Origin of the sequence: Enterococcus malodoratus ATCC 43197, from assembly GCF_000407185.1 — a bacterium.
GTDB lineage: Bacteria > Bacillota > Bacilli > Lactobacillales > Enterococcaceae > Enterococcus_A > Enterococcus_A malodoratus.
Genome location: NZ_KE136483.1, coordinates 807401 through 922743, shown reverse-complemented (window position 1 = coordinate 922743; position 115343 = coordinate 807401). Strand labels below are relative to the sequence as shown.

General features: G+C 39.5%; 116 protein-coding genes and 3 pseudogenes (2 of these 119 running past the window's edge). 24 read left to right on the top strand and 95 right to left on the bottom strand.

Annotated features, from left to right (window positions below):
* Positions 1-591 carry the 5' portion of a class II fructose-bisphosphate aldolase gene (locus I585_RS19895; protein ID WP_010740230.1) on the bottom strand. It extends 258 nt beyond the left edge of the window, so the window shows 591 of its 849 coding nt (coding positions 1-591); it begins with the start codon at positions 589-591; the stop codon falls past the left edge of the window.
* 240 nt (positions 592-831) lie between these two features.
* On the opposite strand from I585_RS19895, the gene I585_RS19890 reads away from it, so the two are divergent.
* Positions 832-1578 (top strand): MurR/RpiR family transcriptional regulator, encoded by a 747-nt coding sequence (locus I585_RS19890; protein ID WP_010740231.1) that lies wholly within the window; start codon positions 832-834, stop codon positions 1576-1578.
* Positions 1579-1602: 24 nt separating this feature from the next.
* A complete protein-coding gene (locus I585_RS19885; RefSeq protein ID WP_010740232.1) occupies positions 1603-2502 on the top strand; it encodes a carbohydrate kinase family protein in 900 nt (299 codons plus the stop codon).
* Between the two features lie 162 nt (positions 2503-2664).
* Here the strand turns inward: I585_RS19885 and I585_RS19880 are convergent, their stop codons facing one another.
* Positions 2665-3801: a hypothetical protein gene (locus tag I585_RS19880; RefSeq protein WP_051104512.1), complete on the bottom strand. Its 1137-nt coding sequence runs from the start codon at positions 3799-3801 to the stop codon at positions 2665-2667.
* 458 nt (positions 3802-4259) lie between these two features.
* Here I585_RS19880 and I585_RS19875 point away from each other — a divergent pair, with 458 nt between their 5' ends.
* The 3 genes from I585_RS19875 (at position 4260) to I585_RS19865 (ending at position 8509) form a co-directional block, all read left to right on the top strand.
* Entirely contained in the window at positions 4260-4760 is a 501-nt protein-coding gene (locus I585_RS19875; RefSeq protein WP_010740234.1) for an NADH-quinone oxidoreductase subunit NuoE family protein, read from the top strand.
* A 110-nt stretch (positions 4761-4870) separates the two neighbouring features.
* The gene (nuoF, locus tag I585_RS19870) at positions 4871-6748 is read left to right on the top strand and encodes an NADH-quinone oxidoreductase subunit NuoF (protein ID WP_010740235.1); all 1878 of its coding nucleotides are present in this window, start codon (positions 4871-4873) and stop codon (positions 6746-6748) included.
* 12 nt (positions 6749-6760) lie between these two features.
* Positions 6761-8509, top strand: a complete 1749-nt coding sequence (locus I585_RS19865; protein WP_010740236.1) for an NADH-dependent [FeFe] hydrogenase, group A6 — start codon at positions 6761-6763, stop codon at positions 8507-8509.
* Between the two features lie 57 nt (positions 8510-8566).
* Here I585_RS19865 and I585_RS19860 read toward each other — a convergent pair whose 3' ends face one another.
* Positions 8567-9112 (bottom strand): ECF transporter S component, encoded by a 546-nt coding sequence (locus I585_RS19860; protein ID WP_034709548.1) that lies wholly within the window; start codon positions 9110-9112, stop codon positions 8567-8569.
* A 287-nt stretch (positions 9113-9399) separates the two neighbouring features.
* On the opposite strand from I585_RS19860, the gene I585_RS19855 reads away from it, so the two are divergent.
* Complete coding sequence (locus I585_RS19855; protein ID WP_010740238.1) at positions 9400-10248, top strand: M23 family metallopeptidase; 849 nt, start codon at positions 9400-9402, stop codon at positions 10246-10248.
* 58 nt (positions 10249-10306) lie between these two features.
* On the opposite strand, the gene I585_RS19850 is transcribed toward I585_RS19855, so the two are convergent.
* The 8 genes from I585_RS19850 to I585_RS19810 all read right to left on the bottom strand — a co-directional run bounded on the left by I585_RS19850 (position 10307) and on the right by I585_RS19810 (position 17975).
* Positions 10307-11302, bottom strand: coding sequence for a sugar kinase (locus I585_RS19850; protein ID WP_010740239.1), 996 nt, complete (start codon positions 11300-11302; stop codon positions 10307-10309).
* A gap of 15 nt (positions 11303-11317) precedes the next feature.
* Positions 11318-12058, bottom strand: coding sequence for a 2-dehydro-3-deoxy-phosphogluconate aldolase (dagF, locus tag I585_RS19845; RefSeq protein ID WP_010740240.1), 741 nt, complete (start codon positions 12056-12058; stop codon positions 11318-11320).
* A 15-nt stretch (positions 12059-12073) separates the two neighbouring features.
* Positions 12074-13168: a DgaE family pyridoxal phosphate-dependent ammonia lyase gene (locus I585_RS19840; RefSeq protein WP_010740241.1), complete on the bottom strand. Its 1095-nt coding sequence runs from the start codon at positions 13166-13168 to the stop codon at positions 12074-12076.
* Positions 13158-14264 (bottom strand): amidohydrolase/deacetylase family metallohydrolase, encoded by a 1107-nt coding sequence (locus I585_RS19835; RefSeq protein ID WP_010740242.1) that lies wholly within the window; start codon positions 14262-14264, stop codon positions 13158-13160. Before I585_RS19835 ends, I585_RS19840 begins: the two co-directional genes overlap by 11 nt.
* 8 nt (positions 14265-14272) lie before the next feature.
* Positions 14273-15361 carry a DUF871 domain-containing protein gene (locus I585_RS19830; protein WP_010740243.1) on the bottom strand — a complete coding sequence of 363 codons (1089 nt, stop codon included), beginning with the start codon at positions 15359-15361 and terminating at the stop codon, positions 14273-14275.
* A complete protein-coding gene (locus I585_RS19825) occupies positions 15358-15621 on the bottom strand; it encodes a hypothetical protein (RefSeq protein ID WP_010740244.1) in 264 nt (87 codons plus the stop codon). The genes I585_RS19830 and I585_RS19825 overlap by 4 nt, the downstream gene beginning before the upstream one ends.
* Before the next feature lie 69 nt (positions 15622-15690).
* Positions 15691-17040 (bottom strand): PTS sugar transporter subunit IIC, encoded by a 1350-nt coding sequence (locus tag I585_RS19820; protein ID WP_010740245.1) that lies wholly within the window; start codon positions 17038-17040, stop codon positions 15691-15693.
* 233 nt (positions 17041-17273) lie between these two features.
* Entirely contained in the window at positions 17274-17975 is a 702-nt protein-coding gene (locus I585_RS19810) for a GntR family transcriptional regulator (RefSeq protein WP_010740246.1), read from the bottom strand.
* Positions 17976-18157: 182 nt separating this feature from the next.
* Between I585_RS19810 and I585_RS19805 the strand changes: the two genes are divergently transcribed.
* Together I585_RS19805 and I585_RS19800 are read left to right on the top strand one after the other, a co-directional pair.
* On the top strand, positions 18158-18778 hold the full coding sequence (locus I585_RS19805; protein ID WP_010740247.1) for a DUF1349 domain-containing protein: 621 nt from the start codon (positions 18158-18160) through the stop codon (positions 18776-18778).
* A gap of 178 nt (positions 18779-18956) precedes the next feature.
* Positions 18957-19643, top strand: coding sequence for a phosphoribosylaminoimidazolesuccinocarboxamide synthase (locus tag I585_RS19800; protein WP_010740248.1), 687 nt, complete (start codon positions 18957-18959; stop codon positions 19641-19643).
* 283 nt (positions 19644-19926) lie between these two features.
* On the opposite strand, the gene I585_RS19795 is transcribed toward I585_RS19800, so the two are convergent.
* The 7 genes and pseudogenes from I585_RS19795 to I585_RS19765 form a co-directional block, all read right to left on the bottom strand.
* Positions 19927-21105 (bottom strand): tyrosine-type recombinase/integrase, encoded by a 1179-nt coding sequence (locus I585_RS19795; protein ID WP_010740249.1) that lies wholly within the window; start codon positions 21103-21105, stop codon positions 19927-19929.
* Positions 21106-21208: 103 nt separating this feature from the next.
* On the bottom strand, positions 21209-21583 hold the full coding sequence (locus tag I585_RS19790; protein ID WP_425268456.1) for a helix-turn-helix domain-containing protein: 375 nt from the start codon (positions 21581-21583) through the stop codon (positions 21209-21211).
* A gap of 341 nt (positions 21584-21924) precedes the next feature.
* Positions 21925-22167, bottom strand: coding sequence for a helix-turn-helix domain-containing protein (locus I585_RS19785; protein ID WP_010740251.1), 243 nt, complete (start codon positions 22165-22167; stop codon positions 21925-21927).
* The gene (locus I585_RS19780) at positions 22154-22582 is read right to left on the bottom strand and encodes an RNA polymerase sigma factor (RefSeq protein WP_010740252.1); all 429 of its coding nucleotides are present in this window, start codon (positions 22580-22582) and stop codon (positions 22154-22156) included. The genes I585_RS19785 and I585_RS19780 overlap by 14 nt, the downstream gene beginning before the upstream one ends.
* 420 nt (positions 22583-23002) lie before the next feature.
* Positions 23003-24303: pseudogene (locus tag I585_RS19775) on the bottom strand (MFS transporter).
* A 16-nt stretch (positions 24304-24319) separates the two neighbouring features.
* Positions 24320-24850: a flavodoxin family protein gene (locus tag I585_RS19770; RefSeq protein WP_010740254.1), complete on the bottom strand. Its 531-nt coding sequence runs from the start codon at positions 24848-24850 to the stop codon at positions 24320-24322.
* 255 nt (positions 24851-25105) lie between these two features.
* A complete protein-coding gene (locus I585_RS19765; protein WP_010740255.1) occupies positions 25106-25972 on the bottom strand; it encodes an aldo/keto reductase in 867 nt (288 codons plus the stop codon).
* A gap of 252 nt (positions 25973-26224) precedes the next feature.
* Between I585_RS19765 and I585_RS23045 the strand changes: the two genes are divergently transcribed.
* Positions 26225-27381 (top strand): IS3 family transposase gene (locus tag I585_RS23045; RefSeq protein WP_227869468.1). Its coding sequence is split into 2 segments (ribosomal slippage): positions 26225-26483 and positions 26483-27381, totalling 1158 coding nucleotides; the frame shifts between segments, so codons are not numbered across the junction.
* Between the two features lie 73 nt (positions 27382-27454).
* Here I585_RS23045 and I585_RS19750 read toward each other — a convergent pair.
* On the bottom strand, positions 27455-27877 hold the full coding sequence (locus I585_RS19750) for a MerR family transcriptional regulator (RefSeq protein WP_010740258.1): 423 nt from the start codon (positions 27875-27877) through the stop codon (positions 27455-27457).
* Positions 27878-28207: 330 nt separating this feature from the next.
* Here I585_RS19750 and I585_RS19745 point away from each other — a divergent pair, with 330 nt between their 5' ends.
* Complete coding sequence (locus tag I585_RS19745; protein WP_010740259.1) at positions 28208-29254, top strand: zinc-dependent alcohol dehydrogenase family protein; 1047 nt, start codon at positions 28208-28210, stop codon at positions 29252-29254.
* 148 nt (positions 29255-29402) lie between these two features.
* Here the strand turns inward: I585_RS19745 and I585_RS19740 are convergent, their stop codons facing one another.
* Both I585_RS19740 and I585_RS19735 read right to left on the bottom strand, forming a co-directional pair.
* The gene (locus tag I585_RS19740) at positions 29403-29822 is read right to left on the bottom strand and encodes a flavodoxin (protein WP_010740260.1); all 420 of its coding nucleotides are present in this window, start codon (positions 29820-29822) and stop codon (positions 29403-29405) included.
* A gap of 34 nt (positions 29823-29856) precedes the next feature.
* A complete protein-coding gene (locus tag I585_RS19735) occupies positions 29857-30510 on the bottom strand; it encodes an NAD(P)H-binding protein (RefSeq protein WP_010740261.1) in 654 nt (217 codons plus the stop codon).
* Positions 30511-30922: 412 nt separating this feature from the next.
* Between I585_RS19735 and I585_RS23040 the strand changes: the two are divergent.
* Positions 30923-31330, top strand: a pseudogene (locus tag I585_RS23040) (transposase); the annotation flags it as partial.
* A 29-nt stretch (positions 31331-31359) separates the two neighbouring features.
* Here the strand turns inward: I585_RS23040 and I585_RS23980 are convergent.
* The 10 genes and pseudogenes from I585_RS23980 to lacA form a co-directional block, all read right to left on the bottom strand.
* Positions 31360-31626 (bottom strand): annotated as a pseudogene (locus I585_RS23980) (zeta toxin family protein); the annotation flags it as partial.
* Positions 31627-32011: 385 nt separating this feature from the next.
* Positions 32012-32911, bottom strand: coding sequence for an aldose 1-epimerase family protein (locus I585_RS19725; RefSeq protein ID WP_010740263.1), 900 nt, complete (start codon positions 32909-32911; stop codon positions 32012-32014).
* Between the two features lie 20 nt (positions 32912-32931).
* Entirely contained in the window at positions 32932-33204 is a 273-nt protein-coding gene (locus I585_RS19720) for a DUF3884 family protein (RefSeq protein WP_002305107.1), read from the bottom strand.
* Positions 33205-33226: 22 nt separating this feature from the next.
* On the bottom strand, positions 33227-34633 hold the full coding sequence (gene lacG / locus I585_RS19715; protein WP_010740264.1) for a 6-phospho-beta-galactosidase: 1407 nt from the start codon (positions 34631-34633) through the stop codon (positions 33227-33229).
* 146 nt (positions 34634-34779) lie between these two features.
* Positions 34780-36486, bottom strand: a complete 1707-nt coding sequence (locus I585_RS19710) for a lactose-specific PTS transporter subunit EIIC (RefSeq protein ID WP_010740265.1) — start codon at positions 36484-36486, stop codon at positions 34780-34782.
* A complete protein-coding gene (locus I585_RS19705) occupies positions 36486-36803 on the bottom strand; it encodes a PTS lactose/cellobiose transporter subunit IIA (RefSeq protein WP_002290550.1) in 318 nt (105 codons plus the stop codon). The genes I585_RS19710 and I585_RS19705 overlap by 1 nt, the downstream gene beginning before the upstream one ends.
* Before the next feature lie 27 nt (positions 36804-36830).
* Positions 36831-37811, bottom strand: a complete 981-nt coding sequence (gene lacD / locus I585_RS19700; protein ID WP_002290551.1) for a tagatose-bisphosphate aldolase — start codon at positions 37809-37811, stop codon at positions 36831-36833.
* 2 nt (positions 37812-37813) lie between these two features.
* Positions 37814-38746, bottom strand: a complete 933-nt coding sequence (gene lacC, locus I585_RS19695; RefSeq protein WP_010740266.1) for a tagatose-6-phosphate kinase — start codon at positions 38744-38746, stop codon at positions 37814-37816.
* Positions 38747-38756: 10 nt separating this feature from the next.
* Positions 38757-39272 carry a galactose-6-phosphate isomerase subunit LacB gene (lacB, locus tag I585_RS19690; protein WP_010740267.1) on the bottom strand — a complete coding sequence of 172 codons (516 nt, stop codon included), beginning with the start codon at positions 39270-39272 and terminating at the stop codon, positions 38757-38759.
* Between the two features lie 15 nt (positions 39273-39287).
* The gene (lacA, locus tag I585_RS19685; RefSeq protein WP_010740268.1) at positions 39288-39713 is read right to left on the bottom strand and encodes a galactose-6-phosphate isomerase subunit LacA; all 426 of its coding nucleotides are present in this window, start codon (positions 39711-39713) and stop codon (positions 39288-39290) included.
* A 488-nt stretch (positions 39714-40201) separates the two neighbouring features.
* Between lacA and I585_RS19680 the strand changes: the two genes are divergently transcribed.
* Together I585_RS19680 and I585_RS23285 are read left to right on the top strand one after the other, a co-directional pair.
* On the top strand, positions 40202-40969 hold the full coding sequence (locus I585_RS19680) for a DeoR/GlpR family DNA-binding transcription regulator (RefSeq protein WP_010740269.1): 768 nt from the start codon (positions 40202-40204) through the stop codon (positions 40967-40969).
* 4 nt (positions 40970-40973) lie between these two features.
* A complete protein-coding gene (locus tag I585_RS23285) occupies positions 40974-41993 on the top strand; it encodes an HAD family hydrolase (RefSeq protein ID WP_010740270.1) in 1020 nt (339 codons plus the stop codon).
* A gap of 333 nt (positions 41994-42326) precedes the next feature.
* On the opposite strand, the gene I585_RS19665 is transcribed toward I585_RS23285, so the two are convergent.
* From I585_RS19665 to rpsP, 30 genes are all read right to left on the bottom strand, one after another.
* The gene (locus I585_RS19665; RefSeq protein ID WP_010740271.1) at positions 42327-43742 is read right to left on the bottom strand and encodes an NAD-dependent succinate-semialdehyde dehydrogenase; all 1416 of its coding nucleotides are present in this window, start codon (positions 43740-43742) and stop codon (positions 42327-42329) included.
* Between the two features lie 516 nt (positions 43743-44258).
* A complete protein-coding gene (locus I585_RS19660) occupies positions 44259-45170 on the bottom strand; it encodes a conjugal transfer protein (RefSeq protein ID WP_010740272.1) in 912 nt (303 codons plus the stop codon).
* A gap of 19 nt (positions 45171-45189) precedes the next feature.
* Entirely contained in the window at positions 45190-46194 is a 1005-nt protein-coding gene (locus I585_RS19655) for a bifunctional lytic transglycosylase/C40 family peptidase (RefSeq protein WP_010740273.1), read from the bottom strand.
* Positions 46191-48314 carry an FUSC family protein gene (locus I585_RS19650; RefSeq protein WP_010740274.1) on the bottom strand — a complete coding sequence of 708 codons (2124 nt, stop codon included), beginning with the start codon at positions 48312-48314 and terminating at the stop codon, positions 46191-46193. Before I585_RS19650 ends, I585_RS19655 begins: the two co-directional genes overlap by 4 nt.
* 4 nt (positions 48315-48318) lie before the next feature.
* Positions 48319-50766 (bottom strand): conjugal transfer ATPase TcpF, encoded by a 2448-nt coding sequence (tcpF, locus tag I585_RS19645; protein ID WP_010740275.1) that lies wholly within the window; start codon positions 50764-50766, stop codon positions 48319-48321.
* Entirely contained in the window at positions 50753-51142 is a 390-nt protein-coding gene (locus I585_RS19640; protein ID WP_002297349.1) for a conjugal transfer protein, read from the bottom strand. The genes tcpF and I585_RS19640 overlap by 14 nt, the downstream gene beginning before the upstream one ends.
* A 65-nt stretch (positions 51143-51207) precedes the next feature.
* Positions 51208-52314 carry a UvrD-helicase domain-containing protein gene (locus I585_RS19635; protein ID WP_010740276.1) on the bottom strand — a complete coding sequence of 369 codons (1107 nt, stop codon included), beginning with the start codon at positions 52312-52314 and terminating at the stop codon, positions 51208-51210.
* The gene (locus tag I585_RS19630) at positions 52311-53954 is read right to left on the bottom strand and encodes an ATP-dependent nuclease (RefSeq protein ID WP_172463174.1); all 1644 of its coding nucleotides are present in this window, start codon (positions 53952-53954) and stop codon (positions 52311-52313) included. Before I585_RS19630 ends, I585_RS19635 begins: the two co-directional genes overlap by 4 nt.
* 79 nt (positions 53955-54033) lie before the next feature.
* Entirely contained in the window at positions 54034-54537 is a 504-nt protein-coding gene (locus I585_RS19625; RefSeq protein WP_010740278.1) for an antirestriction protein ArdA, read from the bottom strand.
* A 12-nt stretch (positions 54538-54549) separates the two neighbouring features.
* Positions 54550-54771: a hypothetical protein gene (locus tag I585_RS19620; RefSeq protein WP_002298822.1), complete on the bottom strand. Its 222-nt coding sequence runs from the start codon at positions 54769-54771 to the stop codon at positions 54550-54552.
* 4 nt (positions 54772-54775) lie between these two features.
* Positions 54776-54913: a DUF3789 domain-containing protein gene (locus I585_RS23025; protein WP_096867270.1), complete on the bottom strand. Its 138-nt coding sequence runs from the start codon at positions 54911-54913 to the stop codon at positions 54776-54778.
* Positions 54910-56094, bottom strand: a complete 1185-nt coding sequence (mobT, locus tag I585_RS19615; RefSeq protein WP_010740280.1) for a MobT family relaxase — start codon at positions 56092-56094, stop codon at positions 54910-54912. Before mobT ends, I585_RS23025 begins: the two co-directional genes overlap by 4 nt.
* Positions 56095-56349: 255 nt before the next feature.
* Positions 56350-56640, bottom strand: coding sequence for a hypothetical protein (locus I585_RS19610; protein WP_010740281.1), 291 nt, complete (start codon positions 56638-56640; stop codon positions 56350-56352).
* Positions 56630-57772, bottom strand: coding sequence for a DNA cytosine methyltransferase (locus I585_RS19605; RefSeq protein ID WP_010740282.1), 1143 nt, complete (start codon positions 57770-57772; stop codon positions 56630-56632). The genes I585_RS19610 and I585_RS19605 overlap by 11 nt, the downstream gene beginning before the upstream one ends.
* A gap of 89 nt (positions 57773-57861) precedes the next feature.
* Positions 57862-58485, bottom strand: a complete 624-nt coding sequence (locus I585_RS19600; protein WP_010740283.1) for a PIN domain-containing protein — start codon at positions 58483-58485, stop codon at positions 57862-57864.
* Positions 58478-59230: an ImmA/IrrE family metallo-endopeptidase gene (locus I585_RS19595; protein WP_010740284.1), complete on the bottom strand. Its 753-nt coding sequence runs from the start codon at positions 59228-59230 to the stop codon at positions 58478-58480. Before I585_RS19595 ends, I585_RS19600 begins: the two co-directional genes overlap by 8 nt.
* Positions 59231-59243: 13 nt before the next feature.
* Positions 59244-59573 carry a helix-turn-helix domain-containing protein gene (locus I585_RS19590; protein WP_051104514.1) on the bottom strand — a complete coding sequence of 110 codons (330 nt, stop codon included), beginning with the start codon at positions 59571-59573 and terminating at the stop codon, positions 59244-59246.
* A 136-nt stretch (positions 59574-59709) separates the two neighbouring features.
* Positions 59710-61074, bottom strand: a complete 1365-nt coding sequence (locus tag I585_RS19585; RefSeq protein WP_010740286.1) for an FtsK/SpoIIIE domain-containing protein — start codon at positions 61072-61074, stop codon at positions 59710-59712.
* Between the two features lie 67 nt (positions 61075-61141).
* Positions 61142-61486: a type II toxin-antitoxin system RelB/DinJ family antitoxin gene (locus I585_RS19580; protein ID WP_010740287.1), complete on the bottom strand. Its 345-nt coding sequence runs from the start codon at positions 61484-61486 to the stop codon at positions 61142-61144.
* Positions 61487-61495: 9 nt separating this feature from the next.
* Positions 61496-61870: a YdcP family protein gene (locus tag I585_RS19575; RefSeq protein ID WP_010740288.1), complete on the bottom strand. Its 375-nt coding sequence runs from the start codon at positions 61868-61870 to the stop codon at positions 61496-61498.
* Between the two features lie 11 nt (positions 61871-61881).
* The gene (locus I585_RS19570; RefSeq protein WP_010710319.1) at positions 61882-62196 is read right to left on the bottom strand and encodes a YdcP family protein; all 315 of its coding nucleotides are present in this window, start codon (positions 62194-62196) and stop codon (positions 61882-61884) included.
* Between the two features lie 112 nt (positions 62197-62308).
* Positions 62309-65536, bottom strand: a complete 3228-nt coding sequence (fss3, locus tag I585_RS19565; protein WP_010740289.1) for a fibrinogen-binding MSCRAMM adhesin Fss3 — start codon at positions 65534-65536, stop codon at positions 62309-62311.
* A gap of 79 nt (positions 65537-65615) precedes the next feature.
* Complete coding sequence (locus I585_RS19560) at positions 65616-66278, bottom strand: hypothetical protein (protein ID WP_010740290.1); 663 nt, start codon at positions 66276-66278, stop codon at positions 65616-65618.
* 370 nt (positions 66279-66648) lie between these two features.
* On the bottom strand, positions 66649-66996 hold the full coding sequence (gene rplS, locus I585_RS19555) for a 50S ribosomal protein L19 (RefSeq protein ID WP_010740291.1): 348 nt from the start codon (positions 66994-66996) through the stop codon (positions 66649-66651).
* 141 nt (positions 66997-67137) lie between these two features.
* Positions 67138-67713 (bottom strand): helix-turn-helix domain-containing protein, encoded by a 576-nt coding sequence (locus I585_RS19550; RefSeq protein WP_010740292.1) that lies wholly within the window; start codon positions 67711-67713, stop codon positions 67138-67140.
* Positions 67714-67888: 175 nt separating this feature from the next.
* Positions 67889-68626 (bottom strand): tRNA (guanosine(37)-N1)-methyltransferase TrmD, encoded by a 738-nt coding sequence (trmD, locus tag I585_RS19545; protein WP_034709440.1) that lies wholly within the window; start codon positions 68624-68626, stop codon positions 67889-67891.
* Positions 68616-69140: a ribosome maturation factor RimM gene (rimM, locus tag I585_RS19540; RefSeq protein WP_010740294.1), complete on the bottom strand. Its 525-nt coding sequence runs from the start codon at positions 69138-69140 to the stop codon at positions 68616-68618. Before rimM ends, trmD begins: the two co-directional genes overlap by 11 nt.
* Before the next feature lie 23 nt (positions 69141-69163).
* Positions 69164-70003, bottom strand: a complete 840-nt coding sequence (locus I585_RS19535) for a lipoprotein (protein ID WP_010740295.1) — start codon at positions 70001-70003, stop codon at positions 69164-69166.
* A gap of 79 nt (positions 70004-70082) precedes the next feature.
* Positions 70083-70328 carry a KH domain-containing protein gene (locus I585_RS19530; RefSeq protein ID WP_010740296.1) on the bottom strand — a complete coding sequence of 82 codons (246 nt, stop codon included), beginning with the start codon at positions 70326-70328 and terminating at the stop codon, positions 70083-70085.
* Between the two features lie 11 nt (positions 70329-70339).
* Positions 70340-70615: a 30S ribosomal protein S16 gene (gene rpsP / locus I585_RS19525; protein WP_010740297.1), complete on the bottom strand. Its 276-nt coding sequence runs from the start codon at positions 70613-70615 to the stop codon at positions 70340-70342.
* 188 nt (positions 70616-70803) lie between these two features.
* Here rpsP and I585_RS19520 point away from each other — a divergent pair, with 188 nt between their 5' ends.
* Both I585_RS19520 and I585_RS19515 read left to right on the top strand, forming a co-directional pair.
* Positions 70804-71358 carry an NADPH-dependent FMN reductase gene (locus I585_RS19520; protein ID WP_010740298.1) on the top strand — a complete coding sequence of 185 codons (555 nt, stop codon included), beginning with the start codon at positions 70804-70806 and terminating at the stop codon, positions 71356-71358.
* A gap of 122 nt (positions 71359-71480) precedes the next feature.
* Positions 71481-72128 carry a GNAT family N-acetyltransferase gene (locus I585_RS19515; protein WP_010740299.1) on the top strand — a complete coding sequence of 216 codons (648 nt, stop codon included), beginning with the start codon at positions 71481-71483 and terminating at the stop codon, positions 72126-72128.
* A 22-nt stretch (positions 72129-72150) separates the two neighbouring features.
* On the opposite strand, the gene I585_RS19510 is transcribed toward I585_RS19515, so the two are convergent.
* From I585_RS19510 to I585_RS19500, 3 genes are all read right to left on the bottom strand, one after another.
* Positions 72151-72663: a dihydrofolate reductase family protein gene (locus I585_RS19510; protein ID WP_010740300.1), complete on the bottom strand. Its 513-nt coding sequence runs from the start codon at positions 72661-72663 to the stop codon at positions 72151-72153.
* Positions 72664-72767: 104 nt separating this feature from the next.
* Positions 72768-74177 carry a C69 family dipeptidase gene (locus I585_RS19505; protein ID WP_010740301.1) on the bottom strand — a complete coding sequence of 470 codons (1410 nt, stop codon included), beginning with the start codon at positions 74175-74177 and terminating at the stop codon, positions 72768-72770.
* A gap of 149 nt (positions 74178-74326) precedes the next feature.
* Positions 74327-74893, bottom strand: a complete 567-nt coding sequence (locus I585_RS19500; protein ID WP_010740302.1) for a DNA-3-methyladenine glycosylase I — start codon at positions 74891-74893, stop codon at positions 74327-74329.
* A gap of 147 nt (positions 74894-75040) precedes the next feature.
* Here I585_RS19500 and I585_RS19495 point away from each other — a divergent pair, with 147 nt between their 5' ends.
* The 4 genes from I585_RS19495 to I585_RS19480 are packed head-to-tail and all read left to right on the top strand — an operon-like array spanning position 75041 to position 78129.
* Positions 75041-75427, top strand: a complete 387-nt coding sequence (locus I585_RS19495; RefSeq protein ID WP_010740303.1) for a GntR family transcriptional regulator — start codon at positions 75041-75043, stop codon at positions 75425-75427.
* On the top strand, positions 75424-76308 hold the full coding sequence (locus I585_RS19490) for an ATP-binding cassette domain-containing protein (protein ID WP_010740304.1): 885 nt from the start codon (positions 75424-75426) through the stop codon (positions 76306-76308). Before I585_RS19495 ends, I585_RS19490 begins: the two co-directional genes overlap by 4 nt.
* Positions 76305-77519 (top strand): hypothetical protein, encoded by a 1215-nt coding sequence (locus tag I585_RS19485; protein ID WP_010740305.1) that lies wholly within the window; start codon positions 76305-76307, stop codon positions 77517-77519. The genes I585_RS19490 and I585_RS19485 overlap by 4 nt, the downstream gene beginning before the upstream one ends.
* 4 nt (positions 77520-77523) lie before the next feature.
* Positions 77524-78129, top strand: coding sequence for a VanZ family protein (locus I585_RS19480; RefSeq protein WP_010740306.1), 606 nt, complete (start codon positions 77524-77526; stop codon positions 78127-78129).
* Between the two features lie 42 nt (positions 78130-78171).
* Here I585_RS19480 and ffh read toward each other — a convergent pair whose 3' ends face one another.
* The 3 genes from ffh to I585_RS19465 all read right to left on the bottom strand — a co-directional run bounded on the left by ffh (position 78172) and on the right by I585_RS19465 (position 80517).
* Positions 78172-79587: a signal recognition particle protein gene (ffh, locus tag I585_RS19475; RefSeq protein WP_010740307.1), complete on the bottom strand. Its 1416-nt coding sequence runs from the start codon at positions 79585-79587 to the stop codon at positions 78172-78174.
* Between the two features lie 129 nt (positions 79588-79716).
* Positions 79717-80055, bottom strand: a complete 339-nt coding sequence (locus tag I585_RS19470; RefSeq protein ID WP_010740308.1) for a putative DNA-binding protein — start codon at positions 80053-80055, stop codon at positions 79717-79719.
* Positions 80056-80517: a 2-thiouracil desulfurase family protein gene (locus tag I585_RS19465; RefSeq protein ID WP_010740309.1), complete on the bottom strand. Its 462-nt coding sequence runs from the start codon at positions 80515-80517 to the stop codon at positions 80056-80058. It lies immediately after the preceding gene.
* Between the two features lie 121 nt (positions 80518-80638).
* Between I585_RS19465 and I585_RS19460 the strand changes: the two genes are divergently transcribed.
* Both I585_RS19460 and I585_RS19455 read left to right on the top strand, forming a co-directional pair.
* The gene (locus tag I585_RS19460; RefSeq protein WP_010740310.1) at positions 80639-81334 is read left to right on the top strand and encodes a response regulator transcription factor; all 696 of its coding nucleotides are present in this window, start codon (positions 80639-80641) and stop codon (positions 81332-81334) included.
* The gene (locus I585_RS19455; protein WP_010740311.1) at positions 81331-83067 is read left to right on the top strand and encodes a sensor histidine kinase; all 1737 of its coding nucleotides are present in this window, start codon (positions 81331-81333) and stop codon (positions 83065-83067) included. Before I585_RS19460 ends, I585_RS19455 begins: the two co-directional genes overlap by 4 nt.
* A gap of 75 nt (positions 83068-83142) precedes the next feature.
* On the opposite strand, the gene I585_RS19450 is transcribed toward I585_RS19455, so the two are convergent.
* Positions 83143-84015 carry a phosphate ABC transporter substrate-binding protein PstS family protein gene (locus I585_RS19450; protein ID WP_034709435.1) on the bottom strand — a complete coding sequence of 291 codons (873 nt, stop codon included), beginning with the start codon at positions 84013-84015 and terminating at the stop codon, positions 83143-83145.
* 231 nt (positions 84016-84246) lie between these two features.
* Here I585_RS19450 and I585_RS19445 point away from each other — a divergent pair, with 231 nt between their 5' ends.
* Positions 84247-84447 carry a hypothetical protein gene (locus I585_RS19445; RefSeq protein WP_010740313.1) on the top strand — a complete coding sequence of 67 codons (201 nt, stop codon included), beginning with the start codon at positions 84247-84249 and terminating at the stop codon, positions 84445-84447.
* A gap of 41 nt (positions 84448-84488) precedes the next feature.
* On the opposite strand, the gene I585_RS19440 is transcribed toward I585_RS19445, so the two are convergent.
* Positions 84489-85655, bottom strand: coding sequence for a pyridoxal phosphate-dependent aminotransferase (locus tag I585_RS19440; protein ID WP_010740314.1), 1167 nt, complete (start codon positions 85653-85655; stop codon positions 84489-84491).
* A 342-nt stretch (positions 85656-85997) separates the two neighbouring features.
* Here I585_RS19440 and I585_RS19435 point away from each other — a divergent pair, with 342 nt between their 5' ends.
* Complete coding sequence (locus I585_RS19435; protein ID WP_010740315.1) at positions 85998-86369, top strand: hypothetical protein; 372 nt, start codon at positions 85998-86000, stop codon at positions 86367-86369.
* A 105-nt stretch (positions 86370-86474) separates the two neighbouring features.
* On the opposite strand, the gene I585_RS19430 is transcribed toward I585_RS19435, so the two are convergent.
* The 24 genes from I585_RS19430 to rpsB all read right to left on the bottom strand — a co-directional run bounded on the left by I585_RS19430 (position 86475) and on the right by rpsB (position 111987).
* Entirely contained in the window at positions 86475-87386 is a 912-nt protein-coding gene (locus tag I585_RS19430) for an AraC family transcriptional regulator (protein ID WP_010740316.1), read from the bottom strand.
* Between the two features lie 152 nt (positions 87387-87538).
* Positions 87539-87724, bottom strand: coding sequence for a DUF6440 family protein (locus tag I585_RS19425; RefSeq protein ID WP_010740317.1), 186 nt, complete (start codon positions 87722-87724; stop codon positions 87539-87541).
* A gap of 152 nt (positions 87725-87876) precedes the next feature.
* Positions 87877-88704, bottom strand: a complete 828-nt coding sequence (locus tag I585_RS19420) for a MerR family transcriptional regulator (protein ID WP_010740318.1) — start codon at positions 88702-88704, stop codon at positions 87877-87879.
* 20 nt (positions 88705-88724) lie between these two features.
* A complete protein-coding gene (locus tag I585_RS19415) occupies positions 88725-89465 on the bottom strand; it encodes an ABC transporter permease (RefSeq protein WP_010740319.1) in 741 nt (246 codons plus the stop codon).
* Positions 89458-90180 carry an ABC transporter ATP-binding protein gene (locus tag I585_RS19410; protein ID WP_010740320.1) on the bottom strand — a complete coding sequence of 241 codons (723 nt, stop codon included), beginning with the start codon at positions 90178-90180 and terminating at the stop codon, positions 89458-89460. Before I585_RS19410 ends, I585_RS19415 begins: the two co-directional genes overlap by 8 nt.
* A 64-nt stretch (positions 90181-90244) precedes the next feature.
* A complete protein-coding gene (locus I585_RS19405; RefSeq protein ID WP_010740321.1) occupies positions 90245-90643 on the bottom strand; it encodes a GNAT family N-acetyltransferase in 399 nt (132 codons plus the stop codon).
* A gap of 97 nt (positions 90644-90740) precedes the next feature.
* Positions 90741-91685 (bottom strand): riboflavin biosynthesis protein RibF, encoded by a 945-nt coding sequence (ribF, locus tag I585_RS19400; RefSeq protein ID WP_010740322.1) that lies wholly within the window; start codon positions 91683-91685, stop codon positions 90741-90743.
* Between the two features lie 3 nt (positions 91686-91688).
* On the bottom strand, positions 91689-92612 hold the full coding sequence (gene truB, locus I585_RS19395; protein WP_010740323.1) for a tRNA pseudouridine(55) synthase TruB: 924 nt from the start codon (positions 92610-92612) through the stop codon (positions 91689-91691).
* A gap of 217 nt (positions 92613-92829) precedes the next feature.
* On the bottom strand, positions 92830-94911 hold the full coding sequence (locus I585_RS19390; protein WP_010740324.1) for a cation:proton antiporter: 2082 nt from the start codon (positions 94909-94911) through the stop codon (positions 92830-92832).
* A gap of 4 nt (positions 94912-94915) precedes the next feature.
* Complete coding sequence (locus I585_RS19385) at positions 94916-95206, bottom strand: hypothetical protein (RefSeq protein ID WP_010740325.1); 291 nt, start codon at positions 95204-95206, stop codon at positions 94916-94918.
* 123 nt (positions 95207-95329) lie between these two features.
* The gene (rbfA, locus tag I585_RS19380; RefSeq protein WP_010740326.1) at positions 95330-95677 is read right to left on the bottom strand and encodes a 30S ribosome-binding factor RbfA; all 348 of its coding nucleotides are present in this window, start codon (positions 95675-95677) and stop codon (positions 95330-95332) included.
* A 28-nt stretch (positions 95678-95705) separates the two neighbouring features.
* Entirely contained in the window at positions 95706-98462 is a 2757-nt protein-coding gene (infB, locus tag I585_RS19375) for a translation initiation factor IF-2 (protein WP_016249958.1), read from the bottom strand.
* Positions 98463-98474: 12 nt separating this feature from the next.
* Complete coding sequence (locus I585_RS19370) at positions 98475-98777, bottom strand: L7Ae/L30e/S12e/Gadd45 family ribosomal protein (RefSeq protein WP_034709432.1); 303 nt, start codon at positions 98775-98777, stop codon at positions 98475-98477.
* Positions 98770-99066 carry an RNase P modulator RnpM gene (gene rnpM, locus I585_RS19365; RefSeq protein ID WP_010740330.1) on the bottom strand — a complete coding sequence of 99 codons (297 nt, stop codon included), beginning with the start codon at positions 99064-99066 and terminating at the stop codon, positions 98770-98772. The genes I585_RS19370 and rnpM overlap by 8 nt, the downstream gene beginning before the upstream one ends.
* A gap of 19 nt (positions 99067-99085) precedes the next feature.
* Complete coding sequence (gene nusA / locus I585_RS19360; RefSeq protein ID WP_010740331.1) at positions 99086-100252, bottom strand: transcription termination factor NusA; 1167 nt, start codon at positions 100250-100252, stop codon at positions 99086-99088.
* A gap of 60 nt (positions 100253-100312) precedes the next feature.
* Positions 100313-100786 (bottom strand): ribosome maturation factor RimP, encoded by a 474-nt coding sequence (gene rimP / locus I585_RS19355; RefSeq protein WP_010740332.1) that lies wholly within the window; start codon positions 100784-100786, stop codon positions 100313-100315.
* Between the two features lie 166 nt (positions 100787-100952).
* A complete protein-coding gene (locus I585_RS19350; protein ID WP_010740333.1) occupies positions 100953-105296 on the bottom strand; it encodes a PolC-type DNA polymerase III in 4344 nt (1447 codons plus the stop codon).
* A 98-nt stretch (positions 105297-105394) separates the two neighbouring features.
* Positions 105395-106663: an RIP metalloprotease RseP gene (gene rseP / locus I585_RS19345; RefSeq protein ID WP_010740334.1), complete on the bottom strand. Its 1269-nt coding sequence runs from the start codon at positions 106661-106663 to the stop codon at positions 105395-105397.
* Positions 106664-106890: 227 nt separating this feature from the next.
* Positions 106891-107685: a phosphatidate cytidylyltransferase gene (locus I585_RS19340; protein ID WP_010740335.1), complete on the bottom strand. Its 795-nt coding sequence runs from the start codon at positions 107683-107685 to the stop codon at positions 106891-106893.
* Positions 107682-108482: an isoprenyl transferase gene (locus I585_RS19335; protein ID WP_010740336.1), complete on the bottom strand. Its 801-nt coding sequence runs from the start codon at positions 108480-108482 to the stop codon at positions 107682-107684. The genes I585_RS19340 and I585_RS19335 overlap by 4 nt, the downstream gene beginning before the upstream one ends.
* Before the next feature lie 335 nt (positions 108483-108817).
* Positions 108818-109375 (bottom strand): ribosome recycling factor, encoded by a 558-nt coding sequence (gene frr / locus I585_RS19330; protein WP_010740337.1) that lies wholly within the window; start codon positions 109373-109375, stop codon positions 108818-108820.
* A gap of 1 nt (position 109376) precedes the next feature.
* Positions 109377-110099 (bottom strand): UMP kinase, encoded by a 723-nt coding sequence (pyrH, locus tag I585_RS19325; RefSeq protein ID WP_010740338.1) that lies wholly within the window; start codon positions 110097-110099, stop codon positions 109377-109379.
* Positions 110100-110226: 127 nt separating this feature from the next.
* Complete coding sequence (gene tsf, locus I585_RS19320; RefSeq protein WP_010740339.1) at positions 110227-111111, bottom strand: translation elongation factor Ts; 885 nt, start codon at positions 111109-111111, stop codon at positions 110227-110229.
* Between the two features lie 78 nt (positions 111112-111189).
* Complete coding sequence (gene rpsB, locus I585_RS19315; RefSeq protein WP_010740340.1) at positions 111190-111987, bottom strand: 30S ribosomal protein S2; 798 nt, start codon at positions 111985-111987, stop codon at positions 111190-111192.
* Positions 111988-112398: 411 nt separating this feature from the next.
* Here rpsB and I585_RS19310 point away from each other — a divergent pair, with 411 nt between their 5' ends.
* On the top strand, positions 112399-112878 hold the full coding sequence (locus I585_RS19310) for an arginine repressor (protein ID WP_010740341.1): 480 nt from the start codon (positions 112399-112401) through the stop codon (positions 112876-112878).
* Between the two features lie 35 nt (positions 112879-112913).
* Here the strand turns inward: I585_RS19310 and argS are convergent, their stop codons facing one another.
* Both argS and argF read right to left on the bottom strand, forming a co-directional pair.
* Entirely contained in the window at positions 112914-114605 is a 1692-nt protein-coding gene (argS, locus tag I585_RS19305; RefSeq protein WP_010740342.1) for an arginine--tRNA ligase, read from the bottom strand.
* Positions 114606-114999: 394 nt separating this feature from the next.
* Positions 115000-115343, bottom strand: the final stretch of a protein-coding gene (gene argF / locus I585_RS19300; RefSeq protein WP_010740343.1) for an ornithine carbamoyltransferase. Its footprint extends 670 nt past the window's final position; the window shows 344 of its 1014 coding nt (coding positions 671-1014); its start codon lies off the right edge, out of view — the gene reads right to left on this strand; it ends in the stop codon at positions 115000-115002.

Below are 115343 nucleotides of genomic sequence, written 5' to 3'. Positions count from 1 at the left end.
TTTGATTTTCTCCAATTGTTCAAAGCTGATATCCGTTTTCGACATATATTGACCATGATTGGTACCGATCGCCACAGCTAACGCATCAATTCCGGTCTCGGCGACAAAGGCAACGGCATCTTTCGGATCAGTATAAAAAACTTCATCTTGGCTGACGACCAATCCGTCTTCCGTTCCACCCACGGTCCCTAATTCAGCTTCAACACTTACTCCGTATTCTTTGGCAAAGTTGACGACTTGTTTGGTTCCTAAAATATTTTCCTTAAAGGGCAGCGACGACCCATCGAACATGACTGAACTGTAGCCTGCCCGAATCGCTTTTCGAATTTCAGCAAAATCTTTGGCGTGGTCTAAATGTAAGACAACATCCACTCCATATTCTTCGGCCATTGATTTACAAACAGCAACGAGATTGCGATGACCGACATAGTTTGCTGTGCCGCAGCTTGTTTGGATAATCACCGGGGTCTTTTGTTTTCCGGCTGCTTCGATGATTGCCGGCAGCATTTCCAAGTTATGAGTATTAAAGGCCCCAATCGCCATATTCAGGTGATTTGCCTCAGTTAAAACTTCTTTTAAAGTAACGTACATCAAAAACTCCTCCTAAGCGTTATCTGAATCCCTAACAAAAAAGATGGCCATCTTCTTATATCTTCTGCAAATATAAAAATGTTAGAATATACGTACGTTTGATTCATCTCAATCATATAATGCCTCATTTGGAAAAGCTATACGCCGAAAAGGAAAACCCTTACAGTTTTTCGCGGATTTTGGGAAATCCTGAAAATCCATTCATGCTAAACTATGGGAGAATGAGATAGGAGGAAGATCATGATCATTGATATAAAGAAAGAAGTTTATCAGAGTCTGTCAGAATCAGAAAAGAAAGTAATTGATTTCTTGAATCGAAATGAGCAGCTTATTCCTGAACTGTCTATTACAAAAATCGCAGAAAAAACCTTTACCTCTTCTGCCACGATTTCAAGAACCATTCAAAAATGCGGTTTCTCAGGCATCAGCGAACTGCGCTACAAAATTTCTCAACAAAAAGAATCAGCCGAATCAGCCAACGCGCCCTATGTTGTCAATAATATTTTGGCAAAATCATATCGTGAGTGCACGGAAACGATCAATTCAATCAGCTCTACAGACATTTATCAAACGATCGAATACCTCAAAAATGCCGATCGAATATTCATTTGCGCTCGTGGCTTCACTGCCCTGATTGCAGATGAACTGCAGATGTATCTGCAACTATTGGGCTATAATGCGATTATCGTCAAGGACGTTATGTGGATGAAAAAATTTCATCGCATCATTACAGCAAAGGATACCCTAGTCATTATCTCGCTTAGAAACAGCACGCCTGAACTAGCAATAACAGCTAAGGCTGCTCGCGATTGTGAGGCCAAAGTAATCACTATATGCTGCAAAACACCCACCGAACTTGAAAAGTATTCTGACATTACCTTGGTTGGGCACTCCGAAAAAATTATGGAGGCCAGTGAACAAATCGTCTATTCACGAATTCCATTATTAATCATCACTCGAACCATTATTGAATATATCGGTTTATAACTTCGTTTTGAGAAAGGGGTAAGTATGAGTATTTTATGTGTCGGCCAAGCAGTTTATGATTTAACTTTTCCTGTAAATGAACCGTTAGTAGAGAACCAGAAATATCGAATTCCCGATCGTCATGAATGCATGGGAGCACCCGCAGCTAACGCCGCTTATTTGTGCGGTTCTTGGGGGGCTGAGGCGGCTTTGATCGCCCGTGTTGGTGAGGATTTATTTGGACAAGAGATTGTTCGAACCTTAGTCGCAGGCGGAGTTGACGCCGCTTCTATTTATTGTGATCCTAAGCAGGCGACGAGTATAAGCTGTATCGTTGTCAATCAGCAGAATGGCCATCGCACAATCTTGAATTCACCAATGAGAGAGCAGCGATTTCCGATCGTCTGGCCAGATAAAGCGCCACAGGTGTTACTCGTAGACGGTCATGAACTGAGCGCCACGTTAGAAGCCCTCAAAAAATATCCTGCCGCCCTATCGATCATGGATGCCGGGACCTATAAACCAGAATTGGCGGAGGTGGTGCAAGCAGTCGACTACTTGGTTTGTTCTGAGGACTTTGCCTATCAAGCTACTGGACTCCCTATTCAACTTGATGAACCTGATCAAATAAAGGAAGTTTTCAAGCAACTTCGCACACTTAATGGAAATCAATTAGTGATTACGATCGGCGATCAAGGCTGCCTCTGGCAAGAACAAGAAATAATTCATCACGTTCCCGCTTTTAAGGTAGCACCAGTAGATACGACTGGTGCCGGGGATATCTTTCATGGTGCTTTTGCCTTCTGCTTAGAACAAAAAAAATCACTGAGAGAGACTATCATTTTTTCTTCTGCCGCCTCCGCCTTGTCTGTTCAGAAGATCGGCGGTCAGACTTCTATCCCGACTTTAGCAGAGGTTCGCGCCTTTATATCGAAAGAAGAATAATTTTGCTAATTTTCTCCACAATAAATACCCCATTCTCAGAAATTAGAATGGGGTATTTTACTCTTTTGGTTTCATTAGTCAGTTATTGGATGTTGAGAATCGCCTGTCGCCCACGTCAAATAAACACTACTCAAGAACCAAATCTTCTCCTGCAGCTTTCACTTACCTTTTTTGAAATTTTTCCAAAAGTTTCCGCTTATGTTTATTCGGTTTTTTTCGACTCGTCTGGTTTTCTGATTCTTTGTCATTCGCAGCTCCGACTGCTGCTAAAGCAGGAATTTGGCCCTTTTCAGACGGACTTATCAAAGAAGCAGACACGGAATCATTCCCAGTCTCTGGTGTAACTCTGGGTTCTACGCTCGTTTTCTTTGGATTAATTGGCATCGTGCTTACCTCTCCTGTCTCCAAATCGGTATATTCGAAGTGGAAATCGGTTAGCGCGGCATCTTCAGGGATGGTTGACTCCACTAGTTTCAGCAATTCTTCTTCACTCAAATTGTTTGGATCAAAATCAAGGGGCATCGCTGTTCGCTTCGTTTGACGAGTTTTTTTGTCCGCAACGTTATTGGTCAACTTTTGGGCAGACTTCTGCTGACCCTTTTTCGTTCCGTCTTTTTTGTTTGTCGTTTTTCTAGGAAGTATCTTTCTTTCCACAACTACTTCGATCTCGCTATAGATCCGTTTTGATTCCACCAGTTGCGTGAAACGGCGAACACCATTGTTTTCGAAAATGGGTAGTGTTGTCAATATCTCTAAAAGTGCCTTAAAGTCTTTTTTATCCTTCAAAGGATCTGCATCCCGCAATGTCCATTTATGATTTTTGCCATTCGCATCTTTGAAGACCGATTCGATGGCAACCTTTCGATCATCAGTTAATTCTTTTCCAGTATTGGGTTTCATCAATTGATCGTAATGGGACCGTGCTGCTTTTGTGTACTTGAAATAGCTTGTCTTATTCTTGAATAGTCGACCGACAACTGTCTCCCATTCTTCTTTCGTAAAGTAATTTTGAAAATAGGAGCACTTCTTTCTTAAAAGATCATTCGGTTCAGCAAAAAGGAACAGGTCTCTGATCAGTTCGTCCAAGAAAAGAGCAAAGTCATTGACTGTTAATGCATTTCTGATTAATATCGCTATCGTGTAATCCAGTACTGAAGCCACATCAAGTGTATCGTAATAGTACTGGGTAATTTTCTTCGCTAGATTCTCTCTTTTCATTCCAAAAAGTTGACGTTGATTCAGTTTCTGTTCGCTCATCTCTTTCCCTGCTTTCTTTCTAATTATATAAATCGCTTTCATTTTTTTCCCTACAAGAAAATCATACAACTAGAATGATTATTAATCCAACCCAAAATAATTATTATTTTGAAATAATTATGCAAACTCAGATAGAGTATTTTTCTAACTCATCATTGAAGGTAAGATACTCTTAAAATAACAATCAAAAGAAAAGTATCTGACTATTCAACTGCGATTTTCTATTCTCAGTTAATTTATCGAATTCCTTTTCACTATTTTTGATAACGGGTGTTTCTTAAACTCCTAAAAACCTGCTAGTCCCTTCTCCCCGTTTCACTAGTTTTGCTTTCCCGTACTTGATCATTCGAGAACAGTTCTCATTCTCATTTGACTAATTATTCACAAAGAGTCCGCTATTTTTGATATACTTATTTTATATACAATAACTTTTTGACTGGAATTAGTTGTGATCATGTAGGGAATTTAGTCAACCTTATGAAAGGAGGATACAAAAATCAATGAGTACAGAAGCAGTGTTTGAATTTATCGAAACTGAAAGTCAGCATCAAGAATTTCTAACGAGTATAGAGAATCTGAAGGGACAGCGCGGTGCCCAGATGCCGGCCCTGCAAGAGGCTCAAAGGATCTATGGTTATTTACCTATCGAAATTTTGAAAAGGCTTTCAAAAGAACTAGCTCTTCCTCTCGAAGAATTGTACAGCACAGCAACCTTTTATGCTCAATTCACCTTTGTGCCAAAAGGCGAGTATACGATTAGTGTGTGCATGGGAACGGCCTGCTATGTTAAAGGTGCCGGCGACATTTTGGATTCGTTTTCGACCGAGCTGAAGATCGCACCGGGAGAAACAACCGAGGATCGTAAATTTACCTTAGAATCATGCCGCTGTATCGGTGCCTGCGGTCTAGCGCCCGTACTAACCGTTAATGAGGAAGTTTACGGTCGTTTATCTAAGAAGAAAGCAGACAAAGTGCTGGTTACGTATCTAAAGAAAGAATAGGTAATCGTGAAGGTTGTTCCTTTAGAAACTAGTACATAACCAAATGCTCGAAAAATTTTTTGAAAATTTATTGTTGTCGACTGAAGCCTCTAGAGTCAGGAGTAAAAAATATGAAAGATTGGAATGAGTTAACAGAACTTCGAGACACCCACCGTCAAACAATCACGATGCGCTTAGATGATCATGATGCGGCAGAAAATCAGTATGACAAAGAGATACTCGTCTGTGCAGGGACGGGTTGTATTTCATCTAAGAGCGGCGAATTCGTTGACGCGTTAAAAGAGGAATTAGCTAAAAATGAGTTAACAGAAAAAGTAAATATCGTGAAAACCGGCTGTTTTGGCCTGTGTGCGCAAGGTCCGATTGTCATTATTTATCCAGAAGCTGTCTTTTATCACCAGGTCCAGCCGAAGCACGCAAAGAAAATCGTGTCAGATCATTTAGTTAAAGGTAAATTAGTCGAAAAATTACTGTATCACGACAATGAGACCAAGGAAATCATCAATAAACTAATGGATACTCCCTTCTATCATAAGCAAAAGCGTGTTGCTTTGCGAAATTGCGGACGAATCAATCCAGAAAAAATCGAAGAATACATTGCCTTTGACGGCTATCAAGCTTTAGCTAAAGTAGTGAATGACTATTCTCGTGACGATGTTTTGAGTACTCTGGAAACCTCGGGCTTAAGAGGACGCGGCGGTGCCGGCTTCCCTACATTTATGAAGTGGTCATTTGCTAAAGCTAGTCAATCTGATCAAAAATACGTCATCTGTAACGCCGATGAAGGCGACCCGGGTGCCTTTATGGATCGTTCAGTCCTGGAAGGCGATCCTCATGCAGTCATTGAGGCAATGGCGATCGCGGGTTATACGATTGGCGCAAACCAAGGCTATATCTATGTCCGGGCGGAATACCCGATCGCCGTTAATCGTTTGCGAATCGCGATTAAGCAAGCTCGTGAGGAAGGCGTACTCGGTGACCATATCTTCGGCAGTGATTTCTCCTTTGACCTAGATTTGCGTTTAGGTGCTGGAGCTTTCGTATGTGGTGAAGAGACCGCACTATTAGAAAGTATCGAAGGACATCGCGGCGAACCACGGCCACGTCCGCCATTCCCTGCAGTCAAGGGACTGTTTGGAAAACCGACGATCGTAAACAACGTGGAGACATTAGCTAATATCCCGCAGATCATTCTCAAAGGACCGGAATGGTTCGCTAGTTTCGGAACGGAAAAATCAAAAGGAACAAAAGTATTCGCCTTAGGAGGCAAGATTCAAAATACTGGATTGGTTGAAATCCCCATGGGTACCACTTTACGAGAGATCGTCGAAGACATTGGCGGCGGTATCCCCAACGGTAAGAAGTTTAAAGCGGCTCAAACCGGCGGTCCGTCAGGTGGTTGTATTCCACCCGAGCATTACGATGTTCCGATCGACTACGAGAACTTGAAAAAGATCGGTTCGATGATGGGATCTGGCGGCTTGATCGTTATGGATGAAGACAACTGTATGGTCGACATCGCTAAATTCTTCTTGGAATTCACCGTAGAAGAAAGCTGCGGCAAATGTGTGCCCTGCCGCGTCGGGACAAAACGGCTGCTGGAACTTTTAGATAAAATCACAATGGGCAAAGCAACGTTGGATGATCTGGACAAAATGGAAGAACTTTGCCACCACATCCAGGAAAATTCTCTTTGCGGTCTAGGACAAACAGCACCAAATCCTGTGCTTTCTACCCTTCGCTATTTTAGAGAAGAATACGAAGCCCATGTCTTAGAACGTCGTTGTCCATCTGGCGTTTGTAAAAATTTGATTCAATACCGGATCTTGCCAGACAAATGTACCGGCTGTCGGGCGTGCGCAAAAGGCTGTCCAGTTAGTGCGATCAGCGGTGAAGCCAAACAAATCCATGAAATCGATCAGTCGATCTGTACCAAGTGTGGTTTATGTATTGATACTTGTCGCTACGATGCGATCACGGTCATATAGGAGGTGGAGCAAGTGAAAGAAGTTATGATAACAATCAACGGAAAGATCTGTACTGCTCCCGAAGGATCGACGATTCTCGAAGCAGCACGAAAAAATAATATTGAGATCCCTACCCTGTGTTTTTTGAAAGAAATCAACGAAATTGGCGCTTGCCGTATGTGTGTGGTCGAGGTCAAAGGTGCCCGCAGCTTAGTGACTGCTTGTGTCTATCCGATCAGTGAAGGCATGGAGATCACGACGAATTCGAAAAAAGTATTCGACTCTCGCAGAGTCACGCTAGAATTGATTCTCTCAACGCACGAACGCAAATGTCTTTCTTGTATCCGCAGCGGAAATTGCGAGCTGCAGAAACTTTGTAAAGAATTCAACGTTGCCGATGAAGATTATTTCAATGGGGAAAACTGTGAATACGAATTTGACGACAGTGCCGTGCACATGGTACGCAACAACAATAAATGTATTCTTTGCCGCCGTTGTGTGGCTGCTTGTTCGAAATGGCAGGCAGTCGGTGTGATCGGGCCAAATGATCGCGGCTTCAACACTCATATCGGCAGCGCTTATGAACAAAACTTAGGCGATGTGCCATGTATTTCCTGCGGACAATGTATCGTTGTTTGTCCAACAGGGGCAATTCATGAAAAAGACCAGACACAGGAAGTTTGGGAGGCCTTGGAAGATCCAACGAAGCATGTGATCGTTCAGACCGCGCCATCTATTCGGGTAACTTTAGGCGAAGCCTTCAACATGCCGATCGGTACTAACGTTGAAGGCAAAATGGTTGCCGCTTTACGGCGAATTGGTTTCGATAAAGTCTTCGATACCAACGTGGCGGCTGACTTTACCATCATGGAAGAGGCCAATGAATTCTTGGAACGTGTCGGAAATAACGGTCCATTCCCTATGTTCACATCTTGCTCACCAGGCTGGGTCAAGTATTGTGAACACTACCATCCCGAATTGATCCCTAACCTATCGACCTGTAAATCACCGCAGCAAATGTTTGGCGCCTTAGCAAAAACTTGGTATGCCGAGAAGGAAGGCATCGATCCAAAAGATATTTTTGTCGTCGGTATCATGCCTTGTACAGCGAAGAAATTTGAAGTGACGCGGGAAGATGAAGCAGCGGCCGGCTACTCGGATTGTGATGTGGCGCTGACTACTCGCGAATTGGCTCGGATGATCGATAAGGCCGGTGTCCGCTTTGTGGAATTAGAAGATGAATCCTTCGACAATCCGCTAGGCGAAGCGACTGGTGCCGGTTATATCTTCGGTGCTACTGGAGGTGTTATGGAGGCCGCCCTAAGAACAGCGGCAGAAACTTTAGCCGGACATTCTTTGGAACAAGTGGAATTCACAGAGGTTCGCGGCATGAAGGGTATCAAAGAAGCAACTTATGAAATGAGCGGCGCAACGATCAATGTGGCGGTTGCCTCAGGAATCGGCAATGCCAAGAAATTGCTTAAACGTATCGAATCTGGTGAAAAATTCTATCACTTTGTTGAGATCATGGGCTGTCCCGGCGGCTGTATCAACGGCGGCGGACAACCTGTACAGCCAGCTTCAGTTCGCAACTTCGTCGATTTAAAAACGAAACGTGCAGCTGCTTTGTATTCCGAAGACAAAGGAAAAGGTTTACGTAAATCAAACGATAGCCCGATCGTACAAAAGATCTATCAGGAATTCTTAGACAAACCAGGCAGTCTAAAGGCCCATCATATTCTCCACACCAGTTACCGTGATCGGACAAGAGTCAAAGTTTAGAACATTAAATAAGCGCCCAATCGAAAAATCGATTAGGCGCTTATTTTTTCTGATTGATTAATGAACTCTCTGACGATTCAACGCTTTAGATAGGACCGGAACAACTAAAATGGATAATCCCCCGCCGATCAAAGCCGTGATCAATTGCGGGAAGGAAAATGCGCCTGAAACCATCGCCGCTTTGGGCGCCGGCATCTTCAACAAAATAGGAACTACAAATTGAACGATCGACAGATACAATACACCAAATTTTGCTACTGCACCAATCACTGTCGCCAAAACAAAATTCGTGATGCTTTGCTTCTTGTTATACCCTGCAATAAAGTGCCAGATCGTTACAAGGACCGCATTCCCAATCGCGATACAAAATACAATTTGCGGAAATGCGGGCCCAATCCCAAACATAAAAGCAAAAATCGGTGACAGCAAAGCAATGCTTATCCCACTTGCCAATCCACCAGTAGTCACCGCAACAATCAAGATCAGATTGACCAAAGAGCCGGTCACCAACGTATTCCCTAGACCAGAAGTTACAGCTTGAACAACGATCAGTAGCGCCAACAAAACACTGGTTTGAGTGATCCATAATGCTTTTCGATTCATATTTTCGGAGATTTCATTTGTAAACGGATTCACAAATAATCCTCCTTTCACTTCCCTTCTTGTATCGATTTACGTGCCTGCCTTTGAAGATGAGTAAAAAATGAATAAATACTAGCTATTTCTTAATAATATTGTACCAGATTTAAGGCACAAATTGAGAAGGCTTTTTATCCAATTTTTTTCTATTTACTATGCAGAATTGATCCTCGAATCAACCTTAAGTCCGAATTAAAAAAACATCTAACATGCTATATTTATTAAAATGATCAAGAAAAAGGGTGTATAAAATGAGAAAAAGATCGATAATAAACGGGCTGTTGGGATTTATTTTAGGAATATTTTGGGTTTTTGTTTTATTTTTTCATGGCCTTGCGGGAACTTTTGCCTGGTTTGGACTAAAAATTGTTTTTCCGGTAATTGGTTTGATTATTCTATTAATCAGCTTAATCCGCTTAGTCACCAAAAAAGATCGGTTTAAAAACAGCCTAGTAACGATTGTTCTATCGCTGCTTATGATAGCTCCGATTACATTAGTTATAGGAATCTTCCACACAGCCTATCCGATCAGAGAAAGCCAAGCAAGTCCGGCTTTGACAGTTTCGTGGCCGCTAAAGGAACAGACCGTCGTTGGTTGGGGCGGAAATACGTATGAGGAGAATTATCATTCAGAATGGCCGGCGACTCGCTGGGCCTATGATTTAGTGATGGAACCTTATAACACCAATAATCCTAAGTTAGCTAGCTACGGCTGTTGGAATAAAGAGGTCGTTTCTCCAGTTGAGGGAACGGTCGTTGGAGCCTATGACAAAGATGCAGATCATGGCGTGAATTTGGATGAATTCGACAGCCAAGGAAACTATGTATTTATTAAGGTAAAAGAAACTGGGACCTATTTAGCACTCTATCATCTAAAGCAAGATAGCGTCACGGTGGCTAAAGGCGATCAAGTAAAAGTCGGAGACACTTTAGGCCGCGTAGGAAATAGCGGTGCCTCCTCCGAACCGCATCTGCATATTCATCATCAAAAACAGAATCCAGTAAATGGCAATCAATTGTTAGCTGAAGGACTGCCGCTCTACTTTAAGCTTCAAGGTAAACAGGAACTGCCTGTAAAAGGTACAATCGTCACTCCATAAAAATAGACCCGATAAACAGGACAAGAATCTCTTGTACTATTTATCGAGTTTAGTTCTTTTAACGAATCAAATCAATACCAGGATTTTCCAACACGGCAAGGACCTGTTCCTTCGTAGTCAATGGTACATCTCCATGAATCGTATGAGCCAATACTGCATTCATCGTTGCAAACTCGACTGTCTCAGTTAATGACCAGCTTTCTGCATAGCCTGCTAAAATCCCAGCAGCATAGGCATCACCGGCACCGATTCGATCTAAAATGGTTAACTCGCGACTTGTACTAACAGCCTGCTCATCACGAGTATAAAGAAACCCTTGCAGCTGTTTCTGATTGTTCGCGGAGGTTCTTTTCGTTCCGGCGAACCAATCAATTTGATACATTTCCATAAATACCGAAATCAATTCATCCTCCGTACCGGATAATGGCATTTGCAACAAATCCGTCAAATCTCGAACACTGCCAAAAACGATATCACAGTAAGGTAAAATCTGCTCATACTGCTTTTTCATGAAAGCAGCCTTATTCGGTTCGGTATTCAAACTAGGACGAAAGTTAAAATCAAAACAAACCTTTTTGCCTGCTTCAGCCGCTTTTTTTGCTAATGCGTGAGCGGCGCTGCGCGTCTCATCCGTTAGGCTTAAGGAAATTCCGCAAATATGGATCAGATCATTCGAAGCCGCGACCTGCTCAAAATCATAGGCAGTCTGATCGCTCACCCCAAATGAACTGTGATGGCGATTCTGATAAGTCACTTGTGTTGGACGCTGACCGTAACCATTCTCCGCAAAATAACTGCCGATATGCTGGTGAGCAAAAGTTAGTAGATCCGTCCTGATCCCATATTTAGCGATTGCTGATTTGGCAACTTGGCCTAAACGATTATCTGGCAGCACTGTCGCCAGTGAGGTCTCATAACCAAACTGGGCTAGATTCGCCATAATGTTGACGCCCGTGCCGGTGTAATCCATCCGCAATTCATTTGTTTGATCCAACAACAGATATTCTGGCGGGGACAGCCGCAGCATCACTTCACCAAAAGCCGCAAATCTCATAGATTGATCTCCTTTTTAATTCAATGTATTTTTAGCCATCTCAAGCAGTGTTTTAACATCCTCTGGTCGAGTATCGCCTGTTTCTGCATCAATAATCGAGCTGTAAACATGGGGAATGATTTTTTTAACGCCGGCATCCACCGCGATTTGAAGGATTTCTTCAAAGTTCTCTAAGTCGATTCCGCCGGTCGGTTCCAGATAGAAATCATACTTCGCGCAAGCTTCAGCCACAGCTTTAAATTCTTCTTTATGGGCCAAACCTTTCATTGGGAAGTATTTGATCGAACTGCCGCCCATATCTTGCAATAGCTTGATCGCTGTTTCGATTGGAACGATCCCTTCCGCTCCTTGCGAGCTTAATGGGCCAGTCGCGATATTAACGTAGCCGACTTTTCCGGTAGGTGAAACGAGTCCATTGATGACTGTTTCCGACTGCCCTAGCAAAGCTCTGGAAGTTCCTACGCCAGTAAATACTTGATTTACATGCTGTGGCTGTAACTTACCTGAGATACGCGAGACCATTTGGCTTTGATTTGGGTCGCCTGCGCCTAAGCCGACAGATAAAGCATTATCGGTGGCTTCTTGATATTTTTTCATATCGGCGATCGCTACTTCATCGCTGTCATAATTTTTCGATAGAACGCCTAAGACTACGTGGCCTTCTGCGGCTTGATAACAGTCTTTGGCATTTTCCACTGAGTTTGCTAATACATTTAAACAAATTCGATCTTCTAAGTAATTTGGTTGTAATGACATTGCTTTGTCCCCTTCTTATTCCATAATAGCGCGTAAACGCGTTACGATCATTGCCATCTCCTGCGCATTCACAGAACGGATATCAAATTCGATAATTCCGTTATTGGCTTGATATTCTCTTGTATAAACAGCTGGTGATTCTTCCTTCAGCTTGGCAATAACTTCCTGCGCTGTATGATTGCCCGAAACGTGAACACTGGCCCGATAAATATCCCGACCAGCACCATCCTGAACACTCTTAGCGGTTAGGTCTTTGATTTGATTGACCGCTTCGATAAACGGTTCTAGTCTCACCTGCATCGAATCCCCAGACTCGCTGCCATTCTTCAAATAGTCTTCAATCGCTTGGGTAAAACCTAGGATATTATCTTTCCCGATTTTCATAGCTCTGCCGATCCCTTTGCCCTGCAGGCGAACCCATTCGATTTTGTCTTTCTTGCCGATCACCAAACCAGCACTTGGCCCTTCAATCGCCTTCGCGCCAGAATAGATTACTAAATCAGCCCAGGCTTTACTATAGAAGAATAAATCTTCTTCCGCTGCGGCATCAACGATCAATGGCAGCTGATTTCTTTTCGCAACAGCTGCCGCTTCTGCAACTGACAGCATACTTTTTTGAACTGTATGATGACTCTTAATGTATAAAATCGCCGCCGTATTTTCAGTAATCATCATTTCCAAATGATCCGCTGAACACATATTGGCATATCCGGCTTCTACTACTTGCCCGCCGCCTTGTTCGACCATTACTTCTACTGGTGTCCCATAATCAACGTTGTGCCCTTTGGGTAAAATGATCTCTCGCTTCTTGATGCGATCAGTATATGGATGGTACGCATGATAGACGTCGCCTTGTCCAATCATCGCCGCAACACTTTGAGCAATTCCGGCTGAAGCGGAAGAAACAATCTGTGTATCCTCGACTTCTAAAAGTTTCGCGATATAAGCCCCGGTCTTTTCACTAAAGTCCGCCATTTCAAAAAAGTGCTCGCCGCCAAAACGTTGGGCTTCCATCACCGCTTCAGAGACCTTCGATACTCCAAGAATCGTCATGCGGCCGGAAGCGTTAATCACTTCTTTTAAGCCTAATTTATCCAAATTAATTGTCATAGATTTGACCTCCAATGATCGTTTTCACAGGCACGATTTCCTCTTTCGCCGTGCGAGTATTCTCATTTGAATCGATTAATTCTTTTTCAGATTCCTGAATAGTGAATATCGTGATATCCGCATCGTACCCCGCCGCTAGTTTTCCTTTGTTCTTTAAATGGAAATTTTCGGCTGGGCTTTCCGTAACCTGCTTAATGATCTCTTCCCAAGAATACCCTACTAAGAACAGCTTTTCCATTGTTGTGGCTAGATCATAGACCGGACCATTTTGACGATTGCGAACATAAATGTCCGAGCTGATCGAAGAACTCTTCATCCCCTCACTCAAGGCTTGCTTCGCAACACCAAAATTGAAGCTGTCAGTCCCATGTCCGATATCAAAGATAACGCCTTTGTTGTAAGCTTCCCACACAAAACCTTTGATTTGATTGCTGGAGCGATCGAGAATCCCATTTTCTTTTCCATTAAAGCAATGGGTCAGCACATCGCCTTTATCCATTAAAGCTAGAATATCCGACAGCTCAGGCGGTGCGGAACCGACATGAACCATTAACGGCAGATTGCCATATTCTCGTTGAAATTTTTTCGCTAATCTTAGCGGTTCGATTCCGCTTGAACCGATCACCGTCTTGCTCATTCGAGCTTTCAAGCCAACGATAAATTCAGGAAATTCCTCGATCGCCCGTCGTACCGCATCACGTTGAACTTTCGTCAGATCTGCCAATTCATCCTGCTCAACAATGCCCCATTTTGAAATGTTCAATAAAGCGTAGACATTGGTTTTTGATTTTTCAGCCAACGCACAGAAGTCTCCGATGTTTTCCGCACCGGTCGTTCCGGCATCGATTACCGTCGTCACGCCTCTTTTCACACCAACCTCATCGGGATAATCATAATACAGCGTCATTTTTTCATAGCAATGTACATGATCATCGATCCAGCCTGGCGAAAGGTATTGCTCTTCCGTTAACACAAGCTCATTCTGACTCTCTTCAACAATTTTATCTGCTATATCGGTGATTTTGCCATCAGAAATTCCTAATTCGAATTTCTGTCCATCAATCGTTTTGCCGTTTCTTACAACTAAATCCAACATTTTCGTTCCTACTTTTCTGTAAATTTGAATTTTGACCAAGGGTGAATAAATGGTAAGAGCAGCTGTTCATTCGCAATGATCTGCCCCACTTTATTCTTCCGATTATCCTTATGAGCCTTCAAGACTACTTGCAGCTCATTTTTATATTTACCAAACGCGTCATTTCCGATCACGATATCTCCCGGTTGGAATTCGATTTCATTGTCATGAGGCGCGTTGGCTTCTTGTCCATATTTTTTACGAACAAAGGTTGAGCGAACCATCTGATCCGTGATGTCTCCTCTGCGATAGTGCTGTTCATTCAGGACGATTTGTTTTTCTACTTCATTCACATCTGCGACAAATTCAACAGAAAACTCCGTTTGATAACGATCGACTGCGCCCATTGCCTGCAATTCTTCTTCTGATGCATAGGCATTTCCGATGATCACATCATCGATTAATTTAGTCGCAAATAAATGCTTGGTCGCCACTTCCACTGGCAAATGACGATGCATTTCTAACGTTGGCAAACCATCATTGATATCCCACGGACCGATATCTCCCACTTGAGAAGTAACGAAAGCAGCGGTTCTGATCCCGTGAGCCTTGAAACGTTCGCTGCATTTTACGAAGAAATCGTAAGGTAAAGCCGTTCCCTCTTGCGGATAAAAATTGTGGCAGCCATATAGAAATGGCGTGTTGGCTTCATAAGTCAAGATATTGTCCAAATACGCCACATCATTACTCATGTTCAATTCGATCGCCACACCATATGGGTTGTAAGTCAGCATCGCTTCCTTGCTTCCATCAAAGCCCAAATCCAACCGAATCCCATCTGCGCCTAATTCATGAAAGAAACTCATATCATCATAGGAAATCCCTAGCTCTTCGAAAATATTTGGTGCTACATCTAAGATCGTTTCGTAGCCTAGCTCCTTCGCAAAGAAAATCAGTTCTTTAAATTTCTTTTTGACCGTCTCTTTGCCTTCAGTAACCTCTAGCATACTCATAAAAATCCGACCGAACCCATATTTATGAGCCAATTTAATATATGCTTTGTCCTGATCGATATCACTATGATCCGGATAAACTGAAATTCCTAATACACGTTTCATACACTTTTCCCTCGTTCCATTTCATCAAATTTTGAGCGGTACTTATAAGCAATCAGCGAAGCCGAACAAATTGTCACAGTCATTACTAAGAATGACGCGATGTTTAGCAAAACGCCAAGCACCATCGCTAATGTAATTGCCCCTAGAGAACCAAATAAGATATATCTCAGTTTTACTTCCTGCATTTTTGCCGGAAGTCTTCCCTTTTCTAAATAAATATGACTGGCTAAAAATAGTGCAACTAAATAAATTAAGTTCATAGTATCACCGAAGAGGATAGTCGCTTGACTACCCTCTCTATCCTTTCTGCTATAGAAAATGAATCCTTCTTAGTTAGACGTAGCACCTTGCAGGCTTTCGCCTTTTGCTTTTTTCGCTGCTTCTTCTGCTTCTATCTCAGCAGCTTCACGCGCTAATTGTTGTTTTTCAAAAACCTTGAAGAACGGGTAGTAGATTCCCATCGAGATTAAGAAATTGACAATAACCAAGATCGCCGCTCCAATACTCCAGTCAGTACTCATCCAAGCCGCGATCGGCGCTGGAATCGTAAAGCCGTAACGCGCCACCATCATTGGAATCAAGCCGGAAACGGTTAAGAAGTAAGATAAAGTGGTAGTTACTAGTGGTGCCAAAATGAATGGAATCCCTAACAACGGATTCATTACGATCGGTGCACCGAAAATCATCGGTTCATTAATATTGAATAATCCTGGTAAGAATGACAGACGTCCTAAACTCTTCAAGTATTTCGATTTAGAGAACATGAAGAATACCACTAACGCCAACGTCGTTCCTGCTCCGCCGATCCAGATGAACCATTGTAAGAATTGTTCCGTGAAAATATTTGGCATCGCAGTGGCACTGGCACCATCCGCAAAAGCTTCCATATTTTCAGCGATCGATAATTCCCAGAAAGGACGAATAACTGGTCCCATGATGGCTGGTCCATGAATTCCTAATACCCAGAAGAAACAGATCAAGAAGACCGTCAACAATCCGCCAAACAAACTATTGCCGGCAAGAACATCTTTGAAAGGCATTAGCAAATTACTCAAGAAGCCATTGATATCGAATCCGATCATATGACGGATCACCCAGAAGAAAATCAGGATAGCGCCGCCAGGTATCAACGCCATAAATGAATTGGTTACTTCTGGCGGAACGCCTTCAGGCATTTTGATCGTAATGTTCTTTTCAATAAATATCCGATAGATTTCTACTGAAATAAGCGCGGTGACGATTGCCCCAAATAAGGATGCCGCGCCAAGGTTAGCAATATTGATGTAACGTCCAGCATCAATCACTCCGTCAACATTGTCGAATACACGAAGCGGCGGTGCCGCAGTCACTAGAAAGGCCATAACGGACAAAATACCGGCAGTCAAAGAATCGACCTTATAACTATTAGCCAACTGTGAGGCAATTCCAAAAGTAGCATACAAAGCTAGGATTCCGACTGTATAACGAAATGGGATATCTAAAATTGCTAAATACGGTTCAATCATTGCAGCAACAGAAGGAATCGGGAAATTTAGAAAAATAGTGAAAAAAGAGCCAACAATTGTCAACGGCATCGTTGCAACAATTCCCTTTCTGATTGCCATCATGTGTCGCTGTGTACCAATCTTATTCGCGAAAGGCATCAATTTTTGTTCTATCGAACTTACAAGTCTGTCCATTTTTTAACCTCCGTTTATAACGTTATAATGTTTACAAGTGAATAGTACCATACCGCTTTTTATCTGTAAACGCTTTTTCAAGATTATTTTTTACTTTCTTTTGACAAAAATTGATTGTTTTCTTTAATAGCGAGTCATAATTAACCCTCAGAAGAACTTTATTTTTCTGCAAACCTTCATTAATGATTAGATATAATAAAAAACTGTGACAGCTAACCATCACAGTTTCAATCTTATGTTTCATATTCAATTTGATACGCATGATTCGAAGTATTATAAATGGCTTCCGAATACTCGACTACCTTCTGATCATAATCATAGGATTTTCGAATTCTCTTTAACGCGATCGTTTCTTCCGTTTGAAGAAGCTTTTGCTGTTCTTGATTTAATGCGATCGCGACAAAATCATCCATAAAGCGTTCGATCTCTAAGCCATTTTGATACAAAATCCGATAGAGCGATTCTTGTTCCAAATCTTCTTTGGTGACTCTTTTTAAACCTACAGGCAAATAATGATCGAAACAGATATACGGTTTATCGTCCAACAAGTACATCCGTTGGAACCAAATAGCTTCCGAACCAAAGTACTCATAGGCTTTCTGACTCTCGTCCAACGTAATCTTTTTTACATCAAGGATCATTTTTTTAACGGACAAATTGGAATTTTCTAAAATTTGCGTAAAGCTGATCGCCTTTGATAATTTATTGTACGGGCGCTCACTGAGTACCGTTGTGCCCTTCCCGCTTTTCTTCTCCACATATTCATCCGCTGCCAGCAGCTCAATGGCTTTTCTGACAGTGATCTTGCTGACATCGAATAATCTTTCCAGCTCTGGTTCTGAGGGCAGCATCGTCCCTACAGGATACTTTCCAGAAAATATATCTTCTTTAATTTTCTCAGCGATTTCTAAATACAACACACGAGTCTTCTTCATACGGTCCACCTTTCCCAATGAATGTTCTACATTACTTAGAATAGCATTTAGCGTAAAGTTTGCAAAGCTGGATTGTAGCGACTCATAAATATTTGCTCTCTAGTTCCACATGCTAAGCTTTTTATAGCAAACTTGCTTTATCTTTGCTACCCTTTTATTAAGACAAACTCAGGAGGCATACTATGGATCTGCAAAATTTTAAATGGACTCGTTCCCCCGAAAGCTATAATTTATCCGAAAACAAGCTTGAGGTCATCACCAAACCACATACTGATCTTTGGCAAAATACCTATTATCATTTTCAAAACGACAATGCGCCCGTTTTTCAGATGGAAACGGTCGAGAAATATTTTAGTTTTGTCGTAAAAACTGAATTTGCTGAAAGCCACCATCGGTTTGATCAATGCGGCATCGTGATGTACTTAGATAGTGAAAATTGGTTAAAAGGGTCGATTGAGTATGAGAATGAGACCTATCAGCACTTAGGCAGCGTCGTAACAAATCACGGTTTCTCCGATTGGGCAACGACCGAAATCGATGCTTCAATCAAATCCATGTGGTATCGCCTAAGCAGACGCGGGGATGATTACTGCATCGAATCTTCAACAGATGGGAAAAAGTTTCAACAAATGCGTATCTGCCACATGCTTAACGGGGATGGCAAAGTTCGCTTCGGAGTCTATGCCTGTTCTCCAGAGGCTTCCTCCTTTAGAGCCGTTTTTACTGATTTTCAGTTGTTAGAGTGTCAATGGCCTGCTCATGATGGACAGTTGCCGGATGAACAGACCATTTTCAGCGCTTAAAAACCCGAACAAAATACACTATCTAAATCAAGAAAGTTGACTTTCAATCAGGCAAATCATTAAAACACGAACTTTATTCAGCTTTTTTATTCCAAAACCCGAAAAATCATCGACAGTGATAATCACCAATGTTATCATTTTTTAAAACACTGGTTATTTCAGAGAAGGCAGGAAAAAGATGAAAGAATTGTACGATGGAAAAACGAAAACAGTTTTACTTGATGAAGAGAACAAAGAAGTCTATTTACTGTTCAAAGATAGTGCGACTGGCGAAGACGGTGTCTTTGACCCGGGTTCCAACACCGTTGGCGGCAGCGTCGCTGGCAAAGGCAAAATTGGCTTAACTGTTTCAAAATACTTTTTTGAATTAATGGAAAAAAATGATATTCCTACTCATTACTTAGGGGCGGATATCGAAAAAGGTGTCATGAAAGTTCGTCAATTAACAGTACCAAACTTGGAATTTGTTTTACGCTATTTCACGGCTGGCAGCATGTGCCGTCGCTTTACGTTACCAGAAGGATTGCCTTTCGACCCGCCGTATTTGGAAGTAACTTTAAAGGATGACGAACAGGGTGACCCATTGATTACCGATCGTTTGTGCCAAATGAAAGGCATTTTGACACCTGGTCAATACGATGAAGCACTGAATATTTTAACAAACGTTGGTACCGTCCTTAAAGATGCTTTAGCCGAAATGGACCTAAGCCTAATTGATTTCAAAATTGAAATTGGTTATGACGAAAATGGAAAAATGTATGTCGTTGATGAAATTACTCCCGATATCTGGCGAGTAAAAGACGAAGCGGGCAACATTCCCAACCAAATCGACTGTGCACAATTAATCTTAGATAAAATTCAATAAGCAAAAGGTGAGGTGCCATTACGGCTACCTCACCTTTTTTATGTTTTGAAAAATATCCATTCGCAAAGCAAACAGTATTCAAGGCCTACAAAAAAAGCCCTTGATAACCAAGGGCTTCGATTCATCAGATAATAAAAGATTAACGACGAATTTCTTTGATACTTGTGAAAAGTCGCTAAAGCATTGCTATATAACGATTTTTATTCCCTTTGACTACACTTTGACTACTTTATTAAAAATTGGTCTTTTAGGAATCCTATAATACCAGTGTTTTCACCGTGTTTTAGTCTTCCAAAGAACGAAATGCAAGTAATGGTTTTACCTTTTCATTATTAGTCAAATGACGGTAGATTTTTGAAGTCGTTTTGTCCGTATGACCTAATCGATCCTTCAAGACATCCCAACTACAATACTCGGCTACTAGACTAGCCATTGTGTGGCGAGCTAAGTGAGTATGGAATGACTTTCCAATCCCTGACCGCTCCACGCACCGCTTAACGTGATCATTTACATATTCCCTGCGATAAGGCACCCCACGTTTACTAGCATCTAGATAAACAAATAAATAAGTCCCATCCACAATAAAGCGATGATGCCCTCTCATCTCAGCTAAAGCACGAATCAATTGCTTTAGTTTTTCCATCGCCAATGGTGTTACCGGCACTCGTCTAGCAGAACTAACTGTCTTAGTAGTTTCAATACGAAACTCTTTACTCTTTCCTTTAACCGCTGTCTGTTTATAAAAGAGAATTTCATTTCTTTGAAAATCAATATCTTCTGGTTGCAAAGCAAGTGCCTCACTAACGCGACAGCCTGTATAGAATAGAACATGAAAGAGAACTGACATAGGTAATTCTTCATGGACAATGCCATAGTTCAAGAACGTCCTCAACTCATCTACCGTCAAAAACTTATCTTCTACATTGTTGACAGCTTCTTTTAAATCCCGAACGGTTACTTGATACTTAGGTATTCTGACTGTCTTCATAGGATTTTCACTTACTAACTGCTTTTTGAGACAGTACTTGAAAACCATGTTTAGGACTTGAATCAGAGATTGTAGACTATTTTTAGCATAGCCCGCATCTGTACCGTTGAGGCCTCGTTCCTTCAAGTTGAAAACCAACTCTTGTAGTTCATCTGATGATAAATCACAGAGTCGTTTATTGCCAATCCAACGATTGATGATAGTCAGTTGTTCTGCTCGCTTATCATAGGTCGATTCTTTTTGTTCATTTAAGGACCGGTAATATTGAAACCATTTTTCACCTACAACGCTAAACTTGTCGTTGCTTGCAACAATCCTTTTCTTGTGTCGTTGCTCCTTTTCCATTTCCAGATAAGCAAGTTGTGCTTCCCGTTTTGAATTGAAACCACGTCTCGTTGTTCGAAATGCTTGAAAATACCAAGTGACTCTGCCAGTAGAACTAATTTGTTTTTTAAAACGATCTTTTGTTTTCATTTATTGATTCCTCCTATTTCGAAGGAACCCAACAAGCGAAAAATCTTTGGAAATCTTTCTATCTATGCTTCCATTGTACCGCATCTTAATAAAAAGATGTAACCTATAAAGATCGAAGTAGTCGCATTTGTTCACGAAAGCCATCTGCATCACTCTTCCTCATCCATTCTAAAACATCGTCTCGCAGGTAGTGTCCTCGAATTCCATACCAACAAGTCGGAAAATCGCCAAGTTTGACCAAGCGATTTAACGTACTATCACTGATTTGAAAAAGACGTTTCAAATCAGTATTAGTAAGTACTAGTGGTAGTTGCGCCATAGCAAGTAGCCTATCTGTGTATTCTTCTAGTTTCTTTTGCAAGTACGGATAAAAATCAGTTTCAAGAACACTTTGATTAGTAGGATATTCCAATTGCTTCACCTCTTCTCTATCGTAAAAAATCTTCCCCAGTATTTCTAAACAAAAATTAGGTATCATAAAGCAATGACGTAGATAAGAAAAATCAAGTCTTAAAAATAGTAGTTTTTCATCTATCAGCTGCTCTGCCAAAGCACATAGGAATCTCACCTCCCCCCAGTAATGGCGGGCCAATTTGGTTACGGAAGTATCATTATCGTAGTCACGAGTCTATTTCAAAAACTGTCGCTCAAAGAAGTCTCTTGTCATGGCGAAACTAACCAAAAACTCGTAAACTACACGTACTGATAGATTTACTATTCAGTTTTCAAAGAGCATTTGGCTTTTTCAGCCTACGAAAGTCTTCTATTCAAAACTGATAAAAAACTTTCATAGAATGAAAAGGAAAGGGAAAAAATACGTTAACGAGTTGTATCAAATTCAAGTATCTTTTCAATCAATTTCGTTTCCAGTTGTCTACGCATATATTCATCCACATACATAACCATGCCCTTTTCTTCTTCATAAACAGGCTTCATAGCTACTCTTGAAATATAGTTTTGATATTTTGACAGGACAATGGTCATTGCGATTGAATCGCCGGAGCTTGCAGCTTTGATCGTTTCTACTGGTATAGACGGTATATATCTTTTAGTTTTCTTCATAACTGTCACCTAACATCCTGTTCAGATCTTCTAAGGCTTCCTGACGTTGATACCAAACACTTCCAAGACTTTTTCCGACTATTTCACTAATTTCACGATCATTGAGACCAATGAAAAATGACATCAAGATGATCTCTTGTCTAATACTAGCCAATTGTTCAATTGCATTTGCCAATACTTCATTGCCTATTAAAATTTCGATTCCTAAGATAGGAAACTTCCCATTACCATTCAGCCTCGTGTCAGAGTAATAGAATTCTGTGCCTAGGCTTTTTTGTTCCAACGTCTCCATTGAAATTTGACGCTGGCGAAATCTCGCATCTTTCTTTTGAATATTGAATGCTTCATTGCGGACTACTTTCTTACAAAAACTGTCAAACATATGTTGAATGTGGGTTTCTTTGGGGTCGCCCATAACATTTTCCTCCTCAAAAAATTCATTCAACTCATTTTCATATCTATCCCTTTCCATTATTACTACAATCTGGGAGTGAGCATTTTTCGAAAAAAGACAAATTTTTTTAAAATAAAAAGGCATACAGACAAAGACTGTCTATACGCCTCACAAACGTTCTGCACAGATATAATGATTGAAACATCGCTTATTAGCCAGATTGATATTTAACAAGATGAAACATTAATCTTCTTTACTATCCAGCAGCTTTACAATAGATTTTTGTGGTGTACTGTAAAAAATATTTTCTACAATTAACATTAGTAAGCAGAAATCCTCGTAGCTCTTCTCCACGGAACACCCAATGCTTGCCCTGATTTGAATGGTGATAGAAACAAAGATTGCTATTTTTCCGGTAAAAATAGTGACTTGAAGAAAATGCTATTTCTTATTATTGACAAAAATGGCTACTATTAACATAGAAATTACTGTGAATGCTGTCATCATCCAGATTTGGGTTTGAAAATTAGTTGTCGTTGCGACGATTAGCGATAATCCAATGGGACCTCCAATTTGATGCATTGTGTTTGTCACTCCACTAGCACAATACCGGCCAATTCATCAGGTGCTTCATAAACGCCTGCTGAGGTCACAGGGGCCAAGATTAAGCCTTGACCTAACCCCAGGATGACCATTGGAACAAAAACGGTTTGCCAATAGCCATTGGCCGGATTTGAGATGGCAAGTAGCATTAACCCGATCGCTAATATTATTTCACCGGCCAGCAACACCTTATTGTTCCCAAATTTTCCAGTTAGCCTTGGCAGTTGCATTGCAATGATAAAATTAACAATTGTCAATGGTAAAAAAGCAAATCCTGATTCTAACGCTGAAAAACCATATTGGCTTTGCATCATCTGTGGCAAAAAGAACCAAAATGGTAACATTGCCATCATAAATAAGAGCCGTGTCACATATGCTCCAGAACGGATTTTGTTTTTAAAAAGTGCTAAAGGTAAAATTGGCGCAGCAGACTTTCCTTCCCATAAAATAAAGATTCCCAAAAAGACCACTCCGAGAAAGACAAGACCAATTTTTCCTTCAGTAAAGCCATAAATAATCCCAATCAAGCCAAAGATCGAAAGTATACTACCTAAATAGTCGATCCTTTCTTTTCGACGGACAGAAGGCGTCACATATTTCAACGTTAAAATAAATAGCACTAGTGTAAATGGCACGTTAATCAAAAATCCGGCCCGCCAAGAAATCAGGCTTGTCAGTCCCCCACCAACTAATAGACCGATACTTGAACCAATCCCGGCAGTTGCCCCATAATACGCAATTGCTCGTTGTCTCATATTGTTTTGATAGGCATCCATAATCAATGCCAGTGTTGTCGGTGCGATGATGGAACTCCCAATTCCTTGAACTGCCCGCATCGCAATCACCATTTCAGCAGTTTGTGACAAGCCAATGACTAATGAACTGATTCCAAAAATAAATAACCCGATTAAAAATATACGTTTTCTCCCTAATAAATCAGAAAGACGTCCGCTTAATAATAAAAAGCCACCAAAAGTCAGTGTATAGGCGCTTGATACCCAGGACAGTGCTGTTGCAGACAAACCTAAGCTTTCCCCTATCTCGACAGAACTTGTAAAAATAATTGAATTATCCATTAATATTAAAAAATATGCTAATAAAGTAATTGGTAAAATGACACCAAATTTTTCTCTCTTCAAATGTTTTAACTTCTTTCTATTGCGTTAATTGATTTATCTTTTCTAACCAAGTATCGATTTCCTTGGATACTTGGTTACTATTCTCATCCGTGATCCCCATTATCAGACCGTTTATTTCCTCTCCACCTTTTACAGTGTAGCCAGCCAATACCTTGGCTCCTTTCGCTCCAGTACGGATTTGACTAAAAGTTGATCCACTACCATAACCACCATGGGTATTAAAAGGAATCACAATTTTCCCTTTGAAATCATAATCATTGAGAAAAGAGACAACAGCTTGCGGCAATGCCATATTCCAGGTTGGTGCCCCAATAAAAATCCGGTCGTAATTCTGTATATCAGGAATCGGTGTTTTTATTTCTGGAAGGATTGCTCTTTCTTGCTCTTGCACATTTTGTTCGACTTCCTGTCGATAATTTTTAGGTCTGGCTACTTTTGTTTCGATTTGAAAAAGCTCACCACCAACCTTTTCTTGAATTAATTTAGCAACTGCTTTTGTATTTCCTGTTCGTGAATAATAGACGATTGCTATTTTAGAATTGTTCATCATGGTTCCTCCTTCCTGTTCTTTTTTTATTCGTTTTGACACCGCCATAAAGCCAATAATGACGAGGCTTAGCGTTATGATTATTGGCTAAAAATGCTTTTTTTAGACAACTCAATCACCTTCATTGAGAGATTATTCCCATAAAAATACTGTGACATCATCTACAAAATGCGTGATGCCACAGAATTTTTATCCTATTAGATTATTTCTAATCAATAGAAATCAGATTTTGCTTGTTACTTTAAATCAGATACATCATTTTTCGGTATCTAACATGCGATCCATGAACCACTCTACTTGTTGCGGTGCATCGTGATCAAAGAAAGCTGATTCTTTCATATCCAATGCTGCAATTTTCTCAAGATCTGCCTTTGAAAGCTCAAAATCAAAAATTGCAATGTTTTCTGCCATTCGTTCTGGACGAACGGATTTTGCTAAAGCAACAATCCCTCTTTGCATTAACCAACGCAAGACAACTTGTCCCACAGTCTTGTGATATTGCTTGCCAATTTCTGCTAAAACAGGATTTGTAAACAACTCGTGGCGACCTTCTGCAAAAGGTGCCCAAGCCTCCATTTGAACGTCATATTTTTCATGCCATTCTTGATCTTCAATTCGTTGGTTCCAAGGATTTACTTCAATTTGATTGATTTGCGGTTTCACTTCATTCAAGCCAACAAACTCAATCATTTTAGCTGATTTGAAATTCGAGATCCCAATTGCTCGTAATTTCCCGGATTTTTGGGCAGCCACCATGGCACGCCAAGCACCATAAATATCTCCATATGGTTGGTGAATCAGATAAAGATCCAGGTAATCTAAGCCCATGACTTCAAGGGAAAGATTAATTGTTTCAGCGGCTTTTTCTTCTGGTGCTTGGAGAATAAATAATTTTGAAGTAACAAAAAGTTCATCTCTGGTAACTAGGCCTTCATCAATAGCCCGCTTGATTCCTTCCCCAGTCTTTTTTTCGTTTCCGTAAATCGAAGCAGTATCAATCAGACGATAGCCTGCTTTAATAGCTTGATACACTGCCTCCGCCGTTTCCTCCAAAGGAATTTGATAAACACCAAAGCCTAATTGAGGCATTTCTACACCATTGTTCAACGTAATTGTTTGCATCTTGTTTTCCTCCTTTAAATTTCATTACATTGTCTATCCTAAACGTTGGAGTTAAGTCCATAGCAAGTAAAACAACTTATTTTTTCATTTAATATTGCAAATTCTCCAAGGCTGTCTCCACCTGCTTTTATTTTTATACCATCCTGAAAGCCTCCTTCGATTTTGCTACACTGCATGTATCCTAATAAAGTAGACACCTTTTTTGCTATACTATTAATTATTTAGACATCTTTTGAGAAAGGAATTTTGATTATGGTAGACAAGCGTAAATCTCCACGAAAATTTGACGAAGAGTTCAAAAAATCAATCGTAAAACTTTATGAAGGCGGCAAATCACAAAACGCATTAGCTAATGAATATGGAATCGCCCTGTCCTCTGTAGCTCGTTGGGTGAAGCAATATTCTGAAGTTAAAATTGATGATGATACGATCCTCACGGCTCGACAGATCAAGCAATTACAGAAACGAAATCTTCAGCTAGAAGAGGAAAACTTAATCTTAAAAAAAGCGATTGCCATATTCACGCCACACTCAACGAACGACTAAATGCAATTCGTATGTTACGTCACGAACACTCTATTGTTACGCTTTGCAGGGTTCTTAAGGTTAATCGCTCGACTTACTACAAACGTTTTTCTGGAAAGATTTCCCCCAGAACAGCAGAAAATCAACAGTTGAGAAAGACAATCTTAGAAATCTATACAACTTCTAAAAAACGAGTAGGTCCTGCAAAAGTACGACGTATGCTTCTACGTGACTATGGCATTTCTATCAGCATTGGCCGAGTTTATCGCCTAATGAGCACTATGCACTTACCTAAAATGTCTACAGTAAAACCTGCCTTTAAACCGACCGAAGGTCAGACTCCTTTGAAACGCCCAAATCATTTGAAGCAAGCATTTAACCCTCCTGCACCAAATCAAGTATGGACGAGTGATTTTTCTTATATTCCTATTGGAAATAAATCATTTGTTTATCTTTGTGTAATTTTAGATTTATTTTCTAGGAAAATCATTGCTTGGTCTGTCAGCAAAAAAATTGACACAGCTTTAGCTATTACAACAATAGAAAAAGCAATCCAAGTCAGAAATCCTCAGGATTCTGTTCTTTTTCACACAGATCAAGGTTCCCAGTACACTTCATTTGAATTCAGGAAGTTTTTAGAAAATCATTCTATTGTTCAATCCTTATCGAAACCTGGATATCCTTGGGATAACGCCGTAACAGAAGCTTTCTTCAAATATATGAAGAAAGAGGAACTCAACAGGAGAACCTTTTCTTCTCTTCAAGAAGTCCAACTGGCTTGCTTTGAATATATCGAGGGATTCTACAACACGCAGCGCCCTCATGGCACCCTAGATATGCTTACACCAAATGAAATGGAGGATAGATATTTTGATTCTCACTAAGTACCTTCTCTTTTTGTGTCTACTTTATTGACAGTTATCCAACACCTTGATATGCACCCTTTCAATAAGTCAACTATAGCTTGTTTCGTTCCCATAGTTTCTCAACTTTTTCAGTGCTTAATTCGCCAGTTTTAAATTTGGCGATATGCTCATCATAGGTCTCAATCTTATAAAGAAGTAACTCTCTGACTTCTTGTATTTCCGTAATCTTTTGATCCAGTTCTTCTAATTGATCAAACAAAATCTGTTTTTGAGATTCTTCCACATCTTGTTTTCCTCGCAATTGAGCTAAATTGGCAAACTCAATGAGAGACTCCACCGATAAACCGGCATTCCGCAAGTTTTTGGCTAGATAAATCCAGTTTAGATCATTAGTGGAATACTCACGATAACCACTTTTGTTACGATGAACTGGGGGAATCACCCCAACCCGTTCATAGTAGCGTAACGTATCCACACTTAAATCAAACATCTCTGCGGCTTTTTTGATATTCATATCATGACCTCCTCAATCTCTTACAAACATGATAAACCCTAGAGCGGACTCTAGGGCAAGCTTTTTGCTGGAGAAAGATGGAAGAACGATCATAAGCCCGTATTCTCTTATATTTTCCTGATAAATCCCGTTTCTTGTTAACCTCAATCTTTGACTATAGTCAAAATAAAAAAATCTATCCATGGAATCTCACACATCGATCTCCATTTTCGAAATAGTTTTCTGCTAGATTCCAGCTTATTAGCCTTGCCTTAAAGTGAACTCCATGGAGTACAATAAAAGAAGAGATTTTCGCAATGTATTTCTAAAAACAATATAGGGAGTGTTCTTATGAAAGTCGCAACATTTATTGAACCCGGGACAATGGCAATAAAAGAAACAGCAAAACCAGTTGTCGAAAAAGACACGGATGCCATCATCAAGATTGTCCGAGCTTGCGTGTGCGGATCTGACTTATGGTGGTTTCGCGGCATCTCCAAAAGAGAACCCAACAGCACGACTGGTCATGAAGCCATCGGGATTGTCGAAGAAGTCGGTGCCGCAGTAACTGCAGTCAAACCTGGTGATTTTGTCATCGTCCCATTCACTCACGGCTGTGGGGAATGTGCTGCCTGTAAAGCTGGTTTTGATGGCAATTGTACAAATCGAGAAGCTGGTGCAAATGGTGGTTATCAAGGCGAATACCTGCGCTTTATCAATGCACAATGGGCACTAATTAAAATCCCTGGAAAACCTGCCGATTATTCTGAAACTATATTGAATTCCTTTTTGGCTTTAGCCGATGTCATGGCCACAGGCTTCCATGCTGCAAAATCAGCTGAAGTGGTAGAGGCGTCCACCGTAGTTGTCATTGGCGACGGTGCCGTTGGTCTTTGCGGGATTATCGGAGCTAAATTGCTTGGAGCAACGCGGATCATCGCCATGAGTAAATACGAAGAGCGGCAAAAATTAGCCCGGGAGTTCGGTGCTACAGATATTATTGCTGAGCGTGGAGATAAAGGGATTGCTAAAGTAATGGAACTTACTCATAACGATGGTGCAGATGCCGTGTTGGAATGTGTAGGCACGGAAATGTCCATGGATACTGCCGCAAAGATATGTCGTCCCGGAGCGGTAATTGGTCGTGTAGGCGTGCCACAAAAAAATGAAATGAATACCAGTGCCCTTTTCTGGCAAAACATTGGACTAAGAGGTGGCGTTGCTTCAGTTACTACCTATGATAAAGAAATCCTCCTCGATGCCGTCTTAAAAGGCGAGATTGAACCGGGGAAAGTCTTTAATAAGCAATTTAATTTGGATGATATCCAAGCGGCTTATGAGGCAATGGATAAGCGGGAGGCAATTAAGTCCTTAGTCATCGTCAGCCAGATGGACTAGGATTCCCTAATAAACAAAAAGAGCCATAATCGTATTTTTCGCTTACGATTACGGCTCTTTTTTAGCGTCTATGAAAATCTATCAGATGATGCTATTTTCCGCCTCAGTATTACTGTCACTTGCAACCCATTATCGTATTGATTGCTCCTTAATATTCATTTTCAACAAAGCTTCCTCCAGCAGATTCGATTAGTTTCTTCATTTCTGCCATGGTAGCAGATAAAGGGCTAGAGGCACTCGTCGCAAAGGGAATCACCTGTTTACCAGTGAAATCTGGTTGGGCAAAGAGGGTGTGAATAATCATCGGCGGCCGATCCCACCAATTTGGATACCCCACGTAAATGCGATCGTATTGGGTGAAGTCAGGCAACTCACCGGAAATCGCCGGCATAATCTCCTGATCCTTTTCTTTTTCCCCTCGAGTAACGATATCATCATAGTTGGTTGAATAAGGTTCTACGGGTTGTAATTGATACAAGTCTGCAGCCGTTTTTTGCTGTAGTTGCATTGCAGCTTGTTGCGTCTTCCCTGATAATGAAAAATAAATAATCAATGACTTCTTAGACATAAGAATCACCGCTCCTCTCTAACGTTAACTGGACTTAATAAACTGGTCGATCTTCGCCTTGCGTATCCGGATCGGCAATCCCCACACTATCATTTGCCAAGAAACTAGGATCCGCGACAATTCGTAAAACCACATCCGCAATACTTTCCCGGGAACCAGAAACACCTAGATAGGGTTCATCCTTATGGGTAATGTCATACTTGATATCCCGATCATTCAGCCATGGCAGGCGCAATGTGGTATAAGTTAAGCCGGAAGTTGCCATAATTTCATCGGAGCGTAACGCGGATGGCAAGCCACTTCCAATGGTTTCTTGATTCCACCGACCGTATTCACCGGGCACTTCATTATAGATTCCCAAGACATTTGTATAAATCAAGCGCTCGACTCCGGCTGCTTTCATGGCGTCCACAACATATTGCGTTTGATGATTATCCGCTGTTTGATCCACCACACCCACAAACACGATATCTTGACCGGCTACAGCTGCTTGGATATCTGCCATGCTGTCGAGACTGCCTTCAATCAATGTCACTCGCTCATTATTAACAAGTTGATTTAAGCGAGACTTTTTACGCAAGAATAAAGTCAAGTGAACATCGGAAAATTGTGCTTCTGTTAAAATCCGTTGCTCAATAATTTGTGAAATCTGACCGTTCGCCGCCATAATTAGTACATTTTTTGTCATTTTATACCCCTCCAAAAATTATCATTAGCAGCATTCATTCAAGAGCTAAAATCGAAATTTTACAGACGCCTTTCATGTAAAGTGAGAGACTTCCTACTTCAGCACTTTTGTGATTACTGCTTGATTACAGAACCTAGTCTAAACCCTGAAGTAGACTCCAGAGCAAGTATTTTGTTTGTATGTTAGAGTGAAAACTTATTCCGGTCCAAACGACGCATCGTCCTGATTGTGATATTCTTTTTGCAAGGTAATGAACTTTCTAAAGACAATCTGATTTCAGATCAATCCATCTCCCACAAAACAAAGAAATAGAGTCAATAATCGTATTTCTTTTACGATTATTGACTCTATTATTTTTATTAACTTACGATAAATAATCTCCTGAGGTTTCACCAAAATCCTTCATCAGTTAAAAGATGCCGTTCTAGTAAAAAAAGCATTTAGCCGTATCAAACAACCTCTGACAGAGGTTGAGATTTTTCATACTGATCGTGGAAAAGAGTTTGATAACCAAGCTATTGATGAATTATTAACAACTTTTGACATCAATCGATCATTGAGTCATAAAGGCTGTCCTTTTGATAATGCCGTAGCTGAATCAACTTATAAGTCGCTGAAAGTAGAATTTGTCTATCAATACACATTTGAAACCTTACAACAATTGGATTTGGAGTTATTTGACTATGTCAATTGGTGGAACCACCTTCGGTTGCACGGTACACTTGGCTACGAGACACCGGTTGGTTACCGTAACCAGAGATTGGCGCAGCGAATCCTTGATAATGAGCTCGGATGTGCTAACGCTAGCGAGGCAGTCTAACTTTAACTGTTAGCTTCTGCCGAAGATCGTCACATCCGAGGAGGCTCATTGTCAAGGACAATCGGAATAGCATACGGAAAGAAGTTCTGCACCTTATAAAATTTGTCAAAAAAACTGTTGCCATTCCAATATGATTCAATTTTCGGTACTGCCGTGACGTACATTTTTGTTTCATAACCTTTAGATTGAAGCATTGTGGCTGTTTGGATAGGAACGTCTGTTGTTCGTCCTGTTCCTTCAATCACTAAATTATAGCCTTGATCGCTTAAACGGCTAATAAGTGCTTCTGTCATACGAACATAGTTGATTTATTCACCATACTTCCCATTACATCGTAAAACGCTATATTTAAGATTTCAAACAACTATATTAATAGGAAGAAAACTTCATTTTTCCTCTTAGTTCTATAAAAAGTGTGGCTAATTTGAGGCAAAATATTAAATTAAATTTGCCACAAATTAATGGCTCCACTATTATTTTAAATCAAGAAGTAGTAAATAATCTTATTTTTTTACTACCAGACTGTCTTTAGATATTAGCTTTTCGTCACCCACTACAGTTGACATAGACCCACAAAAAACTTAAAAACCTTGCGATGTAAGACTGGCACGGAGAAGACCAATCTATCATCACAAGGTAAGAGTATTCAAATCTTATTGAAGACTCAAATAATAACAAATTTTAATTAAGGATAGTAATATCATAGATTTTTCTAGAAGTTTCTTGAGGTGAAATTTTCGTTACCTGTCTTTTATCTTCTAAGAAATTACCTTCTTCAAGTGAAGTGGAGAGACCACTCCAAGGTTCCAAAGCAATGAATGGACTTTTATTAGTTGTAGACCACAGAATCAAGTTCGGAAAATCATCAAAATATACTCGAAGACCTTTACCAGACTTCCTTGACCGAAGCGTTACGCTACGAGACTTGAGCTGGTCAAGTGTAATGGCATCATGGGAAAAAAGTGAGTAGTCCAAATCGAGAATCTTTTGATTTTCCAAAAAAGGTGTCCGATCTTGCAAATCTAATAATCCTGTCTCAGGAAAACTCTTTGGTATCGAGCAAGACTCAACCTCACTAAATTCAATATAATAATCCTCATAGTTTTCACCTTCTACTAAAGGACAATTGAATGCTGGATGGGCTCCAATAAAGTAAGGCATTGTTTTTTCCATTTCCAAGTTCGTTACCTGAAATTCGGTTCTAATTGATTTACCATTCAAGGTATAAACAACTCTCAGTTCAAACTGATATAGGTAATTATCAAGCATCTCAGCATTTGGTTTAATACTAAAGGTCACGCTATTATCATTGACTTCTTCCAGAATAAATTCTTCTTTTCGAACAAAACCATGTCTACGAATAAGACCTGTAAAAAAGGGTCTTTCTTGAGGTCTATAAATAGCCCAATCATTTCGTAAACTACCACAGATAGGAAATAGAATAGGCGCCTGTCCATTCCAATAATTTGGATCAGCTTGCCAGAGATACTCTATCCCATCCTTGTCTTTAATCGAAGTCAGTTGACCACCAAGTGTTTTAAACTGAACAGTAAGATACTCGTTTTTTAATTCGATAGTCACAACTAATTCCTTTCTTTTTATTATTGGAAAGGCAAATAATTTACCTCGAAGTGAATAGTCTCACGTATTTCTACATCGAGTGATTGTAAAAATTCCCATTCAAATGCTGATAACTCTAAATCAGAATGGCAAATCCACTCTTTTCCAGTTGAAACATACCATTTACCACATTTTAGCAACGGGGTAGCTTCAAGCTCAGGAATCATAGGACAATCTTCGAAACTAACAATATATACCTTTTCAAATCCTGGTCTAAATAAGTGTTGTACTTTTTCTAAAGTATCGGATAACAATTTTTTACATTTTCAAGTAATATTACTCTATCACTTGAGTTTCTGCTACTTTCTTATACCAATGAGCTGATTTCTTAGGATAGCGTTCTTGCGTGTCAAAGTCTACATAGAATAGTCCATAACGTTTTTCGTATCCGTTTGACCATGAGAAGACATCCATAAGTGACCAGATGAAGTAACCTTTAACATTTGCACCATCCGCAATTGCGTCTGATAAAACTTCCAAGTGTTTCTTCACGTAATCAATACGACCATCATCATAAACGGTATTATCTACAAACTCATCTTTGTATCCAAGACCGTTTTCAGTGATGTAAATCTTCTTGTAGTTTGGATAATCATTTTTCACTCGCATGATTTGGTCATACAAGCCTTCAGGATAAATAATCCAGTCCCAATCCGTTCTAGGCACATAATCTGGTGCGATTCGGCGACCAACACCTTTAATCTGGTACTTAGAACTTCCTTTTTCACCCTTACCATTGTGAATGATTTCAGTCTCACCATCAAAGGTTTGCATCCAATCACTCATGTAGTAGTTGATACCAAGGAAATCGTTCAAATCTTTAGCTGCTTCAAGTGCTTGGAAGTCTTCATCACGAAGATCAAGTTCTCCACCATTTTCAGCTAGGATGTGGTTGACCCCTTCCATCGTTTTATCTGAATAGTGTCCAAGGTAGGTTGCATCCAAGATAAATTTGTTATGGATGATATCTTCTAACTCAGCGGCACGAACATCTGCTGGATTTTCTGGATCATAAGGGTATTTGGTTGGCAACGCATGTACTACACCAATTTCGCCTTTATAACCTTTATCTTTATACAATTTCACAGCACGTGCATGAGAAACCATCATATTGTGGTGTGATTGGAAGACTTTGGCAAGATCATATTGAATGCCTGGAGGGAATTTACCAACCAAGTATTGACCATCTCCAATTGGGCCAATTTCATTGAAAGTTGTCCAGTAGTTTACTTCTGGGAACTCTTCAAAACAGAAAGCGGCATAATCTACAAAGTGTTCTATATTTTCGCGGTTTAAGAAATCTCCATCTGAGTGAAGAACTTCTGGTGTGTCAAAGTGGTGCAAAGTCACGAATGGCTCAACATGACGTTTGTGGCACTCGGCAAAAAGATTATGGTAGAATTCAACACCTTTTTCATTTACTTCGCCATAGCCAGTTGGGAAAATACGAGACCAGGCAATTGAAATACGAATACCATTAACGCCATATTTTTCAGCTAATTCTAAATCAACAGGATATTTATGGTAAAAATCACTTGCAGGCTCTGCTGTGTACCAATAATTATCTTCAAGATACTTATCCCATGCAACTGGGCCTTTACCATCCGTGTGAGTCGCACCTTCTGCTTGATAAGCAGCTGTAGCACCACCAAAAATAAAATCTTTAGGAAGTGTTTTAGTCATAACTATAAATCCTTTCAAAAAAAGCATTTGAGACGATATTCTGAGTTCCGGAAACCAAGGAAATGAAATGAAATGCAATGATATGGTTAACAATATTATAAGGAACTGAAAGAATAATCTCGTCTCAAATAACTTTTACAAATTTATTAATCAAACTGTTGTTGAACAAATGCAAGAGCACCTTGTCCATCACGTGTCAATTTGATATATTGAGCTCCTTCAGTTTTTGCAAGTTTAATGCCCAATTTATCTGTTTCAGCCTTCATATCATCGAAGTTTGAAGAGACCTGTGGAGCCAAGATAACCAAGTCAAACTCTGGCAACATTTCACGGTGAGCACCGTAACTACCCGCTGCCGCTTTGACTGGAACATTGTATTCTACTGCTGCTTTGTTCAAGGCATTGGCAAGCAAGCCACTTGTACCTCCACCTGCACAAAGAACAAGGACATTAGTTTCTTTTGTTATATTATTGTTTGCTGCTACATCTTCTTTAGCAACGCCTGCTTTTCCAAGAACGGCATCTGCTTTAGCAGTATTGAAGTTTACAGCTACTTTTTCTTTAAGAGCATCGTTTGTTTTACCAGAACGTTCTTCTTCAAGAATTTGTTCATCGTATACCTTAACAAATGGGTAATAAATGATAGTATCAACAACTACCAAGAGTACGGCTAAGATAAATGATAGAACTTGGAAGTTAGTACCGAGTACAATTCCCAACGGACCAGGAGTAACCCATGGAAGGTTGGCAGAGAATGAGTTCATGTTCAATGTGTCAACAAAGAATTTAAAGATCCAAACGTTGACAATCGGAGCGAAAATGAACGGTACAAAGAAAATCGGATTCAATACGATTGGTGCACCAAATAAGATTGGCTCATTAACCCCAAAGAATGTTGGAACAACTGAGGCACGTCCGATGGCACGGTTACGTTCTGATTTACAAATCCACATGAACAAGAATGGAACAATCAATGTGGCTCCTGTTCCACCCATGGTAACAATAAACATTTGAGTACCAGAAGTGATAACTTTATCTGCATGTTGTCCAGCTTGGATAAGATGCAAGTTGGTATCGATATTGGCATAAGTGATAGCAGCGATTGCTGGTTCGACAATTGAAGGACCGTGGATACCAACAAACCAGAAGAAGGCATAAGCACCAAAGATAAGTGTAATTCCAAGGTAACCATCTGCAGCTGAGAAGAGAGGAGCAAGAAGGGTACCGATTGATTCTGCAACGGTTACACCAAGAGTTCCCTTAACAATGAGTTCAAGTCCATAAAGGAGAACAACCGATACAGTGAATGGAATCAAGTCTTTAAATACTTGAGAGATATTTGGTGGAACCTCTTCAGGCATACGAATAGTAACATTATTTTTCACACAGACCTTGTAAACATTAACTGTCACAAAGGCTGCAATAAATGCTGTCAAAAGACCTTTTGTTCCCATGAAGGCTGTCAAGAAGCCTCCTTCTTTTGCAGGCTCAGCTGCCATCAAAAGGAACCCTACCATAGACGCTAGCATCGTAGATAAGAAGTTAATCTGATTGGTCGCAGGTAGGTCACGGTTCATTGAGTCCGTCAAAGCTTTAGCGGTAGTACCACCAACAAAGAATGCTAGGATACCCATCGAATAGCTATAAGGAGTCATCAAGAAGGTCTCAATGTCTTTTGACCAGTGGAATCCCCAAGCATTTGGGACATAGGCAATAAGGATAAAGATAGATGAGAAAAGGATGACTGGCATACCAGCGATAAATCCATCACGAATAGCACGAAGATAGATGTTTCGAGAGATTTTCTCAAAGAACGGTTTCCCTTTCTCAATAAGTTCAATGAGTTTATGCATTATTTTGCTCCTCTTTTATAAAGTTCGATGAGGTGATGAATCACATCTTTTAATAAGACAGTAGTCATTAAGTGGTCCTGACCATGCATCATGGTAACGCTGTATGGAAGTTCCTCCCCAGAAGCTTCTCGAGCCAACATAGCTGTCTGAGAATTGTGAGCCTCTGCAATACAGCTTCCTGCTTCTACTACAAGACTATCTGCCTTAGCGAAATCACCATTTTCAGCCGCTTTAAGCGCTTCTAAAAGTTTAGAGCGAGCATCTCCAGCATAAGCAACAATTTCAAACCCTAAGAGAGTCATCTCTTCTCTGTTCATAACAATATCCTCCGTTTTATGTTTTTACTATACTTTATCAGTCCATGGACTAGCTGTTTTAACAAGAACTTTGTTAAGTTCATCAATATTTTCGAATCCAGTAGTACGCAACCATTCACGTGCTGCTTTTTCACCTTCTTTGATGTAAGGTTCTACAGATCCTGCCCAAGTAGCACGTCCACAAAGCACACCATTAAACTTGGCACCTGAGTCGTGAGCAAATTGCAATGTTTCTTGGAACAATTTAGCAGATACACCTGCACTTAGGTAGATGTATGGAAGGTTAGTCGCTTCTTCTTGTGCTTTAAAGAAGTCAGCAGCTTCAGCTTTACTGTAAACCACTTCACCATCAGCAAAACCTTCGACATATTTAACGTTAACTGGTACTTCTACTTTAAGAACATCAATGTTAAAGCGTGGATCAGAGAAAACTTTCATCGCTTCAATGACTTTGCGAGGTTTCACTTTTGCATATTCAACAGAACCTGCATCTGAGATTTCTTCATCATAAGCAAGGATTTCCAAGAAGAAAGGAATATCTTCAGCGACACATTCAGAACCAACACGTTCAATATAAGCTTGTTTTTGTTGGTTAAGTTCATCTGAGCTGTCTACATCATAGTAAAGTAAGAACTTAACGGCATCAGCGCCTTGCTCTTTGATACGTTTTGCAGACCAAACATCCAAGCAGTCAGGCAAACGTTTTGTACTTGATGTATCATAACCTGTTTTTTCATAGGCAAGAAGAAGACCTGCTTCTTTATCCAATGCTTTTGTTGCTGGAAGTCCATATTCAGGGTCAAGCAACATTGAAGAAGCGTATTTTGTAAGTTCATCAGCAACCAAAACCTTTAGTTCTTCCATTTGAGCTACAGTTGGTTCTGTATCTTGATACTGTGCCATCAAACGTTTCAAAGCACCACGTTGGTCAAATGCCAAAGCTGAGATAACACCGTTTTTATCTGAAATTTTTTCCAAAGATTTGCGTTTCTGTTCTGTAAGTACCATTTTTATACCTCTTTTACTCCAATTTGTGAGTTTAGTGTTTCGTAATTAGTCATATTCACATGCCCTGTCATTGTTTCTTGAGCATTTAACATACCCAATGTCATCGCATGTTTTAATAAGTCAGCGTCACTTTTTTTACTATTTAAAGCTGATGCAATACCAGCTACCGTTGAGTCCCCTGATCCGACTGGATTAACAACTGGGATATCAGGAATATCTACCTTATAGAAAACATCACCATGTTTTGCAAAGGCACCGTTTCGACCTAATGAGACCACTATCCATTCGATACCACTAAAAAGTGACTCTTTAAGAACGTCTTTGAGTTCTTCAATATCTTTTGTTACTTCTTTTCCAAGCAACTGTGAAAGTTCCTCATTATTAGGTTTGATGGCAGTAGGTTTAGCCGACGATTTTAGAACTGTTTCAAGAGGTGCACCTGAACAATCCAAAACGACTGCTACTCCTTCATCCGAAGCAAGTTGGATAAGTTTTTCATAATAATCGTTGGGAAGTCCTGAAGGTAAACTTCCTGAAATTGTCACAACTTCTGATTGTTTAATAAGATTGCTATAGTGGTCAAGAAAGCCTTCTGCTTCTTCATGAGAAATTGTTGGTCCTTGTTCCAAAATTTCTGTTTGGTTACCCTCGTGTAAGATAGCAATACAGTTTCTAGTGTTTACTGAGATTTTATAAAAAGCTGGACTAACAGGAGATTGTTCTAATTCGCTTTCAATAAATTCACCAATTTTACCACCTAAGAAACCTGTAGCAGTAACTTTATCACCAGATTCATACAAGACTCTAGTAACATTTAAGCCTTTTCCACCAGCTGTCTTACTAACATCTTTCACCCTATTCACTGTATCAATTTTCAATGTTTCTGGAGGATAAGAGATGTCTACTGAAGGATTTAGTGTGACTGTCAGAATCATTTGTTATACCTTAATCGTGGTAGTCACCACGGTCCCATTTTTCAAGGAATTCTGTAAAGAAATCTTCATCTGCTTGATGTGCATTATGTGTTTCAACGTGTTCGATTTTTGCAATCAATTTTTTATTTTCTTCTGTTGGTTTGTACTCAGCTTCAATGAAAGCTTCAATGATGTCATTCATAAGAAGACCACCAGTAATCATTCCACCGAAACCGATAACATTCGCATTTAACTCTTCTTTTGCATACATAGCTGATGTCATATCACGAACCAACGCTGAGCGAACACCTGGAACTTTATTGACTGCATTGTTAATGCCGACACCTGTACCACAGATACATACTCCCAAGTCTGCTTGACCACTTACTACTGCTTCACCGACTTTTTTACCATAGATAGGGTAGTGAGTACGTACGTGGTCATATGTCCCGAAATCAAGGACCTCATGTCCTTTTGATTTCAAGAATTCTGATACTGCCATTTTTTCATCTGTGACAATGTGGTCACATCCAATTGCGATTCTCATTCCTTAACTCCTTTCTTAACACATCTTGTTAAGCATATCTACTCGGATTTGATGACGTCCGCCATCATATTTACCACTGACAAAACCTTTAGCGATGTTTTTAGCAAGCTCATCACCGACGATTTCAGCGCCAACCGTAATCATTCGTGAATTGTTATGTCCACGTGTCATATAAGCTGAGCGTTCATCTGAAACTTCTGCTGCAACCATACCTTTAATTTTAGTTGCTACCATGAATGGACCAGCTCCATAAGCATCAATTACAATACCTAAGTTTTGCTCATCTTTATTTACTTCAGAGGCAACTGCCAAGGTAACATCAACAAAATCTTGTCCGTCCTTAGTCACATCAATTACCTCAAAACCTTCTTCTACAAGAAAATTTTTCACAACATCTTTTAATCTCGTACCTTTGAGATCTGCACCAACAACAATAGCCATTTTGACTACCTCCTAAATTTTAGAAAGAAATGCTACGTAGAAGTAGAAAACATTTTGCAAAATGTTCGAAATAACGTTTTCATCATTTCTTTGTTTATATAATATCAAACATTCAAACAAAAAGCAACGCTTTTTTGTTTATTTTTTGTTTTTTTTATTTGTTTTTTTAAACAATAGATAACACCGTTAAATTATTGTTCATTTTTGTTCATTTAATCCATCACAAAATGGACGTGAAATATCTATTCAAGTATTACAAAAGTCTTTTACTTTCTATAACTTACTGATTAAGAGGTCCTACTTTATTTTCGTCTTATACAAAATCTGACCTAAGCTAATATACGTCAATCCTCTGTTCTTATTTCATCATCTAACATTTGTTTTTGTTTGAAATTGTTTGTTTTACCTTGAAAATATTGTCTTTTATGATACAATTAAAAGAGAATTATCTTTGGAAAAAAATTACTTTATGAAAGAAGAGTTTTCATATGAACAAAAAACGACGATTAGAAAAAATTTTAGATATGTTAAAGATTGATGGGACCATAACCATAAAAGAAATAATAGATGAACTAGATATTTCCGATATGACAGCCCGTAGAGACCTTGATGCTCTAGAAGCTGATGGACTTTTAACACGTACTCATGGTGGTGCACAATTGCTTTCCTCTAAAAAGCCACTTGAAAAGACACATATCGAGAAGAAAAGTCTAAATACAAAAGAAAAAATTGACATTGCTAAAAAAGCCTGCTCTTTAATCAAAGATGGCGATACTATTTTTATTGGACCCGGAACTACACTTGAACAACTGGCATTAGAATTGAAAGGTCGTAAAGGTTATAAAATTCGTGTCATTACAAATAGTCTCCCTGTGTTCTTGTTTCTAAATGATAGCGAAACCATTGATTTATTGCTTCTTGGCGGTGAATATAGAGAAATAACTGGAGCTTTTGTAGGTTCAATGGCTTCGACAAATTTAAAAGCAATGAGATTTGCCAAAGCTTTTGTTAGTGCAAATGCTGTTACCCATAATTCTATTGCTACATATAGTGACAAGGAAGGTGTGATTCAACAACTTGCCCTAAACAATGCTGTAGAAAAATTCTTATTAGTAGACAGTACTAAATTCGATCGATACGATTTCTTTAACTTCTATAATCTAGATCAACTCGATACCATCATTACAGATAACCAGATTAGCCCTCAACACTTAGAGGAATTTAGCCAGTACACTACTATTTTAAAAGCGGACTAGAATTATGACTTATAAAAATATTGTTTTTGACCTTGATGACACTCTTTATGACCATCAACTCCCCTTTAAACGTAGCGTTGAGAAATGTTTTCCAACGATTGATATCCAACAAATAGATAACATTTGCAAACGTTTCAGATATTGGTCTGATGTTGCTTTTCCTAAATACACGAAAAAACTCATCAGTATTGAGCAGCTTAGAATTTTTCGCTGTCAGAAGACTATGGAAGAATTTGGCATCGATAGTATTTCTAGGACAGAAGCTCTAGACTTCCAAGCTGACTATGAATATGAACTCGATCAGATTACGATGATTCCTGAGATACATCAACTACTGCTGGCTCTACATAAAAACCACATCCCAATAGGTATTCTAACTAATGGCCCTGTTGACTTACAGAGTCGAAAACTCCAAAATATTGGTGCCTATCAATATTTTGAAAAGCAAAATATCATTATTAGTCAGTCCACTCACGGAGGAGCTGCAGAAAATAGCTATGAAGGTAATGTAAAAAACTTACAAAGTTACCGAAATGTCCAATTATCTAAAAGGGCTATAGAAATTCTTAAAGAGGAAATTGAGTTAAATCACCAACATATAAGATTCAATCCTGATTATAAAGATAATGGATGGATTTTTACTTCCAAAAGTCGTCATAAACCCGACTATAATGAAACACCTCTTCATTATAGTGTCCTTAACAATTTCCTCAACTCACCTGAAAATGGAAAATTAAATCGAAAAGGTAATCCAAAACGAGCAGGAATTGATATTGATAATAAACTTAGTTTTAATAAACATATTACGACCCATATATTCCGTCATACGCAAAAACAAACCTTAGCTATTCCTGTTTTACACTCCTTGTTACCAACTCATCTCAAGATTGTTCCTTTGAACTTAATAGATGACATCATCAATAAAATAGTAAAAAAATATCGTTTCAAGTATCAATGTAGACTACTTAAAAGGATATTTTATCTATTTTTGATCTATAGTATCAAGCGTTGTTATTCTCAATGAATGGGGATATTAACTGTGCCACTCATGTCCCCTTGCGTTTCATCTCCAAAAACCTTATTAAATAATTATCAATATCTGAAATAATAATCAGTGTTAAAAACGCATCATAAATATTTCCTATTTGTAGGAAATATGATACCAATACCTTATCCTCTATATAGTGATTTTAGATTTCATATGAAATTATAAGTCTTACCAAAGTAAAAAATCCCGTTATAAGCCGAGTACGCTGCCTACAACGGGAAACTTTTAGAGGTATTTTTTTCAAATCTTCTGTTTTGAATTCAATATACCCTTCATAGTAATAGTTGGCATATTTAAATTCTATGAAATTTAATCCACTTTAACTAACCCACCAGCAACATTGTTCAAATCCGGATGGCTTGCTGTAACAATAAGCTGTTCATTGACAAACGCCATCAAACCTAGTTCACTCATTTCTCGACCATAGCCAGAGTTTTTAACACCACCAAAGGGCAATTCTGGTAATGATGTCATAAAGTTATTAACAAAGACCATTCCAGTTTCGATTTGCGCAGCGACTTCTTCCCCATGTAAGGGATCACCACTAAAGACAATTCCACCTAATCCATATTGTGAGTCATTAGCCACTTTAATGGCTTCTTCTTCACTGTGAACGCGATAAACTTGTGCCACTGGACCAAACATTTCGGTATGTGCAGCCGGATTATCGGGGGTAATATCTGTCAAAATAGTAGGCATAAAGAATTGACCTGATAAATCAATTGGTTGATTGCCATAAGCAACAGTTGCCCCAGCAGCAATTGCTTCATCAACTTGCTGTTGTAATTTTTCTTTAGCCCGTTTCGTGTTCATTGGTGCCAGTGTTGTTGCTCTATCCATTGGATCGCCGGGTTTAACGGAAGCGAAATTTGCGATTAACTTTTCTAGAAACTCATCGTATACATTATCCAGCACAATGAACCGTTTGGATGAGGTGCAAACCTGACCGGCATTATATAAACGTGCACGCCAAGCAATATCACAAACATCATTCATATTAGCATCTGCTAAAACAATAAAAGCATCTTGGCCACCAAGTTCCATCGTGTTTTTCTTTAAATTTTTGCCAGCAGCCATTGCAACAGAAGCACCGCCTCTTTCAGACCCCGTTAAAGCAACGCCTTGAATACGGAGATCAGCAATAATTTCCTCCACTTGGTCATAGCTCATAAATAAATTGGTGATAGAACCGGTCGGAGCACCTGCTTTAATCACCATCTCTGCAAATGTCTGTGCAGACCAAGGAATATTAGCGGCATCGCGAAGAATCATAGGATTGCCAACCATATAGTTCGGTGCAAAAACGCGCATAATCTGGTAGTAAGGAAAATTCCATGGTTCAACAGCTAATATGACACCGGTAGAATGCTTATAAACTTTTGCTTCACCACTTGCTCTGGTGTGCAATAAAGTTGGCGCTAACATCTCAGCAGCATGATCAGCAAAGTAATCTGCAATCATCGCACACAATTCAACTTCACCCTCAGACTCCGAAATTAATTTACCCATTTCTAAAGTCATCACTTCGGCTAACTCTGTTTTGTGATTGCGCATGTAATCAGCTACTTTATGCAAAACAATCGCGCGTTCGTTAATGTCTTCATGCTTCATTTCACGGTACAACTTGTCAGCTGTTGCTAATGTCTGTTCAATTTCTTCATCAGTCGCATCCGCAAATGTTTTTAAAACTTCATTGGTATAGGGATTGATTGTTTGTCTTGGCATTATTATTCCTCTTTCCTAATCAAATTTGTTAACATGTCCTAGCGAATAAATATCTCGTTTTAAAAATTAAGATCCTCTATTACTAACTGATAAACTATTACCTTCATCTCCTTATTCTTCATCTTTCACTAATTTTTTGATCACTAACATAAAATACTTTCACTAGGTTACAAAACTAACATATTCCTTTAAGCCCACTCCAAGTCAAGTAAAAAGATTTTAAAGTATCCATCAATTAACACTGTAAAGAAACCTTGAGAAAATTCGAAGTGGAATTATTCATTTAAATCTAATTTCTAAAAAGTGAATTTTTGGAGACTGCACACAAAGTTAACGTGCCTTGTGTACAGTCTTTTTTACCAAGAATAATTACCATATAAAATTACTAATAAGTGAGGATTAACCATAACCCCGTATCACCCCCACCTGCATTCTCTTTCCAAAAACCCCATTAAATCAATCCAAATATCTAAAAATGATGCAAAAAAAACATTCAACTTATTAATTTAAGTTATTTTACTCAGCCTTGATAATTCTCCAGTTTCCATCCTTTTGTAATCTCAATTCATACTGAAAGTAATTCATTGTTTTTGATAGATTATCAAGATATTTTACATCAACTTTCACTTGTACATTTTTTTCATTTTGTGTATAAACTGGATTCACTAATTCCACAAATTTTAAGTTCGTATTGATTGGTCGTATTGTGTCATTTTCAACATAATACTCCAGCTCTTTTTCTGAAGCAGTTGGATAAAGCTTGAAAAAGGTCTCTAGAAACTCAGTGATTTCCTCCGATGTCTTGGCATTAATCTCTGAATCAGTCTCTAGTTGTTTTGCTTTATAATTCGCTTTTCCTGGCTTTGCAATCATAGTCGGTAAGCTTATCATAATATGGTTTCCTTTTTTATCTTCAAAAATACTCACTCGATATGCAGAAGAAACTTGTTGTGATTTTTTTCCTTCTGTAATCTTTTGATCTACTAAGAAAGAAACGACAAATTCTTTTAATTGCTTTTTCACGTCCAAAATTTTCACGAACTCGACTTCGGAACTAGTGGGAATATCCGCTCGAACCATATCTTGGCTTAAAGATAATCCTCCTTCGGTAAGATACTGTCCAAGATTAGTCATTCTCTTTTCAATGGCTTCTTTGTCGTTTTTCCATGAAAAATACTCTTTCACAAAATCCATCGTGAAATTCTCTACTCCAGAGGTATTCAATATCTTCTCCTTCACGACTACTTTCTCATGAGTCGTGTGCTGATCAATCGCCGTGAAATTTTTGTATATCCCAAAAGTGAGACTACAAAATAGTAAAAGCCAAAGGGCAAGCACCATTTTTCGATGCTTGCCCACTGAAACCGTCCGTTCTTTTTTCTTTTTGGAAATCTTCTCTTTTTTATTCCGTTCAATTTTTATCTTCATTTTTCGTTCCTCTTTTCTCTTATTTGTATCTGCCAGCTCCGATAAGATGCTGCTGCCAATAGGTTTCGGTAAGATTCGTCCAGCCCACTGGATCTCCCGCATGAAACATCCGATTCTCTCCTGCATAAATGCCCACATGAGTCACGTAAGTACCAGCATCATAAGTTGAGTGAAAGAAAATTAAATCTCCTGGCTTGGCATCTTTTAGGTCAATATGACTCATGGCATCATACTGATCCTGAGCCACTCGTGGAAGTTTCAGGCCAACTTTGGCATAACACCATTGAGTTAAGCCACTGCAATCAAAACCCGTTGCGGGACTTGATCCACCAAATACATAAGCCGTTCCTTCATACTTAAATGCCTCGTCAAAAATCCCTTGGACTGTTTTATCATCAAACTGTATCGTGGTCAGATATTGTTTCACCAACAAACAATAAAACATATTTCCGTAGTTGTAGCGCCACCCGCCATTCTCTTTAATGGCGATTGGATTGGGGTAATCAACTTTTTGACCACCTGATTTTTCTTTTGAAAAGGATTCCGCCAAAGCAAAACTATGCTTCTTGCCATTTTTTGCGACATGATCCAAATACCCACCACCATAGTTATAGGCTTGAATAATACTGTCTTGATCACAGCCTAACTCGTTGGCTCGTTTAACCAGAGAAGCAAAATAGAAACACCCTTGTTTAATGGATGCCTCGGTATCTAAAGAATTAGGTGGTAAGCCAGCTGATTCAGAGCTTTGCATCACGTCATTTGCTGTACCACCCGACTCCACTTGAATAATCGCCAAAAGAATCGGTACATAATCTGAAATGTCCGATTCCTTGGCATACTTTTCTACCAGTGACCGATGTTTTAAAACTTTCTCTGAGACACTACTGCCACCGGGAGAGGTAACAGAACTGTTGCTTCCTTCACTATCCTCACCAAATAGTAAGCCGACACACATCAGGATGCCCAAAAAAGAAATCGTCAGGATTGCCAACGAGATTGTACTCAATTTTCTTATGATCATTTAGACTCACCCGACCTTGGTTTTGGACGAGTTTTCATTCTTCTTTGTACTTTTCGATTGCCTGCTTTTGCAAGAATGGATCGCTTCTTCGCCTGTTGGATAGGAGTCACTTTTCTTACTGGTTGATTGTTTTCTTTCGTACTCAATTTTTGATTTGAGAGTCTTCGTTTGATTTCAGGATTCGAATTCATTTTTACAATTCGATTGGCTGGTACATTCCTTGGTATCTTACTTTTCTGAGATTTGGATTCCTCTTTTATCGGAACATTGGTCCTACCTTTTCTATGACGATTTGCTGAATTTCCCAATACTTTCCGCTTTTCAGCCATTTTTTCATCTCTACGTTGTCGTTGTTTTTCTCGCAACTCCGCTCGATTCGCTTTTTCTTGGACAAGTCCACGCTTGAATTCTTCTGGTGCTTTTTTCGTCTTTTCAATTTCTTTATGCAGATTGTATTTCAAATTAGTTGGTGTATTCCTTACTTGATCCTTTACTTGTTGTGCTTTGGCTTTTACCATTGATTGGGTATCTAGTACCTTGCCGATTTTTCTTCCGGCCAAATTCATTCGAGATTGTTTCTTATTTTTTGAGATTGGATTTTCCTTATTCGGGTCAGATATTACCTCTTTATTGTTAGATAATGATGGATTCTTTCGTGGAGAAAAACCAGGAGACTTCAATCTGGATTTTGATTGATCTTTTGCTAGTTTTCCGCCAACTGCTGCACCACCACCAAAAGCCAATGTTCGCCCCACATTTCGATTAAGTTGCCGTAACTTTCGATTCATTAACATTTGAGGTTTTCGCATGACGCGCCTTCCCATTGACTGGCTATCATTACTTTGGAGGTTGAACATACTCATAATGTCCCCTAATTTGAAATAGATTCCAGCAAAAGTCACAATTTGCAGAAAGGCCACCATAAAGAATGGATAGGTGGCTGAAATATTGAAAAACATCGTGGAGATACTAAATGCAGTCGTAATCACCAACGTGACGCCGGCTCGCATCATAATCGTATTGAACAAACGAATAATCGCCTTTTTTCCCAAACTTTCATAAGTTGGCAACATCGACAATAAAAAGCTAATAGGTAGAAACATCGCAAAGATAATGAAGAGAATTTGTGAAAACAACATAATCCCGGTCAGGAGAAAAACAAAGAAAGAAATGCCAATGTTGAACAACACCAAAAAGACCACGGTCCCTAATCGGTTCATGGTCTTGGTGATACTTAGATTCGCATTGTCGTTTTCTTCAATCTCCGCTTTGACTGCCTCTTCTCGATCCTTTCCTTTATTTTCATCTGGACTGACAGATAAAATCTTGTTGACTTGCTCCTCCCCAATTTCTTCAATATTGGAATCATCAAATTGCAACAGTAGCCATGGTTGTTGTACTTGAATGGAAAACAAGCTATCCCGGATCAAATCCACACTATCTTTTCCTTGGCTTTCCGAATTGGGGACCACAATCTCGGTTCCAAGGCTAAGAGCAGCTTCACTAACATCCGAGCTAAAGTCGTTGATTTTCGTGATATAGGTAGGCGCATAGGCAATAAAAGATCCTGATAGTAGAAAAATCACTACAAAATTGATGACTGCTCTCACTGCTTTCGTAGTTTCTCGTTTTAATAATCCGGTGTATGCCACATAAGCTCCTAATGTCAAAACCATCAATAACAGAAACCCAAAGTAGAATCCAGAAGTTTGAAGACCATTTTCGTTTATGCCAGCGAGTGTTTGAATATTCTTCCCAATACTTTCTGCCGTATCCGAAATGAAATCTAACTTGTAGGCTTCTTGAACTACATAACCCGTGGCATTCGACAAATATAAACTAACTGTCCAGATAAAATTAGTAATGGCATAAAGACCATACATCACACTCTTTCCCAAGCCATCTCCCCAGTTCCAAGGCAACCAATCCCAGGAACTATCCACAAAGAAATCTAATTGGTAGTTGTTTAGAGAATACTGAGAATAAATGTTTCCTGCTTCAATCGTATCATCAACAAGTCCAGTTGCCTCCACGACCGTCCCGACTAAGCTCAAAAGAATGATAAGAGAAAATAGACTAACCAAAACAATTCCCACAATCCGAAAAAGTTTCTTTTTCATCTCCTCACTCCATTCTCTCTTGAACCGGCGGACGAGTATCAAAAGCATGGAAAAGTTCTTCAAAGACCGGGTGAACTTGAACCACACCGACTCGGCCGTACAAGTCTTGCATTAAGCATTGGCCATTTTCCAAATCTCGCAGGCGTTTTTGATTGCTTTCATCCTCTTGATCTAAGCCAAAGAATTCCAAGGTTTTCTTGATTTCATGAATATCGGTACTGCGAAAAGCAAACTTCAATCCGATATTGTTCTTCAAGCGTTCATCTAATAAATCGTCACTATTTTGCGTGACAAAATAAACCCCGGCATTCATGGCACGACCAGCACGAACGAGTTTATTCGAAAGGGTCTTTCCTTGAGCTACTTGCAAAAAACTCCAAGCTTCATCCAGGTCCACAATCTTGAAAATTTCTCGGTTACTATGGATAAAATCCAAGGCAAAAGTGGAAATAACGATTAGCATGGAAACACTAAGCAATTCCATGGTGGTGTATTCTTCAAAAGTCGTTTCCGCATCAGGTAAAACCAGATCCGCTACTTGAATGATATTCAACTGTTTATCTAAACTAATCGATTGGGTAATCGAACCATCTGAGAAAAGCAAATGGGCAAAATCATAATCGGTAAAAGATTCAATATGATCTGCGATATTTTCTGCGACTGGTGAGCCATCGTTTCGAAGTTCGTTAATGACTTGTAATAACCCTCGTTGATTACTCTGTGTAACGGTACGAATGGCCTTGCGTAAAACGGGAAACTTCTCGCCATCTCGACTGGAAATTCCTGTTAAAAAGGTTAGGATATCAATCGCTAAACTTTCCGAGTCCTTCTTTTTCTTCATAATCACATAAGGATCAAGTAACCCTTGGTTTTCTGGCTTACTGGTTAAGTTGAGGATATTGATTTCATCCGCAATTTCTGGCAAGGTTTCTTTCCAGCCCCCTCGTTCTCCTTTTGGATCGACAATTACAGCTTGCCCACCGAAAAGGACCGCATAATAAACTAAGAGATTGTTGCTAAAGGATTTACCTCCACCAAGAGAACCCAGGAAAGCGGCGGCCAGCGCATTGGTTACTGAACCCTTGACTCCTTGTGAAGCCAATGCCGGTTTCAGGTAAACATTACGACCTGTATCCACATTGTAGCCAAAGTAAATCCCTTCTAATTCTCCTAGCATCTGAGTAGCCCCAAAACCAAGCCCCGCCAAAAAATCAGACGTCACATACTGAATATAGTCGTTCATGTATCGTTTACTTGAGGGTAAGAATTCTTCATGCAGCCCCATCATATCGCCAAAGGGACGGACTAGTTTCACATTGGTATCATCATAAAAATCGAGCACTTCATCACAGCGTCGCTTTAGTTCATCCACTGATTCGGCACTCACTCGAACCACATAACTCAGTTTGTACATAGATTCTTTTGACTGATCCAAGGTGGTTTCCAATTCATCTACTGAATCCAAGGCATCTAAGACATTGGAATTCGTTTCATTGTCAGATTGGTAAGCATGATTGTCTAAATCTTTCAGTTCTTTTTTCTTATTACGAACGGTGGCTAATGCCTTTTTGTTGGTGACGATCTCCACATTTACACTCGTGTCGATTGGAAAAGTGAATTGTTGTTGCTGGTAATAGAAAAGTTCCGAGGAAGGAAATTCCATCTCTCCTACAATTGTATTGATTGTCAAGTATGCTACATACGATTCATGATTTTCATGTTCCATCCGTAAGTAACGAGGCTTTTCTTCGATCAAACAACGACTTGGACGTAATAGGTCATAACGTTTCACCAATGTTTCTGATTTCAGCTTTTTCTTTGGCAATTGAAATTCATATTCTTCAAATGGCGTTCCTTTCTCTCCATAAATATGTTCAATCAAGTACGTCAAGTCACTTGGTGTCACCCGTCTGACTTTAAATCTCCGAGCTAATTTACTTTCCATTAGTTTTTCAAGCTTGGTATACCGGCGAATTTCTTCATTGGATAAAGAAACAAAATCCCCCATCAAATGATGATTCACCCCATAGACAAATTCTTGAATCCCAGAAAAGAAAGATTTTTTGAGACTTTTTAGATTGACCTCTTCATCTGTCACAATTAGTTTAAAGCCAATAAAAAAGCGATAATCAATCTGACTATCGCCAATCATGGACACCAAAGCATCCGTTTGAAGATCGATTCGTTGTAATGCAACTTCTTTGAGTCGCCCGGTAATTTCTTTTTTCGATCGCTCTTGTGTGGCACGAATACTACTTTCTGTGGCAATTTGTAAGGCATGAATCTTACCTTCACGGTTTTGCGCAATTAATTGTCGAAAGTTATCATGCACTTGATACTTCTGTTCAGGTGACAAAAAGGAGTAATTGTAAGGCACTAATTCATAGTAGGCAAAACACTCGCCTTCTTGGTTAAAAACAAGATTGTTTTCGATATACTTAATCGGGTACATAGTTCACACTCCTTACAAGAGTAATGGGTTCATCCCATCGCTTTTTCTGTTCTTTGACTTTCTTCCCTGCAAAAGTAACCTTAAACCGTAAATGGTAACTGATAAAGGATCGTAAAAATCCTAATGGTTTCTTGCCATCAAAGGTCTTTTGTGACATGAACCAAGTAACCGCCACCGGTATGCCCAAGTATTTTAGAAAGGCCCCCTCTATCATGGATAGTGGCGGCACATGGGCAAATACGATGACAAACAGCAAGGACAAAACGAACCAAGCCATCTGGTTAAAAGTCACAGGAAAAGGCAGTTGGAAGTCATTGATCGCATAAATGACTTTTTCAACTGCCCAGATACTGGTGTAGCTTTTTATTTTTTTCATATTTTCACTCCTTATAAGAAAACCAAAAGAGAGTATCGTATATAGACACTCTCTAAGTAATTTAACTATTGTTTATACATAGGTAACACATCTGTATCAAGACTATCTTTACATACAATTGCAACACTAAATTTTGCCCTAGTGATTGCTACATAAAACTTACACTTTATTTCAAAAGAGCTTATTGGTTTATCTGATAATACCCAATCCAACATCTTTTTAGTTGGATAAATCACGACTCTATCAAAGGTAGCACCTTTTGATTCGCCAAAGTTTTTAATATCGTAACCAGAATGGATACCTTTAGTTCTTCTGTCATAGCGTAGTTGCAACGGTTTATACGTTTCAAGATATTCATCCATATCCTTTTCTTTTACAAAAAAAACACCGTCATGCTCAGTTGTTTCCACATGAAGCGACTCACATTGTGGGTAATTAGGAAACAATTTATTGGCAAACTCACATATATTTTGATTGTTACGCCAACTCCCCTTAAGAGTATCAGTATCAATGGAACAATCTATTGTTTTACATTCTGTTGAAATAAAGTCTTGAATTTTACCATCTTTATATTTTTTATACTTAGAAGAAAAATGAGTGTGATAAGTTACTTGCCTCGGATCACCAGCCATTTTTACAAGAGAATTTGAGCCAAGAAGTAATTTAATAAACTCTAAGTCGTATCCCGCCATATCCTGTACTTCATCAATAAAAATAGTTGAATATAACGATGAAATCCGTTCAACTACATATCCATTACTTTTTTCATTGCATTTAACCACAAATTTTGACAGCTTATCTGAATATATTTGATAATCTTTTGTAAAATAATGATTATCTACATCATCTTCGGGATAGTACCGTGGAAACTTTCCTCTATACATTAATCCTGACTTTTGGTTAACAAGAAGGAGGCCCGTAATTTTTTTGTCAGTCATTTTACCTTGATATGGTTTTGCCCCATGCTCAATCAAAAAAGAGAACCAAGTTTGAATAGTAACATTAGCAGGAATAATTCCATTATTTAATTTCATAAATTTTTTACGAATTTCTTTTTCATTTTCTTCCGTAAAAGTGGTGATAAGAACTTCATTCGGACAAGCTAGTGCTTCTTTTACAAAATAAGTTGTCTTTCCTGCACCTGCAGCGGCAATCAATAGTTGGTTTTTCATTGTACTGCCCTCATAATATATTCTGGGTACTTAATATTTGAAGGATAGTTGAAAATTTTCAACGCGCATTCTGTTTTATGTGTTTTCATATATTTGTGAAGGTCCTCTTCAGAGTAATCTGTTTCAAATATCTGATTAAATAATTCTAGCGTATTATCCTTCAGTAAAAGCGGTTCCAACGTATTGTAGTTAAATAGTTTAGGATTTTTTGTACCAATCGTCAAAGTTCCCGTTGTAACATTTTCGTCATAACAAATTTCTATATTTTCTTTTTTATTTGAATCAATATAATCCTGGTATTTTCTTTCTAACGCGGCTACATTTCCATCGTTATCAGTTACAACCCGAACCGTAGTTTTTAGGTTTTCAGCAATCTCTAAAAATCGTAAGAATGAAGTTCCAACTGATATCACATCAACATTATCTTCAATTGGTAATCGTCCATTATGTGTATCCATATATGCTCTTTGTATCACCAACTCATCAGAATCGCCTTCTACCAAAATAGCCTTATCACAGAGTATTAGTCGTAAAGTATCATATCCCGCAACTTTCTCAAAAAAATCTTTTGATTTTAGATGATTAAATCGTACAGTCTTCTGCTGATTCAACAATATTAGATTGTTTAAACCAAGCTTATTAGCCACGAAACTACTATGTGTAGATATAATAATTTGCTTATCACCATAATTTGATTTTATACTTTCAAGCAACTGATTTAGTCGAGCATGGCTTATATGACATTCTGGTTCTTCAATCAAAATAACAGATGATGCTTCAGATTTCTTATTTGATAAGGCTAGTTCTGTTTTTATAACAGCTTGTTCACCTTTCCCAATATAATCAAAGGGAATCTTATTTAATTGTGTAATAAGACTTCCATCCCAAGTAGAACGTGATCCCAAATCAACAGTCAACTCAATTTCCTTTTTACTTAACTTTGAAATTCCTGTTATTTTCGTATTGATATTAGCAATAGCGGAATCTTTGGAGAAAAATTCCTTTGCCTTTCGGAAAGCTTGAGCCACTTTTGTTTTTTCATCCATTTCCAAAGTATTTTGTACAATTCTCGATATATAGACATCTGAACCATTTTGGAATTTACTAGAACCAACATCAATGAAGGACGATTTTATTGGAATGCTTCTGGAAGTTAGAGGTTTTCTTGAAAAAGCATACCATTCGACATCATAGTATTCTATTGGTAAACTCACTAATTCGGAGCTTTTTAGCAATGATTCATACTCTTCATTATATTTTTCATCAAAGGCGATTTTTAAAGCAATTCCATTTGTTCTACCTAACCTACTTTTATCACTAAATCTATCTCCCTCTAATATAGGAAATGCGCCTTCTGATAAGTAAAGTTCTATGAGTATATAAGGAGCCTCATTTATTATTCCTTGATTAATATTATTCAGATACTCATTTACAACTTCATAATTAAATAAGTATTGTGATAAGTTTCCCTTAATTGTCTTTCCCCTAAAGACACCACACAAGGCCATATGAATCGCTTCTAATATTGTAGATTTTCCTGCTTCATTATTACCAACAAGAATATTAATTCCTTGCTTTAAATCTAACTCAAAAGTTCCCTTTATACACTTAAAATTCTCAATCCGTACCTTCTCTATCACTAACCTGTCCCCCTTGTAGAAAGTCATGACTACATTATCCTTCAATTCTTATTTTTCTACAAGATAAGGAAAATATTAATTAACCTAAGAATTCAAAAACCCCACGACTAGTAACCAAATAATTCCCACCAATCTCCAAGTCTCGACCACACGCATCAAAATCAATATACGTCTTCAAGTGTTCTGGTACTTCACCAAAATCACCAGCTTCCACAATCAAGTAATATGCTACATCACTCATATCATCGCAGTCCGGATAATATATAATATCATCCACATGCTCTACCATTTCCTCGAAAGAATTGAAGAAAGCGTGTTGAATCTCAGAAGCAACCTCGCCAATTGGTGTATCTTCCAATTCTTCTGCCAAGCCACAAAGCCGATTAATTTCTTCAATTGGAGAATACTTATCAATCTCAAAAGGTAGTTCATAATCATGAATCGTATACTCTTCATATTCGTCATTTAATCCAATCCGTTCTTTCACCTCATCAAAATCAACAGGCGGGGTAAACCAGGCCCCCACCAACTCCCCCTCATTATATTTCCCAAGGTTCGCAATATAAACACGCATCTGTTCCATCGTGATTCCTCCTTAGGCACCGACAATTCGGTTAAACAAATTGAGTAAGACATCTTTCACGCCAGAAGCATTAAAGACCAACCCTACCGCAATCAAGGCAATCACCAAAAAGCCAATCAGTTTAGAAAACTCTCGTTTAAATCCTAAAAATAAACCAATGACCACAATTGCCAGTAAGACTAAAGATTGGGCATTGGTTAAAAACCATTGATATAAATTTTGTCCGAAATTCATCTCGTCACTTTCCTTTCTTTTCCATCGCTCGGTCCGCCGCTGCACTTGCATTCATCAAGCACATCACAGTAACACCAAGCAGACTGCCACCAAATATCAATAAAATATCTTTTACAATTCCCATCACAATTCCTCTTTTCATATAATCAAGTTTTCGACTGCCATACTTTGTTGCTCCAAAATCTTTTTATGCCGGTCTGATAAGCGTGCATTTTGTACCATATTCTCAATATAGGTTGTCTGATTCAAACGATCCAACTCCTTGGCCATCTTCCACGTAGGAGCGACTTGTCGTCCAAGCCAATTCAAGGTTCGTTCGATAGTATAAGGTTTCGGCTCAGAGGTTAATTGGATTTCCTTGCGATTCCGTCCAATAAAGCGACCCCATTGTTCATTCAAGGGCCAGTTGGTTCGCCGTTTTCCTTCCACCTTATCCGCAAATCGCAAATACCGGTTGATAATGGAAAACGTGGTACTCTCAATGCTTCGGCCTTTTAGCAAATCTTGAATCGCATAATAAGCACGATCATTTTTCAACCGAATCTCAAAGCGGTTCTTCGTTTCCGTCTGGTCTAAAGGAATTCCAAGCTTGATATATTGCTCATAATCTTTTTCGTACAAACAAAAATAAACCTCGCTTTTGAGGCTACCGATATATAAGGTATTACCCATGCCATCCTTTTCATCAGGTTTCAAAAGCTCCCCGGAACGATAGCTTTTAAAGGTACGGAACAAGGAAATACATTCCTCCTGCTGACATTTTTTCGTTAGTTCCGGAATATCCAATAGTCCAACCCGGTCATTGATTGCTAAGTCCAGCCGTTTCATCACGCCACCGGCTTTCAAACAATCCTCGAAAAAGTCGTACCAGCTACGCTTTTGAGCAAGTAAAAAAGTTTCAAACTGCCGGCAACCTCGCCCTTTTAATTCCAAAAGAACACCCTTATCTTCTTCATGAGACAACATCACCACAATATCGCCCATGACGTATTGTTCTTGATAAGAGTAAAAGGCGTAATCTTCATGGAGCATATAGTCAAACTTTAAATGGAGAATCTCTTGGATAATCTTTCGCACGTCCGTTGTGGGAAACCGAATCCTTACATAATCAAATAGTAACGTCAAAGGCAAATCAGGATTGAAGCTTTCCAATTGGTCAAAAATTTTCCTCATGATTTTTGTAGATGCAGTTACGCCACCGTTTTCTATCTGGTTTAAGTACGGGCGACTAAGTCCACAGGCGGTAGCCAATTTATTTTGTGAAACGCCATATTCGTTGCGTCGGTCTTTTAGTAACCGATAATCTAAATTCCGTTGTGCCAAGTTCTCACCTCCAAATTCAAGATGTTAACTTTTTTAAATGAGTTAACACTTATACAAGTTGCTTAATATCCTTGCTACAATAACTATTATTAATCGTTGCTTGCTTGTTTTTTGTGTTTTTGTACCCCCCTGTTAGATACGGGGGGTGAGACATCATGGCCGGCTAGCGCCGACCATGAACAGGCACAGCACCACGGAGGATTTCTGCTTCGCAAATCCCCCGCGGTCAGCGCCTATCAGTGGTTTATTTGGCGGTTACTCCTCGGCAATGCCCCCAATTTCCAACTCTGCCTTTATCTCAAACAAGTCTTGACGGATATTCGGTTCTTTTGCAAGATCCGCAATCCGTTCCAATTCACTGATGACTTGATTCAGCTCAATTCGAGCATCGGTTTCCTCGTCCATTACATATGAATCACCAGGGACTTTCACCCCATTTTTGCAAATATCAAAATTGAGCCGGCGTAATTCTTCTTCTAGTTCTGAATCTGACTGAATCTTACCAATCACCCAGTAGATTTCCCCAATCAACTCATCATAAATCATGCTTCACCACCTCCTTTAGTCTTCTGGCAATATCAAAAATGACCGGAACTGTCACAGAGTTTCCGGCCTGTTTATACAATTGACTATCTGAGTTGACTCGAGATGCACGGTCAAAGACCCAATCCGGAAAGCCCTGAAGCCGCCAGCACTCTCTTGGCGTAAGTTTCCGAATTTGATACTGATCCGTGACGATTGCTTGTTGATCTCCTGTTAATAAAGTATGAACACTTTGTTTCCCCAGACGACCTCGGCGACTTGTGGAATTAGGAAAAGCCAGGTTTACACTGTCCCCTGGCTTCACCTCTTGGTATTCTGTTTTATTTTTTCGAATCATAATCTTCGTTCCACCTTGTTTCGTTGATAAGGTGGGGGCTGTTCCAGTTACTTCATAAACGCGATTGCCTTGTTCAAAATTTCCCGGCAACATCCCCGCCACCGATATGCCTTCATTTGCTGGTAACGCAATTTTGCTTCCTTCATCGCCTGTTAAGGTTGGGGCAACACCATCTGAACCATAAACTTGTCCACCCATTCCGCGATTGGATGGATTGATATTTACCAAGTTTCGGATGTTTTGATCAGATGTTGTAGACGATCCAATGATAGGAAATACTTGTTCGGTACATGCGTCTCGAGAATGTCCGATAAGGAAGACCCGCTCGCGGCTTTGGGGAACGTAGGCCTTTGAGTTAAGCACTTGCCATTCCACATCATACCCCAATCCATCCAACGTTCGGAGGATCGTCTCGAACGTAGCCCCTCCTTTGTGATTGAGCAATCCCCGGACGTTCTCAAGGAATAAAAGCTTAGGTCGGAGAAGAGCGGCGAACCGAGCGATTTCAAAGAAGAGAGTACCTCGAGTATCGGAAAATCCTTGCCGCTTTCCCGCAATTGAAAAAGCTTGGCACGGAAAGCCGCCGCAAAGGATGTCAACTGGTCCGAGTAATCGAACAAACTCGTCTGATACACTTGTAATGTCATGCATTTCCACCTCCTTCCTTGTATCATGGATTGCCTTATAACTCCGCCGGGCAAATTCATCAATCTCACAAAAGCCGATACACTGATGGCCTGCTTGTTCCATGCCTAAGCGAAAGCCACCAATACCGGCAAATAAATCTAGAAAATTCATAACTCACCTCATTCATTCCATAGAAAAAAGCCAAGAACATTTTGCTCTTGGCTTTGAACTGTTCTATTCTTTTTTAGCGATTGAAAAAATTACTGCAATCGCTTATCTAACTGCTCCATTTTTTGCTTTCGTACACCAGGTGTCTCTCGAAAAATATGACCGAAAAATTTCCGAACATCCTTCCGACTAGCAATTTCATTTTTATAACAATAGAAACAAAAATCTTCTGCTGAATCTTGTATGATTGGCAAGTCTGCTTCATCCGTAGAAACACAATAATCTTCTTGTTCGACAATTTTGCGAATGTCAAAATCATTGCTACAAATGATTTGCGCACTAATCATCATACAAGCAGCTAGAGTTGCAATTTCACCTAAATCTGTTGTTGATTTAACTCGTTCACCTGCTTCAATAGCAGTTAAGCGCATTTGACTAAAAGCATCTTTTACATCTGATAATCGCTCTTGATAAATATCAAATTCTAATTCCGAAAGAATTATTCTTGGTTCAAATAATTTCCATCGACCTGTTGATAGAAAAGTTTCAATTTTGCTTTTTATACTAGGCAAAATGAGTTCATTCAAAACTTCTTGATGAATATAAATTTCGCCATATAACTGATCCATCCATTCAAAAACATCTGCTTTCTGAAATTCTGCGGCGAACATTAGCATATTTGAATCGATGAAAACTTTATTTGTTCGATTAGTCATCAGGGTCCCAATTATCGACAATTTCTTGTCGTTTTTTCCAATATTGTTCTGCTTTCTTTGCGTCAACATGTTTAACCAAATTCGCCGCTGTTTCTAAAGTAAGCTCTTGTTTATTAACTTTCTCATCTACTTCTTGTAAAAAAGCATGAAATTGTACAAAGCTATCTGCTTTATCTAAAACACTAGGAACCAAATCAATCCGTTCTCTTACCTGAATCCATTCAGCTTCTTCTCGTGATTTTAAGTCTGAAGATAATTTATACCCCAACTCAACCAGCCTTCTAGTAACCGCTTGATAAGGCATAGAAGAAAGATCGGCAATTTTAAAAACTAAGCGTTCATCATCTTTTTTAAAATTATTCTTAATATTTTTCAATAGATTACTAGGCAACATTACGACTGCTGCAAAATGATCCGCAGCTCGTTCTTGATCAATTTGCTTTTCGCCTATTGCAATTTCACCCGATTCAAACTGCAAGTGCCATAACTCATGGGCCGCACTATAATAACGGACTCTAAGGGGTTGATTTGTGTTAATTGCGATAATATGCCTTCCATTTAAATGAAGAGCTGCTCCAAAATAACTAGGATCGTCAACACTTTGATATACAAGATAGGCGCGATCTGCCAATATTTGCTCAATATCCCCACCTAAAAAAATCTCTCCACCAACGTTATCCGCTAAAAACTTTACTGCATAAGCTTCTGCTATAGTTTCAGATAAATCCTTCAATTGCGCATCCATCTATTCAAAACACCTACTTTGCTAATAACTGGACAAAATGCTCTGAATCTAATAACAATTGATCCAAGGCGCGTTGCCCATTTTCATTAGATATTTTCCCTCTTAACGAATAAACCAGTTGAGTACAAGTCTTTTGGTCTGAACTAGCCAGTTCAGCAATAGAAAGACCTGTGATTTCTGAAATTTTAATAATATGAGTAGTTTGAAGTTTTCGAGTACCGTTGAAAATTTGACTAATTAAGGATTTAGCCACTCCCATTTGATCGGCTAACCACGCTTGTGAATAATCGTTCTTATCTAACCAATTTTTGACATTCATAATTGTATTCTTATCGCTTCTCATGATATTCACCACCCCTTCATCCTCAGTATAGCACTTTTTGTGAACATTCACAAAAAAACGAATCTCTATTGTGAACGATACTGGTGTCATTTTTTAGCTTAAGGCCCTTTTACTTTACAAATAACTCGTAAAAAATTCACTTCCCTTTACTTTTCGAAAGTAGATTTTGTTGAATAATCTTCTGGATACTCTCTAGAAAGTTATACCCTTTTGGAACTAATGGCGTGTAAAACTCACTAATCACACTCCCACCTGTATCCACATACCCTCGCCCTTTGATTCGTTTCATAAAGAAATTTTTTTCAACCTCACCAAACATCATGGAATACCCAAGCTCGCTCATGCGACCTAAAGCCACACGAAAATTAAACTGATCGCGAATCCCATCTCCTAAATATTTCGCATCCGGTCTTTGACACGCCAGAATCAAAAAGAAACCAGACTGACGACCTAACATCACAATTTGTTTGAGCTTGTTCAAAATTACTGCACTTTCTTTCGTCGTTAACATTTCCATATATGCGACATATTCGTCAAAGATTAAAAAGTTGGGCGGAAGACCAAGATAGGCATAATTCTCTCCTGTTTTGTAGTTTGGCATTTCTTTCATCGCCTTACTACGAGCCATCATGCGTTCATAGAAATCCTCCACACACACCGAAATCTCCTCCTTTTGAGAATACACGTGGGGCATCACTGTTGCCAAATCTGCCAGGTCCGCATTCTTTGGATCAAGGACAAATAGTTCGGCATCAGATTTTAGTAGCGCCTGAATAATCGTGAGTAAGAAATAGGTCTTGCCTCCACCAGTGCCGCCAGCGATTAACATATGCGGCAAGGAATCATAGGCCCACACTTGATTTTTCATCAATCGTAAAGTACCATTTTCTGCCACCACCTCCTCAATCCCAATCCGATTGGCAATCATATCATAAAGCAAGGTATATTCCACATAAGAATCTTTGAGTTCCTTTTCCACTAGTTCACAGTACAGCCCGCTTTCCAATTTCTTTTCCAACTTCAAGAGCTGATCTTGATATTTACCAAGTGAAATTTGAACACGAATGGAAAGTAACCCACCCTTCATCCGATAATAAATTTTGGGGAAATAGCTGATGGTCTCTTTGGTTCGATTATTATTGAGGTCTTTGAAAAAGCCCTCGCTTTGAGTCTGTTTTACTTCATACCAATGGTTTTCTAGAATCATTCGGGCTAGCTTCTGCCTGTGCCACAAACTCCGCCAATGATCGTGAAAAAAGTGAATGTAAAGCAAGAACATGCTTCCTGAAAGTGCTAGACTTCCCAGTAGACGGACTAAGCCCTTCATAGACCAAGCAATTTCAGCTGTGGAAAGGGATAGACTAGAAAAATCTAGCCACCTAAGCTCTTGAAAATAAAAGATGACCATCCAACCAATGAATACAGTGATTAGCCAGCCAAGAACAAAGTGATAAACCAAGTACTGATCTCCTGCTCGTATGCGATGTCCTTTGTATTGCACGTCTCTTTTCACCTCCAATCGAAAGAAGGCCCAATGTGATTTATTGGGCCAAATTCAATGATCATCCCTAATCTTTTGCCACAACAGGAAGTTGCTTGGTTTCTACTAGTTGCTTTAAAAAGTTTTCAATGGCATCCGGCATCTCAACGCCAAGGTCTTCCAAGACGGATTCAGCTTCCCAACATAGGCTTTCATTTACTTCCACAATCATAAAGAATGACTCTTCTTCTCCTAACCAATCCAGTACATCAAAGTCTTCTTCGCTATCGGTATCTTCCACCAATATACCTTGATGCATGATGAGAAACATTTTTTCATCCACTGTCAGAGCTTCATTAACTTGTTTACTAGTCAGTTCTCCTTTACCATATTGATCGAGACAATCTAAAATATGCTCAACATTTATTTCCATCGTTCTCACCTATTTCTTCCCTTCATTTTGATTGTTAGGATTTCCTTGATTTTGCGGGCGTTTTAGCACCAAATCATCCGCTTTGATGAACCAATTGACGGTAGTTCCTTCTCGGAAAACATAATTGGCGACGGTATCCACAATCGGATTGACCAATTCGACTTCGGCATCATAGGCAAACTCGCGCAAGGGCACATTGGCCGGGATACTAACTTGAATCATTCGGCCTTGTGCTGAGGATTTCAAATTATAGGTCCGTTCTTTCACCTCGTTACTAACCGTTCCATCTTCATTTTGTTTCCGTACTTCCCGGCGTAATGCGGAAAAACGCAACTTGCCAAACGTTAATCCTGAATCTACGACAATACCTTCTGTTAATCTCATCTTTTTTCCTCCTATGCTTTCACTAAATCATCGACATACAACACATAATCCGTAAAACCACGGTTCTCAATCTCATACCCTTTGGCAACTAAGTGAGGATTCACGGCTTTTAGTGGTTGGTCTTGATCAAAATCCTTTTCACCAGCTTCCGCAGCTACCACCACTTCAATATCATCTGCCCGTTGTTTACTGGAATACAAATGATAACCACGACCAATTACTGTAGTATTCCGCCCATATCCTTCTGTTAAAACTTCGCCTTCGCCGGCATAGCTTATCTTTCCAAAGGTTTCGGCCATATCTGGCACAACAAATTTCAATTCCATCTTCTTTTCCTCTTTTCATTGTTAGTTTTGGATACAAAAATAGCGCGACTACTTTTTTAGGAGGCGGTCGCGCACGTTGGTTCTTAGGATTTACTTGTTTCATCTCATCACCTTAGTTCCGGCGATTCCAGAAATAATACCCAGCCGTCGCAAAGATCAAGGTAAAGCCAATGAATAGTAGCACGTTGGAATGCTCTTCACCCGTTTGAGGGAACGTCTTCACTGTGGGACTAGATTCCGGAGTGTCACTTGAAACAGTTGGTGTTTCTGGCTGTTCTGGTGTACTAGATGTTGTCGGAGCTTCTTTTGGCGTTAAAGTTTGGGATTTTTCTTTCAAATCTTCATTGTGTTTTCCATTGATGGTTCCATCTTTATCATAATTGATTTCCGCAAAAGTAAATTTAGTTCCTTCTGGATAGTTGCTGGTATCGACTTTTTCTGCAAGCACGGTTTTGGTGAATTCTTTGTCGTTGACTTCATACTCAATCTTGCCAGATTTCCAAATTTCTTTGTTCGTACCATCTGGTAATAACGCATAGAGAATAGTTTCGAAAGCTTCTTTTGAGCCATCCAGTACCTCATGGGTAATGGAAACATCATCAAACATATCTACCACATCACCATGAGTGAACGTCTGAGAACCGTCCTCTAGATGGGCTTTTGTTTGAATAGAAACATGCCGTTCAATCTCACTCTTGACAGTTTGCGCTTGATTGTTCAAGCTAGCATCTTTTGCGATTGGTTCATCGCCTGCTTCATAGGCTTCCTTGTTTTCATACACATAATTGAACAAGACAATCGTTTTATCTAAGACTTGTTCAGCCGTTAATTCATGCAGAATTTCCCAGGTTCCCGTTTCCTCTTTGTTCGCCATTGTTGCGGTTGTTTCCGCAATCACGACTGGTTTCGCTTGTTCATCTTTTTCTTGGGTAACTTTTGTGGCTTCCACATCAATTGCTTGAGCTACCACATACCAGTCGTCTTTGATTTCATGCAAGTTATAACTCAATTTATCGAGTAATTCAGTAGATTCCATGCTAGTTAATTCTTTGTTTCCGTCTTTCCAAGTCGCAAGGGAAGTTAAGCTGTCTTCTTCCGCTGGCAAATCATAGAGCATCAAGCGATTCAGACTAACAGAGAATTTCGTATTGGTTAGCTTCTCATAAGGTACTTTCACTGTTTTAATCGGCTGCTTTTGTCCTTTTTCGGTAATGGTAAAGACATATTCGCTCTTAGCATAGTCTTCTTTGTTTTCCTTGAAAGTAGAACGAATTTCTAGTGGTGTAATCTTTTGGAATCCTTCTGGTGCTTCTACTTCCTCTAGCAAATAATCCCCATAAGGCAGATTTTCAAATTTTCCATAACCATCGAACCCCAGTTGTTCATTGGGAGCTGTGGTGGCCTCATCTTTAGCACCGGTAATTTCATTGGTTCCTTCTAACGGCGTCACTTTAAAAGTTAAGTCATTGAACCCAGTTTCGGCAGTTCCCGTCGCCGATCCGGCAAATTTGAAGAAATCAAACCCGAAACGAATTACTTGTTCTTTCGCTGTAACATCCTGAGTAATTACAGCATTTTTTTCGTCATCATCAACTTTTTTGATGGAAACAGGATATTTTGTTTCATCCAAGGTATAGCCTTCTGGTGCTTTGGTTTCTTGCCAGTAATACTCATTGATGGCTAAATGCTTCACGGCCACTTGATTCTTTTCGTCTAAAGCTAAAGTCACCGTTTCATCAGAAGCTTTAGTCCCCTTCACTAATTCTGGCTTAAAAGCATCATCCCATTTGACAGCTTTTTCATCCTCAGCAGCAAACAAGGTGTATTCCGCACCAGTAAATTCGGCTTTTCCTTGTGTTGTCTCACCAGTCTCTTTGTCTTCTTTTGTCAAAGTGGTTTCGCCAGTGATTTCTTGGTTTTGACCTTTTACATTTCTAGTAACCAGTGCCACGGTTTGGTTGGCGTATTTCAACTCGACTTTCACGGGTTTAAAGGTATTCACGAAGCCATTACTCGCTTTGGTTTCGGTCACATAATACGTTCCTAATTCCAACGCATTGGCGATCTCTTTTGGTGTTTCTGCATGACCTTTTTCGTCAGTCGTGATTTCTTTAACGATTTCACCAGTTGGGCTATCTTTACGAATGGAAAAGGTGTTTCCAGCTAAGGAATAATTTCCATTCCAAAGATTTGCGCCTGATTCAGCTCCTGTTTTATCCAGAATAATTTGTCCTTTTACCCGAGTATTTTTTGAAGTCACAGAAATGGTCTCACCAGCTTTAATCATTGCGGTCATGGGAGTGGGATCAATCGTATAAAGAGCCGGTACCGATTTTTCAGTAATGGTTACTTTCGTGCCATGGGGAATCCCATCCAATGTCGCTACTCCGTCTTTATCCGTTGTGACATCTTTTTCCGGTAAAGCTTTTCCAAAATTCAAATGGAAAACCGTTCCCGGTACCACGTCGCCAGATTCCTTATCAACTTTCTTGATTTTTAAAGAACCTTCTGTTTCCACATCAATTTTGATTGTGTAGGTATTGGGCTTATCAATCGCCCCCGCCATCAAGGTCTGTTGGCCCGCTTTTTTGTAAGCCACAGGCGTTCCGGTACCGGCGGATTTCTTTAGCGTTAACACACCGCTCTCTTTTGAATTGGCATTTGGGGTAATCACTAATTGATTGCCATTCACCCGATAATCAATGTTGGCGGTATTTTCGACAACCTCATCAAACTCCGATAAATTCAAGCCATTCGTATCGGTCACAGTTGCCGATTGACCTAACACAGTTTTCACCGTGGAGTTATGGAAGCTTGGTTTCTTCTGATAGTCGGCGATTGCTTGATTAATTTTTGCTTCAATGGCGGCGATATTTACGGCACTGCCATCGGAACGTTTGATGGAGTGAAGCGTGTAGCCATTGACTTCTTGCCAGATCATCTTCTGAGCCACAATATGGGTATCCACATCCGTGCCGGCATTCTTCCACAATACAGAAACTAGTTTTGCTTTTTCCGGCATAGATGGTAATGGATTCTTCTCATATCCAGGAGTGTACTCATTGTAAATCGGCACCCCTGGCTCAATACAGAAAATATCTTGTTTCACACCATTGTAGACAGCATAGTGCGGAACGGTGACTTCTGACATAGGACGGCCGTCACTAAAAGTGCCTTCAACAGCATATTGATGTGCTAAATCCAGTTCAACCGTCACCGTTTGTGGATGGGTGATTTTCTCGGCAAAAGCAATCATTGGACTAATTGATCCCCCAAGTGTTTGACCTAATAAAGCTAACGCCGCAAACAAGCGCCAATTCTTAAATCTTGGCTTTTTCATAAAATAAATCTCCTTTCGTTTTTGGGTAATAAAAAAGACGTTCAAATTTTTAGTTTTGAACGTCTGATTTAGAGTGCTACTATTTAGTTTTCTTTGTTTTAGATAAGTTGTTTCTCTGTTTATAGATTTTGATTCTTCGATAATCAAACCCTATCTCTGCCATTAATTCCTCCCAATTTTTATTTGTTCTTTTCATTATTGTATCAACTGACGGCAGCCTCGGTGATTGAACGAGTTTCCGAAATTTCGTCATTGATAAATCATCCTGTAGTTTTAATCGGATTATTTCATTTTTTAATTCTAACATCAGTTCGAAATCAGTAAATCGAGGACTATCATTTTTTTCTTTAAAAAGTGGACGTATATCTCCTAGTCTCTTTTTAACAGTACTAAGTGAAGGGATATCCTTCCCTACCGATTTTTGTTCGTACATTCGTTGGGAGATTATCTTCTCACACTTAATAAAGGATTCTACTATTTCCAATAATTCTTGTTCTGACATTCTAGCCCATTTCCCATAACCAGTATTTTCTCGTCCTATACTAATCAACAAATTCTCCCATGATCCATATTTTTTATTAATAAACCACATACTTGGTGCCGAATTTGGATTTTCTGATAGTTTCTTCTGGTATTGACGACTAGATTTAATTCCATGTTTTTCGATGAATTCATTAATTGTTAAAATCAGTTTTAAATCACTTTGATTTTTCCAAATGATACGTCCATCATTTTGCTTCACGATAAAAACTCCTAATAATTATTTAGATAGAAGCCTATCACATCAACTTTTTAGTAGAAAAGTACATGTTTTGTCTTTTTTGCTAGTAGCTGACCCTTTGAGAAACTTGGGTTCAAAAGTTGCTAAATTCGGTAAATGTTTTGGTATTTTTCGTATTATATTTGTCGTCAAGCTGACTACTAAATTTTGCCCTATTTTGACGACACTGATAGTCAATGTCGGACAATCTAGGACAATTTAGGGGAATATGGGTGAAAAATGAACCAAAACAGCCAAAAATGGCTTAAAACTGTGATAGAGAAAAAAGAAAAAGCCCTTGATATACAAGGACTTTTCACAGATTTCAGATTTCCAAGGAAGTTTTCCGTGTTTATCTTCTGATTTCTTTGATACGAGCTGCTTTTCCGTGTAATGCACGTAGGTAGTAAAGTTTTGCACGACGCACTTTACCGTAACGGACTACTTCGATTTTCGCAACACGTGGAGTGTGTAGTGGATAAGTACGTTCCACACCAACACCATTAGAGATTTTACGTACAGTGTAAGTTTCGCTGATACCAGCTCCACGACGTTTGATTACAACGCCTTCGAATAACTGAATACGTTCGCGAGTTCCTTCGACAACTTTCGCGTGAACGCGAACAGTGTCCCCAGGGCGGAATGCTGGGATGTCAGTACGTAATTGTTCTTGAGTTAGTTCTTGAATCAATGGATTCATTTTTATCATTCTCCTTATTCCAAACATTCTTAGGACGGCTGTCCCAGCGGAATATCGTATAATAGATGAGCTTTACACTCACCTGAATATTCTAACAGAGGAAGAACTATCTGTAAAGATAAAATTCTTGTCAGAAACGGCTTATTTTAACTTGCGGCGAGTCTTGATAAATTTATCAGCGGCCAAATCAAATGACTCCTCACTAACATCCATGTCTAACTTGCGCGTAAGGAGTTCCGTTTTTGTAACATTCACCAAGTAACTGCTGCCGCTTTCTTTCACTAAATAGTATTTAGTCGCATCGCGCCAATGATCTTCTACTTCATGTATTCCCGGAAGCAACAAGAAATCGACAACTTTTTCCTTCTTCGTCAGCTTCTTTTGGCGATATAATTCACGAATAGATTGAGCATTCGGATAATTTTCTAAAACTACCTGATCTTCTCGTAAGGCATTTCCCTTTGGCATTGGATAGTTTTCTAAATCAATTGGTTGCTTCATCACATGATTCGCAGCGGGTTCTTCCTCGCTAACTAAATAATCAATGCTCACGTTAAAAAGCTGTGCGAGGCTTTTTAAATTTTCAATATCTGGAATACCACGATTGGTTTCCCATTTTGCGATGGCCTGTCGCGATACCGCTAATTTCTCAGCCAGTGCTTTTTGCGATAAATTTTGTTCGGCTCTCAATTTTCGAATTTTTTCTCCACTAAGCATCTTCTTTCCTCCGTCTCGTTTTCTGATTCCATCATACAATTAATTCCATGATCTAGGGAAGAAACACTTTGTAGCAGCCAGGTTACGTAGCGTAACATACTCCTTTTCTTAGTAAAAACACTACCTTGTTGAAGCCACAAAAAAAAGGAAGCCCCAGTTAAGGACCTCCTACAGTTTATTTTTCTTCTTGTTTGATCTCCGCTAGAAATTTTTCCATTTCTGGTGTCAGATCCAATTTTTCCAGCATATCCGGTCGACGTAAATATGTCCGTCGTAAAGATTCCTTCAATTGCCATTCTTCGATCAAACGGTGATTGCCGTTCATCAAAACCTCCGGTACACCCATCCCCTCAAATTCTGCGGGTCTTGTGTACTGCGGATGTTCCAACAATCCCGTAGAATGGGAATCGGTTTTAGCTGATGTTTGGTTTCCTAATACATCTGGCAATAGACGAACCGTCGCATCAATCATGACCATCGCGCCAAGTTCTCCGCCAGTCAAGACATAATCACCTAGGGATACTTCATCCGTCACTAATGAACGAATTCGTTCATCGTAGCCCTCGTAATGTCCGCAGATGAAGACTAGCTGTTCTTCTTGCGAGAATTCTTCCGCCATCTTTTGATTGAAAGGTTTCCCCGCTGGATCAAGCAGGATTACGCGTTTTTTTTGATCATTGGTTTCTGCTTCGATGGCCTTCAGATTATCGTAGATCGGCTGAACTTTCAGCAGCATCCCTGCCCCACCGCCATAAGGATAATCATCCACTTGTTTATGCTTATTATCAGAGTATTGGCGAAAATCATGGAGATTGATTTCCAGTAAATCCTTCTCAACGGCTTTTCCGATAATCGATTCACCTAAGGGCTCCTCGATCATTCTAGGAAAAAGCGTCAATACATCAATTCGCATCGTCCAACAACCCTTCCGGAATTTCAACATGAACGATACCTTCTGTTAAATCGATATCCTTAACGACAGATTCGATGTAAGGAATCAACGCATCCTTTTGACCTTTGCGTTTCACGACCCAGACATCATTAGCTCCCGGAGATAAAATCTCGGTGATTTTCCCTATTTCTTTATCGTCTTCATCAACAACTGTCAAACCGATGATCTCATGGTAATAATACTCGTGCTCATCTAATTCACCCATTTGTTTTTCCGAAATCTTCAGGATGCCATCGCGAAAAGGCTCAACCTGATTAATATTCGGATAACCTTCAAAGCTCAACAAATCAAAATTTTTATGTCTGCGGTAACTTGCGATCGTCAAAGGCAGCGTCTCTTGATTCTCACGAAATAAGAAAAGCTGCTCTCCAACTCGATAACGTTCTTCAGTGAAATCAGTACTTGAAATGACACGAACTTCCCCGCGAATTCCGTGGGTATTAACGATCTTTCCGACTTTATAATAATTCGTCACGTATTTTCCTCTTTCTGCTTAAGCTATTTTGCCATTGAAACAGCCATTTTTAAACTGCTCATTGAATCGGCATTCATAATTGTATAAACGGTTTGATTGTTCTGCCAAACCACACTATTTGATTGATAATCCCCAGGTGCTACTCGTAAAGAAATTTGTCCAGCATCATGAGGGACCGGCAAGAACGCTCCTTCTAGGTATTCAACCGTTTGTTTCGCTAATGGAACGGGATCTTCTTGCTCAAGATTGTTTGCTCGCACAGCCAGACTCCAGTTGCCTTCTTTCCATGTGATGAAACTTGAACCCGCACCGGCATTGCGATAGCCAGTGATCGAATGTCCTAGATCCACCTGCTGCCCATTCGGGTCATAGGTTTGCCCAACTTCATTCTGAGCGGTTTCTTTTGAATCAAAAGACTTCCGTTGAAATTGTGCAACAGAAGTTTGACCATCTAAAGCTGGGTCATTGAACGGTGTATCTTCGTTTACCACATAGTAATTGACCGTCAATGTTCCCTGTTCTTCAGAAGCCTTGATCCCAATTTGTTTTCCTCCACTGATAGTGGCCGGATCCGGAAACTTATCGTTTGGATAGTTGGCTTGCAATTCCTCCATTGCCGACATTGCATGATTGCCGTGGGATGAATTTGTTTTTGATGAACTTGTTTGTGTCTTAGAGTTTGATGCAGTATCCGAATTTGTACTTGAACGACTAGTTGAGCTATTTTTTTTCGACGTTGACGTGCTGGTTTTCTCAGTTGCGGCCGCTGTCGATTTCGTAGTGCTATCTTTTGAATCATTATTTCCAGAGTTACAGGCTGAAAGGACAAACAACACGCTAAACAACAACAAATATTTTTTCATGATGGAACACCTCCACCTTCAGTTTACCGTATTTTTAACGAAAAAACACTCGAATCAAACCGACTCGAGTGTTCTCACTTTATTTACCATCCACGATGTTAAGACGAACTTTTTTCGGTCCATTTGTCCGAACACTATACACGATCGTGCGGATCGCTTTCGCTACCCGGCCTTGTTTTCCGATGATTCTGCCGATATCTTCAGGAGCAACCGTTAAGTTGTACTCGAAGAAATCTTTAGACTCCTCAATCTCTAACTTCACTTCATCAGGCTTTGTCACCAAAGGGGTAACAATCGTCAACACAAGGTTAGTTAAATCTTGCATAATTGATCACCTTATTTCTTAGCGAATTTAGCGTCGTGGTGTTTTTGCATGATGCCTTCTTTAGAAAGGATGTTACGAACTGTATCAGAAGGTTGTGCACCTTTTTGTAACCAGTTTAAAACATCTTCTTCTTTTAATACTACTTCTGCTGGGTTTTTCAAAGGATTGTAAGTACCCACAGTTTCGATAAAACGTCCATCACGAGGAGAACGAGAATCAGCAACAACGATACGGTAGAAAGGTTTCTTTTTAGAACCCATACGTTTCAAGCGAATTTTAACTGCCATTGTATAACTACACCTCCATATAATTAATCACAAGATGTAGTCTAACACGCTTTTGGTTAGCTGTAAAGAGTTTTTTCTTTACAGCTCAATTTTTCTGTCAAAGCATATCTTTTGCACCTTTTACTTATTTTTTGTAAGATGTATTCATAAGATAACGAAAGTAATATAACTGAATCGGAGGAATTATGATGACAAAAACAATTGGTATTTTAGTAGGAAGTCTGCGTAAAGATTCTTACAACAAAATTGTAGCTAAACAATTTGCAGAATTACTACCTGAAGGATTTGACGCAAAATTTATTAAAATTGATGATCTCCCATTTTATAATGAGGATCTTGAAGTGGAAGGTTCTGTACCTGAAGCTTGGACACGTTTCCGTAAAGACATCAGCGAAGTCGACGGTTTGTACTTTGTTACACCTGAATACAACCGTTCAATCCCAGCAGCCTTAAAAAATGCGTTAGATGTCGGCTCTCGTCCAATGGGCAGCAGCGTTTGGGGCGGCAAGCCTGGTTTAGTAGTTACTGTCTCTCCTGGTGGTCCTGGTGGATTCGGTGCTAACCACATCTTACGTCAATCACTAGTATTCTTAGACGTTCCTACTTTGCAACAACCTGAAGCTTATATTGGCGGTATTATGAATTTAGTCGACAATGATGGTCACATCGCTGATGGCACAGTAGACTTCTTCAAGTTGATTACTGACAAATATATCGAATTCTTCAATAAATTAACCAAATAGTTTTAAAAGATAAACTGTAGGCATGTCCATTCATTTTGGACAGTCTGCAGTTTTTTTATTTACTTCATTTCCCTAAATCTACCTGCTATACTTAATTAAGATACTAGATTGGAGGAAATTATTTGACTGTCAACATTAGACTTGAAGAAGAAAAAGATCATCGCATCGTTGAAGAAATCACTCGAGATGCCTTTTGGAATTTATATTTACCCGGAGCCGAGGAGCACTATCTGGCACACACACTTCGTAAACATCCCGATTTCATACCAGAACTTACATTTGTGATTGAACTGAATGGAAAAGTTATTGGCAGTATCTTCTATAGTAAAGCGAAAATAGTTGCTGCCGATGGGACAGAATATCCGGTGATTTCGTTTGGTCCTGTAAGTATCGCTCCAGAATATCATCGTCAAGGCTACGGGAGACAACTAATCGAATACTCCATCACTGAAGCAAAACGCTTGGGCTATGATGCCATCGTAATCGGCGGCTTTCCCTATCATTACCACACCTATGGCTTCATTGGAACAAAGAAGTACAATATCTCTATGCCAGACGGAAAATTTTATACGGGAATCATGGCGCTGCCGCTAAAAGCCGGTGCACTTGATAACGTTAGCGGAAAGATTATCTTTTCTCCAGGTATGTATCCAGATCCTGATGGTCTAGAAGCCTTTGATCAGACTTTTCCAGAAAAAGAGAAGAAAGTCCTGCCCTGTCAAGCAAAGTTTGAAGCTGCGGCCAGCGAGCTTGATGAAAATGAGTATTAAAAAAAGCCAGATACTGGCTTTTTTATTTTTTCAAGTGAATCTGTGCAAATTGACCAAACTGTTCTGTTTCCAGCAATTGAAATTTCTGTTGATTTGTCTGTGGTAAAAATAGCGGTACGCCCTCACCTATTAATATTGGTACAATTTGAATCCACCACTCATCGATCAGACCTGCCTCTATAACTGGTCGTAACAATGCACCACCACCAACAACCCAGACGGTTTTATCAGAAGGCAGCTTTTCAATAAATTCCACTGGATCACCATTGACCACCTGCATATTTTCATCGACTTCGATCGCCGAATGACTAAATATGAAATTCTCTTTCTCAGGATAAATGATTTCTAGCTCCGCATCCCGTTTCACGGCATCATATGTCCGACGCCCCATTATCGTGTAATCAATTGTTTGATAAAATGTGTCATAAGGGACAAGTTCCCCTCCTTCTTGCTGATACAACCAATCCAAACGATCCGCTTTATCTGCCAAATACCCATCCAAACTAATCGCTCCGTAAAAGACTGCTCTTGCCATCAAATCCCCCTCTTTCTGTTCTATGATTCTATCAATCATGGCCAGCTTTACCAACATATTTGCACAAAAAAGCCTCCTACTTTGAAAATAGGAAGCTCGTCTTATTATAAGTTGATATCCATTTTGTAAGTCAATTTCGACAATCCGATGCTGTCTTTAACCAATTGACCAATATATTTCAACGCTTTTGCTTTCATGTCATCCACGATTTCATGATTGCGTTTGGTCAAATATTCCGTCAATGCATCGCCTTGCAAAGCCTTAGCCTTTTCGTCCGTTTCATTAACTAAGCGGATCAGGTTTTCACGACAATCCTTGACAAAATCAACATCCGATTCGATTAGCTCACTATAATGCCCTTCTACTAGTGCGGTGATCGTACGATACATCCAGTACCCATCTTCCAAGTTCCAATCCAATGACGTATCATTGAAACTTGGATCAGAATCTGTCGCATTCCCATAAAATGGCAGATGTGGATTAAAAGCCGGTACTCCTAGGCAGACCCACATAATAGTCGAAAGTTCTTCCGGCACATGATTACGGACTTGCATAATATGAGAATCCTGAGTCCGATTTAATGCGATTGGACGATACAAATGTCTTTCACGTTCTGTTCCTTTACCATAAGGATCGTAGACTGTTTCATTATAATGTGATCCTAAAATATAGACCACATCTTCTAGACTGATTTTCCGGCTGGCTTTACGTAAAAATGGCAAATCTGAAGAAACCGGACTTTGATCACTCTCAGGATTCAAATAGCGTTGGCCAAACCAAACGCGCGGCGTGTTGTAATAACGATCCTTTTCTGTGTCCGTTCCGAAAATATGACGGAAATTGAAGCCTTCATGATCCGGATTCAAATGATGTTTTTCGACAAATTCTTGAATGCCCTCTGACCACATGAAGTTTTCCGAGTCATTAAAATCAATTTCTTCTTGAGCGACTTGATTAGCAATAACAGCATAATGGTCCGCTGGAATTCGTTGCGCAACCCAATGATGACCAGTCACGATCTCCATGTACCAAACGTCATCCTTATCACTAAAAACGACTCCGTTGCCTTCTGGTGAACCATATTTCCGAATGATCTCACCCAAATATTCCACCCCATGACGCGCCGAGTTAATATAAGGCAATACAGCCACGACCATTGAGTCCTCTGCAATCCCGTTTTTCACTAATGGATCGTAAGCTAAAACATGTTCATTAGCATAGACACTCTCAGTAGCGCTGATTCCGACATTCTTTTCATTGAATCCGCTGCCGCCGAAAATTCCTTCTTTTTCAACATTTACATTAGGGACCATTTGATAACGATAAGCTTTTTCCGGATAATCGAAAGTAAAACCGTTCTTGTTGGAAACATACTTGCCAGTTTGATGCTCATTGCGTGGAATCACCTGAATTTTTTGCGGTGTATCTGCCACAAACATATCATTATTCCGAGCCATCATCGTTGATCCATCCATTGACGCTTTCTTACCTACTAAAATCGTTGTACAAGCCATTGCTATTGCCTCCCATTTCATTCTAAAGAAATAATTTATGAATCCCACTCCATTATTCTACTGAAGTAAAAAGATGAACTGAAACCCCATTTTTCTTACAACACAACTATAACGCTGCTGGAAGGAAAAAGCGGAAAAAAAGAAAATACTTATTTTTGTATTAGTTCTTTATAACGAAAACATTCAGTCTCATGATCATTCACAATACCAACAGCTTGCAAGAAGGCATAAATCGTTGTACTGCCTACGAATTTGAAACCGCGCTTTTTCAAGTCTTTAGCGATTTTATCCGATAATTCGGTCTTAGCAGGAATTTCCGAAGCGATATCAATTTTATTATCAATCACTTGGTGATCGGTAAAGCCCCACAAGTAATCAGAAAAACTCAATCCTTCAGACTGCATTTCCAAAATTTTCTGTGCGTTGATGATCGCCGCTTCAATTTTCCGACGATTCCGAATGATCCCGGCGTCTTGCATCAAAGCTTCCACCTTTGCCTCATCAAAACTCGCAACCTTTTCAAGTTCAAATTGTTCGTACGCTTGATCAAAATTTTCCATCTTATTCAAAATAGTTTGCCAGCTTAAGCCGGCTTGATTCATATCCAAAACCAGCTTTCGGAAAAGGCGCTGACTATCATATTCTGGCACACCCCACACCGTATCGTGATACTCTTGCATATTTTCATTATTTCCTGCCCATTGACATCGATACATCTTCATCACTCCTATTTCTTTAATTTTAAAAAGCGAACATACGCTCCCCTTCAGTATATCAGATAATGAAAAAAAGTCATTGCCTAACTCAGGTGTACTATGTATACTAGTACACATAAATACAACTCGTTAAAAGGTGGTGTCAAAATGGTTCGCATCGATAAAAATAGTAGTCGTGCGTATTACGAACAACTGGTGTTAGGAATTAAAGAAGATATTTTGCATGGCATTTTACAACCTGGAGACAAAATTCCTTCTGTTCGAGAAATGGCTAAGCAGTTATTGATGAACCCGAATACCATTAGTAAGGCCTATAAGGTACTTGAGACTGAGAAAGTTTTGGTTACAGTCAAAGGCAAAGGCACCTTTGTTCGGGCGATTGAAGAAAATCCCAGAGATGAGCTCCGCGTTCAGGAACTAAAAAAAGATCTCAATGAATTAGTAATTGAAGCACGCCATTTACAAATTTCCCAAGAGGAATTGTTGGCATGGATACAAGAAGCGGAAAAAAGTTTAGGAGGTCAGTCATCTTGATTGTCAAAAATTTAAGTAAAACAATTGATCAGCTCTCTGTCCTTAATGACATTGAGTTTGAATTAACTAAAAATGAAGTCGTTGGTCTGGTTGGACGCAACGGTTCTGGAAAAACCAGCCTATTACGTGTGCTTGCTGGACACTATTTACCGGATATCGGAGATATCTTAATTGGGGAAAAATCGGTTTTTAAGAATCCTGAGGTCAAACAAGCAATCTTCTTTATTGACGAAAAAGACAATTTTTTACGGTCTTATTCCCTTACAAAAATAGCTAAGTTCTATCAATTAGCTTATTCAAAATTTGATCGATCATTATTTATGGATTTAGTCGGAAAGCACGAATTTTCATTAAATAAAAGCTATCGTCAACTCTCCAAAGGGCAACAGGCATTATTTCAACTCATTTTGGCAATCAGCTCTAACGCCGAATACTTGTTGCTAGATGAACCCTTTGACGGTTTGGATGTCATTATCAAAAAAGAAATGATTGGTTTGCTCATGGAGCATTTGAGTGAACACTCACGGACAGCGCTGATCTCTTCCCATAACTTACCCGAATTGGAAAATCTGGTTGACCGTGTATTATTGCTAAAAGACCAAACAATCATTAAAGACTATCGTTTGGAAGAAATGCGGGAAAAAGCCAAAAAACTTCAGCTTGTCTTCAAAACAAAAAAAGTCCCTGCTGTCGTAAAAGAAAATTCTAAAATGCTCGACTTTCAAGGTCGTGTGGTCACTGTCGTCTTTGAGCATTTTACGGAGGAACTCGAAACGCTGATCAAGGAATTTGATCCACTCGTTTACGAAGAACTTCCTCTATCCTTAGAAGATCTCTTCGAAGCAAATTTGAAGCCGCATAGAAAGGGGCCCTTAAAATGATTCGATCGATTTATTTTGAACGCTATAAAAAAGTCCTGATCGCTGTCTGCTTGCTAGTGATCGGCATCTGTACCTTCACAGCAATCCTTCAAAATAATCAGTGGAAAAGTGTTTATAATGATCCGGAATTAAAAACACAGTACGACGCGATTCCTGATGAACACAATTATTATGACGAAAAACAAATGAACAGTGTGCCTTATAAATCATACAAAGACTTTCGTGATGCGACGCTGTTTTTTTACGGCTCGTTTTCTCTGGAAGATTCAGGACCTAATCTCAAAACTATGGCAAAAGTGGAAAACTATTCAAACAAAATTCCTTATAGTCCAAAATTCGGTGGAATCTTTATAAGAATTGCCTTGCTCTTTGTCGTCCCATTAGCCGGGTTTCTGCTCTTTTTTATCGATCAAAAAACAGGATTCAATCAATTTCTGTTCTCGCTAGGCATTTCGCGAAAAGAATTATTTAAGAAAAAAATTACCTATGTAGCACTGCCTTTTTTACTTTCGATCTTAATCGGGCAATCACTCTATGCTCTGCTGATTCACTCGTTGATACCCGCATACTATATGAATGCTACATTAGGGCAACTATTCACTTCCGTCATCAGTAACTTCTGCCTGCTGTTCTTTATGTTTTCTAGCAGCGCCTTTATAGGATCAATGGTTGGAAATAGTCTTTTTGGTTCCTTGACTTGGGCCGTTTATTGGTGGCTGATGATTATTTTCCCTGCTAGTCTTTACCGTTTTGGGAATATACTGCATACAGCAAAGCTGATACCTAAGAATCAATTTCCAGAGACACTCTTTGTCTACTTCGTTGGGAAAATGGGCGGTTTTTGGTGGGTGAATCTACTGTTCGTATTTTTGAGTTTACTGTTTGCTTTCTGGGCGTATAAGAAATACCAGACGCTCTCATTAGAAAATGATAATGCGTATTTACTTCATAAGGAATCTCGTTGGCCGATTTGGACAATCATGACGCTCTTCACTTCGTTCATTCTTAATACGTATTTCTTTGACTCATGGTCCTACTTTTTACAAAAAAGATTATATGAACATAGTGCTGATTCAATTAGCGGTCCTATTTTCTCAAACATACTGATTACATTGGTTGTTGGATGTATCTGCTTACTAATCGTATTTTATCGAGAGATTACCCTAAGCTTATCGATTAGATTGAACAAATTAAACCATCGAACGGAGTGATTCTTTGACTTCATTAGATATTCTATTTCCTATCTACCGTATTTCCTGTATCTTTTTACCATGCTTGATCTACCAGTATTTCGTGCTTAGAAAAAAGCAGGAGAAAATAGTATTCTCATCCATGGTATGGCGTTGGATTTTCTTGTTTTATCTCTATTTAGTCATTGATATCACTGGTGTTGGGATACTGGAGGATCTTTTGAGCTATCCAGAATTGATCCGTCCTGAAGAAATCAATCTGGTTCCCTTTCAATCAGGTGTTGGTTTGTTGAACATTCTTAATATCATCATGTTTGCGCCATTAGGTTTTTTATTGCCATTAATTTGGAAACAGTGTCGGAAATGGTCGTCTACCGTATTGCTGGGCTTCGAGTTTTCACTGATGATCGAACTTCTCCAATTATTTAATCGGCGAGCAACTGATATTGACGATCTACTGATGAATACCTTTGGCGCGCTAGTCGGGTTTCTGATTTGGCAGTTTAGTCAGAAGTTTGTCCATAAGGTTCCTAAAGAAATTCAACTATTTCCTCCGCGAGAACCGCAAATCTACTTATTTTTGAGTCTCGCTGGTGTCTTTTTCCTTTATCATTGGCGATTTTTTCTATAAAAATAGCGCCTGTCTCAGTTTTCGAGACAGGCGCTGCTTTTTTTATTTGCGTTTCTTTTTCTTCTTCTTGTTTTTCTTGACCATACGGTTCATGGCCATCTTGCCCATTTTCCCTTTAATGCCTGAACCAAACATTTGGTCCATACCTGCAGGCATGCTGCCTTTACTCATTTGCTGCATCATCTTGCGTGATTCTTTGAATTGTTTGATCATGCGATTGACTTCTACAACGGAGTTTCCTGATCCGGCAGCGATCCGACGACGACGGCTAGGGTTCAGCAAATCAGGATTTTCCCGTTCTGCTAACGTCATTGAATAAACCATAGCCTTTTTACGTTCTACGTCTTTAGGATCAACTTTGACATTTTCAATCCCCGGCATTTGGCTCATACCAGGAATCATTTTAAGAATATCTTCGATTGGGCCCATTCCCATAACTTGATCCAATTGTTCGATAAAGTCATTGAAGTCAAAACTATTTTCCTTCATTTTGCGGGCAAGTTCTTCCGCTTTTTTCTCATCGTAATCTTGTTGAGCCTTTTCAATCAGGGTCAACATGTCACCCATACCCAAGATTCGACTAGACATCCGATCTGGATGGAAGATTTCTAGGTCTGTTAGTTTTTCACCAGAACCGATAAATTTGATTGGTGCACCCGTTACGGCACGAATCGAAAGCGCCGCACCACCACGTGTATCTCCATCAAGTTTAGTAATAACAACCCCGGTAATTCCTAGCTGTTCATTAAAGCTTTGTGCCACGTTAACAGCGTCTTGCCCTGTCATGGCATCCACAACTAATAGAATTTCATTTGGCTGTGCAATTTCTTTGATTTGCTTCAATTCGTCCATTAACGTTTCATCAATATGTAAACGACCAGCCGTATCAATCAAAACATAATCATTTTTATTTTCGCGAGCTTGCTCCATCCCTTGACGGACAATTTCCACTGGACTAACATCTGTCCCCATATCAAAAACAGGTACATTTAATTGTTGTCCCAAAACTTTTAATTGATCGATCGCCGCCGGACGATACACGTCACCTGCGATCATTAAAGGACGCGCCTTTTCATTTTTGATCAACTGATTAGCGAGTTTGCCGGCAAAGGTTGTTTTACCAGCCCCTTGCAACCCGGCCATCATGATAACAGTCGGAATCTTTGGTGATTTTTCAAGGCCAACCGCCTCAGACCCTAACGTTTTCGTTAATTCCTCATCAACGATTTTAACGATCTGTTGCGCAGGAGACAAGCTTTCTAAAACTTCTGTTCCTAAGGCCCGTGTTCGTACTTCTTTGGTAAATTGCTTCACCACTTGCAAGTTAACATCGGCTTCAAGTAATGCCAGACGTATTTCTCGCATCATTTCGGTAACGTCCGCTTCCGTGACCTTTCCTTTTTTACGTAATTTCCCCATCGCAGCCTGTAGACGCTGCGTTAAACTTTCAAATGCCATTGATTACTTTCCTTTCTCCTATTAAGGTATAATTTTTTCCTTGGAAAAAATTCTTATGTTCGAGCCGTATATCATTCCACTATTATTGGTTCACTGAATGAGCTTCGAAAAGTGAAATTGATATTCCTTTTATTCGTCTAAATCTTGCAAGCCTTGGATCGCAGTGGCTAAAAACTCATCCTTTGGATAATGATCAGTCACATATGCCTCAAGTTTGTCCAACTGTTCTTCCCTTACGATGTAATCTGAGAGCAGATGCAGCTTTCGCTCATAATCTTCCAAGATTTTTTCTGTTCTTTTGATATTATCATAAACTGCTTGGCGGCTCACCTGATATTCCTCAGCAATTTCACCTAAAGAAAAATCATCAGCATAATACAGCTCCATGTAATTCATTTGTTTTTCAGTTAATAGCGTCGCATAGAATTCAAACAACGCGTTCATTCGATTCGTTTTTTCGATCTCCATTTACGTCATCCTCATTTCTTGCCAATTCTCTTCGGAATAAACCGGTAACCCCTGCTGGATAAAATAAGCTGTCGCCACACCTACCCCAGTCATTCGAGTACCAGAAAAACTGCCATCATAGATCAACCCGCTACCGCATGAAGGACTTCTTTCCTTTAAGACTAAACCCGTGATCTGCAACTGCTTGAGTTCATCGAAAGCTTTGATGGCTCCCTGCTTAAAAGCTTCGGTTAAATCATTGCCCTCTTTATCTACAACTTTCGCTCGGCCTTGCCACACATCGAAACCATCTCCGCCTTGTATCTCAGCAGGTGAGCGCGGTGTTGGCAATCCGCCTAAAACCTCTGGACAAATCATGATTGCTTGATCTGCTTCAACTAAATTTTTCAGCGCCGCGATCTCATTTGATCCGCCATCATAACGGCAAGCTGTGCCCCCTAAACAAGCACTGATTCCAAGCATCGTTATTTCTCCCATCAAATTAATAGAAAATAGGTGACAAAACTGCCTTCCCATTATACCATTTATTCAGGTATTGAAATAGTCTTTCACAAATGAAAAGTTTTTAAAAAAGGAGACACTTATGAAACGTGTATTAGTCGTAGACGATGAGCTTTCGATCGTAAAATTATTAAGCTTCAATTTAGAAAAGGAAGGCTACGCTGTCACCACCGCCGAGGATGGAAAAGAAGGCTATGAGCTGGCCTTGAATGACAAATTTGATTTCATTATTTTGGATGTAATGCTGCCATCGATGGATGGTTTAGAAATTGCAAAGAAATTGCGTCAAGAAAAGGTGGATACTCCAATTTTGATGCTCACTGCTAAAGACGATGCAATTGACCGCATTTTAGGCCTAGAGATCGGTGCCGATGATTACTTGACTAAACCATTTTCTCCAAGAGAAGTTTTAGCGCGTATGAAAGCAATTTTCCGTCGCGTCGAACCACGACAAGAAGTTATCGAACACGAATTTTTGACTGCCGGCGAGATTAAAGCGGATCTATCCAATTATCAAGTGACTGTTCGCGATCAAAAAATTGAGCTGACACCTAAAGAATTTGAACTGCTGGTCTATTTCATGAAACGTAAAGAACGTGTGATTGATCGTGACACCTTGCTTGACCGCATTTGGCAATATGATTTTTCAGGACAAAGCCGAATCGTGGATGTCCATGTTTCTCATCTGCGCGAAAAAATCGAAGTTGATCCCAAGCATCCGCAATACTTGCAAACCGTACGGGGCTTTGGCTATAAATTTCAGGTGCCCGCACAATGAAACGCAAACACTTAGATTATTTTATTCCCTTTATTCTCGTCTGTCTGCTCTTTTTCGGCAGTTGGAAATTGGCCAACCACTTTTACACCAAAGAGTTGTTGGAACAGCAGGAAGAGTTCTTGACTAGTAACGGTGAATTGATGATCCATCGACTAGATTTGAAACAACTCGACTCAAATGAAAATAAAACCGCGATCGATGAATTCGCACAAGAAGCACACGATCGAATTACGCTGTTAGATGCAAAAGGAAAGATCATTTTTGATAACACGGACGCCGGTCTTTCAGGTAGTCGGGAAAATCGTCCCGAAGTGAAAATTGTTCTAAACAGCAATACAGTGGGCTCTTCGGTTCGCTATAGTACGACACTAAAAACAGAGTTGCTTTACACTGCACAGCCGATCCGTTCCGGTGATGAAACGATCGGCATCTTGCGTGTCGCAAAAAAAACCTCGGCTTTTCAACCGAAGACACGAAATTTCCAGCGAACGATTTTCATTATTTTGTTTTTCTTTTATGCCTTTATCTATTTGATTATCTGTTACCTGACCTATCAACGTAACCGACCGATCGAAACTGTCCTGCCTGTTCTACAGCGCATGCTGAAGGAACCTGAAAAAAGTAATTATATTATGCAAAACTCACCACAATGGCAGGAACTTTATATCACCGTCAATCAAATCAGTGAACAGTTGAATGAAACATATGCCGCTTATACTTCTACGGAAGAGCAATTTTCTACACTCTTTCATGAATTAACGATTGGTGTATTCATCATCGATACTGATGGTCGCTTTATTATGATTAATCCAGCGATGGAAGAATTGCTGCAAATCGGCGGAGCCGCTCAGCATTATTATTGGCAGGTTATTGAAGACAATAGATTCATTCAGTTAATTCAACAAATCTTAGTGGATAAGGATCAAGTCCATCAGGAAATTTCAACAAAACTGCCGAGCTCGATGAACCTGGACATTCGTTTACGTTACATCGAAAACGAGATCAAAGGGGATCAGATCATGGGTACTGTCTACGATCTGACGCATGTTCGCCGTTTAGAAAAAATTCAGCGGGATTTTGTCGGTAATGTCTCCCACGAATTAAAAACACCAGTCACTTCTTTGTTGGGATTTACAGAGACACTGCTAGATGGAGCCAAAGACGATCCAGCATTGACGGCAGAATTTCTAACTATTATGCAAAATGACGCGAAACGTTTGCAGCGGTTGATTCAAGATATTATTGAATTATCAAAGGACAGCAATGATTTAGCTGAAGATCGGCAAACAATCGAGATCAATTATTTCTTGCATCAACAAGTCGACTTGTATCAACATCTATTAAAGAAAAAACAAATTACTGTTACGATTGAAGGTGCAGAAAACTGTTTTTATCAAACGCGTTTGACCTTCTTCCAACCGATCATCAAAAATCTTTTGGAGAATGCGATTCAATATTCGCCAGAAGAAAGCCAAATTGAGTTAAGCTACCGCATGACAGATCAATTGGAAATTGCTGTCACCGATCATGGCATCGGTATGTCAAAAGACGATCAAAAACGAATCTTCGAACGCTTTTATCGTGTTGACAAGGCTCGTGCCCGCCACTCTGGGGGAACCGGCTTAGGTCTTGCGATTGTCAAAGAATACAGCGAAATTCTCGGCGGAACAATCGACGTTGAGAGCCATCCAAAACTCGGCTCAACATTTACGCTTAAATTACCAAACAAATAAGGATCGCGGAATAATCCACGATCCTTTTTTTATTTAGGGAAGCTGCTCTGCTCTTCATTCACTCCTACGAAGAAATTATTTCACTGTGCCGTCAGAAGAACGTTCTACCTTCATCGAAGTAATTGGCAAATAACCCAATTCTTTGACTGGACCAGATTGAATGTCGTCACTTGTCATGTATTTTAAGAAATCGGCTAAAGCCTTTTCCGGTTTGCCATTCGTATACATGTGTTCATATGACCAGATGGTCCATTTGTTAGTAGTAATATTTTTGTCGTTGGCTGTTACACCATCTAATTGTAAAGCTTGCAAGCTGTCATCAACATAAGACAAAGCAAGGTAGCTGATCGCACCTGGCGTTTGCGCCACGATTTTTTTCACCGTTCCCGATGAATCCTGTTCTTGTGACTGAATCGGTTCTTTGCCGTCTAATCCCCATTTTTCAAAGGTAGCACGTGTTCCGCTGCCTGAAGCACGATTGACTACTTGAATGGCTTCGTCTTTCCCGCCAAGTTCATTCCAGTTTTTGATTTTACCAGTGAAAATATCGATCAATTGCTGCTTCGTAATATCTTTTACGCCAACATCTTTATTGACTACGGGAACAAAACCAACGACGGCTACTTTATGATCAACTAATTTGCTTGCATCAACGCCGTCCTTTTCTTCAGCAAAAACATCTGAATTGCCGATTTCAACAGAACCGCTTTCGACTTGACTCAATCCTGTACCGCTACCGCCGCCTTGAACAGAAATCTGAACATTCGGATGATCTTGCGTATAGCTTTCCTGCGCTGCATCAACTAAAGGCTGTAAGGCTGTTGAACCCACCGCCGTAATTTTTGCTGTATCTTCCTTCGCTGAACTCGAATCTTTTGTTGCGTTCCCACTCCCGCAACCAGCCAAGAGAATTCCTGAAAATGCTAATGCCAAAATAATCTTTTTCATCATGTACACTCCTTATTCTCGATAATGAACTTTATAAGAAAACGGATGCCGTATTTCTTATTTTTTAGTACATCGTTACTTTACCAATGAAACGTAAATATCCTATTGAAGTCATGTAAATGATCCGTAAAGAACTGTAAACATTTGGTAAAGACAAAATTTCTTACTTATAATTAGTTTTGGTGTACAATACCCTTGTAATGAAAATTATGAATGAGAGAAGCGATAAGAATGTTAGTAATTACCTATGAATTAAATCACTCAGAAAAAGAAAAATCTTATGCGAGCGCTAATGATTTTGTAGCTGCACAATTAAAGGAAGTCCCCGATCTGCCTGATTATTATCATGTAACCAAGGCAACAGTCGATGGCAATCCAATTGATTTAGAGGATAAAACTATCAGCGGCTTATTCAACTATCTAAATAAATAGAAAGAAACGATCAAATCTTTTTTCGATTTGATCGTTTCTTTTTATTTTTCTACATATGCAGTTAAACGTTTCATTGCTTCCACTAAATTCTCCATTGAAGCCGCATAACTAATCCGCACGTAACCTTCACCTTCCGGACCAAACGCAACTCCCGGAATAATTGCCAATTGATTTTTTTCTGCTAACTCAATACAAAAAGCCATTGAATCCTGTTCCAATCCTGCGGGTATCTTAGCAAAAATATAAAACGCGCCAGAAGGACGGGCAACTTCAAAGCCAAGCGCCGTCATGGCCTGATAAACAAAATCCCGACGTTCGCGATATTCTTCTCGCATTACTTCCGCATCCGAAATTCCTTGTACCAACGCTCGAACCGCAGCCTTTTGTGAAATTGTTGAAGCGGCTGTCACCAGATATTGGTGGACTTTGATGATCTGCTCAATCAATTCAGCAGGTGCGAAAATGAAACCGATCCGCCAGCCGGTCATGGCGTGAGATTTAGACAAACCATTAATCACGATTGCTTGATCTCGCAAATATTTTCCGAATGAAACATGTTTCGCTTCATAATTTAGCTCGCTGTAAATTTCATCGCTGATTACAAAAATTGGATACTTTTTCAGCGTTTCGCTCAAGGCCGAAACTTCGGCTTCCGTATAAGCGACACCCGTTGGATTTGATGGTGATGTAATAATAATTGCTTTTACCTTATCTCCATGTTCGGCCATCGCTTGATCAATTTGCTCTGGAGTTAAAACAAACCCGGTTTCCCGCGTATCAATATAGACAGGTTCGGCCCCAGCTAATAAAATCAGCGGTTCATAGCCTGGATAGGTCGGCGCTGGAAGCAATACTTTATCACCGGCTTCCAAAATCGCTAAAAGACTCGCTGACAACGCTTCAGTTGCTCCTACTGTTACTAAAACTTCTGTTGCTGGTTGATAATTTACTGCATATTTTTCAGATAAAAAACGACTCGCTGCTTCTCGAACATCGATCAAGCCAGACATGCCGGTATAATGGCTAAAATTATCTTTAATTGCTTGCTGCCCTGCTTCTTTGACGTGCTCAGGGGTATTAAAGTCCGGCTCGCCTAATGTTAACTTCAGCATATTAGGAATTCCAGAGACTTTTTCATCAAATTGACGAATCAATGAGACGGCGATTTCGTACACATTTTTGTTAAATCGATCTTGCAGTTTATTCATATAACCCCTCCATTTCTAATCATATTATCACAATCTCTCAGATAGTAAAGAAAAAATGTTTTACATTCATCTCGCGATTTATTCAGAGATGCCACCCATCCGTGGATTGTTTCACAGGTTCTCCCCATTTTAAATAAAAACATTGGTCTAACGTTCCTTTCCATTTTTAAATTAGAAATACCGATTTCCTAAAAAATAATTTAGGTCGAATCAAGTGATGGTTTATTTATAGCAGCATAAAATAACTTTAATTATGTATCCTAATTTCTGTTTTCTGTTGAACTGACCATTTACAAGGCATAAAATAACCATAGAAAAATATTTTTGAGGAGACATCCTGCAATGCTGAAAAAAATAATCCTGCGATTACCTTTTATTTTCTATTTCATCCCTTACGTGCATCTTTCTTTAGCAACTGATTACCTTTTTGATTCAATCGTAGGAATTTTTTTATTCCTGCTGCTTACTGTCATCATAGGTTTTTATGCTAAAATGACACAACAAATTTCCTTATTAGTGTTTGGAAATTTGATCAATATATTATTGAGCTGTGCTTTAATTCTTTTTAAGAGCCCTTTAGTCAGCTTATATCATTCTTCCTCACCCTTCGTGGCCGCGGTTCCACTGATCGCACTTTTTCTGATCACACAACTAACGGGGATTTTTTGGGGCTATATTCTTCAAAAAGAAGCCTCTTTTAATGGTCAGAATTAACAGTTCAATCGGTTTCTCTTCGATCCGACAAATCTAACTTAGAGGACAAATTTTTAATAAGCAAAAAAGCTTCAGATCATTTAAACGATCCGAAGCTTTTTACTATTATTTACCCACAAGTTCCTTTGTTGGCTTAATCCATATTTCAATTTTTGGCTCATCCGTTACGTTCACATATTTTTGAATCAAAAACGGCTCCATGTCATCCATTCCGATTCCGTGTCTTGGAAGCCATGTTTCAAAGAAGTAGTTATTGGCTTTATACAACGCATCCTCCACTAAATATTCAAAGTTTTCTGCCTCGAATGTACAGACATAAAAGGTCCCAGGTTCAATGTCGAATTGCGTAAAACCTTCCGATTTCTGATCATCAGAGCTTCCTCTAACAAAATATTGAACTTTTCCAGGCGTGGCATCCGTTGTAAAATAGTCAATTTCCAGCCCGTCTGTCAACAGGTTAGGAATCGTGTCTTTCTTTTCATGAAATTCATCCCATAACTCAATCAGAGCGTTGACCCCTACTTTATTCATCTCTCTAGCATCCACTTGTTTAGAAAATCCAGTGTAGTATTCAGTCTGCTCAAGCTCTTGCTGATTCACCTCAAGTACCATATCATCCACCATCAATGGCACACCTTCATCTACCAGCGTATAGTAAATTGATAAATCCGGCTTCAAAAAGTCTGTCAATAACAGATCATTTTTGCGATAAGTCTCCGGAGTGACACTATAGATTTCTTTGAAGGCCTTTGTAAAAGCCTCATGGCTATTAAACCCATATTCAACTGCGATATCGGCGATCCGTCTATTAGTTGATTTCAGCAATGGTTTTGCATTGGCCACTCTTCTCGCCTTAATGTATTCATTGACTGTTTTTCCGACTAAACGACTAAACAGTTTTTGAAAATAATACATGGATAGGAAAGAAACCTTTGCCAATTCTTCAATTGATAATTCTTCTTTGATGTTCTCTTCAACATAGTCTACTGATTTTTGAACAGCTTCCCAAGCGTGCATTTTACTCACTCCTTATTAAATAGACAAATTGGATAATCAACGTTCAACTTTGCAAATGACTTTATTTTAAAACGTTGAGTTGATTTCCTTTGTCTTAATAATAAAAGTTTAGCATATGAGTTACGAGCACGCTTGTTCGCTAGTGCCGTCTATTATTTATCTAATTCATCGAGGGGAGTGATGACCGGTTTTCCCTCTTTATCCAATAATGGTGTTAAGCCACCAGCATAGCCAACTTTGTTGAACATGTAATTGACACCCGTTTCCCGATCCACAAAGATCATGATTGCATCCAATTTTCCCTGAGAATAAACTCTTTTAAAACGTTCATTTGCCATTTTAATTCCCTCTTTCCTTTTCATATATAACGCTTTCAAGTAAAACTAAATCTAGCGTAGCATAACAACATAATCCAAACAATTGCTTCTTAGTAATTTTCTCAAAAAAATCACAAAAAAAGAAACCTTTAAAAAAGATTTCTTTTTAATCATTATATTTTCTTTACAGGTATTTGAATCTCCGTTAACCAATCCTCTTCGCTATCCTTATTCCACATGCCATCAATATAGTTTTCACGAATAGAACCGCTAATCTCGTAACCATTATTTTCAACAAATTTTATTGCCGCTCCAAATGCCTTAGGCAACGATTCATAAGACCCTTTGTGCATCGTACATACCGCTTCAGGAATTTCATCGATACACTTAAACTTTAGATCGCCAACGTCGTCTTTCATTTCAGTTACCGCTTCGCAAACTTCAACATCGACATTTTCTTCCATGAAGCCATTGTCGTGATAAATATTGAAACAATATTCCGGCATTGAACACACACAGCCGGCTGCCTCCATTTGTGCACCCATTTCAGGCATTATAGACGATAGTTCCCCATAGTTCGGAATAATCTTTCGCATGGTCGCAACTTTGACCTCTGGTATCTTTTTAATCACCATATGATAGTTTGCTTCGTCCTGCTGCAAATACCCTTCAATCTGAGATAACATCGACATGCGCTCAGAGATTTCTTTTAATAGCTGCTGTTTCTTTCTTTGCAAGATCCGCTGTTCACTTTCTCCCTCTTGCACTCGTTTGATTTCTTCGATACTATATCCGATTCTTCGAAGTGCCAACAAGCGATGCAGCGGTTCTAATTGACTTGAACTATAATAGCGATACCCATTGTCAGGATCGATGAAGCGGGGACGCAGCAGCCCCACCTCATCATAATAGCGCAATGCTTTGATCGTGACTTGGTTCATTTTAGAAAACATTCCAATTCGATAAAGCATCTCTTCGACCTTTTGACACTCTCGTTCCACTCAATTCGCCTCGTTTCTTTCTATTCCCAACGAAATAACTTCGCCGCTAAACCAAATCCCACGATCGTAATCACCACCAGAAGAACCAGAACAAATTGCGGATTCCCAACTGGTTGATTAAGACTAACACTTTTTAGCAGTTGAACTCCTTGTGTCAAAGGTAAAACGTTCGCTACTTTTTGCAATCCGCTAGGAAAAAGTTCAAAAGGAATCACCGCACCAGATAAAAAGAGCATTGGAAAATAAACCAAGCTGCAAACTAGATTAGCGATCTTGATATTTTTGCATAAACTCGCGATCAACAGTCCTAAACTGTACATAGCAATCATAACCAAAAAGTAGCTGGCAATCAACAATCCCCAGTTTCCTTGCATCCGGTAGCCAAGAAATACGACTGATACAAGTGCTACGACAGTTGCGGATGTAACTGCGGTAATCATCGCAACCAATACTTGAGTAGCGATCAAATGTCCTGGTGAGGCTGGTGTCACGAAAAAGTGTTTCAAAATTTTCTTATCGCGATAATCGCAAATCGTCAGCGGTATGCCCATGAAAGCAGTCGCGCAAATTCCGACCACCAACAATGAACTAAAGCTGCTGTCTAAAAAAGTATACGAGGCGTCTCCCGCTTGCTTGCTGCCGGCGATCATCGTAGTCAACAACAAAACACCCAAGGGCATTCCAATACCAAAGAGGATCCCATCAATTGAACGAATCGCTAACTTTCCTTCTACCTTTGCCAAGCTGATTACTTTATTCATAGTCGCCCTCCCCTACAAACCAAAGATAAGCATCTTCCAGATTTTTTTGTGAACTCTCTGCCAGTAACTCAGGAACTGTTCCTTCCGCTACAATGCTGCCTCGCTTGATCAAGTAGATTCGATCGCAAAGAATCTCTGCTTCCTCCATGTAGTGAGTCGTTAAAAAGATCGTTAAATTTGTTTCTTTGAGTTTGATCAAGGTCTGCCAGACGTTTCTGCGCGCCTCGGTATCTAATCCGGTCGTCAATTCATCTAAAAAAATAATTTCTGGATCTGGAATCAATGCTAGGACGATCGAAAGTTTTTGTCTTTCACCACCAGAGAGTTTTTCTACATATTGTGTTTGAAATTTTTCCAATTTGAACAGCGTTAACAGTTCCTGATGATCTCGAGGTTGTTTATAGAGACTCGCAATTTCTCGACACAATTCTCCCACCCGAATATTGTTTTGGTAGCTGGAAGATTGCAACTGTACGCCAACCTTTTCAAAAACCTCCCGACGATGTTTGCGCGGATCCAATCCTAGAATCTTTGCCGACCCTTTATTTGGTCGTTTGATTCCTAATAATGTCTCGATAGTCATTGTTTTCCCCGCTCCGTTTGGTCCTAAGAGACCAAAGACCTCCCCTTTTTTTACGCTAAAGGACAGCTGGTTGACGATTTTTTCCCCGCCAATTTCTTTTGTTAATTGATCAGCTACGATGGCTGTGCTCAATCTGATCACTCCTCTCATTAACAGAATAGTGTCTCCTGTTAAGGGAGAGTCAACAACAGATTTTTTATTGCGGTTTTACAATAAAAATCGTCCCTTCTTTTTGATACCCTTGTTTTTCATAATACGGATCAACATCGCTCATGACATAAACCGTTTGTTCCGGAAAGTCTTTACACGCTTGTTCCATCAGATAGCGGCCATATTTCTTTCCACGACAATCAGTATCCACTAGCAAATCATAAACATAGACTCCAAACCCATCGTCCTCTCGACAGCGAGCATAACCACATAGTAGTTCCCCTTCAAAAAGTAAATAAGTCACAGAAGTCTCTAACGCCTGTAAATATTTCTGTTTTCCATCGCCATAACAATACCCTTCCCAATCCGCCTCCTTTTCCATCATTGTGAATAATTCATCCGCATCTGCTTTTTGATAACTCCGAATGCTCCATTTTTCTTCCATCCAAAAAACTCCTTTTTATTTAATGATAACAAAATCTGATGCCCATATTAGAAATGCGTAAAAAAAAGACACCCATTTCTGAATGTCTTACCAGTTGTTAACGATTGAAATAATCCCTTGTCGCTTGCTCATCCGCTTCGAGTTGCTTAATCAACCCTTCCACTGATTCAAATGCAACTTGTCCACGCAGCATATGATACCAGCGGACTTTGACCTTTTCACCATATATTTCTTGATTAAAGTCCAAAATATTGATCTCAACGGTCAGCATCCGATTAGGACCAAACGTATCATTGTGACCGATCGAACCCATCGCTGGATACCATGTATCACCAATCTTAATTTGATTGACGTATACACCCTCTTTCGGCAAGTTCATATCTTCCGGTACTTGAATATTCGCCGTTGGATAACCTAATGTCCTTCCACGAGCCTCGCCATGAATCACAGTCCCGCTTACTTCGTACACATAACCTAATAAATGATTTGCTTCATCTAAACGACCTTCTGACAACAAACGTCGAATACGCGAGGAACTGATCTTTTCTTCTTCATGTTCCTCCGTCTTTTTAGCAACGATCACTACTTCAAAACGGTCATTGGCATATTTCGGCAGATTCTCTGCGTCAGCCGTTTGATCCTTACCAAAGTTATAATCGAAGCCGGAAACCGCCACTTTCGCATGTAGTCCAACGATATAGCGATCAACAAATTCTTGCGGTACCAACGCGGCAAACGATGACGTAAAGGCCACCTCATATAAAATATCTACGCCCAGTTCAGCCATGCGTTCTTCTTTTTGCTTTAGAGTAGAAAGATATTTAATGGGTTTGCTCTGGACCTGTTGAAATACAACTGCCGGATGCTGATTGAAGGTCATCACAGCCAACTTCAAATTTTTTTCTTGAGCAATTTTTTTCCCAGTATTAATTACTTCTTGATGCCCTCGATGAACACCATCAAAAAAACCTAAAACTAATACACAGTCTCCTGCCGGAATATCTTCGGGTCTATAAGGATGACGTAGTTTTACAATTTCCATCTGTTATACCTCGTTTCGAATCACTTTACTTGGCTTCAAAAGCCAATTTTTTTCTGGATGCAGTCCATAAAGACTGACTAACTGATTTTGATAAAAAAAGGCGATCAAATCGGCAGGCATTTTTTTCAAACCAAAATCTTTCATTGGCAGGACCTGCCCATTTTTCACTTTTTGCCAATCAACATCGGTCAGGTCAATCCGCGGAAAATCTTTCATCGCTTCTTCAATTGGTTGTAAGGCTTGATCAATTTGATCCTTTTCCATCAACTCACTGACCTGTGCTAAGGTGACTGCCTGTCCGACAGAAAACCCGCCGCTGGCCAGTCTCGTTAAATCAGACATGTGTGCAGGATATCCTAGTTTTCCGCCAAGATCTACCGCTAAAGTCCGAACGTAAGTCCCTTTGCCGCAGGTTACTTGAAACCGCCAGCTTTGCGTTTTATTTTCTTCATCATAGATAAGCTCAGTCGTGCGTTTGAAACTTTCGATCAGCACCTCACGTTCAGGTCGTTCGACTGTTTCACCTGCGCGGGCATATTCATATAAACGCTTGCCGTTTACTTTGACCGCTGAATACATCGGCGGAACTTGCTTAATCTTACCGATAAACGTTGCCATCATCTGATCAACTTCATCTTCTGATAAGGGCGAATCAACCATCTTGGTCTCTACAACATCTCCACTGCGATCTTCCGTGGTGGTAGAAAAACCTAAAGTGATTTCCCCTTCATAAATCTTCCCGCTATCCTGCAGATATTCGATTACTTTGGTTCCTTTTCCGATACAGATCGGCAGCACCCCATCCACATCAGGATCCAACGTTCCTCCATGACCGACTTTTTTAGTTTGTAGAATTTTTCTTAACTTGAAGACACAGTCATGACTCGTCATGCCGCGCTCTTTCCATAACGGCAAGATACCGTCCATCGCTGTTTCCTCATTTCATTTTATAATCAACGATCCCATTATAGCATAGCTGATCCGAGATTTGGCAAGCCAGCTTTTAGCTCATGAGCTTTTTAATCAGCTAAAAATAATGATGGCAATTTAGAACCTTATTAATCGTAAAAAGCAAACCTGTTTCTCGCACACTCAGAGAAAGGATCGTCACACAAAAAAAGAACCGACATTTAAAATGACGGTTCTAATAATTCTTTTCCTTTGCTCGCTTCTTTTGTCTCTGCCGGTTGATCACAAACGAAATACTTGGATCTGATGGCTGCCGCATAGCATATGATTCTAACTGATTCACTTGATGGCGATAATTATTCGCCGCAAAGTTAGTAATGTCTTCATCGACTTCGTATTTATCTATAATCTTTCTCTCTAGATAAAATCCGCGAATCAGCTCTTTGGCATAGAGCGGATCTTGTTGAATCAAATACGTTCCAAATAATCCATGCCCGCTAACCTGTTTCATCAGATTTTTACGCTCATCAACAAAGAAATCAATCAAGTCCGCATCATAAACATCTCGCAGGTTTTCCAAACTGTCCAATATTGCTTCACTGTTGCGTACAAAGATTTTTCTAAGTGACGAAATATCTTGATTATCAACCGTTTCTTTACGATTTTGCCGACGCTGCCAAAACATTTTCGGATGTAAGAGAACCCGAATGATGCGTCGTACAAAAATCAGCCAAAAACTAAGTAGTGACAACATCTGTTTTGTCACCGACTCAGATACATTTGAAATAAACCGCGAGTACAATCGATACGCACCCGAATCAATTTGGTGACGTCTGAAACTTTCATCCAAGCCATCTCGCTCAACTGAAATAATCAACGCTTGGATTTCTTGAAATTCCTGTTGGGCACTTTCAGGCATCGAATTATTGAAGACCAGCTGGATCCGACCTTGATAATTTGCGATGACCGCTAACATCGCAAAGCGTTCTTTTTCACTGAGATCCTTATTTTCCAGATCGTCGTATAGTTCACTGATTACTTCCCGTAAAATCAACATCAATTTTGGATCGGTTGGCGGCACAACTTCCCCTTCAGATAAGATGGGCAATAAAACCATACCGATGATTAGTGTTAGAAACGTCACACAGGCGGTAATGAACAGCAGCAGTGATCGTTCAGGAAATTCGATCCCATTGATCGTCGTTGGCAAAATAAAAATCGTGGCAATACTGACCGTCCCTTTGACTCCGCCAAAGGTTAATAATAATCGATCCCTTAATTGTGCATGACTCTTCTTCCAGCCCTGCGTCACTATATAAAAACCACTAACAAACAAGAATCGTAAAACAAATAGTAATGCTGTCAGCAACAAGACAATTCCCAAAAGATGGACATTTGAATAGTTCCGGCTATTCCAAACTGGTGAAAAGACTTGAGACAACTCAATCCCCAAGAAAACAAATACCAGCGCGTTCAACATGAAACTGATCGTACTCCAGGAACTCTCTGTCACATTCGATAATTGCGCCTCAAACAGATTGACGCGACGGAACCCAGTTGCCTGCAGCACACCGGTAACAACCGCTGCAATGATCCCGGACGCATGGAATAATTCGGCAATAAAATAAGCCACAAATGGCAAAATTAGTTCGATCAATAAATAGGCGGATACATCTTGAGCGGAAATTCGTTCAATAATTTTTATGATTTCATTTTTCACCCAAATGATTGCTAATCCAACCAATACACCGACAATACTGGATTCCAACAAGGAGATCGACGCATCAGCGGCCGAAAATTGACCAGTCAACAAAGCCGCAACAGCAAACTGAAAGGCCGTTACGCCTGTAGCATCGTTGATTAATCCCTCGCCTTCTAAAACATGCATCACTGATTCAGGAATATTTAAGCGCTTTGCCAGCGAACTTACCGCCACAGCATCGGTTGGCCCTAATGAAGCTCCGAAAGCTAAACAAGCAGCGATCGGGATCGCCGGCAAAATACTGTGTAAAACAAATCCTAGTCCAAATAACGTAAAAATGACACCGCCAAAGGCTAGTAGCAGGATCAACCCGAAATGCTTCAAAATTGATGGGATATCCGCTGTCTCTCCCTCACGAAACAACAAGGGAGCAATAATCATTACTAGAAAAACTTCGGGCTCAAAATTAATTGAACTACCTACTTCGGTCAATCCAAGAATAATCCCTATGATAATTTGGATCATAAAGATAGGAAAGGATGGAAAAACTTTTGCTAAAACATTTGATAAGGTAATGGAAATGGCTAAAATGATGATAATCTCAATTAGACCCACTCAATCACCTCTTGGAGCAATTCTCTTTTGCCTTAAATAATAATTTTAAGAACTCTCTTTTCTTACTAATTATGCGATCTTCCAAATCAGACAGTTCTTTCGATTCACCATCTAACGAAAGTTGTGCACGTTTGGTTTCCATACGTAACAAGTCATGCTTCATTCGTTCCAATTTACGAGAAGTTAAGACATTGATTCTTTTTATTTTTTGTTTAACGGCTTTACGTTCTTCAGGGCTCAAATTATCAAATTCTTTATGGAGCTCCTTCATCCGTTCTTCAAATTCAGTTGTCATTTTAGACTTTGCCTCCTTGAAAAATATCCAGCAAAAGGATTACTTACAAACTGCATACACTTTAACAGGATTTGTTAAATAATGCAAAAAAGAACCCGAAAAATTTTTCGGATTCTAACAAACTTATTCTTTATTTAAATCACGAATCATTTGATCAATCTTAGAACCATATTCAACGGATTCATCTAGTTCAAAAAACAATTCTGGTGTCTTATAAATCGACAAAGCATGGCCCAATTCACGACGAACCAAGCCGCTTGCTTTGTTCAATCCTTCTTGTGCTTTTTGCTTGTCTGAAGCTTTATCAGACAACAGGCTGTAATAAATCGTCGCTTGCTGCAAGTCGCCAGTGACATGAATATCAGTGATATTCACATCCTGGACCCGCGGATCACGAACCTTTTTACGTAAGATGTCATTGACCTCTTTTAAAATTTCTTGAGCGAGACGACGATCGCGATAATTTGGCATAGCGACTGCCTCCTTTATTGTTTAAAAATTATTTGGGTTTGATTTCTTCCATAATGAAGCCTTCAATCACATCATCAACTTTAAGATCGTTGAAGTTTTCAATCATAGCTCCACATTCAAAGCCCATTTTGACTTCTTTAACATCATCTTTGAAACGTTTCAAGCTGGCAAGTTTTCCTTCGAGGATGACAATGCCATCACGAATGATTCGAACTCCGCTATCACGTTGAATTGAACCTTCATTAACGTAACAGCCGGCAATCGTACCAACTTTAGAAACTTTATACGTTTCACGAACGGTCATTTGACCAGTAATTTTTTCTTCGTATTCAGGATCAAGCATACCCTTCATCGCTGTTTCGATTTCTTCGATAGCCTTATAAATAATCCGATGTAAACGAATATCTACTGTTTCAGCCGTTGCTTGTTGTTTTGCTTGCGGCGTAGGACGAACGTTGAATCCAATAATGATCGCATTACTTGCTGCTGCTAGAGTAACGTCACTTTCATTAATTGCACCTACTGCTGAATGGACGATCTTCACACGTACACCTTCAACATCAATTTTCTTCAATGAAGCAGCCAATGCTTCAGCAGAACCTTGTACGTCCGCTTTAATAATGACATTAACTTCCTTCAATTCACCCTCTTTAAGGGATTCGAATAGATTATCCAATGTCACACGCGCACTAGAACTACGGTGTTCAAGCAATGCACGTTTCGCACGTTCTTCACCTGCTGCACGAGCTGTCTTTTCATCATCAAAGATAGCGAAACGATCGCCTGCTTGAGGAACATCGTTCAATCCAGTAATTTCAACTGGTGTCGCCGGTCCAGCAGTTTTTTCACGACGACCAATATCGTTTGTCATAACTCGAACACGACCATAAGTGTTCCCAACAACGATTGGATCTCCGACTTTCATCGTTCCTTGTTGAACTAATAAAGTTGCAACTGGTCCTTTACCCTTATCTAAACGAGCTTCGATAACAGTTCCGATTCCATGTTGTGTTGGATCAGCTTTCAAATCTTCTACTTCCGCAACTAAAAGAATCATTTCCAATAGTTCGTCAATATTTTGGTTAAACTTAGCAGAAATTTCAACGAAGATTGTGTCGCCGCCCCATGCTTCAGGGATCAGTTCATATTCACTTAGCTCTTGCATCACGTGTTGTGGATTAGCACCTGGTTTATCAATTTTATTCACTGCAACGATGATTGGTACTTTCGCCGCTTTTGCATGGTTGATCGCTTCAATCGTTTGAGGCATTACACCATCATCAGCCGCAACAACTAAGATTGTAATATCTGTGATACTAGCTCCACGAGCACGCATACTTGTAAAGGCCGCGTGTCCTGGTGTATCCAAGAAAGTAATCGGTTTGCCGTTAATATCGATTTGGTACGCACCAATATGTTGGGTAATCCCACCTGCTTCTCCACTTGTTACACGAGAATGACGCAGAGTATCTAGTAAAGTAGTTTTACCATGGTCAACGTGTCCCATAATTGTAACAACTGGCGGACGAGAAACTAAGTTTTCTTCATTAGATTCTTCTGCATCAAAGAAACGGTCAATATCAGCGATATCGATTGTGACTTTTTCTTGAGGTTCAATCCCGTAGTCCGTAGCCAACAATTCAATCGTATCTTTATCCAATGGTTGGTTTTGGTTGACCATGACACCCATCATGAATAATTTTTTGATGATTTCAGCTGGTTCGCGGTGAATCTTCTTCGCGATATCTGCTACATTCATACCTTCTGTGTATTCCAGTACTTCTGGCAGTTCACGGAATTTACGCGGTGGTACAGCAGGTTTTTGGCTTTGTTGATACTTGCCTTTTTTACCTTTTTTATTGAATCTGTTTTTATTGCGATTTTGGTTACCACCAAAACTATTGTTACGGTTTTGGTTACCATAATTACTGCGATTTTGATTGCCGCCTTGGGTTGTGCCACCTTGGGTATTTGAACGTTGGCCTTGGTTTTGACGTTGTGCATTGTTTGCACTACCTTGTGTGTTTGAACGTTGCCCTTGGTTTTGACGCTGCGTATTATTCGCATTGCCTTGTGTATTTGGACGTTGCCCTTGGTTTTGGCGTTGTGCATTATTCGCATTGCCTTGTGTATTTGGTCGTTGGCCTTGGTTTTGACGTTGTGCATTATTTGTATTGCTTTGTGCTGGTCGTTGGCCTTGGTTTTGACGTTGTGCATTATTCGCACTGCCTTGTGTATTTGGTCGTTGGCCTTGGTTTTGACGTTGTGCATTATTCGCACTGCCTTGTGTATTTGGTCGTTGGCCTTGGTTTTGACGTTGTGCATTATTTGTATTGCTTTGTGTTGATCGTTGGCCTTGGTTTTGACGCTGCGCATTGTTTGTATTGCTTTGCGCTGGTCGTTGACCTTGATTTTGGCGTTGCGCATTATTTGTATTGCTTTGAGTTGGACGTTGTCCTTGGTTTGAACGGTTTGCGTTCGCTGAGTTATTCTGTCTATTATTTTGTGTCAAGTCTTTATTTCCTTTTCTATTCTGGAAATTTGGGTTGTTCTTCGAGCTCTTTCCATGGAATTTTGGTTTTTCGTGCTGGTTAGCTGATGGTTTTGCTTGAGTAGTTTGTTCAGGCTTGCTCGAAAAAGCTTGTTTCAATTTTGATTCGTCATCCCCAGATAATGAACCCATATGATTTTTTACATCAATACCTAAAGTATGTGCTTTCTCTACAACATCCTTACTTGATTGATCCACTTCTTTGGCAAATTCGTATACTCTTTTTTTTCCCATGCAATCACCTTCCTAACCTGTTATTAACGTCATAATTTTGTTGGCGAACCCTTGGTCTAAAACCCCGATAACTTTTCGCGGTTTACCAATTGCACCTAAAATTTCTCCTTGAGTAAATTCGACAAAACATGTCGCTTGATAATATTTGCTTTTGTCTGATACTTTTTTTTGAGTGTTTTCACTCGCATCAGTAGTAACAATCACGAGTTTCACCTTATTTCTGCGAATCTCGTTGATCGTCATTTCTTCCCCTGTGATCAGTTTGCCTGCACGCATTGCAAGGCCTAACATGTTCAAGGCCTTCTGTTTATTCATTGCCAAAGAGCTCTTTTCTGGCTTTTTGGTGCTTTACATAATCAAGTAGTTCTTGATAAAAATCATCACTTAAATCAGTACCCAGCGTGCGGTCTAGAATACGTTTTTTCCATGCTTCTTCAACTTCAGCAGGTTCTAACGCAACATATGCTCCGCGTCCTGGTTTTTTTCCTGAAGGATCAATCGAAACTTCTCCTTCTTTTGACTTAGCGATGCGAATCAATTCTTTTTTTGGGAACATTTCACCGGAAACAACCGATTTACGCAAAGGAACTTTTCTTTTTTTCATTTGCTGTCCTCCCATTTGCTTATTCTTCATTTTGTTCAGAAGTGTTATTTTCAACATCCTCTGTCATTTCTACAGTTGTTTCTTCCACTTCTTCGTCTGCTGCTGGTTCGATCTCTTCAACTTCTGTTTCATCATAATTTGCATAGAACTCTTCCATATCCGATTCAGATTTGATATCAATCTTGTGCGCTGTTAACTTAGCCGCAAGACGAGCGTTTTGTCCGCGCTTACCGATAGCTAATGACAATTGGTAATCAGGTACAACTACGGTACAAACTTTTGGATTATCAATATCGAAGATAACATCTTCAACTTGAGCTGGGTTTAAAGAGTTCGCGATGAATACTGCTGGATCTTCATTCCATTCAACAATGTCCATATTTTCGCCTTTTAGTTCATTAACGATGGCTTGGACACGTTGTCCTTTAGGTCCGACACATGTCCCCACTGGATCAATATTAGGGTCAGTTGAACGAACCGCTACTTTTGCACGATCTCCAGCTTCGCGAGCGATGCTTACGATTTCGACAATACCATCATAAACTTCAGGAATTTCTTGTTCAAATAAGCGGCGTAATAAATCTGGATGACTGCGGCTTACGAAAACTTGCGGTCCTTTTGACGTATTCTCTACACGAGATACATAAACTTTAATACGGTCATGTGGTTTATAATGTTCGTTGGGTATTTGATCTTGTTTAGAAAGAACCGCTTCAATTTTGCCTAGGTTGACATAGATATAACGATTGTCCTGACGTTCGACTACACCTTGCATAATATCCTTTTCATAGGCACTATATTCATTATAGATGATGCTGCGTTCTGCTTCGCGTACACGCTGCAAGATAACTTGCTTCGCTGTTTGAGCTGCGATTCGGCCGAAATCTTTTGGCGTAACTTCGAAACGAATTGTATCGCCGATTTCATACGCTGGATTGATTTTCATTGCATCTTTTAAAGAAACTTCTAATTGTGAATCCATTACCTCTTCTGTCACTTCTTTGACAGCATAGACATGAATGTCACCTTTCTTTTCGTTGAATTCAACTTCAACATTTTGTGATTGACCATAATGACGCTTATAGGCAGAGACCAAAGCAGCCTCCAACGCATCAATCACGATTTCTTTCGAAACACCTTTTTCTGCTTCTAGAGTATCCAGCGCATTCAGCATTTCTTTACTCATTTTGACTTTCCTCCTAGCTCGTACTAAAAAAACATTTTCTAAATAAGGGTGAGCAATAAATTAAAACTCGATCGCAAAGCGTGCCTTCGCGATATTTTTCCGATCAAAGACTATATCTTTAGTGCGTGTTTTGATTTTTACAGTCAATGTCAACTCATCTTCCGTTACTTCTTTTAAAAAGCCTTGGTATTGTTTTTCACCATCGACATTCTGGTATAAAGAAATATTGATGTATTGATTCATCGCTTTTTGGTAATCTTCTTCCTTTTTCAATGGGCGTTCGGCTCCAGGTGAAGAAACCTCAAGAAAATACGCCTGTGGAATCGGATCTGGATCAATCGAATCCAATTTATCGCTAAGTTTTTCGCTAACGAACGCACATTCTTCAATATCAATGCCGCCATCTTTATCAATATATACTCTTAAAAACCAGCTTTTTCCCTCTTTGACAAATTCAACTTCGACTAAATCAAAATTTTGTTCATCTAAAATTGGTGTTACTAAGTCAGTCACTGTTTCGACTACACTGCTCAAACTGTCGGCCTCCTTTATTCCATTAAAAAGAGTGAGCGAAAAATCCGCTCACTCACCATCAGTCTTTGATTACTTTGTTATAGTAGCACAATTCTACTGAAAATTCAACCTTGGTATTTTCATGGTGGAATTCTCTTTCATTTTAAAGCTGAATTTATCATTTTCTTTACATATCAAATAATGAAAGTTGATTTTCATCTGGCAAGTCTTTCAAGACACCATGAGTATCCATATACTCGATCAATGTCTTCGAAACTTTTCCGCGTGAAGCCAAATCTTCTTTTGACAAGAAAATGCCATTTTTTCGTGCTTCAACAATTTGTTTTGCTACGTTCAGTCCAAGTCCTGGAACAGCACGGAATGGCGCAATCAAAGTATCACCATCAATTACAAAATCTTGTGCATCCGATTTGTACAAGTCGATCATTCCAAAATGGAAATCACGTTCCAACATTTCATTACATAATTCTAAGACGGTCAATTGATTCTTTTCTTTCGTTGAAGCATCCATTCCTTTGTCAGTGATGGCTTTCATTGCAGCTTTTACTGCATCTTTTCCTTTTGCCATTGCGACTAAATCAAAATCATCCGCCCGAACAGAGAAATAGGCACAGTAATACAGGATTGGAAAATAAACTTTAAAGTATGCTACCCGTAACGCCATCAACACATACGCTGCCGCATGGGCTTTCGGGAACATATACTTGATTTTTGAACAAGAATCGATATACCAATCTGGTACATTATTTTCCTTCATAGCTGATAAATAGGTTTCGCGCAATTCATCATCTATTTTATTCCACTGCCCTTTACGAACCGTCTCCATAATTTTAAAAGCCATACCACTATCGAGCCCCGCATGAATCAAGTAAACCATGATGTCATCCCGACAACCGATAACTTCAGCTAGGTTTGCTTCGCCACGACTGATTAATTCTTCAGCATTTCCTAACCACACATCCGTACCATGAGACAAACCAGAAATTTGCAATAATTCGGCAAAAGTTGTTGGGCCCGTTTCTTCCAACATACCACGAACAAAACGTGTACCAAATTCAGGAATTCCTAATGTCCCGGTTTTAGAATAAATTTGGTCAGCCTCAACACCAAGAACCTGCGGACCGGCAAAAATTTTCATTACTTCCGGATCATCTGTAGGTATTGTTTTTGGGTCGACCCCCGATAATTCTTGCAGCATACGAATTACGGTCGGATCATCGTGTCCAAGAATATCTAGTTTCAGCACATTGTCATGGATTGAGTGGAAATCAAAGTGAGTTGTTTTCCACTCAGAATTTTGATCATCAGCTGGGTATTGGATCGGTGTAAAATCATATACATCCATATAGTCTGGAATAACGATAATCCCACCCGGATGCTGTCCGGTTGTTCGTTTCACACCCGTCGCACCTTTTGCCAAACGGTCAATTTCAGCATTGCGGAAATGCAGATTATGATCTCGCTCATAACCCTTTACAAATCCATACGCTGTCTTATCAGCAACCGTACCAATCGTTCCAGCACGATAAACGTAATCTTCACCAAATAGAACTTTCGTATAATTATGGGCCTCCGCTTGATAATCACCGGAGAAATTCAAATCGATATCGGGGACCTTGTCTCCATGGAATCCTAAGAACGTTTCAAATGGAATATCGTGTCCATCTTTATTCAGGCGTGCACCACATTTAGGACAAGCTTTTTCCGGCATATCAAAACCAGAACCATAGGAACCATCTTCAAAGAACTCCGAATATTGACACTCAGGGCAATAATAATGCGGCGGCAATGGATTCACTTCGGTAATCCCAGTCATCGTTGCCACAAAACTTGAGCCAACTGAACCACGAGAACCCACTAAATAGCCATCGGCATTACTTTTATGCACCAGTTTTTGTGAGATCAAATAGATAACCGAAAATCCGTTACCGATAATCGAGGTTAATTCTTTTTCCAAGCGTTTTTCGATAATATCTGGCAATGGATCCCCATATAATTCACGCGCGCGGTTATAACTTAAGTCTTTGATTTCTTCTTCCGAACCTGGAATTTTAGGTGTGTATAAAGCATCCTTGACTGGAATGATTTCTTCACAAGTTTCGACAATCTTGTCTGGTCCATACACAACAATTTCTTTTGCCAACTCAGGACCTAAGAAACTAAAGGCCTGCAGCATTTCATCCGTTGTCCGGAAATGAACATCAGGTAAGCTATGGCGATTTAATGGGTTGGCTCCTCCCATTGAACTAACTAGAATCTTCCGATAAATAGCATCCTCCTTGTTCAGGTAATGCACATCTCCAGTAGCGACCACTGTTTTATCCAGATCTTTTCCAATCTGAATCAGGTTTCGCAGGATATCTTCTAAATCCGATTCATTTTTTACTAGCTCTTGTTCGATCAAGGGGGCATAAACAGCTTTGGGCATGACTTCAATATAATCATAAAAGGCTGCACGATTTTTCGCCTCTTCGACCCCTTTTTGCATCATTGCTTCAAAGATCTCACCTTGTGAGCAAGCAGAACCGACCAAAAGGTTTTCACGCAATTTATTTAGTTGTGAGCGGGGAATCCTCGGCACACGCTCGAAATATTCGATATTCGACATCGAAATCAGTTTGAATAAATCTTTTAGACCATCCTGATTCTTCGCTAAAATTGTGACATGAAATGGTCGTGCACGTTTATATGAATCTCCTTCACCCACGTGATCATTTAGTTGATCATGATAGTTCATGTCGTGTTTCTCAATTGCTTCCTTAACAAAAATCCACGCGAGATGTCCCGTAGCTTCCGCATCATAAACTGCTCGGTGATGTTGTTCCAAATTGATACCAAACTTTTTCGTCAAGACTCCTAGTCCAAAACGCTTATACTCTGGATATAAGAAACGTGCCAATTCCAGTGTATCAATTACCGGGTTAGGTGTTTCCGGCATACCATGACGGACATACGTAGTGTTGATAAAACCGATATCAAAAGTCGCATTATGGGCGACTAAAATTGTGTCTTCACAAAATTTTTCAAATAATTCCATGACTTCTTTTTCAGGTTTTGATCCTCGAACCATTTCATCAGTAATACCAGTCAAATTAATGGTCGTCTCTGATAAGGGATGTCCCGGATCAATAAATTCTTCAAAAGTATCGATGACATTTCCTTTGTGCATCTTGACCGCGGCCAATTCAATGATTGTATCGTAAACCGCTGACAGCCCAGTGGTCTCCACGTCAAAAACAACATATGTCGAATCAGTTAGAGATTCATGAGCACTGTTGTAAGCGATAGGTACACCATCAGAAACAACATTCGCTTCAACTCCATATAAAATTTTGACGCCGGCTTTTTTCCCCGCCGCATGAGCATCAGGGAATGACTGCGCACCGCCATGATCTGTAATCGCAATCGCTTTGTGTCCCCATTTACCTGCTTGAGCCACTAAATCACTAGCACTGCTGATAGCATCCATAGTACTCATATTGGTGTGCAAATGTAATTCGGACCGTTTTTCTTTCGCTGTATCTTGCCGTTCCGGATGCTTCACTTCTTGAATGTCCTGTGCATTCATAACCAGATCTCGCATGAAGGTATCTTCTTGTACACTTCCGCGTACACGAATCCAACTATTATTGGCGATCGCATCAAATATCTGCTCATCTTTTTCACCATTAGAAAATTTCTTTACTACAAAAGATGAAGTGTAATCCGTCATTTTAATAATCAGGATTTTACGTTTTGATCGCAGTTCACGTACTTCTTTATCAAAGATAAACCCTTCGATCGTGATCCTGCGTTCTTCTTCGATAATATTTCCCATCGGTGTAATTGCTTCATCCGCAGGTATATTGCGGCCCATTTGAACTGGTCCATCGAAATGACCAGCACTTTCCTTCTTCTCTTTTTTCTTTGATTCGTATTGAGCTAAGCTAGCCGCAGCTTGCTCCTGCATCGCTTGAGCCTGTTCTTGTTTTCGAACTTCGAACTCTTGCAGCTTTTTATCAGCTTGTTCCTTATCAACTTCAGGATCAATTCGCAGATGCGGGAAACCATAAGAAACTAAGTTTTCTTCTATTAAGGGTAAATATTGTTGCCTCAAAAATGGAATGACTGTCTCATTATCAATCAATAGGACAATCCGTTTCCCTTGAATTAACGGTAAAGTCTTGCTTAATACTTGTTTCACTAATGGCGTATCACAGTCTTGTTCATTCAAGGCCAACTGCCAATAGTTCTGCAATAGTTCTTCTTCAAATTGACCGTCTTCTGGTATGATATGTAGTTTCACCTTTGCAATCGATTGAAAGGCAAGTTGCAACTTTTGATGAAATGAGTTAAACAAATTTGCTGGTAAAATTTTAGGGGTTTGAATAAAAAATTCCCATACACGAGATTTTTCATGAACAACAACTTCTTTAATCTCAGAAGTTTGAATCATTAAATGCTGTTGCTCTGTCTCGGGCAATTCAATTTGTCGTAATAAATTTTCGAATAGCTCACGATTTTTAGACAAAATGACATCTCCTTCACTTTTTCAAGTATGTTCCAGTATACCTGTTTTTTTTTATGATTGCATTAGAAAAAGGATCGAAAAAATTTCGATCCTTTCATTTAAAAAAAGAAGCGTTGAATATCGTTCCATGTGACTAAAATCATCAGAAGCATGATAAACCCAAAACCAATCATGGTAATCATACCCTCTTTATCTGGGTCTAACGGTTTCCCACGAATCCCTTCAATCAGATTCAGTAAAATTTTTCCGCCATCAAATGCTGGAATCGGTAGTAAATTGACGATGCCTAAGTTAACTGATAAGAGCGCCATCAAATAAATGACTGTCTTGATTCCTGCACGCGATGCTTCCGCGGACATTTGATACATCATAACAGGTCCACCAAGCTTATCTAGACTAAATCCAGTGAAAAGCGAACCTAAGGCACCAAAAATTCTTTTAACCATATCCCATGATTGAGTTACTCCCCCAACGATCTTATCACCAAAACCAGTTTTCATGTACGGGGTTACACCAATTTGCCCAACCTTTTCACCATTGCTTTTGACACTTTTCGGGGTTAATTGGACCGTTTTCTCTTTTCCGTTGTGTTCGATGACCATTTTTAAATCTTCACCTGGTTTTTTCGTAACTGTACTCGTTAAGTCATCCCAGGAAGAGATTTTTTTACCATCAACTGAAAGAATTGCATCATGATCCTTTAGACCAGCAGCAGCAGCCGGACTGTCTGCCTGAACCGTTCCAATTTGATTCGTATTGTAATCCGCAACTCCACCCTGTAAAAAGGCCAGTGCAATAAATAATATGACTGTCAAAATAAAGTTGTTCATCGGACCGGCAAAGTTGGTTAAAATGCGTGAGCCTAACTTCGCAGACTGAAATTGCACATCCCGTGGCGCAATTCGAACTTCCGTGCCATTCTCCTCAATCACTGTAGCATCATGTTGTACCTTGTAAGTAATTTTCTGACTCTCGTCACCATTTACGTATCCTCTGATAATCAAATCGTCGACTAGATCAGCAGAGATCAATTCCATCGGTATACTATTAGGCAATTGAATTTTTTTACTTACATTGATTCGCCGTACTTCATCATCAGAAGTCAATTCAACCGATAATGGCAATCCTGGACTAAGTTCAGTCTCTTCATCCTCTAAACCAGCCATTCGAACATACCCGCCGATTGGCAATAAGCGTAATGTATAGGTCGTACCATCTTTTCCCATATGAGCAATAAGTTTTGGCCCCATGCCGATTGAAAATTCTCGAACTAAAATCCCTGAACGTTTTGCAAAGAAAAAATGTCCGAACTCATGAACAATAACAAGGACACCAAAAACGATTAAAAACGTAATAATCGTACGCATAATTTCCCTACCTTCACTAATTTCTTAGAGTTAGTTTATCACAGTATCAAAAAAATATATCCTTTTCTCGTTCTTTTCATAGAAAATTTAAAAAAAGCTCCGAATAACTTCAAAGCTCTCTTTTCAACTTTTGTTAATTGCTGATTAGATTACTTTTTAGCTATCAGAACCTAATTAATAAAGGCACCCGTTCAACTAAGTACAAAAAAAGAGCGATTCCGCTCTTCTTAAAACACTCCTAATAGATGCATCATTGGAAAGACGAACAGCATACTGTCAAAGCGATCCAAGATACCTCCATGTCCTGGTAAGATATTGCCAGAATCCTTTACACCATAATGACGCTTAATCGCAGATTCAACCAAATCGCCAAATTGACCAACAATCGAGAAAATAATTGTAAAAATAATCATCGTCACTAAATTGTGCTGAAAAACTTGCGGTTGGACTAAGAAAAATACTACCGCAACAACCACTGAACTGACGATTCCGCCAAGCGCCCCTTCGATAGTCTTATTCGGTGAGATATCTGGCCATAACTTGTGTTTGCCGATTTTCCGGCCAACCATGTAAGCTCCGATATCTGTCGCCCAAACGATAAAGAAAGCAAAAAGCAATATTGCTAGACCGTCAGCTCGTGCTGTTACTAAATTTTGAAAACCAACACCAACATAAAGACTCGCCACAACCGGAAAACCAGCCTCGTCTATAGTATACGTATTTTTTGAAATAACAGAAAATCCTAGAATAATCATTACTGTTAAATAAAATAATAGAAAATTACTGTTATTCCCGCTTAAGAAGGGCATCCATCTTTCTGCAGGTAAAACCAAAAATACTGCCCCTAGGATTGACAATACACCCTCAAAACTCAGAATTGCAAGTCCCTTCATACGGAATAATTCATATACACCAATTCCCGCTAAAACGGCCGCCGCTAATTCTACCGCAATCCCGCCAATATACAAAATTGGAATAAAGATCACTAATGCGACGACCGCAGTAATGACTCGCTGTCTCATTTTTTATCCTCCTTTTTCAAGCCGCCAAAGCGCCTGTTCCGCTGTTGGAAAGAGGCGATCGCCGTTTCCAAGTGTTCACCGTCAAAGTCAGGCCACAATGCTTTAGTAAAATATAATTCGCTATATGCTAGCTGCCATAGCAAGAAATTGCTGATACGTTCTTCTCCGCTTGTGCGAACAACTAATTCGGGGTCGCGTAATTCCTTTGGTAAAAATCCCGTCATTAAATGCTCCCCTACAACATCATCCGTAATTCCTTCGACAGCCAATTCGTCATTCTTAACTTCCTCAGCCATTTGTTGGATCGCCGTAATGATCTCAGCACGGCTGCCGTAGTTCAAAGCAAAATTTAAAACTAAGCCGTCATTTTGCGCTGTTTGCTCGATTGCACGTTTCACTGCATCCTGCGTATGAGTAGGCAAATATTCTTCGTATCCCATTACATGAACCTGTACATTTTCCTCAATTAATTCCGGAACAAAGGTGTCAAAAAAATCCACCGGCAATTGCATCAAAAAGTTCACTTCTTCTTCCGGGCGCTTCCAATTTTCTGTCGAGAATGCATACAAAGTTAGTACCTTTACGCCTAAACGATTCGCATGTTTCGTAATCTTTTTGACCGTTTCCATGCCCTCTTTATGGCCTGCTATTCTTGGCAGGCGGCGATTCTGTGCCCACCGTCCATTACCATCCATAATGATTGCAATATGTTTTGGGACAGCACCTTCAGGATCAAAAACGAAGGACGTTTCTTCCGGTGTATATTTTTGTTTTTGTGGAAAAAATCGCAATACCATGTTTTCCCTCCTCTATTAAAATACAAAATGAAAATACTTTTGAAAAGTCATCTGCCATTATAACAATAAAATGCAGTTATTCCTACGAAAATTAAAGACCTTTAGGCTTTTTCAATTTTTTTTAATCGATTATTTTTTCAGAAAACTCTCTCTTTATGCAGTAAACTCTTAATCATGACCTTATTATCCAGACAACCTTATCGAAACATCCATGATTTAAGAGCTGTGTAAAAATTAAGTATTTGTTGGAATTTTTTATAATATACGCTTCTTCTATCAGGTTGAGGAAAAAAAGAAAAAAGCCCGAAGAATACTCTTCAGGCTTGAGTAGTAAATTAAACTTCTAATAATTCTTTTTCTTTTTCAGCAACAATTTGATCAAGAGCTTTGATATTATCATCTGTCAACGCTTGAATATCTTTTTCAAGATCGCGTAAATCATCTTCTGTCAAATCGCCATTTTTTTGTTGCTTCTTGTAATCGTCCATTGCATCGCGTCGAATGTTACGAACAGCAACCTTAGCACCTTCAGATTCTTTTTTTACTTCTTTAGCCAATTCTTTACGTCTTTCCTCTGTTAATTGAGGAATTACAAGACGAATTACATTTCCATCATTCGCTGGGTTCAACCCAATATCACTAGCCATGATTGCTTTTTCAACGTCACCAATCATATTTTTATCAAACGGTGTAACCATTAATACACGTGCTTCTGGTATTGTGATTGATGCCATTTGATTAACCGGCGTAGGTACACCGTAGTAGTCAACAGTGATACGATCAAGTAGGCTTGCGTTCGCACGACCTGCACGAATTTGACCTAATTGACGTTGTAAAGCTTCTTGGGCCTTCTTCATCTTGTCTTTTGCTTCATTCATTACTACATCTGCCATGTTATTTCCCCCTTACAGTTGTCCCGATATTTTCACCAAGTACAACACGTTTAATATTTCCTGTTTCATTCAAGTTAAAGACAACAAGTGGAATATCATTGTCCATACTCAATGAGCTTGCCGTTGAATCCATGACTTGTAATCCTTTAGCAATCACATCTAAATGAGTCAATTCTTCATACTTCACTGCATTTTCATCAAGTTTTGGATCAGCCGAATAAACACCATCAACATTGTTTTTCGCCATCAAAATAACATCCGCATTCACTTCTGCTGCTCTCAATGCCGCTGTCGTATCCGTTGAGAAGTAAGGATTCCCAGTTCCACCTGCAAAAATCACAATACGTCCTTTTTCAAGGTGGCGTTCTGCTTTCCGACGAATATATGGTTCAGCGATTTGACGCATTTCGATTGATGTTTGAACGCGTGTTGGCACATCGATATTTTCCAACGCATCCTGTAAAGCTAGTGCATTCATTACAGTAGCTAACATGCCCATATAATCTGCTTGTGCACGTTCCATTCCCATTTGAGCACCGATTTGTCCGCGCCAGATGTTTCCACCGCCAACGATGATTGCCATCTCGATCCCTAAATCATGTACTTCTTTGATTTCTTCAACAATTTCTTGGATCACTGGCGGATTAATACCAAACTTTTCATCGCCTGCCAAGGCTTCCCCACTAAGCTTCAATACTACACGTTTATACTTTGGTTCATTCATCACAATACCTCCACTGTCACTCTATTGATATTTTATCATACTCTGTCTTTGAAGCGAGTCAAAATTGAATTTGCTTAAAAAAAGGGAGCGCACATGCTCGTGCGTTCCCGACTGCTAAAAAGCAGAATTATTTTTTAATTTGGCTCATAACTTCTTCAACAAAGTTATCTTCACGTTTTTCGATACCTTCGCCGACTTCGAAACGAACGAAGCTTGCAACTGTAGCACCTTTAGAAGATACATATTTTTCAACAGTCATATCAGGATCTTTGACGAAAGGCTGATCAACCAAAGCGATTTCTGCTTTGAATTTATTTAAACGGCCAATAACCATTTTTTCAACGATATTAGCTGGTTTGCCTTCATTCAATGCTTGTTCAGTTAGAACTGATTTTTCATGTTCTAATTCTGATTCAGGAATTTGGCTTTCGTTTACATAACGAGGGTTGATTGCAGCAACGTGCATTGCAACGTCTTTTGCAACTGATTCGTCAGTTGTACCATTTAATAAAGCTAATACGGCAATACGTCCACCCATGTGCAGGTAGCCGCCAAATGCTGCGTTATCTTCTTTTTCAACAATTTCAAAACGGCGGAAATTGATTTTTTCACCGATAACTTGTGTCGCTTCGATTAATGCAGCTTCTAAAGTTTCACCTTTAGCAGTTTTTAATTGCATCGCAGCATCCATGTCTGCTGGTTTGTTTTCGGCAACTAATTCAGCGATCTCTTTTACTAGGTTTTGGAACATTTCATTTTTAGAAACGAAATCTGTTTCAGAGTTCACTTCTACGATTGCCGCAGTATTTCCGTTGACTGCAACTGAAGCTAAACCTTCAGCAGCGATCCGGTCATTTTTCTTAGCAGCTTTAGCCATACCTTTTTCACGTAAAAGATCAACAGCCTTTTCCATTTCGCCTTCTACTTCTACCAATGCTCGTTTAGCATCCATCATACCTACGCCTGTCATATCGCGTAGTTCTTTTACCATTTTAGCTGTTACGTCTGCCATTTTAAAGGCCTCCTTATTTTTTCTAAAAAAGCTGCTTCAAAGGATTTTATTTACTTTGAAGCAGCATATGCTGCGAAATTATTCAGCTGATTCAGTAGAAGCATTTTTACCTTCTACTACATCAACGATTTCTTCGATTGAAGTTGCTTGTCCGCCATCTTCAGCTACGAAGTCTGCTTCTGCTACTTGATCTTCTCCTTGATTACCTTCGATGAAAGCATCAGCCATTTTTGCAGTGATTAATTTCACAGCACGAATAGCATCGTCATTTGACGGGATAACCACATCAATTTCATCTGGATCGCAGTTTGTATCAACCATAGCAACGATTGGGATGTTAAGTTTTTGAGCTTCTTGAACAGCAATACGTTCTTTACGAGGATCAACAATATACATAACATCTGGGATGCGAGGCATATCAGCAATACCGCCTAAGAATTTTTCTAAACGTTCACGTTCTTTGTTCAAACCAACAACTTCTTTTTTAGGTAATACTTCGAAAGTACCGTCTTGTTCCATAGCATTGATTTGTTTCAAACGAGAAATACGTTTTTGGATTGTATCCCAGTTAGTTAAAGTTCCACCTAACCAACGATGGTTCACATAATATTGACCAGCGCGGATAGCTTCTTCTTTAATTGCATCTTGAGCTTGTTTTTTAGTACCTACGAACAACGCAACGCCACCATCTTCAGCAACATCTTTCATATAGTCGTAAGCTGCATCTACCAATTTGACTGTTTTTTGCAAGTCAATGATGTAGATTCCGTTTCTTTCTGTGAAGATGTATTTCTTCATTTTTGGGTTCCAGCGACGAGTTTGGTGACCAAAGTGTACGCCGGCTTCTAGTAATTGTTTCATAGACAATACTGACATTTGTGTTTCCTCCAATTGGTTTTTTGTTTTCCTCTCCTGCTCTCTTCTTTGCAAGGAACTGACAAGCAGCACCGCCTTACAAATCAAGCCAAGATGTGGATTTTATGTGTATAGTCGCCCACACACAATTAGTAATTATACAAGAGTCTTTTTGATAAATCAATCTTTTTTATTTATACTATGTATGATTAATATTTATCAAGGAATACTGTTTAAAAAAACTTTTTCTGCTATACTGAGTGCATAATTATCATTTAGTATGCTGGTTCTGTCTTTGGCAGGATCGGTTAGGACATACCTCTCAATAAAAAAATTTTAGAATTGTCCCTTAAAATGATTTATGGCATTGAAGATCAAATTAAATTTTTGATTAAAAATTTAATTTATTACTATCGATTAAGGAGATTTTTTATGCGAAAAAAGGACCGTCACGAACTAATTAAACAAATTATTTCGGAAAACCCGATCCGAAATCAAAATGAATTAATGGATTATCTACAACAATTTCATGTTTCCGCCACACAAGCGACCATTTCGCGAGATATTCGTGATTTGAAGATTGTCAAGACTATTGACGATACCGGCAAACCACGCTTCGAACTTTTTCAGGATCATCAAGTGCCTACCGAAGACGATGATATCAAACGTCTAATCCGCATGACTAACGAAGTAATCGTGAAAGTCGACACAGTACAGTTTATGACCATCGTTAGTACCCTGCCAGATAATGCGCACTTACTAGCCTCTGTTTTAGATGACCTTTCAAGCGAGTTAATTGTTGCTACGATGGCGAGTTTTGATACTATCATCATTATCTCGAGGGCACCCGAAGACGCAGCTCAAGTTGCCACCTTCTTACAAGATCCAACCAGTACATCCATTTTTAATTAGAAAAAAACCGGAGAAGATATTCTCCGGTTTTTTGTTTACATTTTATTTGGTGCATGAACACCTAATAAGCGTAAATCTTCTTTTAAAATTACTGTTACTGCGTGAACCAGCGCAAGCCGCGCCTCTTTTTGTTCATCATCAACCAAAATTTTCGTATGTGCGTAATACTTGTTGAACGCTTGAGCCAATCTAATTGAATGTTTCGCAATAACGGATGGTTCATATTGATCTGCCGCTTGCATCACAACTTCCGGATAGCTTTGCAACAATTTGATAATCTCCCAGCTATCAGAATCATTCAATGCATAAACCGTTTCTGCATCTACTGTAAACCCAGCTTTTTCTAAGATACTCTTAGCACGAGCGTGAGTATATTGAACGTATGGGCCTGTTTCCCCTTCAAAACGAACAACCTCTTCCAAATTGAAATCAAAGTTATTCAAACGATCATTTTTTAGATCATGGAAAATGACCGCACCGACACCAACTTGATGCGCAACTTCTTCTCTGTTCGGCAAATCAGGATTTTTCTCTTGGATTTGCGCTAACGCAGAATCTTTTGCTTCGTTTAAAACCTCTTCTAGTAAAACGATTTTTCCTTTACGTGTAGATAATTTCTTGCCATCTTTCGTAATCAACCCAAAAGGAATATGAACCATTTCGTCTGACCAATCAAAGTCCATTTCTTTAAGGACCGCTTTTAATTGTTTGAAATGTCCGCTTTGTTCATTTCCTACAACATACAATGATTTAACAAAGTTATACTCCCGTTTACGATAAAGCGCTGCGGCTAAATCACGAGTGATGTATAGGGTCGCACCATCAGATTTTTTGATCAATGCTGGATTCAAATCATATTTTTCAAGGTCAACAATTTCAGCGCCTTCATTCGTTTGCAGCAAGTGCTTTTCTTCTAACATTGTTACAACTTCATCCATCTTGTCATTGTAGAAAGCCTCACCATTGTATGAATCAAAGTCAATTTCTAACATACCATAAATTTTGCTGAATTCTTTCAATGATTCACTGCGGAACCATTTCCACAAATTTAAAGCCTCTTCATCATTTTCTTCTAGGCGTTTGAACCAAGCCCTCGCATCATCATTTAATTCAGGCTCTTCCTCAGCCTTTTCATGAAATTCTACATATAGACGTAATAGTTCAGTGATCGGTTCGGCCTTAACTTTTTCCTCAGAGCCCCATTTTTTATAGGCAACGATCAATTTACCAAATTGTGTTCCCCAGTCACCCAAATGATTAATCTTAATCGGATTGTAGCCAATTTTACTCAAAATCAAACTAATTGAATTACCAATTACCGTTGAACGCAAATGTCCCATTGAAATTGGTTTGGCAATGTTTGGCGAAGACATATCAATAGTAACATTACCTTCATTTCCAATATTGCTGTCGCCAAAATGCTTTTCTTCTTTTGCAATTTGCTTTAAGACCATACTTGAAATGACTTCTTTTTTCATAAAAAAGTTCAAATAGGGTCCAACAACTTCGATTTTTTCAAATGTTTCTGGATTGATTTTTTCAGCTAACTCTGCGGCGATTTGCTGCGGCGCTTTACGGAACACTTTTGCCAAGGAAAAGGCTGGAAATGCAACATCTCCATGATCCACTGACTTAGGATTTTCTAACAAACGCTCCACTTCCGGCAACGTAAGGTTATCCTTGACCACTTCAAAAACAGCTTGTGCAACGATTTCTTTATTATTCATCCAAAATTCCTCCTTTTATTGTACGGCTGACTCCTAATACAGAAATCATCTTTAAATACCAGAAAAACGAGTCTGATTTCTATTTCGCCTACGGTTCAATTAATAATTTGAAAATTTAAAGCAGAACTCGCAAAAAAAGTCTCTGATGTATAATAACATCAGAGACGAGAATTCCCGCGGTACCACTCTTATTGTCGTAAACGACCAACTCAGACTATAACGGTAGCTGCCGATTCACCTCAAAAGTGCGCCCTCTATTTTTGTTTATCCGGCTCTCACCTGCCCGAACTCGCTGCAAAACAGACCATAGACTTCTCTTTTTCATCGATGAAATAATTATCTGGCATTTATACTAACAGAAATTTCTTCATCTGACTAGTCAAGATAGCTTTTTTTATGCTTTAGGAATGAATAGATTGCCTAATGTCGCAGCCATCACCGCTTTAATTGTATGCATACGATTTTCAGCCTGTTGGAATTGCAATGCATTCTCCCCACGAAAGACTTCGTCAGTGACCTCCATTTCTGATAAACCATATTTTTCTTTGATTTCCTCGGCTACTTCTGTTTCAAGGTCATGGAAGGCTGGCAAACAATGTAGGAAAATCGTTTCGTTCTTTTGTGTTTTTGCCATTAATTCTTGATTAACTTGATATGGCAGCAATAAATCAATCCGTTCTTTAAAGGCATCTTCCTCTCCCATTGACACCCATACATCAGTATAAATAATATCTGCCT

Bases quoted from the DNA above. Each gene is read 5' to 3' on its own strand.
- I585_RS19825 (WP_010740244.1), bottom strand. From the start codon at position 15,621: ATGAACTTAATTTATTTAGTTGCACTATTTTTAGCCAGTCATATTTAT.
- I585_RS19470 (WP_010740308.1), bottom strand. From the start codon at position 80,055: ATGGAGATCGAAAAAACGAATCGAATGAACGCGTTGTTTGAATTCTAT.
- I585_RS19860 (WP_034709548.1), bottom strand. From the start codon at position 9,112: ATGAATCGAAAAGCATTATGGATCACTCAAACCAGTGTTTTGTTGGCG.
- I585_RS19600 (WP_010740283.1), bottom strand. From the start codon at position 58,485: ATGACTAATCGAACAAATAAAGTTTTCATCGATTCAAATATGCTAATG.
- ribF (WP_010740322.1), bottom strand. From the start codon at position 91,685: ATGGAAATTGTAAAACTACGTCATCCTTATAGACCCGAAGATATTCCG.
- I585_RS19455 (WP_010740311.1), top strand. From the start codon at position 81,331: ATGAAACGCAAACACTTAGATTATTTTATTCCCTTTATTCTCGTCTGT.
- I585_RS19705 (WP_002290550.1), bottom strand. From the start codon at position 36,803: ATGAACAGAGAAGAGATGACTCTCTTAGGGTTTGAAATTGTTGCTTAT.
- I585_RS19430 (WP_010740316.1), bottom strand. From the start codon at position 87,386: ATGCACGCTTGGGAAGCTGTTCAAAAATCAGTAGACTATGTTGAAGAG.
- rpsP (WP_010740297.1), bottom strand. From the start codon at position 70,615: ATGGCAGTTAAAATTCGCTTGAAACGTATGGGTTCTAAAAAGAAACCT.
- I585_RS19625 (WP_010740278.1), bottom strand. From the start codon at position 54,537: ATGGAACAGATGCGTGTTTATATTGCGAACCTTGGGAAATATAATGAG.
- I585_RS19535 (WP_010740295.1), bottom strand. From the start codon at position 70,003: ATGAAAAAATATTTGTTGTTGTTTAGCGTGTTGTTTGTCCTTTCAGCC.
- I585_RS23025 (WP_096867270.1), bottom strand. From the start codon at position 54,913: ATGAAAAGAGGAATTGTGATGGGAATTGTAAAAGATATTTTATTGATA.
- lacA (WP_010740268.1), bottom strand. From the start codon at position 39,713: ATGGCTATTGTTGTTGGTGCAGATCTCAAAGGTACGAGATTAAAAGAT.
- argS (WP_010740342.1), bottom strand. From the start codon at position 114,605: ATGAATAATAAAGAAATCGTTGCACAAGCTGTTTTTGAAGTGGTCAAG.
- fss3 (WP_010740289.1), bottom strand. From the start codon at position 65,536: ATGAAAAAGCCAAGATTTAAGAATTGGCGCTTGTTTGCGGCGTTAGCT.
- I585_RS19735 (WP_010740261.1), bottom strand. From the start codon at position 30,510: ATGACAAAAAATGTACTAATTATGGCGGCGAACGGTCAGATTTCACAA.
- I585_RS19680 (WP_010740269.1), top strand. From the start codon at position 40,202: ATGAACAAAAAACGACGATTAGAAAAAATTTTAGATATGTTAAAGATT.
- I585_RS19580 (WP_010740287.1), bottom strand. From the start codon at position 61,486: ATGGAAATAAATGTTGAGCATATTTTAGATTGTCTCGATCAATATGGT.
- I585_RS19550 (WP_010740292.1), bottom strand. From the start codon at position 67,713: ATGCTTAGTGGAGAAAAAATTCGAAAATTGAGAGCCGAACAAAATTTA.
- I585_RS19740 (WP_010740260.1), bottom strand. From the start codon at position 29,822: ATGTCTAAGAAGTCATTGATTATTTATTTTTCATTATCAGGGAAGACG.
- rnpM (WP_010740330.1), bottom strand. From the start codon at position 99,066: ATGAAAAAAAGAAAAGTTCCTTTGCGTAAATCGGTTGTTTCCGGTGAA.
- lacD (WP_002290551.1), bottom strand. From the start codon at position 37,811: ATGGTACTTACAGAACAGAAACGCAAATCTTTGGAAAAAATTTCAGAT.
- infB (WP_016249958.1), bottom strand. From the start codon at position 98,462: ATGGGAAAAAAAAGAGTATACGAATTTGCCAAAGAAGTGGATCAATCA.
- trmD (WP_034709440.1), bottom strand. From the start codon at position 68,626: ATGCGAATTGATGTATTGACGCTTTTTCCTAGAATGATCGAGGAGCCC.
- I585_RS19335 (WP_010740336.1), bottom strand. From the start codon at position 108,482: ATGGTATTGCGATTTTTTCCACAAAAACAAAAATATACACCGGAAGAA.
- nuoF (WP_010740235.1), top strand. From the start codon at position 4,871: ATGAAAGATTGGAATGAGTTAACAGAACTTCGAGACACCCACCGTCAA.
- rpsB (WP_010740340.1), bottom strand. From the start codon at position 111,987: ATGTCAGTATTGTCTATGAAACAATTACTAGAAGCCGGCGTACACTTT.
- I585_RS19340 (WP_010740335.1), bottom strand. From the start codon at position 107,685: ATGAGACAGCGAGTCATTACTGCGGTCGTCGCATTAGTGATCTTTATT.
- I585_RS19800 (WP_010740248.1), top strand. From the start codon at position 18,957: ATGAAAGAATTGTACGATGGAAAAACGAAAACAGTTTTACTTGATGAA.
- I585_RS19850 (WP_010740239.1), bottom strand. From the start codon at position 11,302: ATGAGATTTGCGGCTTTTGGTGAAGTGATGCTGCGGCTGTCCCCGCCA.
- I585_RS19425 (WP_010740317.1), bottom strand. From the start codon at position 87,724: ATGGCAAATGAACGTTTTAAAAGAGTTTATTCTCAGGGAAAATTGGAT.
- I585_RS19880 (WP_051104512.1), bottom strand. From the start codon at position 3,801: ATGAAAGCGATTTATATAATTAGAAAGAAAGCAGGGAAAGAGATGAGC.
- I585_RS19660 (WP_010740272.1), bottom strand. From the start codon at position 45,170: ATGAAGATAAAAATTGAACGGAATAAAAAAGAGAAGATTTCCAAAAAG.
- I585_RS23285 (WP_010740270.1), top strand. From the start codon at position 40,974: ATGACTTATAAAAATATTGTTTTTGACCTTGATGACACTCTTTATGAC.
- I585_RS19665 (WP_010740271.1), bottom strand. From the start codon at position 43,742: ATGCCAAGACAAACAATCAATCCCTATACCAATGAAGTTTTAAAAACA.
- I585_RS19655 (WP_010740273.1), bottom strand. From the start codon at position 46,194: ATGATCATAAGAAAATTGAGTACAATCTCGTTGGCAATCCTGACGATT.
- I585_RS19620 (WP_002298822.1), bottom strand. From the start codon at position 54,771: ATGAATTTCGGACAAAATTTATATCAATGGTTTTTAACCAATGCCCAA.
- I585_RS19745 (WP_010740259.1), top strand. From the start codon at position 28,208: ATGAAAGTCGCAACATTTATTGAACCCGGGACAATGGCAATAAAAGAA.
- I585_RS19505 (WP_010740301.1), bottom strand. From the start codon at position 74,177: ATGGCTTGTACAACGATTTTAGTAGGTAAGAAAGCGTCAATGGATGGA.
- I585_RS19595 (WP_010740284.1), bottom strand. From the start codon at position 59,230: ATGGATGCGCAATTGAAGGATTTATCTGAAACTATAGCAGAAGCTTAT.
- I585_RS19830 (WP_010740243.1), bottom strand. From the start codon at position 15,361: ATGAAACGTGTATTAGGAATTTCAGTTTATCCGGATCATAGTGATATC.
- I585_RS19450 (WP_034709435.1), bottom strand. From the start codon at position 84,015: ATGAAAAAGATTATTTTGGCATTAGCATTTTCAGGAATTCTCTTGGCT.
- I585_RS19485 (WP_010740305.1), top strand. From the start codon at position 76,305: ATGATTCGATCGATTTATTTTGAACGCTATAAAAAAGTCCTGATCGCT.
- I585_RS19810 (WP_010740246.1), bottom strand. From the start codon at position 17,975: ATGAAGAAGACTCGTGTGTTGTATTTAGAAATCGCTGAGAAAATTAAA.
- truB (WP_010740323.1), bottom strand. From the start codon at position 92,612: ATGGACGGTATCTTGCCGTTATGGAAAGAGCGCGGCATGACGAGTCAT.
- I585_RS19805 (WP_010740247.1), top strand. From the start codon at position 18,158: ATGGATCTGCAAAATTTTAAATGGACTCGTTCCCCCGAAAGCTATAAT.
- frr (WP_010740337.1), bottom strand. From the start codon at position 109,375: ATGGCAGATGTAGTAATGAATGAAGCAAAAGACAAGATGAAGAAGGCC.
- I585_RS19570 (WP_010710319.1), bottom strand. From the start codon at position 62,196: ATGGAATTGAAATTTGTTGTGCCAGATATGGCCGAAACCTTTGGAAAG.
- I585_RS19440 (WP_010740314.1), bottom strand. From the start codon at position 85,655: ATGAATAAACTGCAAGATCGATTTAACAAAAATGTGTACGAAATCGCC.
- I585_RS19885 (WP_010740232.1), top strand. From the start codon at position 1,603: ATGAGTATTTTATGTGTCGGCCAAGCAGTTTATGATTTAACTTTTCCT.
- I585_RS19855 (WP_010740238.1), top strand. From the start codon at position 9,400: ATGAGAAAAAGATCGATAATAAACGGGCTGTTGGGATTTATTTTAGGA.
- I585_RS19520 (WP_010740298.1), top strand. From the start codon at position 70,804: ATGACAAAAACAATTGGTATTTTAGTAGGAAGTCTGCGTAAAGATTCT.
- I585_RS19460 (WP_010740310.1), top strand. From the start codon at position 80,639: ATGAAACGTGTATTAGTCGTAGACGATGAGCTTTCGATCGTAAAATTA.
- I585_RS19890 (WP_010740231.1), top strand. From the start codon at position 832: ATGATCATTGATATAAAGAAAGAAGTTTATCAGAGTCTGTCAGAATCA.
- I585_RS19405 (WP_010740321.1), bottom strand. From the start codon at position 90,643: ATGGAAGAAAAATGGAGCATTCGGAGTTATCAAAAAGCAGATGCGGAT.
- rseP (WP_010740334.1), bottom strand. From the start codon at position 106,663: ATGCGTACGATTATTACGTTTTTAATCGTTTTTGGTGTCCTTGTTATT.
- I585_RS19875 (WP_010740234.1), top strand. From the start codon at position 4,260: ATGAGTACAGAAGCAGTGTTTGAATTTATCGAAACTGAAAGTCAGCAT.
- lacG (WP_010740264.1), bottom strand. From the start codon at position 34,633: ATGACTAAAACACTTCCTAAAGATTTTATTTTTGGTGGTGCTACAGCT.
- I585_RS19310 (WP_010740341.1), top strand. From the start codon at position 112,399: ATGCGAAAAAAGGACCGTCACGAACTAATTAAACAAATTATTTCGGAA.
- dagF (WP_010740240.1), bottom strand. From the start codon at position 12,058: ATGTCATTACAACCAAATTACTTAGAAGATCGAATTTGTTTAAATGTA.
- I585_RS19500 (WP_010740302.1), bottom strand. From the start codon at position 74,893: ATGTATCGATGTCAATGGGCAGGAAATAATGAAAATATGCAAGAGTAT.
- I585_RS19835 (WP_010740242.1), bottom strand. From the start codon at position 14,264: ATGTTGGATTTAGTTGTAAGAAACGGCAAAACGATTGATGGACAGAAA.
- I585_RS19530 (WP_010740296.1), bottom strand. From the start codon at position 70,328: ATGCAAGATTTAACTAACCTTGTGTTGACGATTGTTACCCCTTTGGTG.
- pyrH (WP_010740338.1), bottom strand. From the start codon at position 110,099: ATGAATGAACCAAAGTATAAACGTGTAGTATTGAAGCTTAGTGGGGAA.
- I585_RS19445 (WP_010740313.1), top strand. From the start codon at position 84,247: ATGTTAGTAATTACCTATGAATTAAATCACTCAGAAAAAGAAAAATCT.
- tcpF (WP_010740275.1), bottom strand. From the start codon at position 50,766: ATGTACCCGATTAAGTATATCGAAAACAATCTTGTTTTTAACCAAGAA.
- I585_RS19385 (WP_010740325.1), bottom strand. From the start codon at position 95,206: ATGACAACTGAATTTGAAGAACGGATGAAGGAGCTCCATAAAGAATTT.
- I585_RS19795 (WP_010740249.1), bottom strand. From the start codon at position 21,105: ATGAAAACAAAAGATCGTTTTAAAAAACAAATTAGTTCTACTGGCAGA.
- I585_RS19770 (WP_010740254.1), bottom strand. From the start codon at position 24,850: ATGAACAATTCTAAAATAGCAATCGTCTATTATTCACGAACAGGAAAT.
- lacB (WP_010740267.1), bottom strand. From the start codon at position 39,272: ATGAGAATCGCAATTGGATGTGACCACATTGTCACAGATGAAAAAATG.
- tsf (WP_010740339.1), bottom strand. From the start codon at position 111,111: ATGGCAGACGTAACAGCTAAAATGGTAAAAGAACTACGCGATATGACA.
- I585_RS19750 (WP_010740258.1), bottom strand. From the start codon at position 27,877: ATGAATATCAAAAAAGCCGCAGAGATGTTTGATTTAAGTGTGGATACG.
- I585_RS19650 (WP_010740274.1), bottom strand. From the start codon at position 48,314: ATGAAAAAGAAACTTTTTCGGATTGTGGGAATTGTTTTGGTTAGTCTA.
- nusA (WP_010740331.1), bottom strand. From the start codon at position 100,252: ATGAGTAAAGAAATGCTGAATGCGCTGGATACTCTAGAAGCAGAAAAA.
- I585_RS19575 (WP_010740288.1), bottom strand. From the start codon at position 61,870: ATGAGATTAACAGAAGGTATTGTCGTAGATTCAGGATTAACGTTTGGC.
- I585_RS19610 (WP_010740281.1), bottom strand. From the start codon at position 56,640: ATGATTTATGATGAGTTGATTGGGGAAATCTACTGGGTGATTGGTAAG.
- I585_RS19435 (WP_010740315.1), top strand. From the start codon at position 85,998: ATGCTGAAAAAAATAATCCTGCGATTACCTTTTATTTTCTATTTCATC.
- rplS (WP_010740291.1), bottom strand. From the start codon at position 66,996: ATGAATCCATTGATTCAAGAACTAACTCAAGAACAATTACGTACTGAC.
- I585_RS19370 (WP_034709432.1), bottom strand. From the start codon at position 98,777: ATGAATAAACAGAAGGCCTTGAACATGTTAGGCCTTGCAATGCGTGCA.
- I585_RS19590 (WP_051104514.1), bottom strand. From the start codon at position 59,573: ATGAGAAGCGATAAGAATACAATTATGAATGTCAAAAATTGGTTAGAT.
- I585_RS19780 (WP_010740252.1), bottom strand. From the start codon at position 22,582: ATGGGCGACCCCAAAGAAACCCACATTCAACATATGTTTGACAGTTTT.
- I585_RS19790 (WP_425268456.1), bottom strand. From the start codon at position 21,583: ATGATACCTAATTTTTGTTTAGAAATACTGGGGAAGATTTTTTACGAT.
- ffh (WP_010740307.1), bottom strand. From the start codon at position 79,587: ATGGCATTTGAAAGTTTAACGCAGCGTCTACAGGCTGCGATGGGGAAA.
- I585_RS19605 (WP_010740282.1), bottom strand. From the start codon at position 57,772: ATGAATTTTCTAGATTTATTTGCCGGTATTGGTGGCTTTCGCTTAGGC.
- I585_RS19710 (WP_010740265.1), bottom strand. From the start codon at position 36,486: ATGCATAAACTCATTGAACTTATTGAGAAAGGGAAACCGTTCTTTGAG.
- I585_RS19635 (WP_010740276.1), bottom strand. From the start codon at position 52,314: ATGAAAAACCAACTATTGATTGCCGCTGCAGGTGCAGGAAAGACAACT.
- I585_RS19415 (WP_010740319.1), bottom strand. From the start codon at position 89,465: ATGAATAAAGTAATCAGCTTGGCAAAGGTAGAAGGAAAGTTAGCGATT.
- I585_RS19785 (WP_010740251.1), bottom strand. From the start codon at position 22,167: ATGAAGAAAACTAAAAGATATATACCGTCTATACCAGTAGAAACGATC.
- I585_RS19465 (WP_010740309.1), bottom strand. From the start codon at position 80,517: ATGCTTGGAATCAGTGCTTGTTTAGGGGGCACAGCTTGCCGTTATGAT.
- I585_RS19640 (WP_002297349.1), bottom strand. From the start codon at position 51,142: ATGAAAAAAATAAAAAGCTACACCAGTATCTGGGCAGTTGAAAAAGTC.
- I585_RS19840 (WP_010740241.1), bottom strand. From the start codon at position 13,168: ATGACAATTAATTTGGATAAATTAGGCTTAAAAGAAGTGATTAACGCT.
- I585_RS19820 (WP_010740245.1), bottom strand. From the start codon at position 17,040: ATGGACAGACTTGTAAGTTCGATAGAACAAAAATTGATGCCTTTCGCG.
- I585_RS19495 (WP_010740303.1), top strand. From the start codon at position 75,041: ATGGTTCGCATCGATAAAAATAGTAGTCGTGCGTATTACGAACAACTG.
- I585_RS19510 (WP_010740300.1), bottom strand. From the start codon at position 72,663: ATGGCAAGAGCAGTCTTTTACGGAGCGATTAGTTTGGATGGGTATTTG.
- rbfA (WP_010740326.1), bottom strand. From the start codon at position 95,677: ATGCCAAATTATCGCGATCGTCGTCTCGCTCAAGAAATTTTAAAAGAG.
- lacC (WP_010740266.1), bottom strand. From the start codon at position 38,746: ATGATTCTGACAGTCACACTAAATCCTTCAGTAGACATCTCTTATCCT.
- I585_RS19765 (WP_010740255.1), bottom strand. From the start codon at position 25,972: ATGCAAACAATTACGTTGAACAATGGTGTAGAAATGCCTCAATTAGGC.